Consider the following 111984-nt stretch of genomic DNA (forward strand, 5'->3'; position numbering starts at 1 on the left):
GAGGAGCCGAACGGCATCATTCTCGTCACCGGCCCGACCGGCAGCGGCAAGACGACCACGCTCTATGCCGGCCTGCGTCAGTTGAACGATGGCAGCCGCAATATCCTGACGGTGGAAGACCCGGTGGAATATGCCATCGAGGGTGTCGGCCAGACTCAGGTCAATGCCAAGGTCGGTCTCACCTTCGCCGCCGGTCTGCGCGCCATTCTGCGCCAGGACCCCGATGTGGTGATGGTCGGCGAAATTCGCGACCGGGAGACGGCGGAAATCGCCGTGCAGGCCTCGCTCACCGGTCACCTCGTGCTCTCGACCGTCCACACCAATGATGCCGTCGGCGCCATCACCCGGATGCGCGACATGAAGGTGGAGCCATTCCTGCTCGCCTCAACGCTGCGCGCGGTCATTGCCCAGCGGCTGGTGCGGCGGCTGTGCCCGCATTGTCGCGAGCAGGTGCCAGCGGACAAGTCCGTCAGCGCGCTGCTCGGCATCGATGAGGGCACGCTGATCTATCGCCCACGCGGCTGCGACCAGTGCGGCAATAGCGGCTATAAGGGCCGGATCGGCGTGTTCGAGGCCATTCGCGTGGATGAGACGATCCGCCGGATGATCAACGAGGGCGGCGATGAATCGCGCATTGCCCGCCACGCCTATCTCAATGCCCCCAATCTGATTTCCGCCGCGCGGGCGCTGGTGCTAAGCGGCGAGACGAGCGCGGAAGAGGCGATCCGCATCTCGCGGCACGAAGCGGTCGATGCCTGAAGTCGTGATGCCTGAGAACGGCCATGCCTGAGTTCGACTATGTCGTCATCGACGGCGCCGGGCGGGAAAAGCGCGGGCTGATCCGCGCGGAAACCGCCACCGATGCACGCAGCGCGCTGGCGGCGAAGAAGCTGTTCGTGGTGCGCATCGGCGAGGGGCGGGGTTCCTCGGGTACCAAGGCCGAAGGCAAGGCCCGGCCGGCGCGCAGCCTGCTCAGCTTCGAGCGCAATCGGCTCTCCAATAAGGATCTCACCTTGTTCACGCGCCAACTCTCCACGCTGGCGCAGGTCTCGCCGCTGGAAGAAGCGCTGCGTACGATCACCCGGCAGAGCGAGAAGCCGCATGTCCGGGAGATCGTCTCGCGAGTCCATCAGGGCGTGGTCGAGGGGCGCACGCTGGGAGAGGCGATGGGGATGGACCCGCGCAGCTTCCCCGGCCTCTATCGCGCGATGATCGCGGCGGGCGAGCGGTCCGGCAGCCTGCCCATGCTCACCGAGCGGCTGGCGGTCTTGCTGGAACGGCAAGCCGTGATGCGTTCCAAGCTGTTGACGGCGCTGGCTTATCCCACCGTTCTCGCGGCGTTCGCGGTGATCGTCATCATCTCGCTGATGATCTTCGTGGTGCCGCTGGTGGTCGAGCAGTTCGATACGCTGGGCCAGCAACTGCCGCTGCTCACCCGCGTCGTGATGGGCATCTCGAACATGCTGGCGAGCTGGTGGTGGGCGATCCTCATCCTGTTGGTCGCGCTCGGTCTGATCGGCTGGCGGGCGCTCAAGAATGAGGATGTGCGCCTGCGTGCCGACGCGATGCTGCTTGGCGTGCCGTTCGTCGGCCGGCTGCTGCGCGATCTGCACGCCGCGCGCATGGCCCGCACGCTGGCAACGATGGTGCAGAGCCGCCTGCCGGTGATGGAAGGCCTCTCGCTCACCGTGCCGACCATCCACAACCGCGTGTTGCGGGCTGCGACGAGCGAGATCGTGGAGTCGGTGCGCGGCGGCGGCAGTCTTTCCGCTGCGATGCGTCGCGCCGATGTGTTCCCGCCGCTGCTCGTCTATCTCGCGGCCAGCGGCGAAAGCGCCGGCCAGCTCGACCTGATGCTGGAGCGCGCCGCCGAATATCTGGAGCGCGAGTTCGACAGCTTCACCGCTGCGGCGCTCTCCATGCTGGAGCCGCTGATCATCATCCTGATGGGTGGTATCGTGGCCATCATCATCCTCTCGATTCTGCTGCCCATCATGCAATTGCAGAATCTCACCGGTGCCGGAGTCTGACTCATGAAGTTCGCGCGTTTTCTTGCCTCCTCCCTTCGCCGCAAGGCACGGCGGTCGCGATCCTTCGGGCCTGCCCTGCGGGGGCCGCAGCGGCCGAGCGAGCAGGGCTTCACGCTCATTGAGCTGCTGGTGGTGATCGTCATCATCGGCCTGCTCGGCACCATCGTGGCGATCAACGTATTCGGTGCGCTCGGCACCAGCAACGTCGCCAAGGCGAAAGCGGATATTTCCGTCATTGAATCCGCCCTGGAGCAATATCGGCTGGATAATCTCACTTATCCCAGCACCAGCGATGGCCTGAACGCGCTGACCGCGCCGCCGCCGGGCCTTGCCCAGCCGGAGCGCTATCGCGTCGGCGGATATGTCAAGAAGCTGCCGAACGACCCGTGGGGCAAGCCTTATCAATATGCCGCGCCCGGCCGCCATGGCGCCTTCGACGTCTATTCGCTGGGCGCTGATGGCCAGACAGGAGGCGAGGGCGAGAATGCCGACATCTATTCGAGCGATCTTTAAGGGCAGCGCACCGGCGCCGGTCCGTCAGGGATATTGAGGCATGAGGCGGGGCACGCCCGGTCATCGGCAGGGCTTGCCCATGTCGCGCCGCGCGTGCGCATCCGCCGGCTTCACCTTGCTGGAAATGCTGGTCGCCCTCGCTATCTTCAGCCTCGCCGCTCTGGCGCTGGTGCGTCTGCAGGGCGTCTCGGCGCGGACCTCGGTCGATCTCAACAGCCGGACCATGGCGCAGATCGTCGCGCGCAACCTCATGATCGAACGAATGACCGATCCGCAGCCGCCAGCGCTGGGCGCCAGCAACGGCGTGGCCGAGAATGGCGGCCGCAAATGGCCGTGGATCCAGCGGGTCGCCAAGGGCGAAGACGGGCGCTTGCTCATTGTGACGGTGCGCGTGGATGCCGGGCCGGGCCAGTCGCCCGCCGTGCTCACCTTCGGGCGACCGGCGCAATGATGCGGCGGGCACCAGCATCTCCTGTGAGGCGCGGCACGGCTGGCTTTACGCTGGTCGAGCTGATGGTCGTCATCGCGATCATCGGGCTGATCTCGGGCGCGGTCGTCCTGACCATGGCCGATCCGCGCGGGCGGGTTTCGGGCGATGTCGACCGCTTTGCCGGCCGTGTGCATGCCGCGCGGGACAGCGCCATCATTGCCGGAAGCCCGGTCGCCCTGTGGGTCTCCACCACCGCTTATGGTTTCGAGCGGCGGGCGCAGGGGCAGTGGGAGCCGATCACGGAAGGACCGCTGGCCGCGCATGACTGGTCCGGCGAGACCCGCGCCGCGCTCGGCCAGCAGACGCGCCTGCGGGTGATGTTCGACAGCGTCGGGCAGGCCGATCAGCCGCTTGATTTTGCGCTGGAGCGTGACGGGCAGAAACTGCCGGTGCGCATGACGCTGGATGGCAAGGTGACCAGCGGTGACTGACGCGCGCGCTATTGGCCATGCCCATGCGGGCGAGGATGGCTTTACCCTCATCGAGCTGCTGGTGGCGGTGATGATCTTCGCCATGCTCGCGACGGCCGGTGTCGTGCTGTTGCGCACCAGCGTGGACGGACAGGCTGCAATCAGCCGCAATCTCGATGCGCTGGCCGATGTGCAGCGTGGCGTGTCCCTGCTGGATGCCGATCTCTCGCAGGCTGTGACGCGGATCAGCCGGACGGAGGCCGGAACGTTCGCGCCGGCTTTTTTCGGCCGCGCCGCGCAGAGCGAGGAGCCGCTGATCCAGTTCGTGCGCGCGGGCTGGAGCAATCCTGCCACATTGCGCCGACCGACCTTGCAGAAGATCGAATATTGGTGGCGGGACGGGCGGCTGGAACGCATCGGCTACCCGGCGCTCGATGGCGCGCAGCCGCCGGCCCCATCCGTGCTGTTCGAGAATGTGACCGCGCTCAGCCTGCGTTACCGGGCCCGCAACGGCGCCTGGCAGGACCGCTGGGCGCCCGCCCGGCCGACCGAACTGCCGACCGTCGTCGAAATAACCGTGGAGCGCCGGGGCGCCGCGCCGGTGACGCTGCGTTTCCCGGTCGGCACGGCCATGTATCAGCCGCCGGCTGAAGGGGCGGAGGCTGCCAGTGCGCCCTGACCCCCTTCATGCCAGCGCGGCAATACCCGCGCGTGAGCGGGGCGCTGCGCTGCTCACGGTGCTGCTGCTCGTGGCCATTCTTTCGGTCGTGACGGCGGTCGCGCTGGATCGGCTCACATTGGCGAGCCGGATGACCCGCAACATCGTCTCGGCCGATCAGGGCCGCGCCTATCTGCTGACCGGCGAGCAGATGGTGGCCAATCTGGTGAGCGACCTTGTGGCGGTGAATGCGGATCGCACGACCCTGCAGGGCGGCTGGCTGGGCCGCGACCAGACCATCTCCGTGCCCGGCGGCGCGGTGACCGTGCAACTGGTCGATCGCGGCAACTGCTTCAATCTCAACAGCCTGGTCGTGGGGCCGGAACCGGCAGGTGGGGTAGAGGGGGATACCTCCACCATGCAACTCGCTGCCCGGCCGGTCGGCATCGCTCAGTTCGCGGCACTGATGCGTTTGCTCGGCGTGGATCAGAATGCCGCCACGCAAATCGCGATTTCCGCCGCCGACTGGATCGACAGCGATTCAGAGCCGGGCAATGGCGGCGCGGAGGACAATTATTATGCGGGGTTCGATCCGCCCTATCGCGCGGCCAACACATTGATGGCCGATCCGAGCGAGCTGCTGATGGTCAATGCCATGACGCCGCAGGTCTATCAGCGCATCCGCCCGTGGGTCTGCGCCTTGCCGACGACGCGGCTCTCGCCGATCAACATCAATACGCTGCTGCCGGGGCAGGCCGTGCTGCTGGCCATGCTCGCGCCGGACGGTCTCGGGCTCGAACAGGCGCGGCAGGTGCTGGCGCAGCGCCCTGCGGATGGGTATGGCAGCGTGAACGCCTTCTGGTCTCTCCCGCAGCTTGTCAGGCTTGCGTTGCCCGAGGATGTGAAGAACCAGACCGTGGCCAAGACGCGCTGGTTCGAAGCGACGTTGCGGGCGGATCTCGGGGGAGACCAGGTGAGTGAGATTGTGCTGATCGATGCGGAGACGCAGCCGGCCCGGCTGATGCGCCGCCAATGGGGTGACGAGAGTTGAAGCACGATTATGTCATTGTTCTGCCGCGCGAGAGCGACACGCCCCCGGTCTGGTATCGGGTGGCGGACGAGCAGATCGTGCGGCGCGGACGCGGCACCGAATGGTTTCCGCCCGAACAGGCGAACGAGACCGAGCCCGCCGTCGGCCACGCCATGCTGGTGCTCCCGCCGCATGTGACGACGCTCCACTTCATCGCCTGCCCCGGCATGACGCCAAAGCAAGGCGCCGCCGCCGCGCGGCTGATGGCGCTGGAGGCGAGCATTGGCGATGGCGACCAGCTTCACGCCGCCGCTGCCGCCAATGACGATCCCGATGCGCCGCATGTCGTGGCCGTCACCAGCCGCAGCGCCATGGCGCATTGGGTGGACTGGGCGGCAGAGCATGGCATCGCGCAAGCAAGCCTCGTCCCCTCCGCGCTGCTGCTGCCGGCGCCCGAGGACGGCTTTGTCCATGCGCCCATTGGCGGCGCGGACGTGGTGCGCGGGCGCGACAGCGCGTTCGATGGCAGCGAGCCGCACGCGCCGCTCATCATCGGCGAGGCGCCGCTGACCCGTCTGCCGCCGGATAATGTCGATGAGGCGCTGTTGCTGGCGCTGGCGACGCCGCCGCTGGATCTGCGGCAGGGTGCCTTCGCCCGCCGCGCGCCGGCTCTTTTCGGTAGAGATCGTTGGCGGCGCATGGCTATCATGCTCGGGCTCATTTTGCTGGCCAGCCTTATCGTCTCGCTCATCACCATCGTTCGGCTGAATGCGGAGGCCTCCCGGCTGGACGCGCAGACCGTGGCGATTGCGCAAAGCGTCGATCCCGCGGTGTCCGATGCGGCCGGTGCAGAGGCGCGCGTGACCGCCTTGCTCGGCGCGCGGGGCGGGCGCGGCGGGTTCACCGGCACGGTCGCCGGGCTGATGAGCGCCATGCAGGTCAACGCCAATGTCACGCTCACCAGCATCAATCAGGGCAGCGATGGCGCGCTGCGGGTGCAACTGTCCGCCAATCAGGCCGAGGAGATCAATGAGGTGCTGATCGCCATTCAGGAGGCCGGCTGGCGGATCAGCGCCAATGCCGTGCAGCAGCGCGGCGCGCGGATCGTCGCCGATATCACGGTGGTGCGCTGATGCAGGGGCTGCGGACCTGGTGGGCCAATCACAGCCTGGCCGAGCGTCGCTTCATGGCGGGGCTGGGCATCGTGGCGTCACTGATATTCCTGTGGCTGGGCGTCTGGCGCCCGGTCAATGATGGCCTGGCAGCCGGCTGGGAGCGGCAAGGCGCCGCGCTGGATCGCTATGCGTCGGTGCGGGCCATGGTCGCGGAATTGCGCCAGAAGCCGCCAAAGCGCGTGCAGGGCGAGCGCCTTGCGGTCGATCAACGCATCGGCCAGACAGCAGCGGAAGCGGGCTTCACGCTCGATCGCGCCGACCAGCAGGGGCAAGGCCGCATGTCGGTGAACATCGCCTCGGCGCGCGTCGGGCCGTTGCTGCAATGGATCGCGCGGCTGGAGGCCGACGGGGTTGCGGTCCAGACGATCAGCATCGTCCCCGGCGCGGCAGAAGGCACCGTCTCCGTGCAGGCCGTGTTCCAGGAGACACAGCCATGATGGCGATGGTCCAGACGACGCGGGCGCGCATCATGCTCGGCGTGATCTTCCTGATCGCCCTGCTGGTGACATGGCCGCTTTATGCCGCCTTCGCGCTGTTCGGCCTCAAGGACATGGGCGTCGCTGCCCGATCCCTGCGCGGGCCCATCTGGTGGGGAGGCGCCGAGGAGCTGCAGATCCGCGGGGTTCAGCTGGGCACCGTGGATGTATTCCTGAGCCCGATCCAGCTGTTCGTGGGCCGCGTGCGCATCGACATCGTGCGGCGGCTGGGCGACCGCGATGACATCAGCGGGGCCTTCACGCTGGGGCTCAACCGGCGTGGTGTGGATGATGTGACCGGATCGGTCGCGCTCGGCGCACCGCTGGCGCCGCTGCCGGTGAGCCGGGTCGAGTTCGAGGATATGACCGTCCACTTCTCCGGCGGCATGTGCGCCAAGGCGGAAGGGCGGGTGCGCGCGCGCGTGCCGGCGATCATGAGCGGGCTGGGCCTCGCCAATGGCCTTGCCGGCGCGGTGCGCTGCGCGGGCGATGCGGTGGAACTGCCGCTGGTCAGCCAGTCCGGTCAGGAGCAACTGTTCGTGCGGATCAAGCAGGACGGCAGTTATGAGGCGACGATGCGCATGCGCACAACCGATCCGCTGATCGGCGCGGCGCTGGGCGCCAACGGCTTTCAGGCAGTCAATGGCGAGCAGGTGCTGCGGACCGTCGGCCGGTTCTGATCGCCTGATGCTGGGGGCCGATCTGTTGCGCGTGGCGCTGGGCTGCGGCCTTGGTCTCATCGCCGGCAGTTTTCTCGGCGCCGTCGTCACCCGCTGGCCGCGGGGCGAATCGGTGATGCGCGGGCGCTCCGCCTGCGATGCCTGCGGGCGGACATTGGGCGCGATCGATCTCATTCCACTGCTCAGCGCCCTGATGACGCGCGGCCGCTGCCGGACCTGCGGCGCCCGAATCGATCCGGCGCATATGATGATGGAACTGGGTGCAGCGCTGATCGGTGGCGTCTGCGCCTGGCTGCTGCCGTTGCCCGCTGCTGCGCTGGTCGCGGTCGCGCTGTGGATCTTGTTGGCACTGGCGGTGCTGGATGCACGCCATTTCTGGTTGCCCGATGCCTTGACGTTGCCGCTCGCCGTGCTGGGCCTCACGCTGGGCGACTGGCTGGTGCCCGCGCCTTTTGCGGACCGCATGATCGGCGCCGCCATCGGCTATATCGGCCTGTTCCTGCTGGCCATGAGCTACCGGCGCCTGCGCGGACGCGATGGGCTGGGCTTGGGGGATGCCAAGCTGCTCGGCGCCATCGGAGCATGGCTCGGCTGGCAGCTGCTGCCTTTCGTGCTGTTGCTGGCCAGCATGGGCGGGCTGATCTGGGCCGTCATTCTGCGCCTCAAGGGGCGGGCGCTGACCAGCGATATGCGCTTGCCGTTCGGCACCTTCCTGTGCCTCGCTGCACCGCTGGCCGCTGCGCTAGCGTGGACCATCGCCCGGTGACGGTGATGCGTTAAGGGAACGTGGACAGAAGCCGACCTGACCCAGCATCAGCTTTCATGAATGACAGGAAAGGGAGGGCCGGTCAGGATTGGCGTGGGGAGCGGACGTTCGGCCCCGATCACCGCCGACACAAACTCGCGTTTTTCGGCGCAAGCGGGTAAGTATGTCGTATGAAGGAATTTGTCCCAATCGTCGTGTCTACTATCGGCATTGTCGGCGTGATTGTCGGAGCATTGCTTAACGAGTTCGTGCGCCGGCGCAATCGACGAGAACTTTTTGCTCCAAGCATCTTTGAGAAGCGTCTGGCAGCTTACGAGGGCCTCATGGAACAAATCTCCCAAGGCTCTAACGTTGCGGAGGAGGTTATACAAAACTACAATTTGACGAAGGAACAACGCACTGAATTGATTGGCGTTGTCGTTCACTCAATCGCAGAATTCACTGAAAAGCACCGTCTCTATCTTGACGAAGATCTTTCCGTTCACTGTATGGCGCTATTCATGGGCGTTGAGGACATTCACGACGCGTCAACAGGCAATCAGCAAGAGTTGTTAGCCAACTACCGTCAGATGCGAAAAGAGGCATTGAGGATGGCTGTCGAGGATTCCGGGGTGGCCGAAATTAATCGGCTCTTCAAGGTAATCAACAAGCCCAAGATCGACGGGGCGCTCATCCGTTATTTCCGCAAGGCCAAGTTGGAAAATACGTAGGACGTAGGACGAATGACCGCAATGTCGTCGTGTCCGGAAAGGCAGCTAATTGCCGCCTTTCGCCTAATCCCAAAATTCGTTCAAACTGCCGAGGACAGCACGGGGGAACCAACCGCCGCCCCGCGGGGTTCATTCCCGGAGGTATCTCATGGCAGCGCGTGCATATTGGCGTGGGCAGATCAAGCTGGCGCTCGTTTCGATCCCCGTGGAAGTCTTTTCCGCCACGCGTTCGGGCGCCAAGATCGCCTTTCATCAGGTCCATGAGCCTAGCGGAAAGCGCATCCGCTATGAGAAGGTCGCGCCCGGCGTGGGGCCGGTGGATCGCGACGAGATCATGAAGGGCTTCGAGATTTCCAAGGGGCAGTATGTGCTGCTCGATGATGAGGAAATCGAGGCCGTGAAGATCGAGAGTCGCAAGACGCTGGACCTTGTCCAGTTCGTCGATGCAAGCGAGATCGACGTGCTCTATTACGACAAGCCTTATTATGTCGTGCCGGCGGACGATCTGGCCGAGGAAGCCTATGTGGTGCTGCGCGATGCGCTGCGGCAGGCGAAGAAGGTCGGCCTGGGACAGCTTTCCGTGCGCGGGCGGGAGCAGCTGGTCTCCATCAAGCCGTGCGGGCGCGGGCTGGTGATGGAGGTGCTGCGCTATGCCGACGAGGTGGTGAAGGCCCAGGGCTTCTTCCGCGATATCGGCGACACCAAGCCGGAGGCCGATCTGCTCGATCTCGCCACCGCGCTGATCGACAAGAAAAGCGCGCCGTTCCACCCGGCCGAATTTCAGGATCGCTACATCGAGGCGCTCGAGGGGCTGATCGAAAAAAAGCGCAAGGCCAAGGGCGGCAAGCGCATCCTCGAGGATGCCGAGGAGGCGAGCCGGCCCGGCGGCAGCAATGTCATCGATCTGATGGCTGCGCTCAAAAAGTCGGTTGGCGATGGTGGGGCTGCGAAGAAGGGCGGCACAACCAAGAGCGCGCCCGCCAAGAGCCGGGCAACCGCCAGCAAGAGCGCCAAGGCTCCGGCCTCGAAGGCGGCGGGAAGCCGGGCAACCGCATCACGGTCGAGTCGCCGCAAGAGCGCCTGACATGGATCTCAACCCCGGAACGCCGCTGCATTGGGTCGATGGGGAGGTGATGCTGCGGCTGGGCATCGCGGCGCTGCTGGGATTGGCTCTGGGGCTGGACCGGGAATTGCGCGGACACGCTGCCGGACTTCGTACCCATGGCCTCATCTGCTTTAGCGCGGCGGTGATGACGGTGAGCTCGATCTCGCTCTATCGCCAGCTGGCGACCGGCCAGTCGGGCATGGACCCGCTGCGTATCTTTGAGGCGACGGGGACGTTCGTCGGCATCATTGCGGCAGGCCTCATCGTCTTCAGCAAGGGCGAGGTCCATAATCTCACCACTGCGGCGCACATCTGGCTGGCGACCGTGGTGGGCATTGCGTGCGGTGCGGCGCAGTGGCCGCTGGTTTTGGTGGCGAGCATCGTGTCGGTGGTGATGCTGACCTTTCTGCGGCTGGTGGAGCGGCGCTGGATCGAGCCTCGCCTCGCAGACAGGCCCTCCGACAAGGAAGAGGAGAAGAGCTGATGCCCCGCAAGAGCCCCCTTGCCGATTATGATGCCAAGCGCGATTTCACGCGGACGCCCGAGCCGGCAGGCAAGCAGGAGCGCAGCCCCGGCGGCAATTTGTTTATCGTGCAAAAGCATGACGCGACCCGTCTGCACTGGGACTTCCGGCTGGAAGTGGACGGCGTGCTCAAGAGCTGGGCGGTGACCAAGGGGCCAAGCGTGGACCCGGACGACAAGCGCCTCGCCGTGCGGACGGAGGATCATCCGCTCTCCTACGCGACGTTCGAGGGGATCATCCCCAAGGGTGAATATGGCGGCGGCACGGTGATGCTGTGGGACAAGGGTAGCTGGGCACCGGTGGAAGGCAAGAGCGCCAAGGACATCGAAAAGGGCCACCTCCATTTCCGGCTGGAAGGCGAGCGGATGAAGGGCGAATGGCTGCTGGTGCGGATGAAGCCGCGCCCTGGCGAAAAGCGCGAGAACTGGCTGCTGCGCAAGATCGACGACGCATTCGCCGGCACCGGCGACGTTCTGGTGGAGCAATCACTGACATCCGTGCTCACCGACCGCACCATGGCGGAGATCGCGGCGGATACGGCAGGCGCGCAGTCGCTGGCCGGCAAGAAGGGCAAGGCCTTCACCCAGGCGATGGAGGCCGCCGCCGCGCATAATGACAAGGCTGCCAAGAAGGCGGCGGCGCCAGCACGCCGTACGTCGAAAGCTCAGTCGAAAGCCAAGCGGCCGGATTTCCAGTCCGTGCAGCTGGCGACCCTGGTTGATGCGGTGCCAACGGGCAATGAGTGGATGCACGAGATCAAGTTCGACGGCTATCGTGCACTCGCAGCCGTCAACGGCGCGGATGTTCGGCTCTTTACGCGCAGCGGCCTCGACTGGACGGACAAGTTTCAGCCCATTGCCGACGCCTTGGCCGCGCTGGATCTGCCGCCCGCGCTGATTGACGGCGAGATCGTGGCGCTGGGTAAGGGCGGCAATCCCGATTTCTCGACCTTGCAGGCCGCGCTCAAGGGTGAGGGCAAGGCTGCGCTGAGCTTCTTCGCCTTCGATCTGCTGAGCCTCGATGGCGCGGACCTGCGCGGCAGTTCGAACATCGAGCGCAAGGAGCGGCTGGAATCGCTGCTCCACGCGGCACAGGCGCCGCTTCATGTCGCCGATCATGTCATAGGCGCGGGCGAGAAGCTGTTTACGGCCATGTGTAAAGCGGGTGGTGAGGGGATTATCTCCAAGCGCATCGATGCGCCCTATCGCGGCGCGCGGACCCGCAACTGGCTCAAGGTCAAATGTACGCTGCGGCAGGAGTTCGTGCTGATCGGCTGGAGCCGCAGCAGCGCCAAGGGGCGTCCGTTTGCCTCGCTTCTGCTGGGCCAGCGAGAGGGGCAGGTGCTGGTCTACAAGGGCAAGGTCGGCACTGGCTTCGATGCGGCGACGATGGACGATCTCGCGGCTCGCTTCGCCACCCGCGCGCGCAAGACCCCGGCGGCCGAGGTGCCTCGGACCGAGGCACGCGGCGCGCAGTGGATCAAGCCGGATCTGGTTGCCGAGGTGGCCTTTGCGGAATTTACCGGCGACGGCCGAGTTCGGCATGGCAGCTTCCTGGGGCTGCGCAGCGACAAGGATGCGACCGCCGTGACGCCCGAAAAGAAAGCCCCCGCACCCAAGGCGAATAGCGAAGTGCCGATCTCCAACCGGGAGCGTGTGATCTTCCCCGAGAGCGGGCAGACCAAGGGCGATCTCGCCGATTATTATGCGGCGATCGCGCCGATCATGCTGCCTTTCGTCTCGGATCGGCCGATCAGCCTTGTGCGCTGTCCGCAAGGCCGGGCGAAGCAGTGCTTTTTCCAGAAGCATGATAGCGGTTCGTTCGGCGCCCATGTGCATCATGTGCCCATTCGCGAGAAGGATGGCGGCACGGAGGATTATCTCTACGTGCAGGACAGCGAGGGCCTGCTCGCCTGCGTGCAGATGGGGACTATCGAGTTCCACGGCTGGGCCGCGCGGGCCAGCGATGTCGAGCATCCTGACAAGATGATCTTCGATCTCGATCCCGATGAGGCGCTGGATTTCTCCGAGATCATCCGCGCGGCCCGGGATATCCGCCGGCGACTGGAGGATATCGGGCTGGTCAGCTTCGCCATGCTGTCCGGCGGCAAGGGCGTGCATGTGGTCGTTCCGCTCACGCCGGGGCATGATTGGGACACGCACAAGGATTTTTCGCATCGCTTCGCAGAGGCGATGAGCATGGCCGAGCCGGAGCGCTTCGTCGCCACGATGAGCAAGGCCAAGCGCAAGGGGCGCATCTTCATCGATTATCTGCGCAACCAGCGGGGCGGCACGGCGGTGGTGCTCTATTCCGCGCGCGCCCGTGCTGGCGCGCCGGTTGCGGTGCCGATCAGCTGGGAGGAGCTGGAGGATGCGAAGGATGCGCATCCGTTCAGCATCGCGGATGCGGAGGCCTTGATCGAGCGGTCACGGGACAAGTCGCTGCGGGGCTGGGGATTGATGGCGCAGAGCTTGCCGGAGTTGTAAGCCTGTACCCTACCCGTTCGTGTCGAGCGAAGTCGAGACACGCCAGCGCTACCCTCACGTGTCTCGACTACGCTCGACACGAACGGAAGAAGGGGAGTGAGGGCGTGCAGTTAACCCCTATTCGTGCCGAAGCGCGTCGATAGGGTTCAGGGCCGCCGCCCTGCGAGCCGGGAAGAAGCCGAACACCACCCCGATCAGCGCGGAGATGCAGAAGGCAAAGACGTTGATCTGCGCGTCGAACGTCCACGGCACCTGCATCAAGGGCGTCGCCACGGCGATGGCGATCTGGGCCAACAGCAGGCCGATCGCGCCGCCGAGGCAGGAGAGCACGACTGCCTCGACCAGGAACTGCAGCAGCACCTCGCGCTGCACCGCGCCGATGGCGAGGCGGATGCCGATTTCGCGGGTCCGTTCCGTCACGGAGACGAGCATGATGTTCATGATGCCGATGCCGCCGACTACAAGGCTGATGCCCGCCACTGCTGCGACGATTCGCGTCAGCAGCGTGGTTGTGCCGGTCAGCGTGTCGGAAATCTGGCGGGTGTCGAAAATGTTGAAGTCATCTTCCTTGCCGCCGGTGATCTTCCGCCGGTCCCGCAGCAGGTCGGTGAGGGAGGCCTGCACCTGCTGGGTCGAATAGGCTTGATCGACGCCCACCATCAGCAGGCGGATATCCGTCGTCCCGGTAAAGCGCCGCTGCACGGCCTTGATCGGCATGATGACGACATCGTCCTGATCGCCGCCGAAGCCGGCCTGTCCGCGCGTGCTCAGCGTGCCGACGATGTCGCAGCTGACATCGCCAATGCGGAAGCGCTTGCCGATAGCATCGTCGCCCCGGAAGAGATTGCGCTGCACGGTCGAGCCGATGATGCACACGGCCTTGCCGGCGATTTCCTCCGCCGGGGTAAACATGCGCCCAGCGCTCAGCGGCCATGGCTGCACCTTGAAATAATCCATCGTCGTGCCGTTGATCGTCGTCGACCAGTTGGCACCCTCATAGATCGCCGTCGCGCTGGCCTGCGCCTGCGGTGCGACCGCGGTAACGCCCGCCACCTGCTGCTGAATGGCCGTTACGTCCGAGGGTTCGAACTCGGGCGGACGCGGCCCGCCGCCCCCCCGGCCGAAGCCTTGGCCGGGCCGCACCTGCAGGATGTTGGTGCCAAGCGCCGCGATCTGCTGTTGCACGGCGGCTGTCGTTGCCTTGCCCAGCGTCACCATGGTCACGACCGCCGCAACGCCGATGATGATGCCCAGCGTCGTCAGGAAGGAGCGCAGCTTGTGCCGCAGGATCGAGCGCAGCGCGAGGAGGAAGGTGGTGCCCAGCATCAGTGCATCGCCCTTTTGCCGGCGCCCTGTTCGATGCGGTCGACCAGCCCGTCCTTGAAATGCACGATGGTGCGGGCGAACTCGGCCATGTCCGGCTCGTGCGTCACCATGAGCACGGTGATGCCCGCATCCCGATTGAGGCCGCTCAGCAATTCCATGATCTCCACCGAGCGCTCGCTGTCGAGATTGCCGGTGGGTTCGTCGGCGAGCAGCACATCGGGATTGGTGACGATGGCGCGCGCGATGGCGACACGCTGTTGCTGGCCGCCGGAAAGTTCGGCGGGCGTATGGTCCCACCATTTATCCAGCCCGACCTTCTCAAGGGCGCTCATTGCCGCCTCCCGCCGCGCATCCTTGGCATCGCCGCGATAGAGCAGGGGGAGCTCGACATTTTCGAGCGCGGTCGTGCGCGCCAGCAGGTTGAAGCCCTGGAAGACGAAGCCGAGATATTTGCGGCGCAGCAGTGCCCGCTGATCCCGGTCCAGCGTCTCGACATGCACGCCCTTGAACATGAAGGCGCCCGAGGTCGGCACATCGAGGCAGCCGAGGATGTTCATCGCCGTCGACTTGCCGGAGCCGGACGGGCCCATGACTGCCACGAAATCGCCCTGCGCCACGTCGAGGTCGACGCCCTTAAGCGCCTGAAACGCGGTCGCGCCCTCGCCATAAACCTTGGTGATGCCGCGCAGGGAAATGAAGGCGTTATCGGCCACTGCTGGCGGCCCCGCTGAGCTGGCTGGTGATGACGTTCATGCCCGGCTTGAGGTCGCCGGAGAGCACTTCGGTATGGAAGCCGTCGGTGTCGCCGGTGGTGATCTGCACCGCTTTCGGCTTGCCGTCCTCACCCAGTACATAGACCTGCTGCTGCGCGCCGCGACCCACGGTGACGCTGCGGTCATTGCCGCCGCCTCTGCGGCGCGGCCCCATGGAGAGCGCGCCGGTGATGCCGGACTGGCCGCCGCCAGCCTGGCTGCCGCCCTGCGCCTGCGGGGAGAAGCGCAGCGCCGCGTTGGGCACCAGCAGCACATCCTTCTTGTCGGACGTGACGATGTCCGCCGTCGCCGTCATGCCGGGGCGCAGATCGAGCTTCTCGTTATCGACGCTGAGGTCGGCGGCATAGGAGACGACCTGACCCGTGGTGCCGCTCGCGGACGTGCTCGACGTCGAGGATGCGCTGGCCGCGCTGGCCGAGAGATTGGAGCCGATGTCGACCCGGGTGATGACGGCCGGGAAGGTCCGCTCAGGGAAGGCGTCCACGATGAACGTCGCCTTCTGGCCTTCCTTGACCGTGCCGACATCGGCTTCGTCAATGGCCACCTCCAGCTTCATCTTGGAGAGATCCTCGGCGATCACGAACAGGGTCGGCGTGTTGAACGAGGCCGCGACCGTCTGGCCGGGGTCGACCTGACGGGCGAGCACGACGCCAGCCACGGGCGAGCGGATGATCGCCCGGGCGCGCTGCGTCTGGTTCTGGGAAAGCGCGGCCTGGCTGGCGACGACATTGGCCTCGGCTACCCGCAGCGCAGCCTGCGCGCGCTGCACATTGGCGCGTCCGGTCTGCAACTCGGTCTTGGAGGGGACACGTCCGCCGGAAAGCCGGGCGACCTCTTCCAGCCGGGCAAGCTGCGCCTGCGATTCGGAGAGTGTGGCCTTGGCCTGCGCCACCTGCGCCTGATTGGCGGCAAGCTGGGCGCGGCCCTGGCGAATCTGGTCCTCGATCTGCTCGGGGTCGATCTCGGCCAGCGGCTGGCCCTGCGTCACGCGGTCGTTCACGTCCACCAGCACGCGCACCACCAGACCGGAGAGCTGCGAACCGACCGTCACCTGATTGGTCGGCGCCAGCTTGCCGGTCGCCGAGACAGTGGTGACGAGGTGGCTGCGCTGAACGGGCGCGGTCACATAGCCGGGCGCCTCTGCGCTGCCGAAGAAGCGCCAGGCGAGCAGAATGAGCAGCAGCGCGCCGGCGACGATGGCGACCCATTTGAAATGGCGACGCCAGGCCGGCTGCGGCTTCACGCCGAGAAAATCATCGAGTTGCTGATCTGCCATGCTTGTGCTTCCGGTCATTGAGGCGCGGTCGGCGTGACGGTGGCATCCCACCCGCCACCCAGTGCGGTGTAAAGAGCGATCAGGGCGGTTGCCTTGTCGGCGCGGGCTTGCACCAGGCCGTTGCGGGCCGAGATGAGCGAGGCTTCCTGCGTGTTGAGCGTGGTGAAGTCAGTGAGGCCGGTGCGATACTGGTCCCGCGCGAGCAAAGCGGAGGTGTTGGCCGCATCGAAGGCGATGGCGAACTGTCGTTCCCGCTCACCGGCGGTGCGCAGCGCAACCAGCGCGTTCTCGACATCTTCCAGCGCGGTCAGCACGGTCGACCGATAGCTGGCGAAGGCGCCTTCCGCACCCGCCTGCGCGGAGCGGATCTGGGCGCTGGTGCGGCCGCCATCGAAAATGAGCTGGCTGAGGCTCGCAAACAGGCTGCCGGTGATCGTATCGAGCACGCTGCCGATGCTGGTGGCGCCCGCGCTGAGGCTACCGCCGATGCTGAGTGCCGGGAAAAGCTGCGCGCGCGAGACGCCGATCTGCGCGGTAGTGGCGGCGAGGTTTCGCTCGGCGGCACGCACGTCGGGGCGCTGGCGCAGCACGTCGGCGGGGATGCCGGCAGCGATCTCCTCCGGTCCATGGGGGATCGGCTTGGGCGCTGCCAGCATCTCCTTGAGCGCGCCGGGCGCCTGTCCGGTCAACACGCCGATGCGGGAGACAGCGGCATTATACTGCTGCTCAATCTGTGGCACGCTGGCGGCAGTCTGTGCCCGGCTCGCGCGTGCTTGCTCGGCATCCAGCGAAGAAACCAGCCCGGCCTGCACGCGGAAGCCGGCGATCTCCAGATTATCGTCCTGAATCGCCAGGCTCGACCGCGCGTTCTCGATCTGCGCCTGATAGGCGCGCGCCAGCACATAATTGCGCGCGACCTCGCTTTGCACCGAGAGCAGCACGGTCGCATAATCGAAGCCCGCGCCTTCATATTGCGCCCGGCTGGCGGCCACGGAGCTGCGCACGCCGCCGAAGAGATCGAGCTGGTAGCTGGCGTCTAGCCCCAGCGAGAAGCTGTCGGTGCCGCCGTCGCCAACGGTTACGACCGAGCCGTCCGGCAGCGTCGTCGTCCTGTCGCCGCCCCGCAGCGGCTCGGTCCGGCGGTAACCGGCCGAGCCACTGGCCGAGGGCAGGAGGCTCGAGCGGCTGACCACCAGCGCCTCGCGCGCCTGCCGCAGCCGCGCCGTCGCCTGTGCGAGGTCGAGATTGGATTGCGCGGCCTGCTCCACCAACTGGCCCAGAACCGGATCATCGAAGCTCTGCCACCAGCGGGTCAGGTCCGCCCGGTCCGGCGTTGCCGGCACGGACCACTGATCGGGCACCCCCAGAGCGGATGCGCTTTTTGGCTCATAAGCGGGAGCCATGGTGCAGGATGGCAGCAGGACGATGCCCGATAGCAGCAGGAATGCGCGGTTCATGCCCGATGAATGGGTGAGCGCGCAATTTTCGTCCAGCCGCAAATTGTCACAAATTATACCGAACGGGTAGATTGCCGCTACGGAACGCTGCGCGAAGCGGCCTTATCCATTCCTTAAGATATTGATGGTTAAGGAAGTTGTTCGGTGAATGCGCGTCGATTATCATGGCTGCAACAGGGCCGGATTGTCGCAAGCGACGCACCAGGACGGAGCCCGATCTTCTTCGAGAGAACAGCATGATGAACGTGAGGCTTGGCGCTGCGGCGCTCGCATTGTCTTTGGTGTCGGTCCCCGCTTTGGCGACCTCGACCATTACCGACGGGATCAACAACCCAGCAGGCCAGTGGGCCGGCATCGATTATTGGGGCGTTCAGGTCTCCCAATTCTCGACCGTGGACCAGACATTCACGTTCAACCTGCCGACCTACAGCAAGGTGGATCTGTTTCTGAGCGGTTCGCCGAAATTCCAGTTCACGGACATTTTGCTCAACGGCACGAGCATCGCCAGCAATCTGACGCCGGGCTGGTCCAACGCGCTGATCGGTTCCGGCTTTGCCGATGCCGGGTCGGTAACCCTGCAGTTCAAGGCGAACTACACCTGCCCCGATTGCTGGGGCGACTGGTTCGGCGGCTATGTGCAGGTAAGCGAGGCGGCCTATAATCCGCCTGTGACGCCGCCGGCCTCCAATCCCATTCCTGAGCCTGCGACCTGGGCGCTGATGCTCGGCGGCCTGGCGTTGGTCGGCATCGTCATGCGCCGACGCAAGGTGTCGGTCAGCTTCGGCTGACCGGTTCCGTCCGTCGCAAAAGGAAGAGAGCGCCGGACTTCCGGCCCTTTTTTCATGGGTCATGCCGGAGCAGGCCTGCGGCCCTCTCCGGCAGCGATGGTCAGCACCAGCTTTTCCAGCACGACATTGTCGTCCATCCGCCAGATGCTGATCCGGTGCCGCCCGGCCTCAATCGGGCCGAGATCGGCGGTCAGGCGTAGGCTGTTGTCGATGACCGCCTCGGCCCAGCGCCGCTTGGCGGGCGTGTCCTGCGCGCCGCCCGTCGGCTCCAGCACGGCTCGCAAGACCATGACCGGGCCGTCGTCCAGAGACACACCGAGCGCGACTCCGGCCTGTCCCATCGTATCCAGCGTGGGGACCAGATGGGCCGTGATTTGGCCGGTCCCGGCATGGGGAACGTCCACCTCATAATCGAGCGCGACCCCGTCGGCCGGCGTGGTCGGCGGCCTGCCTTGCGGCAGAGCCACCACCGCACTGCCGCCCTGACCGAGATGGGCGATGGGCGTCCAGCGCAGGCCCTTGGCATGGCGCGCGCGGGCGAAGTCGCTCGCGGCGATCGTGATGACGCGGGGGTCTGCAGGGCGGGGCGTGACGAACACGGGCGCACCCTTCGTTGTGCCATCGCCGACCCGTGAGATGCTGGGCATGCTCTGCTGGGTCGGCTGCTGCCAGATGACATAGCCGATGTGCACCTGCGCCATCATGCCATCCCACTTGCCGCCATTGAGCGTATGATAGTGTGCGGTCAGATCGGCATCGCGCTGGTAGCTCGTTTCCACCATGTCCGCGAAATAGTTGGCGCGCGGGTCGTTGTCCTGCGCCAGCCGCTTGTTCCACGCCGCGCCATAATAGAGCCGGTACAGATTGGCCATCGCGCTGATCGGATAGGCGAGGAGCTGATCATAAGCATCGTGCTGCTCGGGGCGTAGCCGCGTCCGCGTGGCGAGCATCCGGCGTTCGAGCGCATCCCACTCAGCGACCATCGCCCCGAACACGCCCCCGTCCAGCGCTCGCGGTGTGATGTCGCCCAGCGGGAAGCTGTCCTGATCGATCAGTTCGGGTTTCCGCCGCGCGGCACATTGGCTGTAGGCCGTTATCATCGCACCGATCGCCTCGGCCTGTTCGGGTCCGAATGTCGCCGCCGCCCAGCGCGCCGGATAGACGGCCAGCGCCTGCGGCGTCATGGCCTCGGGATTCCAGGCCATCGTCAGAAAGAAGCTGAGCGGATATTCCATGGGCTTGATGTCGCCCACATTGACGATCCACATCGCCCGCGCATCACGCTGCCAGGCCAGGTCCATCTGCTGCCAGACCTTCTCGATCTGGTTGGTGTTCAGCCACTTGTAGTTGCGCGGCACGCCCACATAATCGAAGTGATAATAGACGCCGTAGCCACCGCTGCGCGGCCTTGCGGCGGGATCGGGCAGGCGGCGGATCTGCCCCCAATTGTCGTCGGCAAAGAGCAGGATGACATCGTCGGGCACCTGCATGCCGTGATCGTAATAATCCTGCACTTCCTTGTAGAGCGCCCAGACCTGCGGGGTCTTGTCCGCGCTCTGGCCGGTCGCCTGCCCGATAATGGCGCGCTGGTCCGTCACGATCTGTTCGAGCAGCGGGATCGCGGTGCCTTCCGCCATAGCCTCGTCGCCATCGCCGCGCATCCCGATGGTAACGACGGACTCATAGCGCCCGCCATTCCCTTTCGACATCATGCGGGCGATCCCGCCGCGCCAGAATTCGCGCAGATTGTCGGCGTTGGTCGTGTAATCCCAGCGTCCGCCGGTCACGCCGCCTTCAGGATTGCGGTGCCACTCGTCCTGCGCCCGGAGCATCGGCTCGTGGTGGGAATTGCCCATCACCACGCCCATTTCATCGGCAAGGATCATGTTCTGCGGGTCGTCGGCGGCGAAAGCGCGCGGCGCCCACATCGCCGGCCAGAGATAATTGCCCTTCAAGCGCAGCAGTAGCTCGAAGACATGGGCGTACATCGCGGCGTTGAAGCCGCCGAACGTCTTTTCCGCCCAACTGCTCAGGCAGGGTGCCTCGTCGTTGATGAAGAACCCTCGGTAGCGCACCTTGGGCTGATCCCGCACCGGCGTGGCGGCGATCGACACGTCCGGCCGTCGCCTGACCGGCACATCGGCAAACCAGTGCCATGGCGAGACGCCGATTTGCTCGGAGACATCATAGGTGCCGAACACGGCGCCGCGCCGATCCGATCCCACGATCACCAGCGCGCGCTCGATCCCCTCGGCCGGATGATCCACGACGATCCGCCGAAAGGCTTCCCAGGCCCCCGCAAGATCACCCACGTCGATCTTTCCGGCAGCGATCAGACGGTCGATCAGCCGGCTTTGGCCCAGCACGCCGATGATGACAGCCCCGCCGGAAGGCGCGCTTCCATGGCCCTTCGATACGCGCGCAGCCGTGCCGCACACCCGCCCAATATCTTCCGCGAATCGCGTGGCGACATGCCCCACCGCACTGTCGGCCTCGTTATCGATTATCACCCCAGCCGGCACGCCGCTGCGGATCAGCGGGAAGGGCGCTTGCGCCCCCAATCCCAGCGTCCCGGCGCGCGCGGAGAGTGGAGAGCCTAGCAAAGCGAGCGTCCCGGCAGCCGCGCCTCCCATCAGCCGTCGCCGCGTGACTCCGCTGGCCGCGTGCTCGCGCATGATCCGCTCCCTTCACTCTTCGCCTGTCTGCGGCGCCTCAGCGCATCATCACGCGTTTTACTCCGACAAATAAAGTGCAAATAGTTGAGCCCGCTGTCAAATGTACCGTACCGTTTTAATACGATTTTCGGTCGACCAGAGGCGCGCCGGCGGCAGTGCTTCTGCGGGCATCAATTGGGCATGACGCGCGGATGCTCGCGTGGTCGGAGCATGCCATATGCCAGGGTTTCAGCCATTCTGGCGGAGTTTGGGTTGCTGGGCTCAACTTGGGTCGCGCAGGGAACTCTCCATCGCGGCGCCAAACGATCCATATTTTGCATCAAATCGAGAGGCCGCGGCGCCGCTCGGCGCACGGTTTTCCCTACGCGGATGGCAATTGCTCCGCCCAAAAAAGGGTGTAAACGCTCAAGGTGGCAGAAGGTTGCACCGGCCTGTAAATGCTTCGGGGCGTCGACGGGGGACTTTACGTGATCAAAGATGTGATTGTCGGTTGGCGTCGCCGTTCCATGAGTCCCGTCTCTTATGCCAGTCCTGCGGGCGATGCGCTCCAGGCGTCCGGTTCGCTCAGGGACTCAATCGTTCGATTGATGGACGGAATTGCCGGTTATAAGTGGGCTTGCGAGACAACGCCCGAGCTCCCCAACACAGCTGCAGACGCGCATCTCAATCAAGTGCAGCAGCGGCGCTTTTTTGCCGGACTGTCGCGCAGTTTTCATCCCGATGAGCGCTCGGATGCAATGCACCTGAGCGCCGACTTGAACGCCCTCGACGATCGCCGGACATCCATCGGCGTCCTTTGAGGCGAAAGAGAGCGAGGTTGCATCCACCCTCACACCATGAGGAAATGGTGCCGGATGCAGGATTTGAACCCGCGACCTTCGGTTTACAAAACCGCTGCACTACCACTGTGCTAATCCGGCAAGGTCGCAACTCCCTATGATTTCGGCGCGCGGGGGTCAATCCGCAATGCGGCTCGGCAGCAAGGTCACGGCCCGGTCTGCATCTCCAGCGCCCAGGCGCGCGCCGCCTCCAGCCGGGCAGTATTCGTCGCGCAGATCAGCGCGTCGGCGCGGTCAAGAAGGATGGGATCGCGACCGGATCGGTCAACAGGCTGGGCATCGCCGGGCGCGGGCAGGCCGGGGCGATCGGGAGCACAGGCTGCGGGCGCGGCTGGCAGGCGCACAACGCGATCGCGATAGACAAGGGTGAGAGCCTCGCTCTTCTGTTCGGCAGCATCGTTGAGCCTCCTGTTGTGGACGCGCAGCGCGGCGACCTGCGCGTCGAAATCCGCCTGCGCCTTGGCCTGGGCGGCGCGATAATCCTGACGAGCCTGTGCGAGTGCGGCGGCATGGCGTGCGCGCAGATGGTCAACCCGCATCCCCCATGCCAGCGCGAGAATAAGAGTTAGAGCGAGCGCGCCGGCGGCGGTGGGCCATCCTTGCAGCGTCACAGGTTGGTCAGGCAGAGCCGGCGCTCTGCCTCCCGCCGGTTGACCAGCCCCTGCACGCGCCGCCCATCGACCATCACCCAGAGCCGGAACGCGTCGCAGCCGCCCGGCCAATCGCCCGCATTGAACCGCCGCGCGACCGTCGAGCGCGCAAAGGCCGCCTCGCCAATATTGTAGGTGAGCGAGATGGCAGCCGCGAACTGATAGGGACGATCCTTGAGCGCTGGCACGGCGCGCAGCACCGCGGGCGCCCAGTCGGCGGCCAGCGTTCGGTCCAGCATCGCCGCGCATTCGGCGGGCGTGTAACGCCGCATCGGTACGCGGGTCTCGCCGGTGCAGACCGTCCAAATGCCCGCGATGTCGCGATAAGGGTCGGTCCGTGTCCCTTCCCATCGCGCGATGAACGGCGCCGCGATCATGATGGCGAGGCCGATGAAAGCGCTGCCGACCGCGCCGCCCAGCAGCGTGTCCCGCGCGTTCATTTGCTCAAGCCCTTGAAGGCCGCGAACGCGGCGATCATCGAGGCGATGAAACCCGCCACCCATCGGCTCCAGCGCAGCCAAAGCTTCGCCGCGCGCCAGGCTTCGATCACTTCCATGGTCCGCTTGGTGTCCTGCTCGACCAGCGCAAGCCGTTCGGATGCGCGGCCGATTTCCTGCGCCTGCCGGTCGACCGTCTCGGCAAGGCTTTCCACCTTGCCGATCAGTTGATCCAGCTTCCGCGCGAGTTGCGGGCCGGTCATCGTGTCACCGCATCCTTTGCGTCGCCATCGCAGCGATAGAGCGCGACGATATCCGCTTCATCGCCGGTGAGCGGCGCGCTCGGGCAGGTGTAGCTCGTGCCGCTGTAGCGCTCGCTGTTTAACACCGCCCATTCATCCAGCGCGCCGCCGGTGAGCCCGTATTCGCCATTGTGGTTGCGGAGCGAATAGCCCGAGGTGGCCGGCACGATCGTCTCGCCGAACGCGGCATAATTCTCGCGCGTGCCGGGAAGGCCATCGGTGACGTTGGTCACATAGAGCGCCAGCCCTCCCGGCCCGGCCTGGCAGGCGACATGGTAGCGCTTGCCGGGCGCCAGCACGGTGGTGCCGGTCAGGCCGCTCCAGACCCGCAGCTTGCCGGCGCCATCGATGGCGACAAAGCGGGAGCCGTTGCTTCCGAACCCGCCGAACAGCACCTGGATCGCGCCCGGGAGCGGGTCCGGGCAGGTGAAGAAGCCCTCCACGGTAATCGGCGCGAAGACCGGGCTGTAACTGCCTCGCGCGGAGCCGCCGGTCATCTGCTGGCCGAACGCGGCACCGCCGGTGCTGGCGGCGTAGGTCGTGCTCGTCTCGGCCATGCTGAGCGGGCTGATCGGCGCGATGAAGCCGCTCGGCGGGGCATTGATCGCGCCACCCGGCGTCGGCGCCGCGATGGCGATGGGGAGGGTGCTGCCCTGCACGATGCGGCCGGTGGTGATGCCGTCTCCATCGGTCCGGTCATCGCGGATCGTGTCTGCCGCCGCATTGGCCGGGCCGCTCGGGAAGTAGACCCAGAGGTCGAGCTCATGCCCGGGGCCGGGATCGTTGGCGAGCGTGATTGCGAGCGTGGTGGCGTTCACTGCGGTGACCGAGGCGACCGGGAAGCGGTTGTCGGTCGCGTTGTTGGCCATCGGGTTCACCCGGCCGCGTGGGAACACCCACAAGCGGTTGCCCGGCGTGCCGCTCAGCACGAGAGCGCTCTGGCCCACATTGCTCAGCGTAAGCGTGATCGTGGCGCCGGATCGGGTGGCGGAGAGGGGCGCGGGGCCAAGGCCCGCGCTGGCGCCATAAGAACTGCGCAGCGCGCGATACAGGTGGCGCGCCATGGTCAGCGAGCCGGCTTGTGTCTGGTGGATGCCGTCGCCGCTCATCAGCGTATCGTCCATATGGACATAGGTGCCGCCATTGGCCGCGCACCAGTCCTGTGCGCCCTTGCGGATGCGGCTCACCTGCCACGGCGTGCCCCAGCTCCGCAGCAGCCCCATGGAGGGGATGGTCCAGACGAGCTTAGAAAAGGACGGCAGGCTGTTGAGCGCGGTCAGTTGGCTGAAGAGGGTGCTCAGGGCCTGGCCATAAGCCTTGGGCGGGATGCCATAGAGGGCCTCGGTATGGCCCTGGCCCCAGACAAAGGCCTCGAAGCCATTGCCGGCCCGGTTCATCACCTCGGTGAGCGCCGTCCAGTTGCTCTGCCCGCTATAGAAGCTGGCGATGGTGGTGCCGCCGACCGCATGGCCGACAACACCACAGTTGACGCCGGTCAGCGCAATCATGCGGTTGAGATATTCACCGACGCCGACGGAATTGGGGCCGGTGCTATTGCTCAAATCAGCCGGCGTCTGCCAGGGCATGGTGGCGGCGGCGGGATTGTAGGTGTTGCCATCCACATATCGCGCCAGCACCGCGCTGTTGGCATCCGGCGCGATCCCAAGCGAAGCGAAGGTCGCCGTCGAATCGGTGGCCTGTCGCCCCAGCATCCGCACGGTGAGCGACTGACCCGCAAAGCCGGTCAGCATGCCCATGCCGACCTTGACGGTGCCGAGCTGCCAGGCGCCATCCGCGCCCTTCAGATCGATGAAGAACCAGCCAAGCCGCGCGTCCACGCCGGTTACGTCGACATAGGTGGCGCCGTTTGTGATCGTGCCGGCGGTCCATGGCGCCTGGAGAATGGTCGTGCCATCGTCGGCCGAGCGGATACGCACGCCGACCGTGCCGGCGGTGACGGTGCCAGACAGCGGCACGCGGATCGTGCCGGTGCCCTTGCCTTGGCCACCACCGCTGTTGGTCGTGCGCTGGTAAATCCGCTTCTCTTCGTAGCTCGGAAACTGCGCCAGCGTGAAGCCTGCGCTGTAACTGGCTGCGACGAGCGCCGCAGCGACCGGCCCGACGGGGTCCGCATCGGCCGACCCACTGCCGCCGGCCCCGTTCGCCAGCTCGCGCGGGCCGATCATCGATCCCGTATCGGCTGCGGACAGCACATAGCTGTTGGCGGTGGCGCCTGCGATCGGTACGCCATCGCGCAGCCATTGCCAGCCCGTCGCCGCGCCGTTCACGATGATGCCGCCCAGAGCGGTGAGCATATCGCCGACGCGCGGAGGGCTGGCGGCGCCGGTCATAGCGGGTCTGCTCGTCCAACTGGGGGCGGGCGTCGGGGTTGGTGTAGGCGTCGGCGTCGGGGAGACGCCAAGGGGCCGATGGCGGCGCGCAGACCCTGCAGCGCCGAATCCAAATCCGGGACCGACCATCAGGCAAGGCCCACAATGTCGGCCGCGGTCGTGCCGCTGGCGCGGATGTAGCGAGCGCGGATGTCGAGGATCTGCCCTGACGCGACATTCTTGAGCACCACGTCCGTGCTGGAGCCCGCCGCGCGCAGCGTGATGGCGCCGCCTGTCCCGACATAGATGGCCTTGGGCAGAGGGTCGATTTCATTGGTGGCGTGGGGCGTGATGGCAAAGGCCTCGCGCGCCGGCTGGGTGAGGGAGTCGATCTGGGTTTCGAAGCGGTCGGCCATGTCCGTGCCCTTCCTGTGGCGAGTGCTGCGGCCGAATCGCCGCAACCCCCTTAAGCCACCGGAGACGTGCTGTAGGACAGATTAAATTTGCCTATATGGTAAAATCACGGTTCCGGCGTCTTGTCCTTGAACAGGCACACATCGTTGATGATGCAGCGCCAGCATTCGGGCTTGCGGGCTTTGCAGACATAGCGGCCATGCAGGATCAGCCAGTGGTGGGCATCGCGCCGGAAGGGCTGGGGGACGCGCTTTTCCAAGCCGTTCTCGACGGCGAGTACGGTCTTCCCCGGCGCCAGTCCTGTCCGGTTGCCGACCCGGAAGATATGGGTATCGACCGCAAAGGTTTCCTCGCCGAATGCCGTGTTCATCACCACATTGGCTGTCTTGCGCCCCACGCCCGGCAGGGTGGTCAGCACGTCCCGGTCGCGCGGCACTTCGCCGCCGTAGGTCTCCACCAAGGTCTGCGAGAGCGCGATGACATTCTTGGCCTTGGTGTTGAACAGGCCGATAGTCTTGATGTGTTCCTTGAGCGCCTCCTCGCCGAGCGCCACCATGTCCGCCGGCGTTTTCACCGTTTCGAACAGCCGCCGCGTCGCCTTGTTGACGCCTGCATCGGTCGCCTGCGCGGAGAGGACGACGGCCACCAGCAGTTGGAAATCATTGCCATAGTCCAGCTCGGTGCGAGGCTCGGGATTATGCTCCGCCAGCCGCGAGAACAGCGTAAAAATCTGGTCGCGGTTGAGAATGCGCTGGCGGCTCAAGACCTACAGCCCCAGCACGTCCGCCATGGCATATCGCCCCGGCGCCTTGCCGATCAGCCATTGCGCGGCCTTCACCGCACCACGGGCGAAGATGATGCGACTTTCGGCCCGGTGACCCAGCTCGATCCGTTCCTGATCGGCTGCCAGCACCACAAGATGATCGCCTGCGACCGATCCGCCCCGCAGCGCCGCAAAACCGATGTCGCCGGCCTTGCGCGCGCCAGTGACCCCGTCGCGCCCCCGCGCGCTATGCTCGGCAAGGCTGATCCCGCGCCCGGCCGCCGCCGCTTCGCCGAGCAGTAGCGCTGTGCCGGAAGGAGCGTCCACCTTGTGGCGGTGATGCATCTCCAGAATTTCGATGTCCCAATCGTCGCCCAGTCGCGCGGCCGCTTCCTGAACGAGCGCAGCCAGCAGATTGACGCCGAGCGAGGTATTGCCCGTCTGCAGCACCGCGATCTGCGCCGACGCGCGGTCGATGGCGGAGTGATGCGCCGCTTCCAGGCCGGTCGTGCCGATCAGCAGCGGCTTCCCCGCCGCGACGCAGGCATCGAGATGCGCCTGCAGCGCGCCGGGCACCGAGAAGTCGATCAGCACGTCCGCGCTGTCTGCAAGACCCACCGCGTCGCTGGTGATCGCCGCGCCCTCTGCGCCGATGCTCCCGCCCGGCTGACTGTCCGTTCCGCCGGCCACCGCAATCCCGGCATCCGCCGCAACCCCAGCAATCGCCTGACCCATGCGCCCCCGCGCGCCAAAGATGCCGATCGCCGTCATGATGCTTGCGTCCTTCGCCCCAAATCTGTCTCATCGCGCCGATGCCAGACTCGAACGCACTTGTCATCCTCACCGGCGCCGGCATTTCGGCAGAAAGCGGCTTGGAGACCTTCCGCTCGGAAGATGGCCTGTGGGCACAGCATCGGATCGAGGATGTCTGCACGCCTCAAGCGCTGGCGCGCGATCCTGCGTTGGTCCATCGCTTCTATGATATGCGGCGCGCCGCATTGGAACGCGTCGTGCCCAATCCCGCACATGAGGCGCTCGCTCGGTTGGAAGCGCATTGGCCCGGCGAGCTCTTGCTGGTGACGCAAAATGTCGATGATCTCCACGAGCGGGGCGGCTCGCGCAACCTCCTCCATATGCATGGCGCGTTGAACAGCGCGCTGTGCGCCGCGTGCGATCATCGCCTGCCGTGGACCGGCCCTCTCCCGCCTGCCGCGGCGTGCCCTACCTGCGGCGCGCCCGCGCTGCGGCCCGACATCGTGTTTTTCGGAGAGATGCCTTATCAGATGGCCCGGATCGAAGCGGCGCTGGCCCGTGCCGATGTGTTCGTGTCGATCGGCACGTCGGGCGCTGTCTATCCGGCCGCCGGGTTCGTCCGCATGGCGCAGGCCTACGGCGCGCGCACGCTGGAGCTGAATCTCGAACCGTCAGAAGGCAGTGCCTGGTTCGATGAATCCCGCCTCGGCCCGGCGAGCCAGCTCGTGCCGGCATGGGTCGAGGAGATGCTGGCGTCCTGAACGCCGCTGCCCCGCGCTACCCTTGCGCCGAGCGGGTTCGACTGCCAGATCAAGGCCCATGACTGCCGATCCACAAAATCCCCCGATGCGCGCCGCGATGATCCCGGTGACGCCGCTCCAGCAGAATTGCTCGCTCATCTGGTGCACCAAAACCATGCGCGGCGCGCTGGTCGATCCCGGCGGCGATCTGGCGCGGCTCAAAAAGGCGGTGGCGGATGCCGGCGTGACGCTGGAGAAGCTGCTCGTGACGCACGGTCATATCGATCATTGCGGACAGGCCGGCGTGCTCGCCAAGGAATTGGGCCTGCCTATCGAGGGGCCCCATGAGGATGATCGCTTCTGGATCGCGCGGCTGGATGATGATGGCAAGCGCTGGGGCGTACCCGGCGAGCCGTTCGAGCCGACGCGCTGGCTGGTCGATGGGGACACGGTCACCGTCGGCGAGCTGGTGCTGGATGTCATCCATTGCCCCGGCCACACGCCGGGTCACGTCGTGTTTCATCATGGCCCGTCAAAGCTCGCCATTGTAGGCGATGTCCTCTTTCAGGGCTCCATCGGCCGCACCGATTTTCCGCTTGGCAATCATGAGGATCTGATCGCCTCGATTACGCGCAAGCTCTGGCCGCTGGGTGGTGAGACGATCTTCGTGCCGGGCCATGGCCAGCCCAGCAGCTTTGCGCATGAGCGGGCAAGCAACCCCTTTGTCGGCGACAGCGTCACGGGCGTGCGCGACTGATGGCGCGATGCGGCCTTCCTATTACCCAATGTCCGGTTCGGTCCCGCAAGCGCCCAGTTTGTCCAATGAATCGGTTGCACCATCAGGAAAAAGCGCTATAGGCGCTCACTCTCGCGAACGCCCGGCTCTCGGTTGGCCGCGGTCCTCTGTGGCCGCCAAGACGCCTTTGCAGGCGGCCAGGCAAGCGAACCCGTTATTGATGTTTTGCGTTTTTTAGACAGGTGCCCTCATGGCTGTCCCAAAGAGAAAAACTTCGCCGTCCAAGCGCGGCATGCGTCGCAGCCATGACTCGCTGCGCGTGGAATCCTATCAGGAATGCCCCAATTGTGGTGAGCTGAAGCGCCCCCACAATCTGTGCACCGCTTGCGGGCACTATAACGGCCGCGAAATCGTCGCGATCGGCGCCTGAGGCCCGACCGGGGAATCATGCTGTGAAGACGCCGCGGATCGCGATTGATGCGATGGGCGGTGACGAGGGCGTCCGCGTGATGATCGCGGGCGTCGCCTTGGCGCGTCGTCGGCATGAAGGGCTGCAATTCCTGCTCTTTGGTGATGAGACGCGGATTCGTGCCGCGCTCGCCAACCACCCCAATCTCTCGCAGGCCGCTGAAATCGTTCACACCGACAAGGTGGTGAACGCGGGCGACAAGCCCAGTCAGGCGATCCGCCAGTCCCGCCAGAGCTCCATGGGCTTGGCGATTCAGGCTGTGAAGAACGGCGACGCGCAGGCTGCCGTCTCCGCCGGGAATACCGGCGCTCTGATGGCAATCGCCAAGCTCGCCCTGCGCACGCTGCCGGGGATCGACCGGCCAGCCTTGGCTGCATTCCTGCCGACGCTCGGCGACAATGATGTCGTCATGCTCGATCTTGGTGCCAACACCGAGTGCGATGCGCGCAATCTCGTTGAATTCGCGGTCATGGGCGCCGCTTATGCCCGTGTCGTGCTCGATCTCGAGATGCCGCGTGTGCGCCTGCTCAACATCGGCACCGAAGATTTGAAGGGCACTGACGAAATTCGCGATGCCGCTGCGGTCCTTCGCAAGGGCATCGGCCTGCCGCTCCGCTTCGATGGCTTTATCGAAGGCGACAAGATCGGCTCGGGCGATGCGGATGTCATCGTCGCCGAGGGCTTCGCGGGCAATATTGCGCTCAAGACGGCTGAAGGCACCGCCCGGTTCGTAACCGACGTGCTGCGCCGTGCCTTTACCAGCTCGTTGCGCTCCAAGGCCGGTTTCCTGCTCTCCAAGCCGGCGCTGCACCTGCTCAAGGTGCATCTTGATCCCAACAATCATAATGGCGCCGTCTTCCTTGGCCTTAACGGCATGGTGGTGAAGAGCCACGGCAGTGCCGACGAGAAGGGCATCGCCAATGCCGTCCACGTCGCCGCGCGGCTGGTGGAGGAAGATTTGAGTGCCCGCATCGCGCAGGACATCGCCCGCGTTGGGCCTATTGGAAAAGAGGAACTGGTCGCCAAATGACCTTGCGGTCCGTGATCGAAGGGACCGGGTCCGCCCTGCCCCGGCGCCGTGTCGACAATCATGAGTTGGCGCAGACAGTGGACACGAGCGACGAGTGGATCGTCGAGCGGACCGGCATTCATGCTCGCCATTTGGCCGGGGAGGGCGAAACGACCTCCACGCTTGCGGTCGAGGCGGCGCGCAAGGCGCTGCAGGCCGCTAATGTCCCGGCCACCGAGGTCGATCTCATCATTCTGGCGACCACGACGCCCGATCAGACCTTCCCGGCGACTGCCACGCGCGTTCAGACCGGTCTTGGCATCAATGATTGCGTCGCATTCGACGTGGCAGCGGTATGCTCGGGCTTTCTGTACGCGCTGACTGTCGCGGACAACATGATCCGTGGTGGCGCGGCAAAGACCGCGCTGGTGATCGGCTCGGAGACGATGAGCCGGCTGCTCGACTGGGAAGATCGCGGCACCTGCGTGTTGTTCGGCGATGGTGCAGGCGCGGTGCTGCTGCGCGGGCAGGATACCGATGAGGAGACTGGGCGGGGCATTCTCGCCAGTCGCCTCCACGCAGATGGCCGGCATAACTGCCTGCTCCATACCGACGGCGGCGTCTCGACCACCGGAACTGTCGGCAAGCTGCGGATGAAGGGGCAGGACGTCTTCCGCCACGCGGTCGTCAACCTTGCGCAGGTTCTCCGCGAAGTGCTCGAGGCGGCCGATATCGCAGTCGAGGATATCGACTGGGTGGTCCCACATCAGGCCAATGCCCGCATTCTCGATGCCACGGCGCGCAAGCTGGGCCTGGAAGCGGAGCGGGTGATCGTCACCGTCGATCAGCATGCCAATACCTCGGCCGCGTCGGTCCCGTTGGCGCTCGATACCGCCGTGCGGGATGGGCGCATCAAGCGGGGCGATCTCCTCGTGCTGGAAGCGATGGGCGGCGGCTTTACCTGGGGCGCCAGCGCCCTGCGGTTTTAGCCCGTGTTCTGATAATCTTATTTTTCAATAATATCGCGAAATAACTGCGGCTTGTTTCGATTCTTGCCGATTGCATTGTAAGAGTTTCTGCCGCAGAGACGGCGATGTGGCCTGTTGGGGGACAGGGCGCGCTTGGTTTCGTTATTTGGGGGCGAAATGAGTTCAGAAGACACGTTGACCCGCGCTGAGATCGCTGATCGGCTCAACCGCCAGATCGGCCTCTCGCGGTCTGAATCCGCGCAGATTGTCGAGCAGGTGCTCGACCTTGTGAGTGAGGCACTTGAGCAAGGCGAGAATGTCAAAATTTCCGGTTTTGGGACGTTCGTGCTGCGCGACAAGAACGAGCGCGTCGGGCGCAATCCGAAAACCGGCGTCGAGGTGCCGATCACGCCGCGGCGGGTTCTCACCTTCCGGCCGAGCCAGACGCTGCGCGAACGCGTCGCCGGCGCCTGAATATCTCACTGCCGACTGTCGCGTGATGGGCTCGTGCGGTCGGTCGCGGATTGACCCGCTCGCCTATCTCGTTGCAGAATAAGGCATGGCCAAAGATGACGGCGCGTTTCTGACGATTGGAGAGCTTGCTCGTGAACTGGGCGTGGCGCAGCATATCTTGCGCTACTGGGAGACCCGGTTCCCGCAGCTTCGTCCGCTCCAGCGATCTGGTAATCGCCGCTATTATCGGCCCGCTGACGTGGAACTTGCGCGTCGGATTCATCGACTGTTGAACGAGGAAGGCTTTACTGTGCCGGGTGCGCAGCGGGCCTTGGCCGGCGCGCGCAAGACGACCTCGGCGCCTTCCTCCGCTGAGGCAGGCGCAGCGCAACCCGCTGAGCGGGTCGTGCAAGCGCTTGCACAGGCAGCGAGCGACGAGCGCTCCAGTCCGACACGGACGGCAATGGACGACCTGTTTTCAGGGACGGCCGTCGATCAGCCGGTCCGCCCGCGCTCGCCGGCCTCGCCGGACATCTCCACGGTGATCGCAAGGCTGAGGGTCATCCGCAACAATCTCGAAGAGGCGCTCAACCCGGGTTGAGCGGCCTGTCTGCGCTTCCGACTCAGCGCTGATCCGGTCCCAGACTCGGATCCAGATCGCGTGGCCGCACAAAGGCTTCGAGCGTCGCCGCATGAGCGAATCCGCTGGCGAGGTCCGCCCAATCCGCCACATCGAAGGTCAGCACGGCCATGGCGGCGGTCGGAAATTTCGTTTCGACGGATGCGCGCAGTCCGGCCAGCCGCTCTTGGCCGCTGGCCGTCAGGATGAAATCCTCAAGGCCGGGGCTGTGGGCGGCCAACAGAACCGAGGCCCGGTCCGGCGCGGTTTCGCTCAACACCTCTGCTATGGTTCCGGCAGAAGCCAGATAGAGCCGCATGTCCCGCATGGGTTCGGGGCAGGGGCCATAAGCGTCACGAAAACGTGCCAATGTCTGCGTCACGCGGACGGCGGGCGATGCGATGATCGTCTCGAAGGTTACGCCGTGACCGGCGGCCCATTGGCCCATCACGGCTGCCGCGCGCTCGCCGCGGCCGTTCAGCCCGCGGTCGAAGTCGCGCAGCGCGGCATCGCTCCAGTCAGACTTGGCATGGCGCAGAACGATAACCGTCTTCATTCCTTGGTGGACACCCTAGTCTCATAAGATCCGTCCAGCGGTCTCTGCCCGATATCGGCCGAGGAACCAAGGCGGGAGCGCACGCGAGCGATGGCTTCATCGAGCGGAATGCGCAGGATGGGGACATCGGGTGGAAAAGCACTCAACAATCGGCTGGGCATGGCCGAGGAGAGCATCACGAACTGGCCGCTGTCGTCACCCCGGCGGATCAGCCGCCCGAATGCCTGGGCGAGGCGGGCGCGGACCAGCCGATCATCATAGGCGGTCGGCTCACCACTGGCTTGCCGCCGCGTCGCGTGGAGGACCGAGGGTTTGGCCCAGGGCACGCCTTCCATCACCACCAGCCGCAGCGAATCGCCCGGCACGTCGATGCCGTCACGCAGCGCGTCCGTACCGAGCAGGGAAGCGCGGGGATCGTCCCGGAACATGTCGATCAGGGTTGCGGGGTCGAACGGGTCGACATGCTGCGCATAGAGCGGCAGCCCGGCCCGGGCGAGCCGATCGGCAATGCGCTTTTGCACGGAGCGCAGCCGGCGGATCGCCGTAAACAGTCCCAGCGTCCCGCCGCCCGCCGCCTCGATCAGCCGCGCATAGGCACCGGCCAGCGCGGGTAGGTCGCCGCGCTTGATGTCGGTAACGATCAGCACTTCGCTCTGTCGCGCATAGTCGAAGGGGCTGGCCGCCTCGAACCACTGCGGCGCGCGGCCGAGGTGCACCGCACCCGATCGCTCGACGGCCGTCTGGGTATCGCCGCCGGCGCGCAGGGTCGCCGACGTGACGAGCACGCCATGGGCCGGGCGCATCACCGTCTCCGCCAGCGGCTTGGTCGGGTCCAGCCAGTGGCGGTGCAGGCCGATGTCATATTCCTTGCCCTCGACGCGATCTACCGCCAGCCAGTCCACAAAGGCGGGCTCGGGCGGCCCGCCGACGCGCAGCAGAAGCGCAATCCAGGCGCGCAGCAGATCACACCGCCAGCCAAGGGCGGAAATCGCGCCATCGATTCGGGCGCGCGCCGGGCCATCGAGCCAGTCTGGCGCAAGCTCAATGACGGCGACGAGGCGTTTGCCCAGCCGCTGGAGCGGCCCCAGCAGTGCCTCAAGGGCGCGCGCGGCATCGGTCGCTGCATCGATCAGTGCGCCGTCCGCTTCGCTCAGGTCCACTTCCAGCCCATAGCCAGGGTCGGTGTCGCGTCCGTCCCGCTCTGCGCGCGCGTAGACGGTGTCGCGTACGGCGGCGAGCACCGCCTCGATGGCACCCTCGGCGCCATGCTCGACGACGCGGCGCAGCCAGTCCTCGCCCGGCAGGGCGCGTGCGGCTTTGCGTGCGGCGTCGATGGCCTCGGCGCCTTCCTCGTCATAGCTCGCGACATCGGAGAGGCGGGCGGCGAGGCCGCGCCGGCGCCCCTTGCGCTCGCTTTCCGGCCCCATGATCCAGCGCCGCAGTTCGATCGCCTCGCGCCCGGTCAGTGCCGCGCCGAAGGTCGAATCCGCTGCATCGAACAGATGGTGCCCCTCGTCGAAGACGATCCGGGTCGGCGTGCCTTGGGCTTCCCGCCCGCGCGCAGCGTTGATCATCACCAGCGCGTGATTGGCGATTACAATGTCCGCATTCTGGCTGGCGCGGGTCGCCCGCTCGATGAAGCAGGTGCGGAAATGCGGGCAGCCTGCATAGATGCACTCGCCGCGCCGGTCGGTGAGCGCTGTCGCACCCGCGCGGCGGAACAGGGCCATCAGCCAGCCCGGCAGATCGCCGCCGACCATGTCGCCATCGCGCGTGTAGCCCGCCCAGCGCGCCACAAACTGCGCCAGCACCGCCGCGCGCCCGACGAAGCCGCCTTGCAGGGCATCTTCCAGGTTGAGCAGGCAGAGATAATTCTCCCGCCCCTTGCGAATGACGACATGACGGCGGAAGGCGGCATCGTCCGGATAGTGGCGCCGGGTCTCGCGGTCGAGCTGGCGCTGCAGGGCCTTGGTGTAGGTGGCGATCCACACCGTCCCGCCGGATTGCTCGGCCCACAGCGTTGCGGGCGCGAGATAGCCGAGCGTCTTGCCGATGCCGGTGCCCGCCTGCGCCAGCACCACATTGGGCGTGTCCTCACGCGGCCGGGGCGCGAAGCTGCCGGACGCGGCGGCGGCGAAATCGCGCTGGCCCTGCCGCGTTTCGGCGCCGCTGCCGGTCAGGCTGCGCAGGCGCGCCAGCACATCCGCCTCGTCGAGGGTCACGGGGCGCGGGGCAGGGCGGGGCGCCTGCTCCTCCCATTGCGGCAGGCGCGTAAACAGCCATCGCTCGGCCTCAGCCGGTTGGCGAATGCGCGGGCGCAGCAGCGGCGCCCAGCTCCAGCGCAGCCGCTCGAGCTGATTGAGGCTGGTCCAGGCGCCTTCACGTTCCGCCCAGTCGGCCCGCACAGTCCAGCCGAGCATGGAGCTGGCAATCTGCGGGATGAGCCGGGCCGCCTCGGCATCGCTGGCCGGCGGCGCGAGGCCCATGGCCCGGGCGAGCCCCGCAACTGTGGGAATCACGAACTGGGCGGGGAAGAGGAAGGCAAATAGCTCCAGCAAATCGAGGCCAGAGAGATCCGCATAGCCCAGTCGCGATCCCAGCAAGGGCGCATTGACCAGCAGGAGCGGCGTATCCGCGGCGCGCGCAAGGGCTTGTCCGCGACCAAGCCCGATGGTCTGCTCGCCGCTGCCATCGGTCAGCCAGATGCCGGCATGGCTGGCATGGAGCGCCGGTGGCAGGCCCGGCAGGATCGGATCGGATGGGGACACCCAGCAGCCATAGCGTGCTTGGTCCATAAGGGGAACGCGCCGTTCGGTTATTTTACCGCATAACCGCCGGCCGGGGGGTGGGGCTCAGCGCCTTAGTCGGTCCCGGAGGTGTCGCAGCGCACGTTCGATCGCCCCATGGTCGAGCGCGCCGCCGACGGACAGGCGCATATGCGTGGACGCGCCATCTTCAACGGCGAACGCACTGCCGGCCACGGCAGAAAGGCCCATGCCACCCAGCACACCGATCAGCGCGTCGATATCCGGCGCCCGTCCGCTGGCATCGCGCAGGTCCAGCCAGAGATGGTAACCCTCGGGCTGCATCCGGTAGGGCAGGCCGCCGAGATGGCGCGTCACGAGCCGGTGCCGCGTGACCGCTTCCGCCCGCACGCCATCGATCAGCGCACCGAACAGCCCCTCGCGCAGCCAGTGGCTGACCAGCGCGACGTTCAGCGGCGGCGCCATCACGGCACTGTCGCCCAGCGCCGCGCCAAATTGCAGATTCTGCTCTGCGGAGGGCGCGCGAACATGCGCGACGCGCAAGACCGGCGAGATGAGCTTGGACGTGCCGGCGATATACCAGCTTTGCGCCGGGATCAGCGCCGCGCAGGGCGGATGGGCGGCGCGGCAGAGCTGCCCATAGGCGTCGTCCTCGATCAGCGTCGCGCCATGCGCGGCAATGATGGCGGCAATCTCCTCCCGCCGCCGCAATCCCATGGTGATGCAGGTGGGATTGTCATTGGTCGGCGTGATATAGACGGTGCGCGCGCCCTCGCGCAGGGCAGCGTCCAGCGCATCCGGCACCAGCCCCTCGTCATCGACAGCGACGGGCGTCAACACCAGACCCCGTCGCCGCGCCAGCGCGATCATGCCGGGATAGATGAACGGCGCGCAGCACAGGCGGTCGCCCGGCTCGAAAATGCTATGGACCAGCCCGTGCAGGGCATGTTGGGCGCCTGCCGTGATGGCGATCTGGTCCGCCTCGCTCGGTAAGCCCGCCGCCGCCAGCCGCTCAGCCCCCTGCGCGCGCTCCGCGATGTTGCCGAGGCTCGGCTGATATTGGAGGATCGGGGAATGGCGACCGGCACGCAGCAGGCTGGCCATGCCATGGTGGATCGCCTGTGGCAGCAGGTTGAAGCCCGGCTGCGGTGGCACATTCATGCCCCGGTCGCTCGCGGTTTCGCCAAAGCGGGGCAGGGCGATGTCGTTGCGCACGAAGCTGCCGAGTTTCCCGGCGCCTTCGATCAGCCCGGCCTCGCGCACCAGCGTATAGGCGCGCGTCACCGTCGTCAGGTCCACGCCGAGCTGCGCCGCCAGATCGCGCTGCGCAGGGAGGCGTTCGCCGGGTCGCAACTCGCCGGAGTGGATCGCGCCGCGCAGGGCATCGGCAATGGCCGCATATTTTGGCCCATGGTCCGCGCGGAATTTCTCGGCGCGGATCAGGGCAACCCAGTTCTGCATGGCAAGCGCCCGCTTTATGTATGGTAGGATGATGCCTACATATCGCCTATCTGATTGCGAAAGGAAATGGAGCAATCGCCGTGTCGAACCTGACCACGCAAGAGCAAGAAAACGGGCCTCGGCATGACCCCGTGCGCACCGGGTTGCGCGGCCGCTGCCCACGCTGCGCGCAGGGCCGGCTATTTAAGGGATTCCTGACGATCCGCGACTCCTGTGAGGTCTGCGGGCTCTCATATGATTATGCCGAGCCGGCCGATGGCCCCGCTTTCTTCGTGATCTGCTTCGCCTGCGTGCCTGCGGTCGTTTTCGCTCTCGTGCTGCAGGTGAAGGCCGATCCGCCGCTGTGGCTGCATCTGGTCACCACCCTGCCGCTGGTGCTTGCGACCTGCATCCTGCCATTGCGGCCGCTCAAGGGCTGGCTGATCTGCAGCCAGTATTTCTTCAAGGCGCGGGAAGGGCGGGTGTCGCAACCCTGGCGCCCTTATGGCGCGGATGGTCCGCTGGTGGCGCCTTCGGGCGACCGGCCGTGACGGCCGCCCCCATCGATCTGGCTCGCAAGGCCGCAGCGCAGCATCTGCGCGAGAGCGGCTTTGCCGACGAGGCTCAGCGCGTGGCCACGGGCGAGGGTGATGATTTCATGGAAGTCCGGCTCGCGCTTGCCCTGCTCAAGATTCTTCAGCCCGAGTCGGGCCCCCCGGTCCGGCGCAACGGCCGGCGGCTGGTCGGCGAGGAATGTTGAGGTAGGCCGAATTCAGGCGAGGCGGCGCCCAAAACCGCGGATTGGGCTAGCGCTCACATCCGCGAAGGCCGCACTTTCCGGGAAAAGGGCTGATCGGGCCAGTTCGAGATGCTGATAGAGCGCGCCATCCCTTAGCGGGAAAATGAATCGGCAGCCGGTGCGGTCAACCTCATGCCAGATGGACTGGGCATAGATCGTCTCGCTCATATAATCGATCTGGAAGCGTGTGCCTTCGCTCAGGCTGCATCCTGAAATCAGGCCGCCATCTTCGGTCAGGTCCACCAAGGTGGCCTCCTGCACGTCGAGCACGGTCGTTATGATAACAGGAACTTGGACGCAGACGCGCTGCGGCCGGTCGATCTTATGGTCCACGGTGAGACTCCCACACAAGCCCACCCGATTCTCCCCTCCCCAGGGGTTTTGCGTCTCCGGCGGACGTTCACGATGTCTTACACCAATTGGTAAAATTTTCGTTTCGTCGCATTTCTGTTTTTTGCTCTCCGGCCTTTTTGGTTGTTGCGCGCGCGCTCTTGGCGCTAGAGGCTCGCCGCATGACTGATGCTGATTATGCCGCTCAACTGCGGGAGGCCGCGAAGGTCTCCAAGGCCTGGCCCTATGAAGAAGCGCGCAAGCTGCTCAAGCGCTATCCGCAGGGCAAGCCGAGGGGTGCGCTGATGCTCTTCGAGACCGGCTATGGCCCATCGGGCCTGCCGCATATCGGCACGTTCAATGAGGTGCAGCGCACCACCATGGTCCGCCATGCCTATGAGGAAATGACCGGCGCGGCCACGCGGCTCATTGCCTTCAGCGATGATATGGACGGGCTGCGGAAGGTGCCGGATAATGTCCCCAATCAGGCGATGCTGACCGAGCATCTCGGCCGCCCGCTGACGCAAGTGCCTGATCCGTTCGAGAAGTTCGAGAGCTTCGCACACCACAATAATGCGATGTTGCGGGCGTTCCTGGATCGCTACGGCTTCGATTACGAATTCGTCTCCTCGACGGACATGTATCGCGGGGGCCAGTTCGATGACGCCCTGCGCAATGTGCTGCGCAACTATCAGGCGATCATGGACATCATGCTGCCCACGCTGCGCAAGGAGCGGCAGGCAACCTATTCGCCGGTGCTGCCGATCAGCGCGAAGAGCGGCATCGTGCTGCAGGTGCCGGTCGAGGTGGTCGATGCCGATGCCGGGATCGTCCGCTTCGAGGACGAAGGCGAGACGATCGAACAGAGCATCCTCTCCGGCGGCGCCAAGCTGCAGTGGAAGGTCGACTGGGCGATGCGCTGGGTAGCGCTGGGCGTCGATTATGAAATGGCCGGCAAGGATCTGATAGACAGCGTCACGCAAAGCTCAAAGATCGCCCGTGCGCTCGGCGGACGTCCGCCCGAGGGCTTCAACTACGAGATGTTCCTGGACGAGAAGGGCGAGAAGATCTCCAAGTCCAAGGGCAATGGCCTCAGCATCGAGCAGTGGCTGACCTATGGCTCGGAAGAGAGCCTGGCCTTCTATATCTATCGCGAGCCCAAGGCAGCCAAGTCGCTGCACATCGGCGTCATCCCTCGCGCGGTCGATGATTATGAGCAGTTCCGCTCCGCCTATGCCACGCAGGCCGTGGACAAGCGCCTCGGCAATCCCGTCCACCATGTCCATGGCGGACAGGTGACGGACGATCCGCTGCCGGTGACCTATGGCCTGCTGCTCAATCTGGTCGGCGTCATGGGCGCCGATGCGACCGAGCATCAGGTGTGGGCCTATCTGCGCAACTACGCGCCCGATGCCTCGGTGGAGCGCTATCCGCGCGTCGCCGGCCTCGTGCGTAATGCGCTGGCCTATAATCGCGATTTTGTCGCCCCCACGCTCAAGCGCCGCGCGCCGGAGTCCAACGAAGCGCTGGCCCTGCGCGAACTGGATGCCCAGCTCGCCGCTTTGCCGGACGACGCCTCGGCCGAAGACATCCAGAATATCGTCTACGAAATCGGCAAGGACCCGCATTACGGCTTCGAGCAGCTGCGCGACTGGTTCAAGGCGCTCTATGAGACCTTGCTCGGCGCCCAGCAGGGGCCGCGCATGGGCAGCTTCATCGCGCTCTATGGCATTGCAAACAGCCGCAAGCTGATTGCCCAGGCGCTGGATCTGGCAGCCGCATAATCGGCAGAACAGGGGGGAGCTACCCTCCAACGTTCCCCGCGTTCAGCAGCCGCATCAATTCGCGGGACGATGCGGCTGCAACTGTGCGGACCGGATCGCCGCCACGGCTGCGACGGTCTGGTGAAAGAGGAAATGCGTGACATCGCAGGGCAGCGTCTCGCGCAGCAGGCGCGTGGCTTCCGCCTCGTCGCCCTGTATCGCCGTCACCGCCAGATCGCCAAGCAGCGCCTCGTCAGGGCTGAGCGTCATCGCGCAGGGGCGATGCACGAGGAAATGCTCGGGCCAGCCCTCCTGCAATCCCCGCACGAGCAGAATGACGCGCCGGGCGGCATCCATGGACCGCAAGCGGACGGCGAGGTCCGGCACAGGATCACGGCCTGACTGGCTGTAGATAATGCACAGCCGCGCGGCCATGATGAGGTGCATGGCCGTCAACGGAAAGGACCGCAGGTCCCGAAAGGCGAAAAGAGCGGATAAATCCCTGGTCATGGCGACCCCTTCCAGCAGAATGAAGGCTGGCAGGATATGCTATTGCGAACGAATTGCAATAGTGATTGGGGCCGACATCGCCGTCAATCCCGGTGGCTCTCGCTTGGGCGGGGCCACCGGGTGCACACAGGTCGCAGCCGATTACCGGGCCTTGGCGTGGGCAATCCAATTGTCGATCTTGCGCTCCAGCACGCTCATCGGCAGCGCGCCGGTCATCAGCACCTGATCGTGGAAGGCCTTGACGTCGAACCGGTCGCCAAGCGCCGCCTGCGCCTTCTTCTTCAGCCGCTGGATGGTCAGCGCGCCGATCTTATAGGAGAGGGCTTGGGCCGGCATGGCAATGTACCGCTCGACCTCGGCGGTGGCGTCCGTCTTCCCCATTGAGCTGTTGTCCAGCATGTATGCAATGGCCTGATCGCGGGTCCAGCCCTTGGCGTGGATGCCGGTATCCACCACCAGCCGCATCGCGCGGAGCATCTCGTCGTCAAGATGGCCCATGCGCTGATAAGGGTCTTTGAACAGGCCGAAATCATAGCCCAGCGTCTCGGCATACAGCGCCCAGCCTTCGACATAGGCCGTGTTGCCGCCGAAGCGGATGAAGTCGGGCAGGCTGGCATTTTCCTGCGCGAGGCTGATCTGGAAGTGATGGCCCGGCGCGCCTTCGTGCAGATAGAGCGTCGTCATGCCCGGAATGCTGCGGGAGGGCAGGTCATAGGCGTTGAAGTAGAAGACGCCGGGGCGCGTGCCATCGGGCGTGCCATTCTCGTAGGAGCCGCCAGCCTCGAACTTCTCGCGGAACTCCGGATACGGCCGGATTTCCAGCTTGGCCTTGGGCAGCGTCGAGAACTGGCTCGGCACCTTCTCATCGACGATCTTGCCGATGCGGTAGAATTCCTCCGTCATCCACTCGCGGGACTTGGGGTGAAATTCCGGGGCGTCGCGCAAATGGGTGAAGAAGGCGCCGAGCGTGCCTTTGAATCCCACCTCGTCCCGCACCTGTTCCATCTCGCTGCGGATGCGCGCCACTTCCGAGAGGCCGAGGTTATGGATATAATCCGGCGTGAGCGGCAGCGTCGTCATGCTCTTGACCAGCGCGGCATAAAGCTCCGCGCCACCCTTCATGGCGCTGAGGCCAACGCCTTCGCGTGCCACCGGCAGATAGTCCGCTTTCAGGAAGTCGCGCAGCCGCGTCTGGGCGGGGTTGATCTCGTTGATCAGCGCGTCCCGATAGGCCTTGGTCAGCCGCTGCCGGTCAGCCGGCGCGATGTCCTCGGGAAAATCCTTCACCGGCTGGTAGAAGGGCGACTCGTCCACAGGCTGGGCCAGCAGGGCGTCCAACTGAGAGATCGTATTGCCGATGGTCAGCTTCGTCTCGACAACGCCGCTCGCCATGCCCTCGCGGAACCGCCCGATGGCGCGGTCGAGATAGCGCACATAGTCCTTGTGACGCTTGAGGTTGTTCTCATAGTCGGCGAGCGTCTTGAACGGCGCCGCGCCCTTGCCGGACGACAGGGTCGGGTAGAAGGTGTGCAGCCCCGTGAAATGATTGATCGGGATGACCGCGCTGATGTTGACCAGCGGCGGGCTGAGTTTCGTCAGCTTGTCCTGCACTTCCCATTCGAACACGTCATAGGCGATCTTGTTCTGGGCGTTCAGCCGGTCGCGGTTGATTGCGTGGAGAGCGGCGAGATTGTCCTGCGCGATTTTGCGCTCGGTCGCGAAATAGGCGTCGCTGATATAATCGCCCATGCGGTCGGCATGGCGCATATCACCCCGAAACAGCGCGTCGAGCGGGTTGTTGGCGAGCGTGGCCTCGTTTGCGCTGGCGAACAGCGCGGTCAGGCGCTGATCCTCGCTCGAGGCAGTGTGTCCGGCAGGTTGCGCCGCAGACGTTTGGGCCAGCAATGGCGTGGCGGAAGCGGTGGCGGCAAGCAGCAACGAGAGGCTGCGGGTAAGGCGCTGGGCGCGGAACATGGGAGATCCTTTCCGGGAAGGTCTATCAGAAGATCGCATGCATGGATGCGTAGCGCCGTGCGCCGTTCACCACAACGCTCGACCGGCTCGTTTCATCGCGCGGAAGCATGCTCGGGCGCATAAAAAGGGCCGCGCCGAATGTCGGCGCGGCCCTCTTCATTCTTATCCCGAAAAGGGACGCGTGATCAGCGGTAACGGAAGGCGTTGTGGATCACCTTCACGACCCTGCCGGTGCGCGTATTCACGAGCAGCGCGTCGTCATAATGGCGCACCCAGACCTGGTTCGCACGGGGGGCATCCCAGTGGAAGCGGCGCCAGTCATTCACGACATAGCTGCGGCCGTAATAGACGGGCCGGATGGTAACGCCTGCCTTGAAGTTCTGATATTTGAACGGGGCCGCGCGCCACGGGCGCTCGCGATTATAGTCGCGCACCTCGCGCTGATAGTCCCAGCGGGCGTCGCGCAGGTCACGCTTGGCATCGCGAACATCGCGCCGGGCGTCGTTCACATCGCGACGAGCTTCCCGCACATCCTGCCGGTCCTGGGCATGATAGGGCTGGGCCATCGCGGTGGTGGGGATGAGGGTGAGGGCTGCAAGCCCGCCGAGCAGAAACTTTTTCATCATGTGACACTCCTTTCAGTGCCGGCCAGGCGCCTCGTTCTGCGGCCTTGGTCGCCTGATCCTTATCGGCTCGACGGGCTGAATGGCGCGCGAACGCCTGTGTCAGCTTTCGCTCATAAGTGTCGCAATTTGTCTGAGGTGCCCCGCGTGGCTGAACCCGGAGTCACGGTTTATTGCGCGGTTCCCACGGGCGCTCGCGATACCAGCGGGTCACGACATATTTGGCGCCTTTGGTAACGGGCAGGGCAGCATGCAGCGTATCGTAATTGGGGCTGCCGTCCGCGGTCATATTGTTCCAGATCAGCAGCGTGCCGGTGCGGGGCGGAATGGTCACGCCGAGGCGCGGAAATTGCGTCTCGCCGCCCGCTTCGACGTCGCACAGATAGGCCATCGCCGTCCAGCAGCGCTGTCCGCCGGTCGCCCGCATCGCCGGCCAATAGTGCACCTTCGCGGGGAAATAATCGCAATGGAGCTGGTATTGCTGGGACTCGTAATAACGCTGGCCCTGCAGCAGCTCGCCATAGTCGCCTTCGATGCCCATCAGCGCGTCGATGCGCTTCGTCACCGCGACCACGAGCGGATCGTACATATCGAGATTGCAGCTGCTGCTGGTGCGGTACCCCGACTCGGTGCCGGAAAACAGCTTGGAGGGTTTGCACCCGGCATCGATCTTGCCGATCAGCTCGGTGCATTCCTTGGGCGTCACCAGTCCGTGGCGCAGGAACATCTCGGCCCGCTCTGTCTGCACCCGGCTGATCATCGGGTTGCGGGAGAGGCGCTGGCGCACGCGGACCCCGATCTCCGCGCGGGCTTGCGAGGGAAGTTCCGCGTCATCTGGCCAATCTTGCTTCATGCCTGTCTCCTGCCATCCCGATCCCGGGCTTAGCAAGGGGAGGCGGTGCGCTCGCACCCAAAAAAGGACCGGCCCCTGCCGAAGCGGGAACCGGCCCAGTCTTTCCTGAAGGCCGCTCAGGAAGGGCTTGGTGCGGGCGCCGACCCGCTCACCAGAAGAAGTCGTGGATCACATCGACGACATAGCCGTCGCGGGTGTCGACCAGCAGCGCATCGTCATAATAGCGCACCCAGCGCAGCGAGCCGTAGACGGGCGGCAGGCGGTACTCATAGGGATCGCTGATCCAGTAATTCCGCCCGAACAGCATGTCGTTCAGGTAGATGCCGATCGAAAAGCGGCGGTAGCCGTAGTTCCAGCCATAGGGCGCGTAATAGGTCGGCATGCGGTAGACCGAGCGATACTGCGTACGGTAGCGTTGCCAGTCATAGCGCCGGTCGTTGCGCCAGCGATTGTCCCAGCGGCGCTGGTCGGCCCAGCGTTGGCGCTCGTTCAGGCGCTGCCGTTCCCAGTCGGCGCGGTCCCGGCTGGTGCTGTCATTGCGTCGCCAGTCATTGTCGCGGCGACCATCCCAGCGGCGCGCATCGTCGCGGTCCCGCCAGTCGGTGCGGTTGCCATCGCGATTGGCCTGCTCGCGGCGACGTTCCCATTCGGCGCGGTTCTCCGCCTGCTGGCGGTTATCGTCACGCCAGTTGGCATTGTTCCGGCTGGTGTCATTCCAGCTGCGCGGCTGATCGCGGGGACGCTCGCGCTGCTCGGGCCTGTCGGGCCGGCCGGCCTGGTCGGGTGCGCGACGGTCCTGCCAATTGGGGCGGGGCGCATCGGACGGCGCGACGCGGGTCGTGGTCACCGTAGAGGGCGCGCGCGGCTGCGGAGCCGGCTGCGGGCGCATGCCGTCCCCGCGCGACGGTCCACCGCGCTGTCCGGACCAGTCACGCCGGCGATCGCCGCCATCCTGCCGCGGGGCGGATTGCTGCTGCTGGTTCTGGTTACGGATCCAGTCGCCCCGGTTGGCGCTGCGCTCCTGCGCAGCAACCGGCGCTGTGGCCAGCATGGTGGAAGCCAGCAGGCCGAAGGTCAAAAGACGGCTCATCGTGGTTACATCCTCAAAGCAGGCGGTTCTTCGCCATTAAGGATGTGTTTACGACAAGGCCGCTGTCGTCATGCTGAACATTGCTGACAGCGATGCGAAAGCTTGTCTCGCAGCGGGACGCTCAATCGGCCGTCGAGCGCTCGTCACTGGGCGGGGTCATGGCAGGCACATGGCGCGCGGCGTCTGCTGGCGCGATGCCCGGTGCAGGCGCAGCCGCCACGCGCTCTTCACCACGCATGATGCGCCCCGCCTGCTTGATCGCCTCGCGAATGCGGGGATAGGTGCCGCAGCGGCAGATATTGGTCATCGCCCCGTCGATCTGCGCGTCGGTCGGGTTGCTGTTCCGGCGCAGCAGCACGGAGGCCGCCATGATCATGCCGGATTGGCAGTAACCGCATTGCGGCACCATCTGCGCTGCCCAGGCCTGCTGCACAGGATGGCTGCGATCGGGCGACAGCGCCTCGATGGTCGTGACGAACCGGCCTTCCATCGCGGCGATCGTGACCTGGCAGGAGCGGATCGCGAGACCGTCAATGTCGACTGTGCAGGCGCCACAGTCGCCCGTGCCACAGCCATATTTGGTGCCGGTGAGATTGGAGGCGTCCCGCAATGCCCACAGCAAGGGCGTCTGCGGGTCCATCTTATATTCGACCGGGCGGTCGTTGACGGTGAACTTGGTCATCGGCCCCGCGTCACTTGCCGTCGACGAGCTTGCGGGTGAAGTAGACCATTTCCATCGCCTTCAGCCGGGCGCTCTGCTCGATGTCCGCATCGCCCGAATGGCCGCCTGCTGTATCCTCGTAGAAGAGATAGGGGATGCCATAATCCTTGAGCCGCGCCGCGAACTTGCGGGCGTGCTGGGGGCCGACGCGGTCGTCCTTGGTCGTCGTCCAGATATAGGGCTCGGGATAGGCCTTGCCCTTCACCACATTATGGTAAGGCGAGATCGTCTCGAGGAACGCCTTTTCCTCCGGCACCGAAACGCTGCCATATTCATCGACCCAGCTCGGCCCGGCGGCGATCTGCTCGAAGCGCAGCATGTCCAGCAGCGGCACCTGAATGACCACGGCATTCCAAAGCTCGGGATGCTGATTGAACTCCACGCCCATCAGCAGCCCGCCATTGGAGCCGCCGAAGATGCCGAACTTCTTGGGGCTGGAGAGCTTGCGCGCGAAGATATCCCGGCCGACGGCAGCAAAGTCATCATAGATGATCTGGCGTTTGGTCTTGAGCCCCGCCTGATGCCAGGCTGGTCCGAACTCCCCGCCGCCCCGAATGTTTGCGATAACGAAGCTGCCGCCCCGTTCCAGCCAGAGCTTGCCGATCAGCGCGGAGTAGGACGGCGTGTAGGATACCTCGAAACCGCCATAAGCCGTCATGATCGTCGGCGTGCTGCCATCGCGCGCCATGCCTTCGCGGTGGACGATGAAATAGGGGATTTTCGTTCCGTCCGTGGAACTGGCCTCGAACTGCTCGACCACGAGCCCGGTCGCATCGAAGCGGGCGGGCAGGGCCTTCACCTGCACCGGTGCCGGCTTGGCGGCATCGATCTGCCAGAGCGTTGTCGGCTGAAGAAAACCGGTGACAGACAGATAGGCCGCATTGTCCCGGTCGCTGGCCGCCGCGATGCCGATGGAGGCATTGTCGGGCAGGGTCAGCGCGGTCGATGTCCAGCCCGTCGCGGTCGGCGTCAATACGGCAGCGCGGCCACGCACATTGTCCGTGGTGGCGAGGATGACATGGTCGCGGGTCGTGGCGACCTGCTCGACCGATTGCCGGGCGCCCGGTGCGAACAATATTTGGAGCACCAGCGTCCGCTCGGCGCGCAGATCATCGAGCGAGATCGCCACCGCGCTGCCGGTCGGCACGTCCACGCCGCCGCTGCGCCAAGGCTCGCTGGTCTTGAGGATCACCCGGCCGGCGATCATGCCCGAGAGTGTGGACTTCGCCGGCAGCGGCAGCTTGCGCACGCCCTGAGTGGTGACGAGGATGTAATCATTCTCGAAGAAGGTCCGCGAGCGCACGAGAATCACTGCTCGATTACCCGCGCCATCGTTCAGCACCGCCGGCCAAACGCCGACATCCTCCTTCGCACCGCGGAACACCTCTGTGGCATCGCTCAGCGGCGCGCCGCGATTCAGCGTCTTGACGACGAACGGATAGCCCGATGCCGTCAGCGTGCCTTCGCCCCAGTCGCGCGAGGCGATGAGCGTGTCGGCATCCACCCAGTCGACACCCTGCTTCGATGTGGAGAGCGCAAAACCGCCCTTGACGAAGGTGCCGGTGGTGAGATCGAACTCGCGAATGTCGGTGGCATCCTCGCCACCGTCAGAGAGCGAAATCAGGCAACGCCGCTCATCCGGCTCTAGGCAGGTCGCGCCTTTCCACACCCATTTCTTCGCCTCGGCCTTGCTCAGCGCGTCGAGATCGAGCGCGGTCGTCCAGCGCGGGCTGGCCTGCGCATACTCGCTGGCGCTGGTGTGCCGCCAGATGCCCTGCGGATGCGCGGCATCCCGCCAGAAATTATAGATGCGCCCGCCGATCAGGCTCGGCATCGGGATGCGGTCGGTCGCGGTGGCGATGGCGATCGCGTCCTTCACCATGCCGGGGTAGTTCGGGTCGTTCTGCAGCACGTTCACGGTGCGCGCATTCTCCGCCTCCACCCAGGCCATGGACTTCTCGCCATGCCAGTCCTCGAGCCAGAGGAAGGGGTCGTCCTGCGCCACAGTGTCTGCCGTAGCCGCCGTCGTTCCGCTTGCGAGGGTGATCGCAGCCGCCATTGCCAATACCTTCATGGAGAATCTTCCCGGAAACACGCCCCTGATTGCCACCAGCGGCGTGCCGGAGCAATGCTCAGTCGCGCCAGCTAGGGTCGATCCGGTCGATCACGCGGACCATCGCGGCAAAGTCGAGCATCCCGAACCGCTCGGCCGGGATGGCCGAAAACATGTCGCGCTTGTGCACCGCCAGCACCTCGTCCGGGATGATCAGCGGCGTGCCGGCCTGCCGCGTTGCCAGCTGGATCTCGCAGGCCCGCTCGAATACGAAATAGCGCAGGAATGCCTCCGGCAACGTCTGGCCCATCACCAGCAAGCCATGGTTGCGCAGGATCATGAAGCGCTTGTCACCCAGATTGGCGACGAGGCGCGCGCCTTCCTCCGGCCGCACCGTCACGCCCTCGAAATCATGATAGGCGATGTTGCCGATCAGGAAGCCGGCATAGAAGTTCGTCGCCAGTAGCCCTTCCTGCGTGGATGAGACGGCCATGCCCGCCGTGGTATGGGTGTGGATGATGCAATGCGCATCCGGCACATGGCGGTGGAAGACGCTGTGCTGCACGAAGCCCGCGCGGTTGACCGGGTGCGGGCTGCCATCCAGCGTGTTGCCGTCAATGTCGATCTTGACGAGATTGGATGCCTTGACCTCCGAATAATGGAGGCCGAAAGGGTTGATGAGAAACGCCTGCTCTTCGCCCGGCACGCGCAGCGAGATGTGATTATAGATCAGTTCGTCCCAGCCCATATGCGCAAAGATGCGGTAGCAGGCGGCCAGTTGCTGGCGGGCCTGCCATTCGGCATCGCTCATTGGGTGTGTTTGGGCGGCTGCGGCCATGATCCTCTCTCCTTGCGCCGGACCCTCCTGGGTCTCGTGGGGCGATGGCTTGGATGATGCGCGGGAGAGGGCGGGTTGTCGAGTGAAAGGCGGCGGCCTGTGCCGCTGTCACTGCGATGACCCGGAGCATCTGCTAACAGAGACCCGCTTTTCGCCAGCTATGGACGAGTGACGATGCAATTTTCCTCGATGATCCGCGCCAGCCTGCCGCTTGGCCTTCTTCTGCTCGGCGCCTGCGCACAGACGGCGCAGCGGCCCGCATCCCCGGCGGGCGACAGTATTGCGCGGCTGCAGATCATCGCCTTCAATGATTTTCACGGCCATATCGATACGGTGGGGCAGACTGTGCTTCCACCGGGCGCCGCAGCCGATGCGCCACGAACCGCTGCGGGCGGGGCGATCCACTTTGCGCAGGCCGTCTCCCGCCTGCGGGCCGAGAATCCCAACAGCGCCGTGGTCTCCGCCGGCGACATGATCAGCGCCTCGCCACTCATCTCCGGCCATTTTCTCGATGAGCCGACGATCCGCGTGATGAACACGGTCGGCGTCGATTTCAACTCGGTGGGCAATCATGAGTTCGATCGCGGGCCGGACGAGCTGCGCCGGATGCAGACCGGCGGCTGCACGCAGTTTACACGATTGCAGCCCTGCCAGGTGATGAGCGATTTCCCCGGCGCGCGCTTTGGCTTTCTTGCGGCGAACGTGCAGCAGGCCGATGGGCAGACCTTGTTCCCGGCTTATGGCCTCAAGCGCTTTGCTCTCGCTGGCGGCAAGACGGTGACCGTCGGCTTTGTCGGCGTCACGCTCAAGGGCACGCCGGAGATCGTGGCGCCGAGCGGTGTTGCCAATCTGCGCTTTCTTGATGAGGCGGAGGCGGCGAACAGCTATGTCGCTGCGCTCAAACAGGCCGGGGCAGAGATATTGGTGCTGCTGATCCACGAAGGCGGCTATCCGGGTGGGGAGGGCGATCCCGGCGATTGCGGCTCGCTCTCCGGACCGCTGCCGCAGATCATGGCGCGGCTCGATCCTGCTTTCGATCTCGTGATTTCCGGCCATACCCATCAGGCCTATGTCTGCCGCTATGGCACGGTTGATCCCAGCCGGCCCTCGCTCGCCACCAGCGCGGGTCAATATGGCACGCTGCTCACCCGCATCACGCTCGATTATGATGTCGCCGCGCATCGGCTGGTCGACAAGCGGGCTGAGAATGTCCTGGTGGAGCAGCGCGAGGAAGCAGCGGCCGCACAACCCGAACTGACCAAACTCGTGGCGCGCTATCGCACGGCAGCATCTAGCGTGAGCGACCGAGTCGTCGGCAAGCTGGCCGGCAGCCTGACCCAGATCGCCGATGCGAGCGGCCAGAGCACGCTCGGCAACTTCATCGCCGATGCGCAACTGGCCTCCGTGCAGGCACCGGAGCGGGGCGGGGCGCAGCTAGCCCTTATGAATCCCGGCGGGCTGCGCGCGCCCATCGCGCCCCTGGCCGATGGCAGCGTCCGCTTTGGCGATCTCTATTCCGCGCAGCCCTTCGGCAATGTGGTGCTCGTCAAGCAGCTTTCGGGCGCAGATATCCGTGCCGCGCTGGAGCAGCAGTTCACCCGTGGCGATCGCCCGTCGATCCTCAGCGTTTCCAGGGGATTCAGCTATGAGTTCGACGCCAGCCGTCCCGCAGGCGCACGCGTTTTCAACATCCGCCTGAATGGCGCGGCGCTGCGAGACGAGGGGACTTATCGGGTCGCCATGAACAATTTCATCGCGCAGGGCGGTGATGGCCTGCGGCTGTTCGCGCCGGCGCCGGTGCTGGCCGAAGGGCCGGTGGATGTGGACGCGCTGGAGGTGTATATCGCCAGCGACTCGCATCGCGGCCCACCTGCCCTGGACCGCATCCGCAATGTCACACCGCAATGATTGTGGCCTTTTCCAAGCCTTTCCGGTCTTGATCCGGTAAGGTCACCCTGATAAGGGCAGCCCGTTCCGCCGTGGCAGATTGTCGCGGCGTATGTTATTTTAGGCAGATTGATACCGCGTCCGGAGTATGCTCCGGTCCCTGCGGACAAGCGATAGAACTGGAGACTGACGAGCTTATGCAAATCATCGTGCGCGACAACAACGTCGACCAGGCGCTGCGGGCGCTCAAGAAGAAGCTGCAGCGTGAGGGCGTTTATCGCGAGATGAAGCTCCGTCGTCACTATGAGAAGCCCTCCGAGAAGCGTGCGCGCGAGAAGGCTGCGGCCATCCGTCGTGCCCGCAAGCTGGAGCGCAAGCGCGCCGAGCGCGACGGCGCCCGTTAAGGTGCATTCAGGGCCGCGCTTGCGGCCCTGTTGATTCTCCCGGTTTCAGTAAGAAGAGGCACGGCCCATGTCCGTCACGGCGGTTCCCTTGCAGCCCATCCGGCGCGGTTCGGTTCGTCGTTTCTGGCTTGCGGTCGTGCTGGTGCTGGCCGTTGCGGCGGTGCTGGCCTGGGCCGGCAGCCGCCAGTTCGGGCATACTGCCAGTGGCCTGCGCTACCAGATGATCACGCAAGGGTCGGGCGAAAGCCCCACCCGCGATGATTTTGCGCTCGTCGCCTATAAGGGCACGCTGCCCGATGGCACGGTGTTCGACGAGAATGAGAGCGCGCCGATGGACCTGCAGTCGCTGGTCCCCGGCTTTGCCGAGGCGGTGACCCTGCTCAAGCGTGGCGGCAGCATCCGTGCGTGGATCCCCGCCGAGCTGGCTTATGGCGACAGCCCCCCTCCGGGCGGCGTCATCCCGCCGAACACGCCGCTTCAGTTCGAGATCAAGCTGCTCGAATTCAAAACCCGTGCCGAGGTCATGCAGGCCCAGCAGATGATGCAGATGCAGCAGATGATGCAGCAGCAGGGCGGAGGTCCGGGTGCCCCAGGCGCCATGCCGCCCGGCGCGCCGGAGATGCCGCAGCCCTGATGGGGAAGGGGCGCCGATCCGGCGCCCCCTTCACACATCTCATTCCCGGCCCGGCATCTGGGCCGTCATCCTGGCAGACGCCTCATCCGCTAATGACCGGCCGGCCATAATTCTTGGCATAGGCATTTTCGACACCGGTCAGAATTTCGACGATATCGAAATAACGGTCCCAGAAGGCTGTTTCCCGCAGGTCTTCGACCAGCAGCTGATAGGCGTGGTGGTCGATCGCATCCCACATCCAGATATCGGTGACGCGCGTCGCGTAGAACTCCACGTCGAAGAAGCGCAGCGCAACCTTGCCGGCGTGCTTGCGCAGAATGGGCGCGAATTGCTCACCCAGCAGCGCGAAGCGCTGGTCGACGGGAAAGCCGAGCCACTCCGGCGACGTCTTCACGAGCATGAAAACGGTGAGGGCGGGTTCGAACGAAAGGCTTGCATTGGTCATGATAGATCCTTGTCAGTCTGTGTCTGCGCGGACTAAATGCGAGTAAATGCTCAAGATTGGCTACTCGCATTGATGGCATGACCAACATCTCCTCCCAGCAGCGCTCCATCCCCAGAAAATCGCCCCGGCAGAGCCGCTCTTTGGAGACGGTAAAGGCCATCGTCGAAGCGACGGCTCGCATTCTCGAGGAAAAGGGACTCGGCGGACTGACCACGAATGCCGTTGCCGAGCGTGCCGGCGTCAGCATCGGGTCGCTGTATCAGTACTTTCCAGGCAAGGACGCCCTGATCGGCGCGCTGATCTTGCGGGAAACCGCGCTGCTGATCGCCGATTGGGAGGCGGCGACAACGGCCGAGACGGGGGAGGCGGCGCTGGCCCTGCTCATCGCGGCAGCGGTCGCGCATCAACTCCGGCGCCCCGTTTTGGCGCGCCTTCTTGATATCGAGGAGGCGCGGCTGCCGCTCGATCCGGCAGTTCACGCGGTGAGCGTGCGGCTCCGCGAGATCGTCACCGGCGTGTTACAGCGCCCGGATCTTCCACCCCACGCCGATACGGCGCTTGCCGCGCAGGATATGCTCGCGATCATCAAGGGCATGGTCGACGCGGCTGGTGCGCATGGAGAGCTGGACCGGCCCGGTCTGGAAGAACGCGTCGGCCGTGCCGTGCGCGGCTATCTCGGCTGTCGGTGAAGAGCCGCTCTTACCGCAAAAGCGCTTAGCGCTGCGCGGAACCTGCTGTCTCTTCAGGGTGCAGCGACATCCCTGCCCGGCCACTTCGGAAGCTGCTGATCCAGGTGGCCGGATTGAGCCGCGTCGAGCCGTCGAGCGAGAAGGTGATAAACTCGGCGCGGCCACCCAGCGATTCCCAAGGCACCGGGCCGCCAAGGCCCTGCATTGCGGCGGAGACGCGGCTGTCCGCGCTATTGTCGCGGTTATCGCCCATCAGGAACACATGGCCGGCAGGGATGCGCACTGGGCCGTACCAATCGGTCTCGCGCGCGCCCATGTCGATGATTGTGTAGCTCCGCCCATTGGGCAGCGTCTCACGCAGCACCGGGAGCACGCACACCTGCGTGCCATCGGGCTGCGTTTCCAGCGCGCCGGGGAACTGGCGCGGATCGCAGCGGCTGTTGGCATCCACCGGCATCCGCATGGCGGGCAGGGCCTCCTGCTTCACCGCCTTGCCGTTGAGGATCACCACGCCGTCGCGCACTTCCAGCAGATCGCCGGGCAGGCCGATGACCCGCTTGATATAATCCTCGTTGCTGTTCTGCGGCGTCACGATCGCGATGTCGCCGCGCTCGGGCATCTTGCCCCAAACGCGCCCGTTCATGAACGGCAGCGTGACGCCCCAGGGCTCGGGCGGTCCGCCGAGCAACGTCGTGCGCAGGATCGCGGCCGGATTGGGAATGGTCGGGGAGACGTACGACCAACCATAGGCATATTTGGAAACAATGAGCCGGTCGCCCACCAACATGGTCGGCATCATCGATTCGGAGGGTATGTAGAAAGGCTTGGCCACGAAGCTGTGGAACGCCAGCACCGCCGCCAGCAGCAGCACGATGCTCTTGATCTCGCCGACCCAATCGGTCTTCTTGTCAGCGCGTTTCCGGCGCGTTTCCTGCGCCTTGATCGATGCCTCATCCGTCACGGAAAGCGCGCCTCCAGAATGACGAACGCCTGCGCCCAGGGATGATCGTCGGTCAATGTCAGGTGAACAAATAGGCTGGCGCCGGACGGGGTCAAGGCATCCAGTCGCGCTTTGGCGCCGCCCGTGAGGGCAAGCGTCGGTGCGCCGGAGGGCAGATTGACGACGCCAATGTCCTTCATGAACACGCCGGCCTTGAATCCGGTGCCGACAGCCTTGCTGAAGGCCTCCTTGGCCGCGAAGCGCTTGGCCAATGTGCCGGCCTTGGTGAACGGGCGCCGATTGGCCCGGGCGATTTCATGGTCGGTGAACACCCGCTGCTCGAATCGCGCTCCGAACCGGTCCAGAGAGGCCTGGATTCGCTCGATATTGCAAAGATCAGAGCCCAGGCCGACGATCATGCCTGCCCGCGCGCCTCGTCCATCAGCCTGCGCATCTGCGCCACGCTGTCGCGCAGGCCCAAGAAGATCGCCTCACCGATGAGAAAGTGGCCGATATTGAGTTCAGCGACCTGCGGAATCGCCGCGATGGGCGCGACATTCTCGTAAGTCAGGCCATGGCCGGCATGGGGCTCGATGCCGTTCTTGGCGGCCAGCGCCGCTATGTCGGTGATGCGGCGGAGTTCCGCAGCCTGCTCGGGGCCTTCGACCTCGCAATATTTGCCCGTGTGCAGTTCCACCACCGGCACCTTGAGGCGCAGCGCCGCATCGATCTGGCGCGGATCGGCCTCGATGAACAGCGAGACACGGCAGCCCGCTTCGCCGAGCCGGTCGACCATGGGCGCGAGGTGATTGTGCAACCCGGCCGCATCCAGTCCGCCCTCGGTGGTGCGCTCCTCGCGACGTTCTGGCACGAGGCAGACGGCGTGCGGCTTATGGCGCAGTGCGATCTCCAGCATCTCCTGCGTGGCGGCCATCTCGAAATTGAACGGGATCTCCAGCTCGGCGGACAGGCGCGCGATGTCCTTGTCCGTGATGTGCCGGCGATCTTCGCGCAAATGTGCGGTGATGCCGTCGGCGCCGGCTTCCTGCGCGAGCAGGGCGGCGCGGACCGGATCGGGATAGGAGGCGCCCCGCGCATTGCGGATGGTCGCCACATGATCGATGTTGACGCCCAGGCGCAGGTGGCGGCCGCACTGGTCCGCCATTGCTGTCATGCCCGGCTGCCCGGCTTGGTCGCCGGGATCGCTGCCAGTTCGGGCGGCAGATCGTCAGCGTCGTACACAGGGAAGTTGAGGCTCACGAGCGGGAAGAAGGGCACGCCGAGATTGGCCTCGCCGGCCGAGCGATCGACCACGGCGGCTTCGGCGATGACCTCGCCGCCTTCCGCGCGCACCGCTTCCATCGCCTGGCGGGAGGAGAGGCCGGTCGTCACGACGTCCTCGACCATCAACACCTTCTGGCCGGGTGTTAGCGAGAAACCGCGACGGAACAAGAAGGTGCCCTGCGGCCGCTCGAGAAACAGCGCATCGCAGCCCAGCGCCCGGCCCATTTCGTGGCCGATGATGATGCCGCCCATCGCCGGCGAGACAACGACGTCGATGGCGGCGCGAATATCACGCGGGATAGACTGGGCGATCGCAACGGCGATGCGGCCGGCGCGCTCGGGATTCATCAGCACGCGCGCGCATTGCAGATAGTTGGCGCTGTGCTTGCCCGAGGACAGCAGAAAATGCCCCTGGAGCAGCGCGTCACAGGCGCGAAATTCAGCGAGCACTTCCGATTCTGTCATGTTTCCCCGACCTCTTATATAGAGCGGCGCAGATAGCGGCGGACGGGCTGACAATCAACGGCTGGCATTCGGGCAATTTCTGCGCTTGAGGCTGGGAGGCTGGCTGCGTATAGGGGCCGCAAGATCAATGAGGGGGGCCGCAGTCGATGTCTTTCGCTAGCGGCCTGAAATTGAAGGCAGGTCGACCGCATGACTAGAAGAATCAATGGCTTCATGGTGGCGATCGCGCTCGGACTGAGCACGCTCGCGCCATCTTCCGCTTTCGGGCAGGCAGAACAGGCTGCTGCGCCCGCGGCGTCGACTGCGGAAGCCGCACCGGCCGCCGCCGCTGCGCCCGCAGCTCCCGCCGCGCCGGCGTTCGATCATGCTGCGCCGGTCGAAGGTGTCGGCCAGCCCGCCGTGGGCGAGACGACCTTCCAGAAGCAGGTGACCTCCACGGGCAATTATGCGCTGTGGATGCACAATGTGATTCTGCTGCCGGTCATCACGGTTATCTCGCTGTTCGTGCTCGGGCTGCTGCTCTGGGTCGTGGTGCGCTACCGTCGCGCCGCCAATCCGGTGCCCTCGCGCACCTCGCACAACACGGCGATCGAGATCGTCTGGACGCTGGCGCCGGTGCTGATCCTCATCGGTATCGCCATTCCGTCGATCGACCTGCTGGCCAAGCAGTTCAAGCCGGCCCCGGCCAACGCCATCACCCTCAAGGTGACCGGCTATCAGTGGTACTGGGGTTATGAATATCCCGATCTCGGCATCGGCGAATATGTCTCCAACATGCTGCCGCCCGAAGAAGCGCTCAAGCGTGGCGAGCCCCGCCTGCTCGGCGTCGACAATCGCGTCGTCCTCCCGGTCGGCGTGCCCATCAAGGCGATCATCACTGCGGCTGACGTGATCCACTCCTTCTCGATTCCCGCCTTCTGGGTGAAGGAAGATGCTGTGCCGGGTCGCCTCAACGAGAAGACCTTCACCATCGAGAAGGAAGGCGTCTATTATGGCGTCTGCTCGGAGCTGTGCGGTGCACGCCATGGCTTCATGCCGATCTCGATCGAAGCGGTGAGCCCCGAGCGGTTCGCACAGTGGGTCCGCTCACAGGGTGGCCAGATGCCGGGTGACGCAGCCGCGCCTGCCGCTGCCGCCGAAGCACCCGCCGCCGCTCCTGCTCCCGCCAACGCCGAGACGCCCGCTGCGGCGCCCGCGACTGCATCCTGAGGACTTCCAAGATGAGCACCACAACCGCAGACGATTTCCACGGGGCGCACGCCCATGGCGATCATGATGCCGATCACAAGCCGGGCTTCTTCGTCCGCTGGTTCATGTCGACGAACCACAAGGACATCGGCACGCTTTACCTGATCTTCGCGATCATGGCCGGCGTCATCGGCGGCGCCATCTCGGGCCTCATGCGTCTCGAGCTGGCTGAGCCGGGTATTCAGTATCTCCAGCATTGGGCCACCTTCGCGGACGGTCCCGATGCGACGATCGATCAGGCCTATCACCTCTGGAACGTGCTGATCACGGCCCACGGCCTCATCATGGTGTTCTTCATGGTGATGCCGGCGATCATCGGCGGCTTCGGCAACTGGTTCGTCCCGATCATGATCGGCGCGCCGGACATGGCCTTCCCGCGGATGAACAATATCAGCTTCTGGCTGCTCATCCCTGCATTCCTGCTCCTGCTTGGCTCGGCCTTCGTGCCCGGCGGCACCGGCAATGGCGCGGGCACCGGCTGGACCGTCTATGCCCCGCTGTCCACCAGCGGCAGCCCCGGTCCGGCGGTCGACATGGCGATTCTCTCGCTGCACATCGCAGGCGCCAGCTCGATCCTGGGCGCGATCAACTTCATCACCACCATCTTCAACATGCGCGCACCGGGGATGACCATCCACAAGATGCCGCTGTTCGTGTGGTCGGTGCTGGTTACCGCCTTCCTTCTGCTGCTCGCACTGCCCGTGCTGGCTGCGGCCATCACCATGCTCCTGACCGATCGTAACTTCGGCACCGTCTTCTATGACGCGGCCGGCGGCGGTGATCCGGTTCTCTATCAGCACCTGTTCTGGTTCTTCGGCCACCCCGAAGTGTACATCATGATTCTGCCGGGCTTCGGCATCGTCAGCCAGATCGTCTCCACCTTCAGCCGCAAGCCCGTCTTCGGTTATCTCGGCATGGCCTATGCCATGGTCGCCATCGGCGTCGTTGGCTTCATCGTGTGGGCGCACCACATGTTCACCACCGGCATGACCGTGAACATGAAGATGTACTTCACGGCCGCCACCATGGTCATCGCGGTGCCGACCGGCGTGAAGATCTTTTCGTGGATCGCCACGATGTGGGGCGGCTCGATGAGCTTCAAGACCCCCATGGTCTGGTCGCTCGGCTTCATCTTCATGTTCACCGTGGGTGGCGTGACCGGCGTGGTGCTCGCCAATGGCGGCATCGACGATAACCTGCACGACACCTATTATGTGGTCGCGCACTTCCACTATGTGCTCTCGCTCGGTGCCGTGTTCTCGCTGTTCGCAGGCTTCTACTACTGGTTCCCGAAGATGTTCGGGAAGATGTACAACGAGTTCCTGGGTCAGCTCCACTTCTGGGTGTTTTTCATCGGCGTGAACATCATGTTCTTCCCGATGCACTTCCTGGGCATGAGCGGTATGCAGCGCCGCGTGCCGGATTACACCGATGCGCTGGCCTACTGGAACGGCATCGCCTCGTTTGGTTATGCGATCATGGGCGTGGGCGTTCTGATCTTCTTCGTAAACGTCTTCATCTCCCTGCTGGCCGGCAAGAAGGCCGCTGCCAATCCGTGGGGTGAGGGTGCCACGACGCTGGAATGGACGCTGTCCAGCCCGCCGCCGTACCACCAGTTCGAGACCTTGCCGGTCATCGATTGATCGGCAACGGGTTTCACCCGCGAGCCGCCGTCCTCAGGGTGGCGGCTTGAACAGACAAGATAGTGATCGGGGGCGCGCAAGCGCTCCCGCTTGCGATATGAACTGACGAGTTGAACTGAACGCAAGGTCAGAGGTTTTGGCGAGCAAGGCATCGATCATGGGCACCGCGCCACAACAGTCTCCGCTTGGCGGGTCGACGGTTCCGCTCCCGGCGGACTGGCGCGATCTGCTCGCGCTGACTAAGCCGCGCGTGCTGACGCTCGTCGTCTTCACCGGCCTGTGCGGATTGCTGGTCGCACCCGGCAGCCTGTCTCCGGTGCTCGCCTTTACCGCCATTCTCTGCATCGCGCTCGGCGCTGGTGCGGCGGGCGCGCTCAACCAATGGTATGAAGTCGACCGCGACGCGAAGATGAAGCGTACCGCGGGTCGTCCGCTGCCGGCCGGCCGGATGAGCCGGGAAACGGCGCTGCATTTCGGCGTCGGCCTCGCTGCCTTTTCCGTGCTTCTGATGGGCTTTGCGACCAACTGGCTCGCCGCCGGCATCCTGGCGACGTCGATCCTCTTCTATGTGTTCATCTACACCATCTGGCTCAAGCCACGCACGGCGCAGAATATCGTGATCGGTGGTGCGGCCGGTGCCTTTCCGCCGTTGATCGGCTGGGCGGCGGTGACGGGCGATGTGGCGCTGCTGCCCATCGCTCTGTTCATGCTGATCTTCTTCTGGACCCCGCCGCACTTCTGGTCGCTCGCGCTGTTCGTGCGGATGGATTACGCCAATGCCGGCATCCCGATGCTGCCGGTGGTGGCCGGGGAGGTGACCACCCGCCGCCAGATCCTGGGCTATACCAGCATCATGGGCGTCGCCGCGCTGGCGCCGGTGGTGTTGCGGCTGACCGGCCCGATCTATGGACTGACTGCGTTGTTGGCGACAGCGGTGTTCGCGGCCATGGCCCTGCAGGTCTCGCTGCGCCGGGAGAGCGATCCCGCCCAAATGAAGCCGGAGCGGCGGCTGTTCAAATATTCGGTTCTCTATCTTTTCCTGCTCTTCGGCGCGGTTGTCGTCGACCATTGGGTGTATGCGGCATGACCCCTGAAGACCAGAAACTCATTCAGGAGCGCCAGCGGGCGCGGGCGCGCATCATGGCGTGGATCCTCGCCGCGCTGGTCGTACTGTTCTTTGCGATCACCATCGCGAAAATGGCCTGAGGAGCGGTGCGATGACGACGATTGCCGGAAAGCGCGTGAGTAACCGCAAGACAGCCCTGCTGGCAGCGCTGGTCGCGGTGGCGATGCTCGGCCTCGGCTTCGCGGCGGTCCCGCTCTACCGCCTATTCTGTCAGGTTACCGGCTTCGGCGGCACCACCCAGCGCGTCGACGCCGCACAGGCCGCCAAGGCGGTCTCGCTGCAGACGCAGGGCCGGCAGCTGTCGATTCGGTTCGACTCGAATATCGGCGGCGGCATCCCGTGGGAATTCTATCCCGAGAAGCGCCGCCTGACCGTGGGCGTCGGCGGCAAGTCGATGGCGATCTTCATCGCGAAGAACACCTCGAATAAGCCGGTGACCGGGCGCGCCGTGTTCAACGTCACGCCCGAATATGTCGGCAAATATTTCAGCAAGGTGCAGTGCTTCTGCTTTACGGAGCAGACCTTGCAGCCGGGGCAGCAGGTGCGGATGCCCGTGCTGTTCTATGTCGACAAGGCGTTCCTTGATGATTCTGACGGCAAGGACGTCCAGGAAATCACGCTGAGTTACACATTCTATCCGGTTGAGAAGCCGGACGACCAGAGCTAAAGAAGCGCGCAAACGAGCGCTCGGATAAAGCGCTTAGATACAGGGAATACGATATGGCCGGCGCCAAGAATCACGATTATCACATTCTCCCCGCCAGTTTCTGGCCGTTGATGGGCTCGATGTCGGCCCTGGTGATGGCGCTGGGCGCCGTTGCCTGGATGCACCCCTCTGAAATGGGCAGCTGGGGCGGCGCGGGCTTCTTCCTCGGTCTGGCCGGCGTGCTCGCCACCATGTTCTTCTGGTGGGCGGACGTTATTCGCGAGGCGCATGCCGGCGATCACACGCCAGTCGTGCAGCTTCACCTGCGCTACGGCATGATCCTGTTCATCGCCTCGGAAGTCATGTTCTTCGTGGGCTGGTTCTGGGCGTTCTTCGATTTCAGCCTCTTCCCGACGGCCCTGCCGCCGATTGACGGCCTGTTCCCGTCCGAGGGCATCGAAGTTCTCAATCCCTTCGAGCTGCCGCTCCTCAACACGCTGATTCTGCTTTGCTCCGGCACCACCATCACCTGGGCGCACCATGCGATCATCCATGGCGACCGGGACGGCTTGAAGAAGGGCCTGTGGCTTACGATCATCCTCGGCATCGTCTTCACCTGCGTGCAGGCCTACGAATATGCTCACGCGCCCTTCGCCTTCGGCACGACGCCTTATGGCTCGGCCTTCTACATGGCGACCGGCTTCCACGGCTTCCACGTTCTGGTCGGCACGATCTTCCTGATCGTCTGCCAGGTGCGGGCCTATAAGGGCCACTTCACCCCGCGCCAGCACTTCGGGTTCGAGGCGGCGGCCTGGTACTGGCACTTCGTTGACGTGGTGTGGCTGTTCCTGTTCGTCTCCATCTATGTGTGGGGCGGCTGGGGAGCTCCGATGCACGCGGGCTGATCGGCCGGGGAGCACGGCATGTGCGGCGCCAAGGCCCATGCTTGCTCCTCATCTATCGATAGCAAAGGCGACGCGCGGAAAGCCCTTCCGCGCGTCGCTTCGTTTTCGGCATGCGGCATTTGCGAAGGACAGGATGGATGAGCGAGACTAAGCCCGCAGAGGCGCTAAAGGCTGCCGCTGTCACACCGGCTTATCTAGTCAAGGCGAGCGTCAAGGCCCGCTGCCCGCGCTGTGGCGCCGGGCCGCTGTTCGATGGCTGGGTACGATTCGCGCCGAGCTGCCGGGCCTGCGGGCTGGATCTGGCCGCGTTCAATGTCGGCGATGGCCCGGCGGCCTTCCTCATCCTGATCGTCGGCGGGCTGGTCACGGCGCTGGCGCTGATGGTCCAGCTGGCCGCCGATCCGCCATTCTGGGTGCATATCCTGCTCTGGGTGCCGCTCACCACCGCGCTGGTCATCGGCTGTTTGCGGCTGTCCAAGGCAGCACTGCTGATCATCGAATATCGCAACAAGGCGCGCGAGGGGCGCATTGCCGATCCGCGTCAGCCGGGCGAGGGCGCGCCATGAGCCGCCGGGTGCCGCTGGTGCCGACCGTTCTGGTCGGCCTCGCCGTTGCCGTGATGATCGCGCTGGGCATCTGGCAGATCGGTCGCGCCCAGCAGAAGGAGGCCGCGCTGGATGCCTGGCGCGCGAATCTGCATCTGCCGCTCACGGCCTATCCCCGGCAAAACCCCACCGATCAAAGCTACATGTTCCGCCGTCTCGCGGCCCAGTGCCTGCGCGTGGTCGATTGGCAGGTGATCGGCGGTCGGGCGCGCAGCGGCGAGACCGGATGGCGGCACATCGCTTATTGCGCGACCGGTGCCGAAGGGCCGGGACTTGTGGTGGACATGGGCGTGAGCGTGCGACCGGATGGCAAGACTGACTGGCAGGGCGGCCCGGTGACTGGCACAGCCACCCATGAGCCGGACAATTCCTCACTGCTGGCCCGTGTGCAGGGCAAGGCACCGCCCTTGCGGCTGATGATCGTCGCGGACGGGCCCGCGCCCGGCCTGCTCGCCTCCGCGCGGCCCGATCCATCGTCGGTGCCCAATAATCACCGCTCCTACGCGGTGCAGTGGTTCCTGTTCGCCACGATCGCGCTGGTGATTTATGCGCTCGCCCTGCGCAAGCGCTGGCGGGGCGAACCGCGCGAGGGTTAATCCACTCCGTTGCGCTACGGCAGCCACAAGGCTAAGGGCCGGTCATGCAATATGTGAGCACCAGGGGGCGCGCGGCTGCGCTGGATTTCGAAGGCGCAACGCTGGCAGGGCTGGCGAGCGACGGCGGGCTGTATCTGCCTGAGCATTGGCCGAGCTTTTCCGCCGACGAGCTGGAGGCGATGCGCGGCCTCTCTTACGTCGAGACCGCCGTTCGTGTCATTCGCCCCTTCGTGGGCAATTGTCTGAGCGAAGACGAGCTGCGCGAGCTGTGTACGCAGGCTTATGGCCGCTTCTCCCACGCCGCGGTGACGCCGCTGGTGCAGCTCGATCATCAGCACTGGCTGCTTGAGCTGTTCCACGGGCCGACGCTGGCGTTCAAGGACGTTGCGCTGCAGATGCTCGGCCTGCTGTTCGAGAAGTTCCTCAGCCGCCGCGATACCCATCTGACCATCGTCGGCGCGACGTCGGGAGACACCGGCTCGGCGGCCATCGATGCCGTTGCGGGCCGAGCGAAGATCGATATCTTCATGCTCCATCCCGCAGATCGCGTGTCGGATGTGCAGCGCCGGCAGATGACGACGGTGCTGGCGCCGAACGTCCACAACATCGCCATCGAGGGCAGCTTCGACGATGCGCAGGCGCTGGTGAAGCGCATGTTCAACGATGCCGATTTCGCCGGCCGCTTCGATCTGTCGGCGGTGAACAGCATCAACTGGGCGCGACTCGTGGCGCAGGTGATCTATTATATCTATGTCGGCGTGCGCCTCGGCGCGCCGCATCGGCAGGTCGCCTTCTCGGTGCCGACCGGCAATTTCGGCGACGTGTTCGCCGGCTATGTCGCAGCGCGCATGGGTCTCCCCATCGAGCGGCTGATCGTCGCCACCAATGTGAACGACATTCTGCACCGGGCGCTCTCGCAGGGCGACTACAGCCAGGAAGGCGTCGTGCCGACGGCCACGCCCAGCATGGACATTCAGGTCTCCTCCAATTTCGAGCGGCTGCTGTTCGATCTTGGCGGGCGCGATGGTCTGGCGCTGGCCGAGCAGATGAAGGGATTCGAGGCGACAAAGGCCATGCGCCTGACGAATGCGCAGCGCGACGGGGCGTCCAAGCTCTTCTCGTCCGCGCGCGTCGATGGCGACGACATGTCGCGGGCGATGCGTTGGGCTTATGATGCGGCCTCTCAGGTCATCGATCCGCACAGCGCGGTCGGCCTCGCGGCGGCCCATGCCGTGCCGCTCGATCCGTCCGTGCCGGTGGTGACGCTGGCGACGGCGCATCCCGCCAAGTTCCGCGATGCCGTGGAACGCGCCACCGGCGTGCGTCCCTCGCTGCCGTCACGTGTGGGCGATCTGTTCGGGCGCGAGGAGCGCTATGTGACGCTGCCCGGTACGTTCGAGGCGGTGACCGAATATATCGCGGAACGCGCCACACCGCGCCGTGGGTAGGACGTCCTTTCTGAAGCCCCTCCTCTTTAGAGGAGGGGTTGGGGTGGTGTCGGCTACGTCGGCTCCAGAGCGCTACGTAAGCACCTACCTCCGAACCCCTCCCCTGAAGGGGAGGGGATAGATGTCTATAACCCTGCCACCCGCCCTCCCACTCACCACAATGGTCGGCGAGCCCTGGGGCGATTACGGCCTCATCGATAGCGGCGCCGGCCGCAAGCTGGAGCGCTACGGCCCCTATCGTTTCATCCGCCCGGAGCCGCAGGCGATGTGGCAGCCGGCGCAGGCCGACTGGGATGCGCATGGCAGCTTCATTCCGGCATCGGACGAGGATGGCGGCGGGCGCTGGCATTTCGACAAGCCCGTGCCGCGTGATGGCTGGCCGCTACGCTGGGAGGAGGCGCGCTTTCAGGCAAGCTGCACGCCCTTTCGCCATCTCGGCTTCTTCCCGGACATGGCGCCGGTCTGGCAATGGGCACGCGAGCGGCTGCACGGCGTTGAAGCGCCTCATTTCCTCAACCTGTTCGGCTATACCGGCGTCGGCACGCTGGCCCTCTCCGCGACCGGGGCGCAGTGCGTGCATGTCGATGCCTCGAAAAAATCGGTCGCGCAGGCACGCGCCAATGCGGCACTCTCCGGCATGGAGAGCAATCCCGTCCGCTGGATCATCGACGATGCCGCCAAATTCGCGGCACGCGAGGTGCGGCGCGAGCGGCGCTATCATGGCATCCTGCTCGATCCGCCCAAATATGGCCGGGGACCGGATGGCGAAATCTGGCGCCTCGAGGAAGACCTGCCCGGCCTGATCGCCGGGTGCCGCCGCTTGCTGGATGGCGAGAGCCGCTTCCTGTTCCTCACGGTCTATGCCGTGCGCATGTCCGCGCTGGCGATCGGCGAACTGCTCCGGGCGCATCTCGGTGATCTGCCGGGGCGGATCGAATGCGGCGAGCTTGCCGTGCGGGAGGAGGCGCGGGGGCTGTTGCTTCCAACGGCGATCTGGGCGCGGTGGACGCCGGGCTGAGGGGCTTTCGGGAGGAGGGCGTCCGCCGCGTGAGCGCACCGCAAGCGCCTAGGTATACTACATGTATACCCGCCTACCTTTCCGTTCGTGTCGAGCGAAGTCGAGACACGTCTAGCGCTGTGCTTGGTGTCTCGACTTCGCTCGACACGAACGGGGAAGAGGGAAGGCCTGGTATGCGGCGCCCCTCAATCCAGCCCTACCTAATCCCGTCCCGCCCTTAGCGCCGCGCCGCCGGCCACCGGCGCCACCACACACAGTAACAGCGAGCAGGCCGCGACCAGCTTCAGCGCGCTGTCGCCGCCAAATTGCAGGGCGCCGGCACCGAAGATCAGGATCGGCACCGCCAGCGGCAGCACCAGCAGGCCGGTGAGCGCGCCGCTGCCCCGCAGGCCAGCGGTGAGTGCCGCCACCAGCAGGGCGAGCGCGGCAAGGCCGGGAGTGCCGAGCGCCAGACCGACCATCACCAGCCGCAGCATCTCCGGCTCCAGCTTGAGCAGCGCCCCGGCCGGCAGCGCGGCGATCAGCAGCGGCGGGCCGAAGCTCAGCCAATGCGCGACGCCCTTGGCGAACAGGATCGTGCCTTCCCCCACGCCGCGCAGCACGAGCTGGTCGATCACGCCGCTGTCGCGGTCCGGCTCGATCAGCCGGTCAATGGGCAGCAGGCTGGCCAGCAGCGCGGCGACCCAGAGCAAGCCGCCGCCGGTCTGGCTGAGCAGCGTGGCATTGGGGCCGACCGCGAAAGGAAACAGCGCCGCAATCAGCAGCAGAAAGGCCAGCGGCAGCCAGATGCCACCGCTCCGCCACGCCCGGCCAAGGTCGCGCAGGATGATCGGGCCGATCATGCGTCGCGCTCCTCGCCCGCATCCGGGGCCGGCGCATGAAGGTTGATCACCGCATCCTGCGTCCACGCGAGCGGCATGTGCGAGGCCGCGAGCACGAGGCCGCCGCGCGCACGGTGCTCGTCGACCAGGGTGCCGAGTTGCGCGGCCGAGGCGACGTCGAGGCCATTGGCGGGCTCATCCAGCAGCCAGATCGGTGCCGCAGTAATCAGCGTGCGCGCCAGCGCGGCGCGCTTGCGCTGGCCGGTGGAGAGCATCCGCACCGGAATATCGCGCAGATGCGCAATGGCGAGGTCATCGAGCGCGGCGTTGATGCGTGCGGACGGCGCCTCGTCCACCTTCGCCCAGAAGGCGAGGGCCTCGTGCACCGTGCGGTCCCGGTCCAGCGCGTCCAACTCGTCGGTCAGCGCCACCGCGCCCTTGCAGGTCACCGTCCCCGCAAAGGGCCGCAGGAGCCCGGCAATGATGCGCAGCAGGCTCGATTTACCGATGCCGTTCGGCCCGGCGATCTGGGCGCTGCCGCCGGCCGTCAGGCTGAGATTGACACCGGCGAACAGCAGCCGTCCCCCGCGCAGGCAGGCGACATCCTCCAGCCGGAGCGCCGCGCCGCTCATGGCTTGACGGTCCATGGGCGCGTGGCCGAGAAGGGGGCGCGCGAAAAGGAGACCGCCATGCCAAGGATCGCCCGTCTCTCCGACGAGGAGCGCGCGCAAGCGCTCAGCACTGTCCCGGCCTGGCGCCTGTCGGATGATGCCAGCGGTATTTCGCGCAGCCTGCGGTTCGATGATTTCGTCGCCGCCTTCGGGTTCATGAGCAAGGTCGCCCTGCTGGCCGAACGCGCCGATCATCACCCGGAATGGTCGAACGTCTACAATCGCGTGGATATTCGCCTGAGCACCCATGATGCCGGGGGCCTGAGCGCGCGCGATATTGCCCTCGCCAAGGCGATCGACGCACTGCTCTGACGGGAAGGGGGCGGGGGAGACAGCGCATTAGAAGACCGGGGTGTTATAATGGTGCCAGGCCATCAGCGCCATGGCGCTGCGGTGTGGGCGCCAGGCTTCGGCCAGCGCGCGGGTTTCGCGTTCGGCCGGGCGCGCATCGAGGCCCATGATCTGCCCCACCGCGATCTGCACGGCGAGGTCGCCCGCCGGCCAGATGTCCCTGCGGCCTTCCGCGAACAGCAGATAGATCTCCGCCGACCAGCGCCCGATGCCCTTGATCCGCACGAGCGCGGCAATGGCCTCCTCATCATCTTGCGGCAGCGCGTGGAGATCGAGCCCGCCGCTCACCACCAGTTCCGCGAGGCTGCGGGCATAGCCTTGCTTCTGGCGGGAGAGGCCGCAGGCGCGGAGCGTATCGAAATCCTGCGCCAGCAGGGCATCGGGCGCGCAGCCGGCGCCAAGGGCCGCTTCCAGCCTGGCCCAGACCGAAGCCGCCGCGGCGACGCTCACCTGCTGGCCGACAATGGTGCGCAGCAGCGTTTCATAACCCGGTTCGCGCTGGCGGGATGGGGGGTAACCGAGCCGCTCGATCAACGCGGCGATCGCGGGCTGATCTGCCGCCAGCGCATCCAGCGAAGTCCGCAATGCGGCATCATCGAGCATGGTTCGTCCCAGGATAAAGAGCGGCGCGCGTCGCCGGGTTGATTTCTGTCCAGCAGCCCCTCATAGCGAGCCAAACCATGGTTTGGAGATAAAAATGCCGCAATTGACGGTTGTGACACGGGACGGCGCGCGCCACGAGATCGAGGCCCAGAATGGCCACACGGTCATGGAAGTGATCCGCGACAACGGAATCGACGAACTGCTGGCCATTTGTGGCGGCTGCTGTTCCTGCGCAACCTGCCATGTCTATGTGGACGAGGCTTATGCGGACAAGCTCCCGCCGCTCAAGGGCGACGAGGACGATCTGCTCGATAGCTCCGAGCATCGCAATGCCTCCAGCCGTCTCTCCTGCCAGATCCCGGTCAGCCCGGAGCTCGAGGGCATGGTCGTCACGATCGCACCGGAAGACTGAGCACTTTGGCCCGGTGCGCGCCAGCGGGCGCCCGCCGGGTCTAGTTATCCACCCGGGTCCAGACCTGTGATCGGCAGCCGATGCGGCCGATCAGGCAGCCTTGCGCGCTCAGCGTCCGCTCGTTGACCAGGGTGATGGTGCCGGAAAAGGTCTTGCCGATATCCGGTACGAACACCTTGCCCCGCCAGGCATTCTCCTTCTCGGGCACGAAGCCGCTGAACAGGCGCGCCCCGATCAGATTGTCGATCCCGCCCTTGCGCGCATCCGCGCGGGCTTTTTCGCTGGCCTGAATCACCGTCCCGCACATCGCCGTGCCGCAGCGATGCGCGCGCACCTGCACGCTGCGCTGCGGATTGGTCCAGATGCCAAGCGATTCGCTTTCCGCCGCGCGGACTGCGCTAGCGCTTAGAGCGGCGCTAGCGATCAGCAGCCCAAGGCCTGCGTGCAACCTCATGGCAACGGCGCCACGCGCAGCACGACCATCGGTGCATCCTTGGTGGCTGGGGTGACCTTCCAGACGATCCGTCTTTGTCCATCCGTCATAGTTTCGGCGCCTTCTTCCTGATTCTGGCTCACGATCTCCGCCGATGTGGTCAGCGTGAACGTGCCGTCCAGCAGCCCGCCAGGGCTCTCACCACCGCTCGCCGTGCCCATCGGTAGGGCGGCGGCATCGCTATCATTGGCAAAGCCGGGAGCCTTCATGCGCACGCGATCCTTGCCGCGCAGTTCGATGGCGAGGAAGGGAAGGACGACTTCCCCGTCCGGGTTAAACGGGAAGACGAAGCCATGGTCGAGCCGGCCGCTGATCCGGTAATCGATGGCCAGCTTGCGGTCGCCGATGTAGCGGGCAGAGCGGTAGCCATATTCCTTGCTCAGCGCCTCGGCGAGACGCCGGAGTTGCGCCTCATCGTCGGCATCGGCGTCGGCGTCGTCCGCAGTCCCGCTCTTGCTTTGCGGCTGGCTGGCGATCTTGAACATCTGCGCATCGTCCGTCGCCCCGTCCGTGGCGTCGTCTTCCGCTGCATTGTCTTCATCCAGCAGTCCGTCGGTCATGTCGGACGGACTGCTCTTGAGAAGCTGCACCTCCCCCACATAAGCGAAGGTGAAGCTGCGGTCGGCCTTGATATCGAGCGTCGCCGCGAATCGTGTCGGTACGAGCAGGCAGCTCGAAAGCAGCAGGGGCGCGATCAGCACCAGCAGCCAGCGCGTCATCATCGCCCGGTTCGTCAATCGCTCATCCCCCGCGAGGCACGGCGCCAGGCTTGCGCCTAGCGCGTCATGCAGGCGTATAGCGCGATTGCAGCGGCGTTGGAAACGTTGAGGCTCTCCATGCGCGGGCTGATCGGCAGGCGAGCGACCATGTCGCAATGGTTGACGCTGTTCAGGCGCAGGCCTTCACCCTCCGCACCCAGCACAAGCGCGACGCGAGTGGTATTGTCCAGCGCGCCGGCGATCGTATCGCGTGCGTCGCCATCGAGCGCGATGCGCCAATAGCCGGCCTCAGCGATTTCATCGAGCGCGCGGGCGAGGTTCACCACCCGTACCCAGGGCACAATTTCCAGCGCGCCGGCTGCCGCGCGCGCGATCACGCCCGATTCGGGCGGCGCATGGCGGTCCTGCGTCACAATGCCCAGTGCATTGAAGGCCGCGGCCGAGCGCAAAATCGCGCCGACATTGTGCGGGTCGGTCACTTGATCGAGCACCAGGATCGGCCTGCGCGCCTGTTCATCCGGCACGCCCTGTTCCAGCAGATCGCCGAGCCAGATGTCCTCCAGCGCTTCCACCTCGGCCACAAGGCCTTGATGTGGCGCGTCGCCCGGCACCATGCGGCCCAAATCCGCCACGTCCGAATAGACGATCGGCAGCACCGGCGGCAGATCGAGCGCGGCCAATGCCTCGCGCGTGCCCCAGATCTTGCGAATCACCCGGTCCGGATTGGCGAGCGCGGCCGTGATGGCGTGGCGCCCATAGAGCCTCGGATACCCGCCTTTCGGCTTTCCTGTTCTGTGTCCCCGTTTCATGCGTGCGCTTTTCCACAGCATGGCATTGACAGGCAAGGCCCCATTCGCCATTGAGCCGCCTCCAATCCGTTTGACGGCCTCGCCGTCCGGGTCAGGCGCCTCTGGAAGGGTGGCCGAGTGGTTAAAGGCAGCAGACTGTAAATCTGCCCGCGTGAGCGTACGCTGGTTCGAATCCAGCCCCTTCCACCATCTCCATGATGATAAGTTGAAACCGCGTCCTTCGGGACGGGAGCCGGCCTTAGCGCAATCGATCGATTGCCTTGTCCGCCGGCCGGCTTGGTTCGCTGCCGGGAGCAGACCATCCGAGCGCAATAAATCCTCAGCGGGTGGCGGGCGGCAGTCCGTCATTTGCGAATCCCGGCAGCTTCCCGATCTGGTCGGCGGGCAGATCGAGCCCGGATTCGATGCGTTGGAGCAGCATCGAGAAGAAGTCATAGCCTTCCCGCACCTTCTCCTCGGAGACGTCCTCAAGCAAATGCGCGCGCAGGCTGGCGGCGATTTCGAGCATATGGGCCAGCGTCTGATAGCCCTCTGCGGTCAGGCGCATCAGCTTGTTGCGCCGGTCGCTCGGGTCGGGCAGGCGCTCCACCAGCCCTTCGGCTTCCAGCAGATCGAGCGTGCGGGTGAGGGTGGGGCCTTCGATCCCGACGCGCTTGGCGATCTGGATCTGGGTCGTGCCGGGCGGCGCATAGGCGATGGAGGACATCGCCTCCATGCGCGATGCGCTTTGGCCGATATCCCGCAGCTTCTCATCGACCAGCGCGCGCCAGCGACGGGCCAGCATCACAATGGTGATGGTCAGCGCCATGTCCGGGGAAGGATAGCCCGATTTCGGTGGCAGAACCTTGCCGAAGATTTCAGCTTCGCTGCCTGCCGTCTTGGGAGCGCTTTTCATGCGATGCCGTTCCTTCGTTACCTTGCCGGAAGGGCGCGATCGCCCAAAAAAGTCGCAAAAATCTCTGCGATCCGCAAAATTAGTTTGCGCGTGAGCAATGTGCAACCGCCCGCGCGAACTGCCTTGTCTGCAACCGTTCAGGGGTGCGCCGGGAGGCAAGTAGGCGTGGCGGACGCCCAGTGCGCCCGCCACGCCCTCGTCAAAAGCGCAACCGCGCGCCGAGGAAGAAGCGCCGGCCAAGCACATCGTAGGTACTCGGGTCCGTGACACCGGATTGCGAAGAGCCTCCCTGCGCGAGCGTGCCCGCTCGCACGCCGAGGCGCGGGGGCTGCTTGTCGAACAGATTGTCCACGCCGAACCGCAACTCGACGGTGGATGTCGCCGCGATCCGCCCTGAGAGATCGAAGATGTCATAGGCGGGGATTGGGAGTTCGGTCGCCGTCGTGCTGGTCGCGTAGGTGAAGTAGCGAACCTTGGGCAGATGACGCCATGTCAGGCTGATCGCACCTGGGCCAAAATTATAGGCGACATTGGTCGACAGCTTCCATTTGAACTGCGCACTATACTGGTTGCTGCCGATGGTATCGCGATAGTCGGCCGTCGGCCCGCCCGGCAAGCTCTGAACGTCGAACTTGTCGAGATAGTTGAACGCGATATTGGTGGTGAACGATCCCTCATCCCCGAACAGCCCAGGCGCCGGGACGGTCCAGTTGAGATTGGCATCGATGCCTGCGGTGTGGATTTTACCCAGATTCTCGAAGAAGGCGCGTGTCGCCGACCAGAAGCCACTTTGCGGCTCACGGATGATCCGGGTGCAGAACTCGTTGCCGGGATCGTAAGTGGGATTGCTTGTGCCATCGAAGTTGAAGCACTGGCGGTAGACATAATCGGTCGACAGGGTCGAGACGGCACCTGCGATCTTGATATTATAATAGTCGACCGAGAGGGTCAGGCGGCTGAGCCACGGGGAATCCCGCCATGGTGAGCGGATGACCATGCCGGCCGTGAAGGTGCGGGCTTCCTCGGACTTGAGATTTGGGTTGCCCAATGTGACATCCCGCCCCAGAGGGAACAGCTGCGGCTGATTGCCCACGAAATCCGGACCGATCGGAAAGCCGCCTGAGATCGCGGAGCAGAGTGCCAGAACCTGCGCGCGATCCGGATTGTCGGCGCGATTGCCATAGCCGGGATAGGCGGAATTGTTGGCATGGGTCGCGCACGGATCGCCGCCGGGCCAATTGACCACGGTGTAGATGCCCGGCTGGAAGATTTCGGCGATGTTCGGTGCGCGGTTGGCGACCTGGTAGCCGCCGCGGAACTTCAGCCAGTCATTCACATCCCAGTCGCCAATGACTTTCCATGTGCCGACCGAGCCTGCCGTGTTGTAGCTCGAGTGACGATAGCCCGCATTGAGGTTCAGTGCCTGAACGAAGGGCAGATCGGACAGAAGCGGGATCAGGACCTCGCCGTAGAAATCCTTGACGAAGATCTTGCCTTCCGTTCGCGAGACGCCGGGCAGGCTGATGACGCCGCTGTTGATCGTCTGCGCGTTGAGTGGGCCGCTGGGCTCATAGAAGAAGTTGTTTTCGCGATAGGACGCGCCGGCCGCAAAGCGCACTTCACCGGCTGGCAGGTCGAACAGTCCACCCTGGAAATTCACTTCCGCCTGGGTCTGCCCGACGACCGTCTCAGCCTTGATGTTTGCTTGGATCAGATCTTGGCAGTCCTGCGAGACCGGGGCGGTGGTGAACGGATTGAGACCGCTCGTGCAGCTTGCGGACATGCCGAGACTGGGGTGCAGGAAGGTTGTTCCGGCGCCGTAGTTCGGAAGGCCGATCAAGGTTTGATAAGCGTCCAGATCGATGAAGTTCTCATAGCGCGTAACTTGCGAACTCTTGCCGTGACCGCCGAAGACATCGAACGTCCAGTCGCGAATGCCCACATTGCCGCGGAAGCCGCCGATCACCTCATAGTTATAGGTGTTCGTTTCGGTGCGCGAGGGGCCTATGAACGTCATCGATTGATTGAGCGACCATGGCGCATTCGGGCGAGCGCGGCTGCGTAGGATGTCGCAGAGGTCCTGCGGCACAGGATGCCCCACCGCCGCGCCACATGTCGCGGCGTCGAACGTGATACCGGCGTTCAGTTGACTAAACGCCGTGGCATAGGTGGATTGGGTCTGGACGTTGTTCTGGTCGAACTTGGCCTGAACATAGGCCGTAATGTCATCCGTGATGTCGTAATGCGCGCTGCCGAAGAAGGAGATTCGCCGCAGCGGCAACTGGAGATAGCCTTCCTTGCTGACGAAGGAGGCATTGCCGTTCTCCAGGATTTTCACATTGGGGTCGGTGCCGTTGTAATTGGGTGCGGGCGCACCAGTCACGCGGCCGACGACGCCCGAGAAGATCGTGGCATCGAGCGGATTGGCGGCCTTGTTGAAGAAGAAGCTGGTCGACAGGCCCGGCCCGGCAATCGCGACTTCCCCCGGCGCGAAGCCGTAGCGCGCAAACACCTGATTGACGGCCGCCTGGGACGGGTTGCCGGCTGGTGCACCGAAGTCGAAGCCGGCCACCACGCCCGGTACGCCGGTCGTATTCGTGCGCGGCGTAACGCCGAAGCTGCTGCCGAAGAAGACCGCTCCGCCGCTGCTGGCGGGATCGGTATAACCAGCCTGATAGAAGGGGCGATCCGCCTGATAGATGATGTCGCGGTCCTGATAGGTCACGCCCAGCATGGCGTTGCCGCGTCCATCGGCGAAATTGCCACCAACAAGGGCGGATATCTCGAACTGCCGTCCATCGCCACGTTCGCTGATTCCCATGCTGGTATCGATCGTGACGCCGGAATAGTCGCGCTTGAGCTTGAAATTGACGACGCCGGCAACGGCATCCGCGCCATAGGTTGCGCCCGCGCCGCCGGTGATGACCTCCACGCTGTCGAGCGCTGCCTTGGGAATGGTGTTGATATCGACCACCAGTGTCGCATTGGCCGGCTGGGTGCGCCGTCCATCCAGGAGGACCAGCGTTCGATTAGCGCCGATGCCGCGCAGGTCGAGCGTCGCGATACCGGGGCTGTTGGTCGGTGTGGCCTGCACGTCAGATCCGGCCAGGCCGGTCAGGCCGGCGCCGCCGCGACCGGTCGCGCCGACGCCGCCTGTGAACTGCGGCATTTCCTTCAGCCCCTGATCGATGCTGAGATCCGAGGAAGACTGCAGGGTGTCGCTGGTCACGGTGGTCAGCGGCGTCGCTGAGGTATAATCGCGGCGCACGATCCGCGATCCGGTGATGACGATCGCCTGCGTCTCCTGCGCGTCCGCCTCGGTGGACTGGGCCTTTGCCGGGCTTGGCGCGTTGAAGGCAAAGGCGAGCGCCGTACAACTCACCAGGGCACGCGCCGTCCATCTGTCAGTTCGTGGGTTCATCAGTCTTCCTCCCCTGCGTCGCGCGAGCCATTCGCGCAGCGTGGTCGTCTCTCGAGGAAGAGTGAGCGGCGTGGACACGCGTCATCGTGCGCAGGAACATCGAATGAGCGAACGCCATCTGCCTGCGCGAACCTGTGCCGCGCAGCCATATCCTCCCCGTCTGCGTCGCCGACTCGAAAGGTCAGCTTCAAATGAATGCTATTCAAATAAATGCAGACAGCAACTACTAAGATTCAATCGAAATTTGGGCTCTGCACTGACCCGGGGGTTCGAGGAAAAGCATTGAAAGCAAGGCTGGCGCATGCGTGCGTCTGTGTTATCGATGGGTGATTCCGCGACGCGGCATGAATCGAAAAGGGGCAGGGGTAATGGCGAGCAGAGACAGCAGGTCGGACAAGGCGCTTCAGATGCGGATTGTCGACGCGCTGGTCCACCGGATTGGCAAGGATAGTCAAGCTGCGCTGCCGCACGACTGGCTTGCCGCGACGATCTATACCCTCCGTGACGAGATCATCGAGCGGTGGATGGAATCATCCAAGGCGGCTCATGCTGCAGGTGCGAAGAGAGTCTATTATCTCAGCCTCGAGTTCCTGATCGGGCGACTGTTGCGCGACGCGCTGAGCAATCTCGGCGTGGTCGAGGAGGTGCGTGCGGCGCTGGCGGAACATGGTGTCGATCTCGATGAGATCGTGGAGATCGAGCCGGACGCCGCGCTGGGCAACGGCGGCCTCGGGCGTCTCGCTGCCTGCTTCATGGAGAGCCTCGCCACGCTGGACATCCCCGCTTATGGCTATGGCATCCGCTATGTGAACGGTATGTTCCGCCAGCGCATCGATGATGGCTGGCAGGTCGAGCTGCCGGAAAACTGGCTGGCCCACGGCAATCCTTGGGAGTTCGAGCGGCGGGAGAGCGCCTATCGCGTGGGCTTCGGCGGCGAGGTCGTCGGTGATGTCGACGGTCGCGTCGAATGGCATCCGGCCGAGAAGGTCATCGCCATGGCGGTCGACACGCCCGTGGTCGGCTGGCGCGGACGTCGCGTCAACACGCTGCGGCTTTGGAACGCCTTCCCCGTCGATCCTCTGCGGCTCGATGCCTTCAATGCCGGCGATCATGCCGGCGCGCTAGCCGAACAGGTGCGCGCCGAGAGCCTTGTGCGCGTGCTCTATCCCGCGGATTCGACGCAGGCGGGGCAGGAGTTGCGGCTGCGGCAGGAGTATTTCTTCTCGTCGGCCTCCATTCAGGACATCGTGCGGCGGCACATGCAATATCATGGCGATATCCGCACCTTGCCGGAAAAGGTCGCCATCCAGCTCAACGATACCCATCCTGCGGTGTCCGTCGCGGAACTGATGCGCCTGCTGATGGACGATCACGGGCTGGAACTGGCTGAGGCATGGACCATCACGCGCGCCACCTTCGGCTATACCAACCACACCCTGCTGCCCGAGGCGCTGGAGAGCTGGCCGCTGCCGCTGTTCGAGCGGATGCTGCCCCGGCATATGCAGATCGTCTATGCCATCAATGCGCTGGTGCTGCGTGAGGCGCGGGCCAGTAAGCAGCTCGATAATGCTGCCATCTCCGCCATTTCCGTGATCGACGAAAATGGCGAACGCCGCGTGCGCATGGCCAATCTCGCCTTTGCTGGCGCGCATAGCGTCAATGGCGTCGCGGCACTGCATACCGAGCTGATGAAGCAGACCGTCTTTGCCGATCTGCACCGGCTCTACCCGGACCGGATCAATAACAAGACCAATGGCGTGACCCCGCGGCGCTGGCTGCTGGAGTGCAATCCCGGCCTCACTGCGCTCATTCGCGAGACGATCGGCGACGGGTTCATGGACGATGCCGAGAAGCTCCACGAGCTGAACCGGTTCGCTGATGACGCGGCGCTCGGCGAGCGGCTGGGCGCCATCAAGCGCGCTAACAAGGAGGCGCTGACGCAGCATCTGCGCGAGCATATGGGTATCCGCCTCGATCCCTCCGCGCTGTTCGACGTGCAGATCAAGCGCATCCACGAATATAAGCGCCAGCTCCTCAATCTCATCGAGACGGTGGCGCTCTACGACCAGATCCGCAGCCATCCGGAGATCGACTGGGTGCCGCGCGTCAAGATTTTCGGCGGCAAGGCAGCGCCGAGCTACCATAATGCAAAGCTCATCATCAAACTGGCCAATGACATTGCCCGGCGGATCAACAGCGACCCCTCGGTGGGCGGGCTGCTCAAGGTCGTTTTCGTGCCGAATTACAATGTGAGCCTCGCCGAGAAGATCATCCCGGCGGCCGACCTCTCCGAGCAGATTTCCACCGCCGGCATGGAGGCATCGGGCACCGGCAACATGAAGTTTGCGCTCAATGGCGCGCTGACCATCGGCACGCTCGATGGCGCCAATATCGAGATCAAGGATCGGGTAGGCGATGACAATATCGTCATTTTCGGTCTGACGGCGGATGAAGTCGCGCACCAGCGGGCCAATGGGTATAATCCGCGCCAGATCATCGAGGAGTCGCGCGAGTTGCAGCAGGCGGTGTCAGCGATTGCCTCGGGCGTCTTCTCACCGGACGACCCCAACCGCTATGTCGAGCTGATCGGCGGGCTTTATGACCATGACTGGTTCATGGTCGCCGCCGATTTCGAGAGCTACAGCCAGGCCCAGCGCGCTGTCGATGCCCGCTGGTCGAACCCGGCCGGTTGGCAAAGTGCAGCGCTGCGGAACATTGCGAACGTTGGATGGTTCTCCTCAGACCGCACCATCGCGGAATATGCCAAAGACATCTGGGGAGTTATGTGAAGCCGCCCAAAGCGGCCCTTGAAGCCTTGCTGGCTGGCACGCATGCCGACCCCTTTTCGCTGCTCGGGCCGCACGAAGGGCCGACGGGCATATTCGTGCGCGCGGTCATTCCGGGTGCCGAGCAGGTGGACGCCTATGATCTGGCGGGCACGCGGCTGGGCACGCTGGAGCGCGTTGATGCGCGCGGTCTGTTCGAAGGCGCCGTGTCGGGACCGCGTCAGCCCTTGCGCTATCGTGCGAAGGGGCAGGGGGCCGAGTGGACAATCACGGACCCGTATAGCTTCGGGCCGGTCCTGGGGCCGCTCGACGATCTGCTGATCGGGGAAGGCACGCACTTCCGATTGTTCGACAAGCTCGGCGCGCATCTCATTGAACATGAAGGCGCCAGTGGCGTTCACTTTGCCGTCTGGGCGCCAAACGCACAGCGCGTGGCGCTGGTCGGCGACTTCAACGATTGGAACGGCCAACGCCATGTGATGCGCCGTCGCAGCGACAATGGCGTGTGGGAAATCTTCATGCCCGGCCTCGGGGCGTGGGAGGCGTATAAATATTTGATCGTCGGGCCGGACGGCACGGTCCAGCCGCTCAAGGCCGATCCGTTCGCCTTCGCCTCCGAACTTCGGCCGAAAACTGCGTCGATGACCTTCTCTCCAGCCAAGCCTGACTGGGGCGATGCCGCCCACCGCGCGCATTGGGCCTCGGTCGATCCGCGCCGCGTACCGGTGAGCATTTACGAGGTTCATCCCGGGTCTTGGCGACGGGACGAGGATGGGTGGTTCCTGTCATGGGACCGGATGGCCGAGGAACTGATCCCCTACGTCGCGGACATGGGCTTCACGCACATCGAGTTCCTACCGGTCTCCGAACATCCCTATGACCCGAGCTGGGGCTACCAGACCACCGGCCTTTATGCGCCGTCGGCCCGCTTCGGTGATCCGGCCGGCTTTGCCCGCTTTGTCGATGGCGCCCACCGCGCCGGCCTTGGCGTGCTGCTCGACTGGGTGCCCGCGCATTTCCCGACCGATGCCCACGGGCTGGCCCGCTTCGATGGCACGGCACTTTATGAGCATGAAGACCCGCGCCAGGGCTTCCATCCGGACTGGAACACCGCGATCTACAATTTCGGCCGGCGCGAGGTGGCGAGCTTCCTCGTCAACAATGCGCTGTTCTGGGCCGAGCGCTATCATGTCGACGGGTTGCGGGTCGATGCCGTCGCCTCCATGCTCCACCGCGACTATAGCCGCGAGCCGGGCGCGTGGGTGCCCAACGCGGAGGGCGGGCGCGAGAACTGGGAGGCCGCAGCCTTCCTCCAGACCATGAACAAGGCGATCTACGGTGCCCATCCCGGCGTCATGACGATTGCCGAGGAATCCACCACATGGCCGGGCGTCACGCATCCCGTGCATGACAATGGGCTGGGTTTCGGGTTCAAGTGGAACATGGGCTTCATGAACGATACGCTCAGTTACATGGCGCGTGATCCGATCCACCGGCGGTACCATCACGATGAGATCACCTTCGGGCTGACCTACGCCTATACCGAGAATTTCGTGCTGCCGCTCAGCCATGACGAGGTGGTCCACGGCAAGGGCTCGCTGCTCAACAAGATGGCCGGCGATGATTGGCAGAAATTCGCCAATCTGCGCGCTTATTATGCCTTCATGTGGGGCTATCCCGGCAAGAAGCTGCTGTTCATGGGGCAGGAGTTCGCCCAGCGTCGCGAGTGGAGCGAAGCGCGCGCGCTCGACTGGGAGCTGCTGGACGCGCCTGCCCATGCCGGCATCCGGACACTCATTCGTGATCTCAACGGTTTGTACCGCTCTCTTCCCGCGCTGTATCAGCGCGATTGCGAGGGTGAGGGCTTTGAATGGCTGATCGTCGACGATCGCGAGAATTCGGTGTTCGCCTGGGTCCGCAAGGCGCCCGGTGAGGCGCCTGTCGCGGTGATCGCGAACATGACGCCCGTGGTGCATTATGATTATCGCGTGCCGCTGCCCCATGACGGCATCTGGCAGGAGGCGATGAACACCGATGCCGCGATCTATGGGGGCAGCGGTGTCGGTAATTTGGGTGCGGTGCAGGCCGAGAAAGGCGTGGCGAGGATGACCTTGCCGCCGCTCGCCACGATCATGCTGCACGGAGAAGATTGAGGCGTCCGCCGTCATAATGGCGCGCCAGAGGAAGGAGTGGGAACAGGTGACACAAAGAGAAGGCCGCAAACAACCTCTGGCACGCGATGCGATGGCTTATGTCTTGGCCGGCGGGCGCGGCAGCCGCCTGATGGAACTGACCGACAATCGCGCAAAGCCTGCGGTCTATTTCGGCGGCATGTCCCGCATCATCGATTTCGCGCTCTCCAATGCGATCAACAGCGGCATCAGGCGCATCGGGGTGGCGACGCAGTACAAGGCCCACTCGCTCATCCGCCACATGCAGCGCGCCTGGAACTTCCTGCGCCCCGAGCGCAACGAGAGCTTCGACATTCTGCCCGCCTCGCAGCGCATCGACGAGTTTCACTGGTATGAGGGTACAGCGGACGCGGTGTTCCAGAACATCGACATCATCGCCAGCCACGCGCCCAAATATATCGTCATTCTGGCCGGCGATCACATCTACAAGATGGATTATGAGCTCATGCTCCAGCAGCATGTGCAGGAAAATGCCGATGTGACCGTGGGCTGCCTGGAAGTCCCGCGCATGCAGGCGACGGCCTTTGGCGTCATGCATGTCGATGATAAGGGCCAGATCACCAGCTTCCTCGAGAAGCCCGCCGACCCGCCAGCCATGCCCGGCAAGCCGGATGTCGCGCTCGCCTCGATGGGCATCTATGTCTTCACGACCGAATTTCTCTTCGAGCAACTGCGCCGCGATGCCGACGATCCGGAGAGCAAGCGCGATTTCGGCGGAGACATCATCCCCTATATCGTCAAGCACGGCAAAGCCGTCGCCCATCTGTTTTCATCCAGCGCGATCCGCGCTGCCGAGCAGATCGAGGAATATTGGCGGGATGTCGGTACGCTCGATGCGTATTGGGAAGCCAATATCGACCTGACCGACGTGGTGCCCAAGCTCAACATGTACGATCGCGACTGGCCGATCTGGACCGACCAGATCATCGCCGCGCCCGCCAAGTTCGTGCATGATGAGGAAGGCCGCCGGGGCATGGCGGTGAGTTCGCTCATCTCGCAGGATTGTATCGTCTCGGGCGCCGAGGCGCATCGCAGCCTGCTGTTCACCGGCGTGAAGATGGGCAGCTTCGCCAGCGTCAAGGAGGCGGTGATCCTGCCTTATTGCAACATCGGTCGCGGTGCGCGGCTCAAGCGGTGCATCATCGATAGCGGCGTCCGCATTCCGGAAGGTCTGGTCGTCGGCGAAGATCCGGGCCTGGACGGGCAGCGGTTTCGCCGCACGGAAAGCGGCATCTGTCTGATCACCAAGGCGATGATCGACCGGCTGGACTAGCGTCTAGGGCCGCGCGCAGCACTTGCGCGTGTCGAACCGGATTTTTCATCCTTTGCCTTAAGGCACGTCGCCGTCCATCGGGTTGTTACGAACATGACAGAGCTTTCCGTCCTCTCCGCCGCGTCCGAATGCTGGCCGCTCATCAAGACCGGCGGCCTTGCCGATGTGGCCGGGGCCCTGCCGGCGGCGGTGGCGCCCCATGGCGTGGCGATGACGCGCTTTCTGCCCGGCTACCCCTCGGTCCTGAAGGCCCTGCCGCGCAAGCGCACCGTCTTCCGCTATGACTCGCTGCTCGGCACGCCGGCGCGCATTCTCGCTGCCAAGCATGAGGGGCGCCCGCTGCTGGTGCTCGATGCGCCCGGCTTTTTCGAGCGCGACGGCGGACCTTATGCCGATGCCATGGGGCGGGACTGGCTGGACAACGGCCTGCGTTTCGCCGCCTTCGCCAAGGCCGCAGCCGATCTCGCCGCCGGGCGCGCAGGGCTCAAGCCGTTCGATGTGCTCCACGCGCATGATTGGCAGGCCGGGCTCGCGCCGGCCTATCTGGTCTATTCCGGAGATCAGGCAACAAGACCCGCCAGCGTGATGACCATCCACAACATGGCATTCCAGGGCTGGTTCGACGCAGCTTTCTTTGCCCGGCTGGACCTGCCGCCTGTCGCATGGTCGATCGAGGGCGTGGAATATCATGGAGGCGTGGGGATGCTGAAGGCGGGGCTGGTCCTCGCCGATGCGATCACCACCGTGAGTCCCGGCTATGCCGAGGAAATCCGGCGGCCCGAATTCGGCATGGGGCTGGAGGGACTGGTCGTCGGCCGGCAGGACCGCATGCATGGCATCGTCAACGGCATCGATGCCGCCGAGTGGAATCCGGCCAAGGATGCAGCGCTGGCCGCGCCATTCACGGCGGACGACCTCTCCGCTCGCGTGGCCAACAAGCGGGCGGTCGAGGCCGCCTTCGGCTTGGAGAGCGGCGATGGGCCGCTGCTCGTCGTCATCACGCGGCTCACCTGGCAGAAGGGCATGGACGTGCTGCTCGAGGTGATTGATCATCTTGTCGGCCTGGGCGGCAGGCTCGCGGTGCTGGGCAGCGGCGACGCGGCGATCGAGGCCGGACTCCATGCCGCCGCCGGCCGCCACCCCGGTCGCGTCGGCATTCGCATTGGCTATGACGAGCCGCTCGCTCATCTGATGCAGGGCGGGGGCGATGCCATTCTCATTCCCTCCCGGTTCGAGCCCTGCGGTCTCACGCAGCTTTACGGCTTGGCTTATGGCTGCGTGCCGGTCGTCGCGCGGACGGGCGGGCTTGGCGATACGGTGATCGACGCCAATGAGGCCGCGATGAACGCGGGCGCGGCCACCGGCGTGCTGTTCTCGCCGGTCGATTATCAGGGCCTCGCAACCGCGATCAGCCGCACGATCCGCCTTTATGGGGCGGGAGCGCGCTGGCAACAGATCCAGCAGGCGGGGATGAAAACGGACAATAGCTGGGGACGGAGCGGCGCTGCTTATGCTGCGCTCTACCGGCAACTCAAGGAGCAGAGATGACGATCATGCGCGTCCCCACTACGCCGTTCGAAGGCCAGAAGCCCGGCACATCCGGCCTGCGCAAGAAGGTGCGGGTGTTCCAGCAGGCCAATTATGCCGAGAATTTCGTCCAGTCGGTCTTCGATGCGATTGATGGCAAGGATGGCGCGCTGCTCGTCGTTGGTGGGGACGGGCGCTATCATAACCGCACGGTCATCCAGCAGACGATCCGCATGGCCGCCGCCAATGGCTTTGCGAAGGTGATGGTGGGGCAGGGCGGCATCCTCTCGACGCCCGCCGCCAGCCACCTCATCCGCAAATACGGCGCGCTGGGCGGGCTCATCCTCTCCGCCAGTCATAATCCCGGCGGGCCGGACGAGGATTTCGGGATCAAGTATAACGTCTCCAACGGCGGGCCGGCGCCGGAGAAAGTGACCGAGGCAATCTACGCGCGTACGCAGACCATCACCCAGTGGCAGATGGTGGAAGCCGGCGACATCGATCTCGATGCGCTGGGCACCGTCACGGTCGGCGGCATGGCGGTCGAGGTGGTCGATCCTGTGGCCGATTATGCTGATCTCATGGAGGAGCTGTTCGACTTCGCCGCCATCCGCGCCATGGCCGCTGGCGGCTTCACGCTCGCCTTCGATGCGATGAGCGCGGTCACTGGCCCTTATGCGACCGAGATTTTCGAGCGACGCCTGGGCTTTGCGCCCGGCACCGTCCGCAATGGGACGCCGCTCGAGGACTTTGGCCATCATCACCCGGACCCCAATCTCGTCCACGCCAAGGTGCTGTACGATCTGATGATGAGCGCGGACGCCCCCGATTTCGGCGCGGCGTCTGACGGCGATGGCGACCGTAACCTGATCATCGGCAAGGGGCGCTTCGTCACGCCGTCGGATTCGCTGGCGATGCTGGCGGCTAACGCCCATCTCGCCAAGGGCTATCGCGGCGGCCTCAAGGGCATTGCCCGCTCCATGCCGACCAGCGCGGCGGCGGATCGCGTGGCGGAAGCGCTCGGCATCCCGAGCTTCGAGACGCCGACCGGCTGGAAATTCTTCGGCAATCTGCTGGATGCCGGCATGGCGACGATCTGCGGCGAGGAAAGCGCCGGCACGGGCAGCGACCATGTTCGCGAGAAGGACGGGGTGTGGGCCGTGCTGCTCTGGCTCAACATCCTTGCCGAGCGCAAGATCAGCGTCGATGCTCTGGCCCACGATCATTGGGCGCGCTTTGGCCGCAATTATTATGCGCGGCACGATTATGAGGGCATCGAGACGGAGAAGGCCAATGCGCTCATCGAAGCGCTTACGGCGGCGCTCCCCGCGCTGCCCGGTGCGCGCTTCGGCGCGCTCACCGTCGCAGCGGCGGACAGCTTCTCTTACGCCGACCCGGTCGATGGCTCTGTCAGTGCCAATCAGGGCCTGCGCGTGCTGTTCGAGGGCGGTTCGCGCGTGGTGTTCCGTCTCTCCGGCACAGGCACGGAAGGCGCGACGCTGCGCGTCTATCTGGAGCGTTACGAACCCGTGGGCGGCGCGCTGGATGAAGAGACGCCTGCGATGCTGGCGGAGCTGATCGCAGCGGCGGAAGCGATCGCCGGTATCGCGCGCCACACGGGCCGCACAGCCCCGGATGTCGTGACATGAGGCGGCGCGCCTTTGCTTTGCAGGCGTCCAGGGCCTGAATGTACGGCGTTCACCTCACCCGCGAGGGCGCGACATTCTCCGTCTGGGCGCCCGACGCCACCGCTGTAACCCTGTGCCTGTTCGGCGATGACGAGTGCGAGCATCGCCATGCCATGGCCCAACAGGGCGATGTCTGGCAGGCGCAGATTGCCGGGGTTGCTGCCGGCCAGCGTTATGGCTTTCGCGCCGACGGCCCATGGGCGCCGGAGCAGGGGCTGTGCTTCGATCCCGCCAAGCTGTTGGTCGATCCCTGGGCGAGCGCGATCGATCGGCCTTTTGTCTTTGATCCCCAGCTTGCCGAGCGCGGCGTAGAGACGGCGCCACTCGTACCGCGCAGCATCGTCACTGCGCCGCTGGCCGATCTCCCGCCGGCGCCGCCGCACATCCGCCAGGGCGCCCTGATCTACGAGTTGAACGTACGCGGTTTCACCATGCTGCATCCGGACGTACCGCCGGCGCTGCGGGGCACGGTGGCGGCGCTCGCACACCCGGCGGTCATCGCACATCTCCAGAAGCTGCATGTCGGGGCGGTCGAACTGATGCCGATCGTCGCCTGGATCGATGAGAGGCATCTGGTCGCACGTGGGTTGGCCAATGCCTGGGGTTACAACCCGATCGCGCCCATGGCCCTCGATCCCCGACTGTGCCCCGGTGGCATGGCGGAACTGCGCGAAACGGTGGCGTGCCTGCACGAGGCCGGCATCGGCGTCATTCTCGACCTTGTGTTCAACCACACCGGCGAGAGCGACCGGATCGGGCCGACCCTGTCGATGCGCGGGCTGGGCGAGCGGAGCTATTATGCGCTGGAGGCCGATGGCGACCTCGTCAATGTCGCCGGCACCGGTAACACGCTTGATTTTACCCAGCCTGCCGTGCGGGCGCTCACGCTGGAGACGCTCCGACGCTTCGTGCGTGAGGCGGGCGTGGATGGCTTCCGCTTCGATCTCGCGCCGATTCTGGCGCGCGGCCCGGCGTTCGATCCGCAGGCGCCAATCTTCGATGAGATCGCGCGCGATCCCTGGCTGGCGGATCGGGTCCTGATCGCAGAGCCATGGGATATTGGCGCGGACGGTTATCAACTCGGCCGCTTTCCTGAGAGTTGGCTGGAATGGAACGACCGCTATCGCGACGATGTGCGCCGCTTCTGGCGCGGCGATGGCGGGATCGGCGCCTTCGTCACGCGTCTCGCCGGATCGGCGGACATCTTCGGCAAGCCGAGCCGGAGCGTCAATTTTTTGGCGTCTCATGACGGCTTCACGCTCGCCGATACCGTGGCCTATGTCCATCGTCACAATCTCGCCAATGGTGAGCATAATCGCGACGGACATGGCGAGAATTTCAGCTGGAACCACGGTGTCGAGGGACCGAGCGACGACCCGGACGTGATCGCGGCGCGCGGGGACGATCTGCGGGCCTTGCTCGCGACGCTCTTTGCCTCGTCCGGGACGATCATGCTGACGGCCGGCGATGAATTTGGCCGCACCCAGCAGGGCAACAACAACGCTTATGCGCAGGATAATCCGCTCTCCTGGGTTGCCTGGCATGATCGCGATACCTCACTGGAGGCCTTTGCCTGTGCGCTCTCCGCCGCGCGCGCGGCGGATCTCGATGCGTTCGCGACATTTCCTGAGCCCGGCCGCTGGTTCCGGGCGGATGGGGCGGATATGAGCGTTTCCGGCTGGGAATCGGCCGAGACCGGCTTTGTCCGCTACGAGGCGGACTTGCCGAACGGTCGCCGCTTCACGCTCCTCGTCGACCGCGCGCAGCGCCGACTCATTGTTGACATTGTCCGGCATTGAGTGAAAACCGGGCGGGGAATGGGGAATCATTCCGCGCAAAGCGAAGGGCCAGCGGCCTGGCGCAGCAGCACGGAACACCCTGAGGGGCATAACAGGTCAGTCTCCCGTCGGATGACCGGAGCGAGGAGTGGATTGCATGAAGGATTTAAAGGGCCAACTGGCTTTCATCACCGGTGGCGCTTCGGGTGCCGGCTTCGGTCAGGCAACCGTGTTCGGACGGGCGGGCGCTGAGATTGTCATTGCGGATGTGCGCGCGGAAGCCATCGACGCCGCCCTTGAGAAGCTGCGGGCAGAGGGCGTCCGCGCCCACGGCATCAAGCTCGATATCATGGACCGCGACGCCTATGCGAAGGCTGCGGACGAGGTCGAATCCGTTTTCGGCCGCGCGCCGACGATCCTGTCGAACACCGCTGGCGTCAACAGCTTCGGGCCGATCGAGAAGACGACCTATGATGACTTTGACTGGATTGTCGGCGTCAACCTGGGCGGCGTCATCAATGGCATGGTCACCTTCGTCCCGCGCATGATCGCGGCGGGTGTGCCGGGGCATATCGTGACAGTGTCCTCGCTCGGCGGGTTCATGGGCAGCGCGCTGGCCGGCCCATATTCGGCGGCGAAGGCGGCCAGCATCAACCTGATGGAAGGCTACCGGCAGGGTCTGGCGCAGTATGATATTGGCGTCTCGGTCTGCACGCCGGCCAATATCCGCTCCAACATCGCCGAGGCGAGCCGCCTCCGTCCTGAGAAGTTCGGGGCGAGCGGCTATGTCGAGAATGACGATTCCATCGCCTCCCTGCACTCGATCCACCAGCACGGGCTTGATCCCGAGAAGCTGGGTGAGGCGATCATGAAGGGCATTCAGGAAAACGCGCTCTACATCATCCCCTATCCGGAAGTGCGCGAAGGGCTGGAGAAGCATTTCCAGGCGATCATCGAGTCCGTCGCGCCGATCGAGAGCGACCCGGAGGGCGCGCGTCTGCGCACCGAGGCGTTGATCAACTGGGGTCGCGACCGCACGCGCGTCTTCGCCGACGGCAAGAAGGGCGAATAATCGCATTGCGCGATCGAATTGCGCTGGGGCGCCATGCGGAGCCATGGTCGCGCTAAGAACTATCGGAGAGAGACATGACCCTCAAATTGTACAGCTTTGGCCCCGGCGCCAATTCGCTCAAGCCGCTCGCGACGCTCTATGAGAAGGGCCTCGAATTCGAGCCGGTCTTCGTGGACCCGGCCAAGTTCGAGCAGCATTCGGACTGGTTCAAGAAGATCAATCCGCGCGGCCAGGTGCCGGCGCTCTGGCATGATGGCCAGGTCGTCACCGAATCCACCGTGATCTGCGAATATCTCGAAGACGTGTTTCCGGATGCCGGCACGTCATTGCGCCCCGCCGATCCGTTCAAGCGCGCGGAAATGCGCGTGTGGACCAAGTGGGTGGACGAGTATTTCTGCTGGTGCGTTTCCACCATCGGCTGGGCATTCGGCATCAAGGCGATCGCTCAGAAGATGACTGACGAAGAGTTCGAGGACCACGTCACCAACAAGGTGACCATTCCCGAGCAGCAGGTGAAGTGGCGCCGCGCCCGGAACGGCTTCCCGCAGGAGATGCTGGACGAGGAGTTCCGCAAGGTCGGCGTGTCGGTCCAGCGGCTGGAGGAGACGCTCTCCAAGCAGGACTATCTGGTCGACAGCGGCTTTAGCCTCGCAGACATCTGCAACTTCGCCATTGCCAATGGCCTCCAGCGTCCCGGTGGCTTCTTCGGCGACTATGTGAACGAGCAGAAGACGCCCGGCCTGTGCGCCTGGCTAGCGCGCATCAACGAGCGTCCGGCGATCAAGGCGATGTTCGAGAAGGCCAAGAGCGAGGATCTGCTCAAGGCCAAGCCGCAGCCCGCCGCCTGAACCGGGCGGCGGTCATACATCAAGGATAAGAAGGCGGACTGGGCAATGACGCAGGATCTCACCATCTACCACATTCCCGGTTGCCCCTTCTCGGAGCGCATCGAGATCATGATGGCGCTCAAGGGCGTGGCGCTGAAGGATGTCGAGATCGACATCTCCAAGCCGCGCCCGGACTGGCTGCTGGCCAAGAGCGGCGGCACCACGGCGCTGCCGCTGCTCGATGTAGAGAATGGCGAGAGCCTCAAGGAGAGCATGGTCATCTTGCGCTATCTTGAGCAGCGATACCCGCAGCCTGCCGTCGCGCATCCCGATCCGTTCCACCACGCCGTCGAGGGAATGCTGGCGGAGCTGTCCGGCCCGTTCTCGGGCGCGGGTTACCGCATGATCCTCAACCGCGATGCCGACAAGCGTGAGGAAATGCGCGCGGCTGTGGACGCGGAGTTTGGCAAGGTGGATGCGTTCCTGCGCCGCTACGCCACGGGCGTCGACTTTCTGTTCGAGGATCGCTTCGGCTGGGCGGAGGTCGCCTTCACGCCGATGTTCAAACGGCTGTGGTTCCTCGAATATTACGAAGATTATGAGGTGCCCGCCCAGTTCGACCGGGTGTTGCGCTGGCGCGCGGCCTGCGTCGCGCATCCGGCCGCCCAGCACCGCAGTCATGAAGAGCTGATCAAGCTCTATTATGATTATAGCCAGGGCGGCGGCAACGGTCGCATACCCGAAGGGCGCGCCATTTCCAGCTTCTCCCCGGATTTCGACTGGCGCAACCGCCCCATGCCTCCCCGAGACAAATGGGGCCGCCCCGCGACCGATAAAGAACTGGGCCTTGCCGCTTAACCCGCAAATTGCTTAGCATGCTATGATCTGATTGCCACATCCTTCATGCTTTCTTGGCAAGATGCATCTTCGGGCCATGACATGAGGAATTGTTAACCATAATGAGGGACTTGGCCTGTGGGAGCGAGCAGGCCGGTCGGCTTCCCGAGAGCCGGTGTGGGTATCGCCTTGGGGGATCTGGTTTGTCACGCCGCAAGTGGCTGATCTTTGGATATGCGTGTCTGGCCGGTGCAGCCTTGCCAGCGCCGGCACAGGGGCAGCCTGCAGACCAATCGCGCGGCTCCGTTTACGAGGCCGCTTTTTTTAGCCCCTCCGCACCCAGCAATGCGCTGGAGATGATCTCCCTGGTGCCCGGCTTCACGCTGGACGAGGGCGATGCCGAGATTCGCGGTTTTCGGCAGGCGGCAGGCAATGTCGTGATCAATGGCCGACGGCCCAATGCCAAGAGCGAGACGCTCGGCACGCTGCTCTCGCGCATTCCCGCTGCCCGCGTCGTCCGCATCGAACTTGCCTCGGGCGATCGGTTCGGGACGGACTATGCCGGCCGCGCGCTGGTAGCCAATGTTGTGCTGTCGCAGGAGGGCGGGCTTGCGGCGACTGTCGAGACGACCTTGCGCCGGGAATATCGCGGCGCGATCCTTCCGGAAGGAAGCATCTCCGCGCTGTGGAATCGGGGCGCATCGACCTTCAACGTCGCACTCGCCGTAAAAAATGCTGCGACATCGGAGGAGGGGTTCGACCAGCTGGTCACGCTGCCCGGCGGCACCGAGCAGGAATATCGCGAGAAGTTCAGCCGCTTCCGCAATCCCCAGCCCTCCGGCTCTGTGCGGTGGACGCTGAACGAGGGGGAGCATCGCACGGTCAATCTCAGCGCCAGTCTCAACCTCAATTATGATGACCTGACGCAAAGCAGCTTTGTGCAATCTGCTGACGGATCCGAGCGCAACGACGCCCTTGTGCAGCGTTGGTTTACCCGCACCATGGAAGTGAGCGGCGACATCACCCGGCCTCTCGGTTCTGGTGGCATCAAGCTGCTCGGTCTGGCCTCCCGGCGATATCGCAGCCTGCGCGATCAGGCGACCGAGGCCAGTCTGGCAGGAGACGATCTGGGCGGCCTCTTTCAGAACCAGCATGACTGGCGGGACGAGACGCTGGCGCGCGTGAGCTGGAGCGGCACGGCATTCTCCGGCTGGACGGTCGAGACAGGCGTGGAGGGCGTCCGCACCCGGCTGGATGGCCAAGTGGATCTGTTTTCCGTCGATCCCGATGGAGCGGTCACGGTTTATGATCTGCCTGTCAGCAACGCGGTGGTGACCGAGGATCGCGGCGAGGCCTTCGCCAATGCGGGCCGGCCGCTGTCATCCCGGCTGCGGATCGATTTGGGCCTTGCCTATGAACGCTCGCGCCTCAGCGTAAGGGGCGATGTCAGCGCCCGTCGGACCCTCGACTTCGTCAAGCCCAAGGTCGCGCTGGATTGGCGTGACGGCGCCTGGCACAGCCAGATCAGCGCCGAACGGACCGTGGCGCAGCTCGATTTCGAGGATTTCGTCAGCGCCGCGGAGCTTTCGGCGGACCGGGTGAACGGTGGCAATCCCGATCTCCTCCCGCAACGGGCCTGGGAGTTCAAGCTGAGCGTTGATCGCGCCTTGCCGGGTGACGGGCGCATCACGCTCGATCTGGGCTATGATTTCATCGCAAAGGTTCAGGACCGCGTGCCGACGCCGGAGGGGTTCGATGCGCCGGGCAATCTGGGGGACGGCACCCAGTTCAGCGCGGCGGCCAATATCGATCTGCCGCTCTCCCGGCTGGGCGTCAAAGGCGGGCGGCTCACCCTTTATGGCTCCTACATCGATACGTCCGTGCGGGATCCGTACACGCTGCGCTATCGCCCCTTTTCCGGCTATGCGCCCTTCTACTACGAGGCGCGCTTCCGGCAGGATCTGGGCCGCTTCGCCTGGGGCACGAGCATGACCGGCAATAGCGGGTCGGACAGCTATCGGATCGACGAGGTGGACTTCAACCGAGGAATCGCGCCCAATGTCGCCGCCTTTGTCGAATATCGCCCGAATTCCCGTTGGACGGTGACGCTCGGCAGCGAAAACCTGCTGGATGGCGGCAAGCGGCGCGTGCGCGACTTCTACGATCCGGACCGGCGCTCGCTGATGCCCTATGAGCGCGAACTGCGTCATCGCGAGAGCCACCTGGTCGCATATCTGACCATCAAGCGCAGCATCCGGTAGCCGCTCCCCTCAAGGGGCACGCAACGGCCGATCCATCCTGTGTTCAGGCGCATCATGCCATGGATCTTTCAGGTCAGCGCGGCATTGTAACGGTTCACGGACGCGCTGACGCTGTAACTGTCCGTGCCAGTCAGGCATTGCCGAGCCGGATGATGTCATGCAGATAGGCTTTCAGCTTGTCGCAACGGGCCTTCGCGCCCTTGTCGGTGCCGGCTTTGAGCCGGGCTTATGGTAGTTTGACCAGTGCGGATCGCGCGCCATGCGGTGCGGGGTCTGCCCGGTGCAGGAGAATGAGTGCTGATGACACTGAGTGTGTTGCTTGCCGCGGCGGCGGCCGCAGGATCGCCGCAATATATCCCGTCCAGCCCCACGCTGGGGATGGCCGAAGGGCGCTGCCGCGCGAATGAAAGCGGCCCGGCCTATATGATCAACATCAACGGGTTGAAGGACCGTCAGGGTCTGGTTCGCGTCGAGCTCTATCCCAATAGCGACGAGGATTTCCTCGCCGACGATAATGTCCTGCTCATGGCGGGCAAACCCTTTCGTCGCGCCGAGATGAAGGTGCCGGCCAGCGGCCCGGTCGTGCTCTGCATCCGCGCGCCGAGCGCGGGCACCTACACGCTGAGCCTGCTGCATGACCGCGATTCCAACCGCAAGCTCGGCCTGTCGGTGGATGGCGTCGCTTTTCCGGGTGATCCCAAACTGTGCTGGGGCCAGCCCAAGGGCCGCGATGCACGGGCGACCGTGGGCAATGGCCCGACCACGATCAACGTCACTATGCAGTATCGCCGCAGTCTGGTCTGCTTTGGCCCGCTCAAGAAGTAGCGGAAAGGGGAGGGCTGGCCTAGCCGCCCTCGCGTGTCAGGCTGCCAGCGTGCCTGTGCGTCGCACGACGGGATTGTCGACGAGCTGCTGATAATAAGCGAATAGATCGGCGAAATGCTCGTCGATGGTGCGCACATGTTGCGCATAATGGAGGGCTTTGGCGCGCACCTCTTCCTTGGGCGTGGCAATGAAGTCCAGGATCGCCTTGGCTGCGGCTGTGGGATCGGCTGATTTGTACAGCCACCCTTCGCACAAGCGGGCGTGATCCGCAGCGCCGCCACGATCCGGCATGATGAGTGGCAGGCCGGCCGCACGCGCCTCACCGCCGACGGTGCAGAACACCTCCGCCTCGCAGCCATGGATCAGAGCATCGCAGCTGGCGAAAAGACGCGCGACTGCCTGCCTGTCCGAGATTGGTGAGAGCAGATGGACGTGCGGGATTTGCGCGGCGGCGCGGGCCACACGCGCGCGATCGCGCCCATCGCCGGCAATCACGAGGCCGACCGGCGCCTTGTTCCCCGCCATGGTCACGGCCTGGATCATCATAGGCCAGCGCTTCTCCGGGCCGTGCCGCCCAGCCCCCAGCAGCAGCGTTGCTTCGGGCGGCAGGTCGCAGCGCGCAAGGAGGCGCGCGCGCAACTCTTCATCTCGAAAGTCCGGAGAGAAAATGCCTGGCTGGACGCCCATGGGATTGGTCACGACCCGTTTCATCCCACCCGCCAGCAGGCGATTGGTCTGGTCTTCGCCAGTCGTGATCGAGCCGTCGAACAGCTGGTCCATCCGCTTGAGGTGACGCCAGAACATGCCGAAAGCGCGGTCAATGGCCGGACGAGGCAGGAAAGGATCGAACCAGCGATAGGCATAAGCCGACATGGGATCGGCATGCATCACCAGCGCCCGCGGTGCTTTGCCTGGCCACTCGCCAACAAAGCGGGCGCTGCGCCAGGGCGAGGAGCATTCGACGACGTCGGGCTCGAGTTGGCTTAACGTATCGTGCAACGTGTCGACGTCGCGGAAATAATGGTAACGCCGGTCCAGTGGAAATTGAGGGTTCTCCAGGTAGATGATCCGCGCATTGGGGCCATAATCCTCAACGCGGAAACCCGGCCCTGGGGCGATCACCACCACTTCATGCCCCGCCGCAGGTCCGGCGAGAAGCTTGCGATCGATGTAGGTTTTTACGCCGCCGCCATAGGGCGTGTAAAAGGCGGCGACATCCACAATGCGCATGCTGTCACCCGGCGCGGGCGCACATGGCGTCCACCTTGTCGCGCGATCCTGCCATCAGGCCGGCTTTTCTTTTCTGCCAACCCTGATCGTGGCGAGATCGCCGATGGCCAGCACCGCACCGATGACGAGATGGGTCAGCAGGATAAGGGTGGTGATGAGCGCGATGAGAATGTGGATTTCGCTATCCTGACCCACCGCGAACACGGCGACCGCCGCGAAGATGATATCCTTGTTGCTGATGAGCGGCAGGCGCGAGAGCAGCATTCGCACCGTCGCCAGCACCAGCCACCAGCCCAGCGCCACGTCCGGCAGGGCCAAGCTCCACACCACCGCGAGCAGGACGTTGCCGACCAGCAGTCGCGCGAAATGCAGGCCGGAAATGGCCCAGAGTTGCGTGCGGGTGAGGCTGAAAATGCGCTTGCTGAACACGAAAACCAGCAGGGAGACGACCATGATGACGCCGACCGATGCGGCCAGGGCGGAACTGGTGATGCCGAGGTTCAGGCTCTTCGCATAAGGATAGACCAAGGCCATCATCGCGAGCGTGAAGATGTTGGACACCACGGCGGAGAGGATCGCGACGTCCTTGACGGCGCCGAAGGGCGAACCCTCCATTTTGATCTTCTTGCGTGCCCAACTGTAGAAATAGGCCTCGCCGAGATAATCGACGATCAGCTCGTTGGTGACGTTCTTGCGCGCAAGGGCGATGAGGCCTTCGCCCGGAATATGCCAAAGCCAGCGGAAGATGATGAAATCAAAGGCCAGGCCCGTGAAATAATAGCCGAAAAAGGCGACCCAGAACAAAGGATTGGCCGGGATGGTCTGCAACAGATCGTCAAGGCGGAACGAGCGGAACTGCCAGATGACAACCGCAAGAATGGCAATGGACAGCGCCGGGGTGATCCACACCCACCACGAGGTCTGGCGGACAGGAAGCGGGATCGGGTCTTTGGAAGGATCGTCGCTCGACGGAGCAGGGGCTGGTGTCTGCATGTGTGTTTGCTTACTTGATAAGGCCCGATCGCGTCCGCGCTGCGGATAGCAACAATCTGGCCGGGGTCAAAGTCTATTTCCCCGCGACACGGCGGAAGAGGGCGATCCACTTCTCTAGCGTCGCCTCCATCGTGAACAGCGATGCACGCGCGCGCATGGCGGATATCTGCGGCTTCTGGTCGCACACGCGATCCATGGCGGCGGCGAGAGCCGAGACATCCTTGATCGGAACCAGCGTGCCCACATCCTCCATCATCATCGGCATGGCGATGGTGCAATCCGTCGCGACGATGGGGATCGCGGCGGCCAGCGCTTCCGCGACCACTGCGGGCACGCCTTCGAAGTCCGAGGAGAGGATGAAGGCATCGGCTTGCGCAAACCAGGGGGCGACAGGGTTGTGATGGCCGGGAAGGCTAAGCTGCGTGGCGACGCCGAGCGCTTGCGCCTTGGCTTCCAGCGCGGCGCGGAGCGGGCCTTCGCCCACAATCGTCAGCCGGTCGTCCGGTCGCGCGATCCGCGCGAACGCATCCAGCAGCAGCTCGAAGTTCTTTTGCGGAAACAGCCGCCCCACGCCCAGGAAATGCCGGCCCGGGTTATTGCGCGGCGTGCTGTCGCGCAGACTGGCCAGACGCTGCGCCACCGCCGCCGTCATCGAGGCATTGTGAATGATGGCGATCCGCTCGGGCGGGACGCCCATCTCGGTTTCGATTTCGTCGCGGACCGGCGGCGCCATTGCGACGACAGCCGCATAGATATGGCTGTGGCTGTGCATGATGAACCTGCTCAGCCGCCGCCGCAGTGGGCTGCTGTGGCGCTCATCGAGGCTGTTGCTCGGGCGCAGCACAATTGGCGGGCAGCTCTTGCCGAGGACAAGCCGGGTGACCGCAGCCACTGCCATCAGCCCGTTGCTGGGGAAGAACAGCACATCGGGCTTCAACCGCCGCACAATGCCCGGCAGCTTGATCATCATCCACAGGCTCTCGGTCTCGATCCGCGCGAGCCGGCCCGGGGGCGGGATGATATAGGGGACGTCCGGCGCCTCTTCCTGCAGCCGGCCTTCCCAGCGGCCAAGCGCGATGCGGGCATCGAGCCCAGCCTCTCGCCAGGCCTTGGTAAAGCGCAGCAGATCGCGCTCGACCCCGCCCGGTTCGAGGCTGTGGAGCACGCTCAGGACGAACAACGGCCTCTCGTCAGTCATCAGGCGGCAAGATCCGCATAGCGCGCGGGCGTGTGGGTGCGCATGAACTTGCTGTACGTCGCGTCGATGCTGTCGAGCAAAGCGGGTACGGTCGTGTCCGGCGGATGCACCGCGATGCGAGCATTGGGCAGTGCCCAGGGCGTGGCGCGGGCGGCGGCGGCGACCATCAGCGAACTGGCGATCCGTCCCTTCGTGCGGCTGGCCCAGGTGATGACCGGCCCCTTGGCCACAACTCGGCCCGTTTCCGGCTGCCAGACCTTGAGATGATCCTCGGCGAGCGGAAAGCCGCAATCGGCGAGCGCCTGCAGGCTATCCTGCGAGTAGAGCCAGGCCGGGGCGATGAACCCGGTGACGGGCCGGCCGATGGCGTCCTCGACGATCGGGCGACCACGCTCCAGCCGGCGACGCGCTTCCTCCCGCGAGAGCTGCGCGAACTCACCGGCGCCGGCCGTCATGTGCTTCTGCATGAAGCCCTTTTCGCGGGCATCGTCGCGGTGGCACCAGCCGTGGAGGAACATTTCCACCCCGGCATCGGCCCAGCGACGCAGTTTGCCGGCAAAGGCGGCATTACCGGAGAGGGGCGCCTTGTCTTCGAAATCGGGCACCACCAGCATGGCGAGGCGCGGACCACCGAGCAGGCCGCTCAGACGGTCGAACAGCGCGTCGACTTCGCTTTCAAAATGCGGCGTCACATCATGGATCGAGGCGAGCAAACGAGGCATGGGCGAGCCGTTACACCCTTTCCCGCGCGCCGTCACGCCCCACCGCAAGGGGCAGGGTCAGAAGGCGCGGGTGATGCCCAGATCCACGGTCGTGCGCCGGTAATCGTAGATGCCGACCGTCGAGATATTGCGCTCATAGGCCAGCCGCACGACCGGCGAGAAGCCTGCCACCTCGATCTGGCGGAAGGTCGCGCCGACCGATCCGCGCAGGAACCACTCCTTGCGGCGCTCCGGGAACAGGGCCAGCCGGGCATCGGCTTCGAGCCGCCGCACCGTGGCATTGGCGAACAGGGTCGTGCGGCCCATGTCCCGCCAGCCGAGCAGGGTCGCCCCGCCCGAGGCGGTCGCATAGCCGGGATCGCGCGCGGTCTGGCGCGTGCCGCTCAGCTGAATGCCGACGCCGCTGCGGGCAGACAGCGCGCGCTCGATGCCGGCGCTCAGATTGTAGAGCGCGCCATCTTGCAGAGCGTTGCGGTAGTAATGCGACTGGCCGTAGGAAAAGCCGACATCGCTTTGCGCCCGCCGCCCTATCCGCTGCGTCCAGCGCAGATCGGCCGTCTCAGTGCGGGCATAGGCCTTGCCGCCATAAGTGCGCCAGGTGACGCCGGCAGAGGGCATGAGGCGGCTGCGGCCGTGCTGCCACTCCAGCCCCAGCAGCGCGCTGCCGGAGAGGTCGTTGAACTGGCTGGCGCGATAGAAGGTGCCATCGCCCGAGAGGCGCGGCACCAGCGTCAATCCTTTGCCCAACCCGACACGGGCATAGACCTGACCGGAGAGGCGCAGGCCAATGCCTGATTGCTCGCGCGCATCCTCGTCCAGCGTGAGCGGGGCGATCACCGTATCCAGTTCCTTGGCGTCGGTGGCGCGGTTGATATTGCTGTCCGGCGCCATGGCCAGCTCGAAATTGCCGCCGAAGCGCCGGTTGGAGCGCAACGCGGCGGCGAAGCGATCCACCACTTGCTGCACGTCCGGCGGCAAGCCATTGGCCTGTGCCTGTCGCAATTGCTGGCGGGCGCGGCTTTCATCGCCCATGGCCGCCAGCACGCGCGCGAGTTCCAGCCGCACGCGGGTTGCGCCCGGCTCCTCATCCAAGATGGCTCGGAAGGCGATGGCGGCATCGGTCTGCCGGCCCTGCTCATCGAGCATCATGCCGAGGCGAAAGCGCGCTTCGGAGCGGACCTTGAGATCGGGATCGCGGGCAAGCGCACGATAGATGGTCTCGGCATCCTCCAGCCGCCCCGCGACGCGCGCCTGATCGGCGAGGTCGAACAGCTGCGCGGCATTGAGGCCGGAGATGGACCGGGCGTCTTCGGAAACGGTCGGCGTGCTGCCAGCGGGCGGTTGGGCCTGAGCCTGCGCTTCCAGTGGGGCATGCAGGCACAGGCCTGGAATTAGCCCCAGCCAGCTCAGTCGTCGCAATGTCATGGCAGGCCCTTGCCGTTGCGCTATGGACAAATCAATTGGTGCGTTTGCCCACCGTCGCGCCGCTCAGATAATAGGTGCTGCTATTGTCGCCCGGCGCGGTCTGGAAGCCGAAGGTGCCGCCGATCTCCGTCGCCGTCGGGCCGTAGAGAGCCCCCTCGAAGAAGCCGAGATAGGCATTGCTGCCGTTCACGACGTCCGCCGTCAGGCCGGCGTCGATGTCCATGACCCCGCGGTCGAAGGTAAACGTGCCGAAATTGCGGGTGCTGCCGTCGAAATTGCTCTTGCCGATCGGGTTGAGCGAGCCGGTAAATGTGCCGGCGCTGAAATTGACGGCGAAGTTGCTCGTTCCGCTCAGCGCATAGGTCGCGCCGCCGCCGAACTGCGCCGCCGTGCCGCGAATGATGCCGGTGAAGCTGCCCGATCCGGTCGGGATCTGGAAGCCGTTGGTGCGGATTCCCCAGGCGAACCAGCGGTCGAGCCGGTCGCTGCCCGGCGCCTGCGCGCGCTCCCAGCGCCCGAAACTCGCATAGCTGAGCGCAATGGCGGTGTTGCCCGCGCCGGCCTTGTTGAGCGAGAGCGTATAGGACAGGCCATCCCCGCCGGTGATCTTGTAGACCGCGAGCGCATTCGAGGAGGCCGCCGAGTCCAGGCTGGCAGAGCCGAATGTCGTGTCGATGCCCCGGTCGCTATCCTGATAGCGGTAGCTGCCCTGCGCGGCGTCGTAGGTGAACAGCCCGTTGGAGCGGAGCAGTGCTGCATTGTTCGCGCTGTTTCCGCTGCCCGTATCGGTCAGGCTGAGCTGGCTGAACCGGTGCTCGAAGCTGTCGTCGAACTGCAGGGCGGTGAGCGACATGTTCAGCCCGGCCACTGTGCTGTCCTGCCGGCCCAGCATATAGCCGGCGGTCACCTCGCCGTCGGCGCTATAGAGATACCAGGTCGCGCCGACTTCCTCGCCATTGGGCCCGTAGAAGCGACCGTCCCAACCGCCGTTGAAGCGCTTGCCGTCATCCATGAAGAAGTTGCCGGAAAAGGCGGTGGTGCCACTGGTCAGCGCTGCCTCACCGAAATAGGCGCCGATGCCCTTGATGAGGCCGGTGTCCACGTCGATCGTGGTCAGCACGCCGCTGCTGGTCAGGGCGCCGCTCTGGAAGTCGATCTGCAGGGCGCCGCTCCCCGCGACCGCAAAGGGAGAATCGATCGCCCGCGCACCGACGAGGCTCACGGCATAACGCCCGGTGCCGGATGGCTGGAGCTGGCCGGCAGGCGTCTGGATGCCATAAGTGAACGGATCATAGGTGAAGTCGAGGGTGTTACCGGAGACCGTGGCGCGCTCCCATGCGCCGCCGCCGACATAGCGATAGGTCAGTTCTCCCGATGTGCCGGGCCGTGTCAGCGTCAGCGCCTCGCTGGTCGTGCCGAGCTTCTGGAAGCTGATAAACGCCGGGGATCCGGACGCGACCAGATCGGCTGGGGCGAAGGTGGCGCTGCGGTTGGCCGTGGCGATGGAATAGCTCTGCGTGCTGGCGTTATAGGAGATCGAGAGCGTGCCCCGGGCCGACTGACCGTTCTCGACCGGTCGCTCATCGGCATAGAAGCGCCCGGAGAGATTGCCGCCATTGCTGGTGAAGGTCTGGCTCTGCAGCGGCCCCATCAGGCTCGTATTCGGCCCGGCAATCGGGTTCGGGCTGGGGGCGGGCGCCGGCGTCGGGGTGGGGGTCGGCGTGGGCGTCGGCGTCGGCGTAGGTGTGGGGGGCGGCGTCGGGGCCGGCGTTGGTGTCGGGGTGGCCGTGGGAGTCGGCGTCGGTGTCGGGGTCGGCGTCGGCGTGGAATTGACGCCACCCGCTCCACCGCCTCCGCAGGCGGTGGTCAGAAGAGTGAGGAGGAGGGGCGTGGCCCACTTGCTCTGCTTGACCATGACGGGGCGAAACTCCGGATTAATGAGCGCGAGACGGTTCGAGGGTTCGTGTCCGGACGTTGGCCAAATATAATTGACGAAAAGTTTATCATCTTGGAACTGGGTCCGTTTTTGAGACGGTTGGAGGTGAAGTCGGTAAAATTTCGCCGCAAAACTGCACTTGCGGGTGCCGCATGGCGCGTTAACCATCTTCCGGGCTTCCCTGTCGGGTCAGAATGGTTAACAGTTCTTAACTATGAGACGCGCCCCCGTTCTGACTCACGAAGAGGCGAGACATCCGTTTCGCCAGTCGCTTCCCCGCCATGTGTTCCGGCCTGCGCCGGACGCGACGTCGCAAGCCCGCCCCGCGCCGGACGAAGACAAGGACTGGAAGTTGTTTGTGCTGAGCTTCGCGGCGTTCTTTACGGTCGCCTACACGTTCATCGTGTGAGGACTTAGCGGCTGCCGGCTTCCCGCGCGGCTGCCAGGTCCGCTTCACACGCCCGGTGAAGCTTCAGCGCCAGCAGGGCGCAGATGCCGCACATGCCGCACATAATAAGCAGTGCTTCCCGGTTGCTCAGGCCCGCGCTGGTCGCGGCCATGATGACGAGCGCACCGAAGACCATCGCGCCTGAGTTGACGACATTGTTGGCGGCGACTGTCCGCGCGGTCTGGTCCTTGCTCACCGTGGTGGTGAGGAAGGCGTAGAGCGGCACAACGAACATGCCGCCGAACGTCGCGATGCCGAACAGTGCGATCACGATGCGCCAGCTCTGCGGTGCGGCGAGAAAATCGCGGACCGTATAGAGCGTATCGGCAGGCGCGCGCACCCAGTCGCCGGACGCATAGGAGAAGAACCAGATGAATCCGGCCATCATCAGCACCGAGATGGGCGAGTAACGGGCGGAGACGACGCCGCCCAGCAGCCGGTTGACCGCCACCGAGCCCACCGCCACGCCGATCGAGAAGATCGCGAGGAACATGCTCGCCACTTCCTTGGTCGCGGTGAACTCGTTCTTCACCAGCGGCGGGAAGATGATGACCAGCACCGTGGCGATCATCCAGAAGAAGCTGATCGACATGATCGCCAGGAACAGGCGGCGGATGTGCATGGTCGCCGAGATCAGGCGCCAGGAGGCCCGCAAGATATTGTAATCCATGTCGATGGGCGGGCCGACGCGCGGGGCGGGCGGAACCATGCGACCGGATAGATAGCCGATCATCGCGATGATGAGGACGCCGCACGCCGCGGCGGTCGGGCTGATCCAGCCCGCGACGATCGTGCCGGTCAGAATGGCGATATAGGTGCCGGCTTCGACGAGCCCCGTCCCGCCGAGCACCTGATCCTGCTCCAGATGCTGAGGGAGAATCGCATATTTGATCGGCCCGAAGAAGGTCGAGTGAACGCCCATCGCCAGCAATGCGGTCAGCATCAGGCCGACGCCCGTCATCGGGTGCCGCGCGCTGACCAGCAGGCCGGCCGCGCCGACCGTCATGATGAGGATTTCCGCGAGCTTGACCGTGCGGATGATCCGGGACTTGTCGATATTGTCCGCAAGCTGGCCGGATAGAGCCGAGAGCAGGAAGAAGGGCAGCACGAACAGCCCGGTCGCGACCGCATTGAACGCCGATTCCTGCTGCGGGTCCTGAAACACGCCATAGGTCGCGAACAGGATCATCGCAGTCTTGAAGAGATTATCGTTGAAGGCCCCGAGGAACTGAGTGACGAACAGGGGCAGAAACTTCCGGTGGCCGAGCAGCCGCAGGGATGCCTGCATAAGTGCGTGAACTCTTGTGATCCGGCCGGACTCGCGCCGTCGCCGGGCTTCTAGCGGCGAAAAGGGCAGGTGAAAAGACATTGGATGCCGCATCGTGCAGCCCCTTGTCTGCGCTGGACGGCTGTGGCACCCGCATTGTCGTGAAGTTCTTGCCAAACATTCTCACCCTCTCGCGGATTCTCGCGGTGCCCCTGCTCGTCGCCCTTTTGTGGCCGGCCGAGTCTGTCCACGCCTGGCGCCTCGGCTATCTCGCGGCTTTCGGGCTCTACTGCCTGATGGGCATCACCGATTATTTCGATGGCTATCTCGCCCGCGCGCAGGGCACGGTCTCCAAGCTGGGCGTGTTTCTCGATCCGATCGCGGATAAGATCATGATCGGCGCGGTGATTCTCATCCTGTGTGCCAACCAGAACATCAACGGCGTCCATATCATCGCGGCGCTGGTGATTCTGCTGCGGGAGATTGCGGTCTCCGGCCTGCGGGAGTTTCTCGCGGGCCTGCGGATTTCCGTGCCGGTCTCGCGGCTCGCCAAGTGGAAGACGGCGTTTCAGCTTGTCTCGCTGGGCGCGCTCATTCTGGCGGGCGGATTGCCGCATATCGCGTTCATCCAGCTTGCCGGCCTCGTCACCTTGTGGGCGGCCGCTCTGCTCACCCTGCTTACCGGCTGGGATTATCTGCGCGCCGGCCTCAAGCACATGACGGTCTGATCATGGCCGACATCACGATTCTCTATTTCGCCTGGGTGCGCGAGCGGATCGGTCTGGACGAAGAGCAGCAGCCCGTGCCCTCGCCGGAGGCGACCGTTGCGCAGCTTCTCGATGCCCTGTCGGCCGGCAGCGCCGGTCATGCGGCGGCCTTTGCCGACCGGGGGCGTCTGCGCGCGGCGCTGGACCAGAAGTTCGTGCCCTTGGACACTGCCATCGGCCAGGCGCGCGAGCTGGCGATCTTTCCGCCCGTGACCGGTGGCTGACGCCACGCCCTCGATCTCGCTGCGCGTCACGGCGGAGGATTTCGATCCCGGCCGCGAGCTGGCCCGGCTGGAAGGGCTGGATGGCGGCGGGATCGCGAGCTTCACGGGGCTGGTGCGCGATGATGGCGGGCTGCGCGCGCTCCGGCTGGAGCATTATCCCGCGATGACGCAAGCACAGATCGGAGCGGTGGTCGAAGAGGCCTGCGCCCGCTGGCCGCTGCTCGGCGTGACGGTGATCCACCGGTTCGGTGAACTGCCGGTCGGCGCGCGGATCGTCTTCGTCGGCACCGCCTCCGCCCACCGGGTCGCTGCGCTCGAATCCTGTGCGTTTCTCATCGACTGGCTGAAAGTCTCAGCGCCTTTCTGGAAGCAGGAAATCCGGCATGACGGCTCGGCGGGCTGGGTCGAAGCGAAAGGCGCCGACGACGCGCGCGCCGCGATCTGGCGGCAGGGGCGGCTGGACCCGATCTGACGGCCAGCCGGCGCTCAGGCGGCCTCGGCTGCCTCCTGCTGGCTGGTCGCGGCGTTGCGCAAAATGTCCGCCATCAATCGGAAGTCGGCTTCCCGTGGTGAGTTGCGCCGCCAGACCAGGGCAATCTCGCGATGGGCGCTCGGCGACTGGATCGGCCGCGCCGTGATCTTGGTGTTGGCAAGAATGCCGCCCCTTATCGCCATGTCCGGCAGCAAGGTCAGGCCCAGGCCATTATCCACCATCTGCACCAGCGTATGCAGCGACGTGCCGGTGATGGTCGCCTCGGTACGCAATTCCGCGCGGTTACAGGCGGCCAGCGCATGTTCCTTCAGGCAGTGGCCATCCTCCAGCAGCAGCAGGCGGTTGCCGTCGATCATCTCGGGCGTGATCAGGGCCGGCGGATCGCGTGGATCGTCCTTGGGGAAGGCGACGAACAGTGCATCATCGAACAGCACCTCGATTTCCGCATCGCCGCAGGGAAAGGGCAGGGCGAGCAGCACGCAATCGGCATGGCCGTGGCGCAACGAGTCGAGCGCCGCGTGGCTGGTTTCCTCGCGGAGATAGAGCTGCAGCGCCGGGCGCTCCTCACGCAGCCTGGGCAGCAACCGGGGGAGGAGGAAGGGCGCGATGGTGGGGATGACGCTCATCCGCAATTCGCCGACCAGCGGCGTGCCGGAGGCCTGCGCAATGGCGGCAAGTTCTTCGGCCTCGCGCAGCACGCGGTGGGCCTTGGTGACGATGCGGTCGCCCAGCGCCGTGAAGCGCACGATACGGCGGGTCCGCTCCACCAATGTCACGCCGATCAGCGATTCAAGTTCGCGAATGCCGGCGGAGAGCGTCGACTGGGTGACGAAGCACGCATCCGCCGCACGCCCGAAATGACCATGTTCCTTCAGCGCAACCAGATATTGGAGCTGCTTGAGGGTCGGCATGTAGATCGACATTGATCGCCCTTTCCGCTGGAAAGTGGCAATTTAATCGATCTAGCCGATCAGTTCAAGCGAGCGCAGGATGCCGTAACCGGTCGTCAGGGTCAGCACGCAACCGACCATGATGAGCAAAGGCCGGGCCGGAACATGCTTGGCGATCCAGGCGCCGAGCGGCGCGGCCAGCACGCCGCCAATCAACAGCCCGGTCGTGGCGGTGGTGAACGTCTCCCAGCCGAGATGGACAAGGAAGGTGATGCTGATCGACAGTGTCAGGAAGAACTCAACCGTGTTGACGGTACCGATGGTGTGGCGCGGGCTCGTGCCCTGGATCAGCAGGTTCGAGGTCACGACCGGACCCCATCCGCCGCCGCCGGATGCATCGAGGAAGCCGCCAAGGAGACCGAGCGGCGACACGAACCGGGGATCGCGCACATGCGCCTCGGTATGGCGCAGGCCGCGCCAAAGCAGCCAGAGGCCGATAAAGGCAAGGTAGGAGAGGATATAGGGCCGGATCAGCTCGCCATCGATATTCGAAAGGAAATAGGCGCCCGCAACGCCGCCGATCATGCCGGGAACCACCAGCTTCCAGAACAGCTTCCAGTCGACATTGCCATGCAGCACATGGCTGATCGCGGAGACGGCGGTGGTGCAGGTCTCTGCGGCATGAACGCTGGCGGAGGCTGCCTTGGGCGGAACACCGAGCGCGAGCAGGAGGCTGCTGGAAATGACGCCATAGGCCATGCCGAGCGCGCCATCGATTATCTGCGCACCGAAGCCGACGGCCACGAAGGGCAACAGCATCAGCGCAAAATCCATCCAGGCGTCGGGCAAGGGCAAGCCTTTCTCAATTAACTCACTGGACAATAGGCCCGCCGTTTCTGGCTTGGCAAGGAAATTGTCCTTGGGCCTAATGCTGGCAACGCTCTAGAAATTTCAACGCATCGCGACTAGATAGCTGCTCTTGTCGGCCAGCAAGGGACGCTTTGCCATGGGGCTTTTGTCCTACCTCGATTCCGTGAAAGAGCGCGATCCCGCGCCGCGTTCGCGGCTGGAAATCCTTATTTATCCAGGAGTCTGGGCCCTCGGCCTGCATCGGGTCGCGCATCAGCTGTTTCGCTGGCGGCTCTTCTTCCTTGCGCGTCTGGTCAATCATTTTTCCCGTTTCCTGACCGCCATCGACATTCACCCGGGTGCGACGATCGGAAAGAATTTCTTTATCGATCACGGCTTCACGGTCATCGGCGAGACTGCGCTGATTGGCGACAATGTGACCATCTACCAGTGCGTGACGCTGGGCGGCACCGATCCGGCGAATGGAATCGCCGGCAAGCGCCACCCGACGATCTGCGACGGCGCGATCATCGGATCGGGCTCGCAGGTGCTCGGCCCGATCACCGTGGGTGAGCGCGCGCGGGTGGGGGCCAATGCTGTGGTGACCAAGGACGTGCCGGCGGGCGCGGTGATGATCGGCATTCCAGCCCGCGCGACGCTGGTCGATGCCAAGGAATATCAAAAGCCGTTCACGCCTTATGGTACGCCCTGCAGCGAGACCTACGATCCGGCGACGCAGAAGCTGGAAATCCTCCAGTGCGAAGTCGAAGTGCTGCGCAAGCGGTTGGCGGATTTGGTCGCCGAGCAGGAAGCCCGGCGCGCGGACGGCGCTGACGGCCAGTCCCGCACCTCGGCTTGATGAGCAACGTCACACCATTTCCTCCCCGGCCCGCACCGGCCAACAGCCCGCCCACGCAGACGAGTTTCGACCGACTGGAACTCTCGCGCATCATGGATCTGTACGGACGCATGGTCGCGGCCGGGCAGTGGCGCGATTACGCCATTGATCTCAATCGGGACGTCGCGATCTTTTCCGCCTTCCGCCGCACGGCGGAACGCCCGGAGGTGCGCATCGAGAAGCGCCCGTCTCTGCGCAACCGTCAGGGCATGTGGGCGCTGATCGGCGAGAATGGCGTGATCCTGCGCCGGGGGCAGGAACTGGCCGGAATTCTGGCGCCTGTCGAACGCCGGCTGATGAAGCTGATCGAGGATTAGGGGCAGGCGCGTCGCCGCGAGGTCTCTCACCCGACTGTCGCAAAACTGTCATCAAACTGTCATACCGGCGTCCGACATTTGAACGGAGCATGGATTTTGCGATTTCCCCTGATGGCGGCGCTTCTCGCTGCGAGCGCGCTGACGATACCCGCGCCCGTGCTGGCCCAGGCGTCCTCGCAAGCCTCCGCCCCGGATGACGTCGCCGCGCTGCGGGCAGAAATTACGCGGCTAAGAGCGCAGCTTGAGAGCATGGAGGCCCGCCTCGACAAGGTCGAGGGCACGCAGGGCGCGTCCTCAACGCCCTCCGCGGCCCCCGATTCGGCGGTCGCCTCTGCCCAGACGGCCACCCCTGCGCCCGCAGCGAGCGCCAAGCCGGACACCCAAGTGAGCTGGCGTGGCGCGCCGCAATTTAGCGGCGAGGGCGGGCTTTCTTTTAAGCCGCGCGGTCGGCTGCAACTCGATACCAACGTCGTCTCCCGCCCGGATGGCATCAATTCGCCCACTTTGGGCTGGTCGGCGGACGTGCGCCGCGCCTATCTCGGCGCGGACGGCACCTTGGGTGGCGGCTTTGGCTATCGGCTGGAGCTGGATTTCGCGTCCGGCAGCGCGCAGTTCACCGACGCCTGGCTCACTTATGAGCGAGGGCCGCTTACGCTGACGATCGGGCATCACCGCATCACCACGCTGGAAGACCTGACCAGCGATCTGGAAACCAGCTTCCTCGAGCGCGCGGCCTATACGCAGGCCTTCGGTCTGGAGCGGCGGCTGGGGCTGTCGGCCACCTACCGCATCGGCGACATGATGCTCTCCGCCGGCGCCTTTGCGGACGATCTCGCGGCGCTGGGCACGTCCGGCGTCACCAGCAACAGTTATGCGCTGGATGGCCGGCTGGTGTTCATGCCCAAGCTCGGCGACACGCAACTTCATATTGGCGGCTCGCTGCATCACCGGGAGCTGAACGATCTGACCGACGTCCTCCAATATCGCGCCCGGCCCGGCGCGCGGACGACCGATGTCCGCTTTGTCGACACCGGTCTGTTCAGCGCCAGCGCGGAGACAGGCTATGGCCTCGAATTCGCGGCCTTGCGGGGGCGGTGGCATGTGGCAGCGGAAGGCTTCTGGCAGCAGGTGGCGCGGCCGGGCCTTGCCGATCCGACCTTCTTTGGTGGTTATGGGGAAGTCGGCTACATCCTCGCTGGCGCCTCCGGCCGGGGCTATCGCAACGGCGCCTTCGGCTCGATCAAGCCCACACGCGGGCTGGACAAGGGCGGCTCGGGCGCCTGGCAGCTCAACCTGCGCTATGACTGGCTCGATCTCGACGATGGCCTGATCAATGGCGGCCGCGAGCAGACCTACGGCGTGTCACTCATCTGGGTGCCGATTGAGCGGGTGAAGTTCCTGGCCAATTATCTGCGCGTCGAGGTGCGCGACACGCCCGTCGTCGCCGGCACGCGGGACGATTATGGCAGCGACGTGTTCGGGCTGCGCGCGCAGTATGAGTTCTGACGAGCGGCGCGGCCGCGCGTTGCTGACAGCGCGCGGTCAGGCTGCGTCGGCATCCAGCGAGTAGCCGGCCGAGCGGACGGTGCGGATGATGTCCGGCAGGCCGCCGGCATTCACCGCCTTGCGCAGCCGGCGGATATGCACATCGACCGTACGCAGCTCGATCTCGCTGTCCTGCCCCCACACGCTGTCGAGCAGGCGCTCGCGGGAGAACACCCAGCCGGGATGTTCGAGCAGATGGCGCAGCAGGCGGAACTCGGTGGGGCCGAGGGCCACGAGTTGCCCCGCGCGCCGCACCTTGTGGGCCACCGTATCCATTTCCAGATCGGCAAAGGTCAGAACCTCGCCGGCAAGGGCAGGGCGGACGCGGCGCAGCACGGCGTTGACGCGGGCGATCAACTCGCGCGGGCTGAACGGCTTGGTGACATAATCGTCAGCGCCGGTTTCCAGGCCACGCACGCGGTCTTCCTCCTCCCCGCGCGCAGTGAGCATGATGATCGGGACGTTGGCCGTCTCTGGCATTCGCCGCAGTCGCCGGCAGACCTCGATGCCGGAGAGATTCTCCACCATCCAGTCGAGCAGCACGATATCCGGCGTGCTCTCCTGCGCCAGAATAAGCGCTTCCTCGCCGTCGGGCGTCTGCGTGACGTCGAAGTCTTCGCGCTGGAAGTGCCAGATGAGCAGTTCCGCCAGCGCCGCATCGTCCTCGACGAGCAACATCTTCGCGCGGACCACCACTCAGTCCTCCGCCAGCAGATCGACTGACGTTCCCTTCTCCCGCTCCGGCGGCTTGGCGCCGGTCGCGACGTAATGGACCATCTCGGCGATGTTGGTGGCGTGGTCGCCGATGCGCTCCAGATTCTTGGCGATGAAGAGCACATGCGCGCTCTCGGAGATCATCTTCTGGTTCTCCATCATGAACGTCACCATGGTGCGGAAGATGGAATTGTAGAAATCGTCCACCGCCCGGTCCCGCTCGATCACGGCCAGCGCCTGCTGCGCATCGCGCGCGGCGAAGGCATCGAGCGCGGACTTGACCATCTCGCGGGCGATCTGCGCCATGGAGGGGAGCAGCGAGAGCGGCTCCATGCGGCTGGAGGCCGTCACCGTCTCCACGCGCTTGGCGATGTTCTTGGCATAATCGGCCATGCGCTCGACGATGCCGGCGATCTTGAGCACCGCGATGATCTCGCGCAGGTCGTCCGCCATCGGCGCGCGCAGGGCGATGGTCTGCACCACCAGCCGCTCGATATGCGCGTCCAGCTCGTCGATCCGCGCATCGCCGGCGACAACGCTCTTGGCGAGTGCCACATCGCGCGTCGTCAGCGCCTTGATGGCATTGTCGATGGCATCCTCGGTGAGGCCGCCCATCTCGGCGATCAGCGCCCGCAGGGCGTTGATGTCGTCGTCGAAGGCCTTGAGCGTGTGTTCCGTCATAGCTCGTTCCTGTCCATCCAATCGGCCGATGTCAGCCGTAGCGTCCGGTGATGTAATCCTTGGTGCGCTCTTCTCGCGGGTTGGTGAAGATTTCGGTCGTCGGCCCCTGTTCCACAAGCTTGCCCAAGTGGAAGAAGGCCGTCCGCTGGGAGACGCGCGCCGCCTGCTGCATGTTATGCGTTACGATCACGATGGCGTAGTTGCCGCGCAGCTCCAGGATCAGCTCCTCGATCTTGGCGGTGGCGATCGGGTCGAGCGCCGAGCAGGGCTCGTCCATCAGGATCACTTCCGGGTCCACGGCAATCGCGCGCGCAATGCACAGGCGCTGCTGCTGGCCGCCCGAGAGCGCGGTGCCGCTCTCGTTGAGGCGGTCCTTCACTTCCTCCCACAGGCCGGCGCGGCGCAGCGACTTCTCGACAACCTGATCGAGGTCGCTCTTGCTGGCGGCAAGGCCGTGGATGCGCGGCCCATAGGCGATGTTCTCATAGATCGACTTGGGGAAGGGATTGGGCTTCTGGAACACCATGCCCACCCGTGCGCGCAACTGCACCACGTCCATGCCGGAGGCGTAGATGTCCTGCCCGTCGAGCGTGATCTCGCCCTCCACCCGCGCGCTTGCAACCGTATCGTTCATGCGGTTGAGCGTGCGCAGGAAGGTGGATTTGCCGCAGCCCGAGGGGCCGATGAAGGCCGTCACATTGTCGAGGTTCACATCGATCGAGACATTGTCGATCGCCTGCTTGTCACCATAAAAGACCTTGACGCCGCGAGCGGACATCTTGGGTGCGCTGGTCTGCATATCGGCCATTACCATTTCTTCTCGAATTTGTTGCGCAGGAAGATCGCGATGCTGTTCATCGTGAGCAGGAACGCCAGCAGCACGATGATTGCGGCGGAGGTCTTTTCAATGAAGCCCCGGCCCACTTCGTCCGACCACAGGAAGATCTGCACCGGCAGCACGGTGGCGGGATCGGTGAAGCCGCCCGGCGGCTGCGAGACGAAGGCGCGCATGCCGATCATCAGCAGTGGCGCGGTCTCGCCAAGCGCGCGGGCCATGCCGATGATCGTGCCGGTGAGAATGCCGGGCAGGGCCAGCGGCAGCACATGGTGGAAGACCACCTGCACCGGGGAGGCGCCGATGCCGAGCGCCGCATCGCGGATGGAGGGCGGCACGGCCTTGATGGCATTGCGCCCGGCGATGACGATGACCGGCATGGTCATCAGCGCCAGCGTCATGCCGCCGACCAGCGGTGCGGAGCGGGGCAGGTGCATCACATTGAGGAAGATGGCGAGGCCAAGCAGGCCGAAGATGATCGAGGGCACCGCCGCCAGATTGTTGATCGACACTTCAATGAGGTCGGTCCAGCGATTGCGCGGGGCATATTCTTCCAGATAGAGCGCGGCGAACACGCCGATGGGGAAGCTCAGCGCGAGCGTGATCACCATCGTGATCAGCGAGCCCTTGAGTGCGCCCCAGATGCCGACCATGGTCGGGTCCGTGCCATCGCTGCCGGTGAGGAAGCCGATGTTGAAGGCGGTCGAGAGCGCGCCGGCATCGCCGAGCTTGGCGACCAATGCCTCATCGGCGGGCGTGCCGTCGCTCTTCATCGCCACGTCCAGGCCGGTCGAGGCGGGGAGGTTCACCGTGGCCTTGCGCTGGAGAATGGTCGGATCGCTGATGATCGCCTTGCGCAGGGTGAGCACGGCGTTGGGCGAGAGGATCTGGGTCTCGGGGAGGCCGAACGCCTCCCTCGTGGCCTGCTCCAGCACCGCCGGCAGATTGGCACTGGCCAGCGCCTGCTCGGGGTTGGTCGCAAGCACCGCCGGATCGATCAACGCGGGCGAGCGCGGGAAATCGATGGGCACGGCGACTTCCGTCTGCGTGAAGCCGCGCAGGCCATTGCCCATCATCGAGATGAGCAGGAAGGCAAGGAAGCCTGCCGAAACCAGCACGGCGGCCATGCCCCACAGGCGGAACCGGCGCTCGGCGGCGTAACGGCGCGCAATGCGGCGCTTCATCGCATCGCCGCGCCAGTCGGTCGGCACCCGTTCGGCGCGGTCGCTGGCCGCAGCCCGGTCGAGAACAGTCTCGCCGCTCATTCGTAAGCCTCCCGATATTTCTTCACGACCCGCAGGGCGACGATGTTGAGCAGCAATGTGACGACGAACAGCACCAGCCCGAGCGCGAAGGCGGCGAGCGTCTTGGCACTGTCGAATTCCTGGTCACCGGTCAGGAGCTGGACCATCTGGGTGGTCACGGTCGTCACGCTGGAGAAAGGATTGAGGGTGAGGTTGGCGGCAAGGCCGGCCGCCATCACCACGATCATGGTCTCGCCAATCGCGCGGCTCACGGCGAGCAGCACGCCGCCAACGACGCCGGGTAGCGCGGCGGGGATCAGCACCTTGCGGATCGTCTCGCTGGTCGTCGCGCCCATGGCGAGGCTGCCGTCGCGCATCGATTGCGGCACGGCGGCGATGCTGTCGTCCGCCATGGAGGAGACGAAGGGGATGATCATGATGCCCATCACGAGGCCCGCGGCCAACGCGCTCTCGGAGGATGCATTGGAAATGCCGAGCGAGACCGCGAGGCTGCGCAGCGCCGGCGCGACGGTCAGCGCCGCGAAATAACCATAGACCACCGTCGGAACGCCGGCGAGCACCTCAAGAATGGGCTTCATCCACTTGCGGGTCGTCGGGCGGGCATATTGGGTGAGGTAGATGGCGCTCATCAGCCCGAGCGGAATGGCGACGATCATGGCGATGATGGCGCCAATGAATATCGTGCCCCAGAACAGCGGCACTGCGCCAAAGGCGTCCTCATTGCCATAGCCCATCGCGGCCGATTGCGGGCTCCAGTTGAGGCCGAACAGGAAGTTGAATGGGTTGACCATCGAGAAGAAGCGCATCGATTCAAACACCAGCGAGGCGACGATGCCGGCGGTGGTGACGATGGCGATCAGCGAGGCGCCGAGCAGCGACCACATCACCACCTTCTCGACGCGGTGGCGGGCGGTGAAGGCGGGGCGCACGCGCGAGAGGGCATAGGCGCCGCAGGCGAAGGCCAGGATCGCGGCGAGGATCGCGCCCATGGTCGAATAGCGCGTCGTCGCGACGCGATAGGGTTCGACCAGCTCCGTGGCTTGCGGATTGAAGGCGGCGGCCTGCGACCCGGTGGCAATGGACTGTGCTTCGGCGAGGATCGCGTTGCGGGAGAAATCGTCGGTGGGCAGGCTCTGGGCTGCGGGCGTAGCCAGCACCGAGTCCGCGATCAGCGCGGGCATCACATTCGCCCAGACCGCGAGGAAGGCGAAGGCCGGCAGCATGGTCCATAGCGCGACATACCAGCCATGCTGGGTGGGGCGGCTGTTGGTCGCGAGACGACCGACTTCCGCCTGCAGCCGGGTGGCGCGTGCTCGGGCGATGATCCAGCCGATCACCCCAAGCGCGCCTATGATCAGGACGATCATTACGCCGGTCATTCGCTCATACCCCTTTGGCCATTAAACCTGGCAGGAACCGGTGGCGGCAGCGCGCCGTCACCGGTTGGATTGTCCGATCAGTGCAGTTCGTCGCCGTTCAGCACGGTGAGGTTTGCGATGCGCTCGGCATTGGCCGTGCGCACATCCTCGGGCGCGGCGACCATGCCACGGCGGGCCAGCGCGCCATCGGGTGCCCAGTTCTTGGCGAAGGCTTCCATATAGGCCTTGAGGCCCGGAATGGCCGCGAGATGGGCCTTCTTCACATAGATGTAGAGCGGACGGGCACCGGGATAGGAGCCGCCGGCGACGGTTTCATAAGTGGCTTCCTGGCCGTTGATGGCAATGTCGCGCACCGTGTCGCGATTGGCCTCGAGGAAGGAGAAGCCGAAGATGCCGACCGCATCGGGATTGGCATTCAGCTTCTGCACGATCAGATTGTCATTCTCGCCGGCATCGACATAGGCGCCGTCCTCGCGGATCTGCGTGCAGAGCTGCTTGTGCTTGTCTTCATCCTTGGCCT

At 65.0% G+C, this 111984-nt stretch carries 111 protein-coding genes, 2 tRNA genes and 2 pseudogenes (2 of these 115 running past the window's edge); 62 read left to right on the plus strand and 53 right to left on the minus strand.

Annotated features, from left to right (window positions below):
- From gspE to ligD, 15 genes are all read left to right on the plus strand, one after another.
- Positions 1–759 carry the 3' end of a type II secretion system ATPase GspE gene (gene gspE, locus M2334_RS05600; RefSeq protein ID WP_264606041.1) on the plus strand. It extends 786 nt beyond the left edge of the window, so the window shows 759 of its 1545 coding nt (coding positions 787–1545); its start codon lies off the left edge, out of view; its stop codon occupies positions 757–759.
- 23 nt (positions 760–782) lie between these two features.
- The gene (gene gspF / locus M2334_RS05605; protein WP_264594120.1) at positions 783–2030 is read left to right on the plus strand and encodes a type II secretion system inner membrane protein GspF; all 1248 of its coding nucleotides are present in this window, start codon (positions 783–785) and stop codon (positions 2028–2030) included.
- Between the two features lie 3 nt (positions 2031–2033).
- Entirely contained in the window at positions 2034–2543 is a 510-nt protein-coding gene (gene gspG, locus M2334_RS05610; protein WP_264570909.1) for a type II secretion system major pseudopilin GspG, read from the plus strand.
- 79 nt (positions 2544–2622) lie between these two features.
- Positions 2623–2994, plus strand: a complete 372-nt coding sequence (gene gspI, locus M2334_RS05615) for a type II secretion system minor pseudopilin GspI (protein WP_264594121.1) — start codon at positions 2623–2625, stop codon at positions 2992–2994.
- A gap of 23 nt (positions 2995–3017) precedes the next feature.
- Positions 3018–3464 carry a GspH/FimT family pseudopilin gene (locus M2334_RS05620; protein WP_264594122.1) on the plus strand — a complete coding sequence of 149 codons (447 nt, stop codon included), beginning with the start codon at positions 3018–3020 and terminating at the stop codon, positions 3462–3464.
- Positions 3457–4122 carry a type II secretion system minor pseudopilin GspJ gene (gene gspJ, locus M2334_RS05625; RefSeq protein ID WP_264570907.1) on the plus strand — a complete coding sequence of 222 codons (666 nt, stop codon included), beginning with the start codon at positions 3457–3459 and terminating at the stop codon, positions 4120–4122. Before M2334_RS05620 ends, gspJ begins: the two co-directional genes overlap by 8 nt.
- On the plus strand, positions 4112–5152 hold the full coding sequence (gene gspK, locus M2334_RS05630; RefSeq protein WP_264570906.1) for a type II secretion system minor pseudopilin GspK: 1041 nt from the start codon (positions 4112–4114) through the stop codon (positions 5150–5152). Before gspJ ends, gspK begins: the two co-directional genes overlap by 11 nt.
- Positions 5149–6264, plus strand: a complete 1116-nt coding sequence (gene gspL, locus M2334_RS05635; protein WP_264604966.1) for a type II secretion system protein GspL — start codon at positions 5149–5151, stop codon at positions 6262–6264. The genes gspK and gspL overlap by 4 nt, the downstream gene beginning before the upstream one ends.
- On the plus strand, positions 6264–6743 hold the full coding sequence (locus M2334_RS05640) for a type II secretion system protein M (RefSeq protein ID WP_264604967.1): 480 nt from the start codon (positions 6264–6266) through the stop codon (positions 6741–6743). Before gspL ends, M2334_RS05640 begins: the two co-directional genes overlap by 1 nt.
- The gene (gspN, locus tag M2334_RS05645; RefSeq protein WP_264604968.1) at positions 6740–7462 is read left to right on the plus strand and encodes a type II secretion system protein N; all 723 of its coding nucleotides are present in this window, start codon (positions 6740–6742) and stop codon (positions 7460–7462) included. The genes M2334_RS05640 and gspN overlap by 4 nt, the downstream gene beginning before the upstream one ends.
- A gap of 7 nt (positions 7463–7469) precedes the next feature.
- Positions 7470–8228 carry a prepilin peptidase gene (locus M2334_RS05650; RefSeq protein ID WP_264604969.1) on the plus strand — a complete coding sequence of 253 codons (759 nt, stop codon included), beginning with the start codon at positions 7470–7472 and terminating at the stop codon, positions 8226–8228.
- 170 nt (positions 8229–8398) lie between these two features.
- Positions 8399–8938: a hypothetical protein gene (locus M2334_RS05655; RefSeq protein ID WP_264604970.1), complete on the plus strand. Its 540-nt coding sequence runs from the start codon at positions 8399–8401 to the stop codon at positions 8936–8938.
- A gap of 148 nt (positions 8939–9086) precedes the next feature.
- Positions 9087–10022 carry a Ku protein gene (locus tag M2334_RS05660; protein WP_264585473.1) on the plus strand — a complete coding sequence of 312 codons (936 nt, stop codon included), beginning with the start codon at positions 9087–9089 and terminating at the stop codon, positions 10020–10022.
- A 1-nt stretch (position 10023) separates the two neighbouring features.
- Positions 10024–10527 carry an MgtC/SapB family protein gene (locus tag M2334_RS05665; protein ID WP_264570900.1) on the plus strand — a complete coding sequence of 168 codons (504 nt, stop codon included), beginning with the start codon at positions 10024–10026 and terminating at the stop codon, positions 10525–10527.
- On the plus strand, positions 10527–13052 hold the full coding sequence (gene ligD / locus M2334_RS05670) for a DNA ligase D (protein WP_264604971.1): 2526 nt from the start codon (positions 10527–10529) through the stop codon (positions 13050–13052). The genes M2334_RS05665 and ligD overlap by 1 nt, the downstream gene beginning before the upstream one ends.
- Positions 13053–13169: 117 nt before the next feature.
- On the opposite strand, the gene M2334_RS05675 is transcribed toward ligD, so the two are convergent.
- The 4 genes from M2334_RS05675 to M2334_RS05690 are packed head-to-tail and all read right to left on the minus strand — an operon-like array spanning position 13170 to position 17884.
- The gene (locus M2334_RS05675) at positions 13170–14378 is read right to left on the minus strand and encodes an ABC transporter permease (protein ID WP_264604972.1); all 1209 of its coding nucleotides are present in this window, start codon (positions 14376–14378) and stop codon (positions 13170–13172) included.
- Positions 14378–15091 (minus strand): ABC transporter ATP-binding protein, encoded by a 714-nt coding sequence (locus M2334_RS05680; protein ID WP_264570898.1) that lies wholly within the window; start codon positions 15089–15091, stop codon positions 14378–14380. Before M2334_RS05680 ends, M2334_RS05675 begins: the two co-directional genes overlap by 1 nt.
- Entirely contained in the window at positions 15081–16427 is a 1347-nt protein-coding gene (locus M2334_RS05685; RefSeq protein WP_264604973.1) for an efflux RND transporter periplasmic adaptor subunit, read from the minus strand. The genes M2334_RS05680 and M2334_RS05685 overlap by 11 nt, the downstream gene beginning before the upstream one ends.
- 14 nt (positions 16428–16441) lie before the next feature.
- On the minus strand, positions 16442–17884 hold the full coding sequence (locus tag M2334_RS05690; RefSeq protein WP_264594131.1) for an efflux transporter outer membrane subunit: 1443 nt from the start codon (positions 17882–17884) through the stop codon (positions 16442–16444).
- Positions 17885–18576: 692 nt separating this feature from the next.
- Here M2334_RS05690 and M2334_RS16725 point away from each other — a divergent pair.
- Positions 18577–18672: pseudogene (locus M2334_RS16725) on the plus strand (PEPxxWA-CTERM sorting domain-containing protein); the annotation flags it as partial.
- 59 nt (positions 18673–18731) lie between these two features.
- On the opposite strand, the gene M2334_RS05700 reads toward M2334_RS16725, so the two are convergent.
- Positions 18732–21347, minus strand: coding sequence for a glycosyl hydrolase 115 family protein (locus M2334_RS05700; RefSeq protein ID WP_264604975.1), 2616 nt, complete (start codon positions 21345–21347; stop codon positions 18732–18734).
- Positions 21348–21814: 467 nt separating this feature from the next.
- On the opposite strand from M2334_RS05700, the gene M2334_RS05705 reads away from it, so the two are divergent.
- The gene (locus tag M2334_RS05705) at positions 21815–22147 is read left to right on the plus strand and encodes a hypothetical protein (protein ID WP_264604976.1); all 333 of its coding nucleotides are present in this window, start codon (positions 21815–21817) and stop codon (positions 22145–22147) included.
- 45 nt (positions 22148–22192) lie between these two features.
- On the opposite strand, the gene M2334_RS05710 is transcribed toward M2334_RS05705, so the two are convergent.
- The 8 genes from M2334_RS05710 to dapB all read right to left on the minus strand — a co-directional run bounded on the left by M2334_RS05710 (position 22193) and on the right by dapB (position 27853).
- Positions 22193–22267 (minus strand) — tRNA-Thr (locus M2334_RS05710).
- A gap of 65 nt (positions 22268–22332) precedes the next feature.
- A complete protein-coding gene (locus M2334_RS05715) occupies positions 22333–22725 on the minus strand; it encodes a hypothetical protein (RefSeq protein WP_264604977.1) in 393 nt (130 codons plus the stop codon).
- Between the two features lie 68 nt (positions 22726–22793).
- Positions 22794–23276 carry a lysozyme gene (locus M2334_RS05720; RefSeq protein ID WP_264570891.1) on the minus strand — a complete coding sequence of 161 codons (483 nt, stop codon included), beginning with the start codon at positions 23274–23276 and terminating at the stop codon, positions 22794–22796.
- Positions 23273–23536 (minus strand): hypothetical protein, encoded by a 264-nt coding sequence (locus M2334_RS05725; protein ID WP_264573287.1) that lies wholly within the window; start codon positions 23534–23536, stop codon positions 23273–23275. Before M2334_RS05725 ends, M2334_RS05720 begins: the two co-directional genes overlap by 4 nt.
- Entirely contained in the window at positions 23533–25926 is a 2394-nt protein-coding gene (locus M2334_RS05730; RefSeq protein WP_264604978.1) for a sialate O-acetylesterase, read from the minus strand. The genes M2334_RS05725 and M2334_RS05730 overlap by 4 nt, the downstream gene beginning before the upstream one ends.
- 128 nt (positions 25927–26054) lie before the next feature.
- Positions 26055–26321, minus strand: a complete 267-nt coding sequence (locus M2334_RS05735) for a spike base protein, RCAP_Rcc01079 family (protein WP_264594149.1) — start codon at positions 26319–26321, stop codon at positions 26055–26057.
- Positions 26322–26425: 104 nt separating this feature from the next.
- Positions 26426–27082: an endonuclease III gene (nth, locus tag M2334_RS05740; protein WP_264594150.1), complete on the minus strand. Its 657-nt coding sequence runs from the start codon at positions 27080–27082 to the stop codon at positions 26426–26428.
- Between the two features lie 3 nt (positions 27083–27085).
- Positions 27086–27853 (minus strand): 4-hydroxy-tetrahydrodipicolinate reductase, encoded by a 768-nt coding sequence (dapB, locus tag M2334_RS05745; RefSeq protein WP_264604979.1) that lies wholly within the window; start codon positions 27851–27853, stop codon positions 27086–27088.
- Positions 27854–27894: 41 nt separating this feature from the next.
- On the opposite strand from dapB, the gene M2334_RS05750 reads away from it, so the two are divergent.
- The 7 genes and pseudogenes from M2334_RS05750 to M2334_RS05780 all read left to right on the plus strand — a co-directional run.
- On the plus strand, positions 27895–28596 hold the full coding sequence (locus M2334_RS05750) for an NAD-dependent deacylase (protein WP_264604980.1): 702 nt from the start codon (positions 27895–27897) through the stop codon (positions 28594–28596).
- Between the two features lie 58 nt (positions 28597–28654).
- Positions 28655–29332, plus strand: a complete 678-nt coding sequence (locus M2334_RS05755) for an MBL fold metallo-hydrolase (protein ID WP_319799446.1) — start codon at positions 28655–28657, stop codon at positions 29330–29332.
- A gap of 229 nt (positions 29333–29561) precedes the next feature.
- Complete coding sequence (gene rpmF, locus M2334_RS05760) at positions 29562–29741, plus strand: 50S ribosomal protein L32 (RefSeq protein ID WP_181560213.1); 180 nt, start codon at positions 29562–29564, stop codon at positions 29739–29741.
- 22 nt (positions 29742–29763) lie between these two features.
- The gene (plsX, locus tag M2334_RS05765; protein ID WP_264570884.1) at positions 29764–30810 is read left to right on the plus strand and encodes a phosphate acyltransferase PlsX; all 1047 of its coding nucleotides are present in this window, start codon (positions 29764–29766) and stop codon (positions 30808–30810) included.
- Complete coding sequence (locus M2334_RS05770) at positions 30807–31778, plus strand: beta-ketoacyl-ACP synthase III (protein WP_319801055.1); 972 nt, start codon at positions 30807–30809, stop codon at positions 31776–31778. Before plsX ends, M2334_RS05770 begins: the two co-directional genes overlap by 4 nt.
- Before the next feature lie 156 nt (positions 31779–31934).
- Positions 31935–32231: an integration host factor subunit alpha gene (locus tag M2334_RS05775; protein WP_264570883.1), complete on the plus strand. Its 297-nt coding sequence runs from the start codon at positions 31935–31937 to the stop codon at positions 32229–32231.
- An 85-nt stretch (positions 32232–32316) separates the two neighbouring features.
- Positions 32317–32547 (plus strand): annotated as a pseudogene (locus tag M2334_RS05780) (MerR family transcriptional regulator); the annotation flags it as partial.
- Positions 32548–32833: 286 nt separating this feature from the next.
- Here M2334_RS05780 and M2334_RS05785 read toward each other — a convergent pair.
- The 3 genes from M2334_RS05785 to M2334_RS05795 are packed head-to-tail and all read right to left on the minus strand — an operon-like array spanning position 32834 to position 37611.
- Complete coding sequence (locus M2334_RS05785; RefSeq protein WP_264604981.1) at positions 32834–33385, minus strand: SixA phosphatase family protein; 552 nt, start codon at positions 33383–33385, stop codon at positions 32834–32836.
- Entirely contained in the window at positions 33382–36180 is a 2799-nt protein-coding gene (locus tag M2334_RS05790; protein ID WP_264604982.1) for an ATP-dependent DNA helicase, read from the minus strand. Before M2334_RS05790 ends, M2334_RS05785 begins: the two co-directional genes overlap by 4 nt.
- A 57-nt stretch (positions 36181–36237) precedes the next feature.
- Positions 36238–37611 (minus strand): PLP-dependent aminotransferase family protein, encoded by a 1374-nt coding sequence (locus tag M2334_RS05795; RefSeq protein ID WP_264604983.1) that lies wholly within the window; start codon positions 37609–37611, stop codon positions 36238–36240.
- Between the two features lie 89 nt (positions 37612–37700).
- On the opposite strand from M2334_RS05795, the gene M2334_RS05800 reads away from it, so the two are divergent.
- A complete protein-coding gene (locus tag M2334_RS05800) occupies positions 37701–38141 on the plus strand; it encodes a DUF983 domain-containing protein (protein ID WP_413716458.1) in 441 nt (146 codons plus the stop codon).
- A complete protein-coding gene (locus tag M2334_RS05805) occupies positions 38138–38350 on the plus strand; it encodes a hypothetical protein (RefSeq protein ID WP_264604984.1) in 213 nt (70 codons plus the stop codon). Before M2334_RS05800 ends, M2334_RS05805 begins: the two co-directional genes overlap by 4 nt.
- A 12-nt stretch (positions 38351–38362) precedes the next feature.
- On the opposite strand, the gene M2334_RS05810 is transcribed toward M2334_RS05805, so the two are convergent.
- Positions 38363–38722 carry a PilZ domain-containing protein gene (locus M2334_RS05810; RefSeq protein WP_264604985.1) on the minus strand — a complete coding sequence of 120 codons (360 nt, stop codon included), beginning with the start codon at positions 38720–38722 and terminating at the stop codon, positions 38363–38365.
- 179 nt (positions 38723–38901) lie between these two features.
- Between M2334_RS05810 and M2334_RS05815 the strand changes: the two genes are divergently transcribed.
- Entirely contained in the window at positions 38902–40503 is a 1602-nt protein-coding gene (locus tag M2334_RS05815; protein WP_264604986.1) for a lysine--tRNA ligase, read from the plus strand.
- 54 nt (positions 40504–40557) lie between these two features.
- Here M2334_RS05815 and M2334_RS05820 read toward each other — a convergent pair whose 3' ends face one another.
- From M2334_RS05820 to M2334_RS05855, 8 genes are all read right to left on the minus strand, one after another.
- Positions 40558–40992 (minus strand): hypothetical protein, encoded by a 435-nt coding sequence (locus M2334_RS05820; protein ID WP_264594159.1) that lies wholly within the window; start codon positions 40990–40992, stop codon positions 40558–40560.
- A 141-nt stretch (positions 40993–41133) separates the two neighbouring features.
- Positions 41134–42966, minus strand: a complete 1833-nt coding sequence (locus tag M2334_RS05825) for a DUF885 domain-containing protein (protein ID WP_264604987.1) — start codon at positions 42964–42966, stop codon at positions 41134–41136.
- A gap of 185 nt (positions 42967–43151) precedes the next feature.
- The gene (locus tag M2334_RS05830) at positions 43152–43592 is read right to left on the minus strand and encodes an RcnB family protein (protein WP_181560201.1); all 441 of its coding nucleotides are present in this window, start codon (positions 43590–43592) and stop codon (positions 43152–43154) included.
- A 160-nt stretch (positions 43593–43752) separates the two neighbouring features.
- Entirely contained in the window at positions 43753–44442 is a 690-nt protein-coding gene (locus M2334_RS05835) for a prolyl hydroxylase family protein (protein WP_264594162.1), read from the minus strand.
- A gap of 148 nt (positions 44443–44590) precedes the next feature.
- On the minus strand, positions 44591–45532 hold the full coding sequence (locus M2334_RS05840; RefSeq protein ID WP_264594163.1) for an RcnB family protein: 942 nt from the start codon (positions 45530–45532) through the stop codon (positions 44591–44593).
- 121 nt (positions 45533–45653) lie between these two features.
- The gene (locus M2334_RS05845; RefSeq protein WP_264594164.1) at positions 45654–46214 is read right to left on the minus strand and encodes a (2Fe-2S)-binding protein; all 561 of its coding nucleotides are present in this window, start codon (positions 46212–46214) and stop codon (positions 45654–45656) included.
- Positions 46215–46224: 10 nt separating this feature from the next.
- On the minus strand, positions 46225–48327 hold the full coding sequence (locus M2334_RS05850; protein ID WP_264604988.1) for a prolyl oligopeptidase family serine peptidase: 2103 nt from the start codon (positions 48325–48327) through the stop codon (positions 46225–46227).
- A gap of 58 nt (positions 48328–48385) precedes the next feature.
- Entirely contained in the window at positions 48386–49144 is a 759-nt protein-coding gene (locus M2334_RS05855; protein ID WP_264594166.1) for a class II aldolase/adducin family protein, read from the minus strand.
- Positions 49145–49318: 174 nt separating this feature from the next.
- Between M2334_RS05855 and M2334_RS05860 the strand changes: the two genes are divergently transcribed.
- From M2334_RS05860 to M2334_RS05870, 3 genes are all read left to right on the plus strand, one after another.
- On the plus strand, positions 49319–51052 hold the full coding sequence (locus M2334_RS05860) for a bifunctional metallophosphatase/5'-nucleotidase (protein ID WP_264604989.1): 1734 nt from the start codon (positions 49319–49321) through the stop codon (positions 51050–51052).
- Positions 51053–51228: 176 nt separating this feature from the next.
- Positions 51229–51435 carry a 30S ribosomal protein S21 gene (gene rpsU, locus M2334_RS05865; protein ID WP_181560196.1) on the plus strand — a complete coding sequence of 69 codons (207 nt, stop codon included), beginning with the start codon at positions 51229–51231 and terminating at the stop codon, positions 51433–51435.
- A gap of 67 nt (positions 51436–51502) precedes the next feature.
- A complete protein-coding gene (locus tag M2334_RS05870; protein WP_264575371.1) occupies positions 51503–52069 on the plus strand; it encodes an FKBP-type peptidyl-prolyl cis-trans isomerase in 567 nt (188 codons plus the stop codon).
- Positions 52070–52151: 82 nt separating this feature from the next.
- On the opposite strand, the gene M2334_RS05875 is transcribed toward M2334_RS05870, so the two are convergent.
- Complete coding sequence (locus M2334_RS05875; RefSeq protein ID WP_264604990.1) at positions 52152–52514, minus strand: darcynin family protein; 363 nt, start codon at positions 52512–52514, stop codon at positions 52152–52154.
- Between the two features lie 77 nt (positions 52515–52591).
- On the opposite strand from M2334_RS05875, the gene M2334_RS05880 reads away from it, so the two are divergent.
- Positions 52592–53203 (plus strand): TetR/AcrR family transcriptional regulator, encoded by a 612-nt coding sequence (locus M2334_RS05880; RefSeq protein WP_264570865.1) that lies wholly within the window; start codon positions 52592–52594, stop codon positions 53201–53203.
- Positions 53204–53228: 25 nt separating this feature from the next.
- On the opposite strand, the gene lepB is transcribed toward M2334_RS05880, so the two are convergent.
- The 4 genes from lepB to pyrE are packed head-to-tail and all read right to left on the minus strand — an operon-like array spanning position 53229 to position 55892.
- Positions 53229–54146: a signal peptidase I gene (lepB, locus tag M2334_RS05885; RefSeq protein WP_264606042.1), complete on the minus strand. Its 918-nt coding sequence runs from the start codon at positions 54144–54146 to the stop codon at positions 53229–53231.
- 14 nt (positions 54147–54160) lie between these two features.
- Positions 54161–54562 carry a holo-ACP synthase gene (acpS, locus tag M2334_RS05890; RefSeq protein WP_264604991.1) on the minus strand — a complete coding sequence of 134 codons (402 nt, stop codon included), beginning with the start codon at positions 54560–54562 and terminating at the stop codon, positions 54161–54163.
- Positions 54559–55317 (minus strand): pyridoxine 5'-phosphate synthase, encoded by a 759-nt coding sequence (locus tag M2334_RS05895; RefSeq protein ID WP_264604992.1) that lies wholly within the window; start codon positions 55315–55317, stop codon positions 54559–54561. The genes acpS and M2334_RS05895 overlap by 4 nt, the downstream gene beginning before the upstream one ends.
- Complete coding sequence (gene pyrE, locus M2334_RS05900; RefSeq protein WP_264573260.1) at positions 55314–55892, minus strand: orotate phosphoribosyltransferase; 579 nt, start codon at positions 55890–55892, stop codon at positions 55314–55316. The genes M2334_RS05895 and pyrE overlap by 4 nt, the downstream gene beginning before the upstream one ends.
- A 189-nt stretch (positions 55893–56081) precedes the next feature.
- On the opposite strand from pyrE, the gene coxB reads away from it, so the two are divergent.
- The 10 genes from coxB to M2334_RS05950 all read left to right on the plus strand — a co-directional run bounded on the left by coxB (position 56082) and on the right by M2334_RS05950 (position 65127).
- The gene (gene coxB / locus M2334_RS05905) at positions 56082–57101 is read left to right on the plus strand and encodes a cytochrome c oxidase subunit II (protein ID WP_264594170.1); all 1020 of its coding nucleotides are present in this window, start codon (positions 56082–56084) and stop codon (positions 57099–57101) included.
- A gap of 11 nt (positions 57102–57112) precedes the next feature.
- A complete protein-coding gene (gene ctaD, locus M2334_RS05910; protein ID WP_181560188.1) occupies positions 57113–58783 on the plus strand; it encodes a cytochrome c oxidase subunit I in 1671 nt (556 codons plus the stop codon).
- 157 nt (positions 58784–58940) lie between these two features.
- Positions 58941–59870, plus strand: a complete 930-nt coding sequence (locus tag M2334_RS05915; protein ID WP_264577470.1) for a heme o synthase — start codon at positions 58941–58943, stop codon at positions 59868–59870.
- On the plus strand, positions 59867–59989 hold the full coding sequence (locus M2334_RS05920) for a hypothetical protein (protein ID WP_264570860.1): 123 nt from the start codon (positions 59867–59869) through the stop codon (positions 59987–59989). Before M2334_RS05915 ends, M2334_RS05920 begins: the two co-directional genes overlap by 4 nt.
- A gap of 11 nt (positions 59990–60000) precedes the next feature.
- Positions 60001–60576 (plus strand): cytochrome c oxidase assembly protein, encoded by a 576-nt coding sequence (locus M2334_RS05925; protein ID WP_264594171.1) that lies wholly within the window; start codon positions 60001–60003, stop codon positions 60574–60576.
- A 53-nt stretch (positions 60577–60629) separates the two neighbouring features.
- Positions 60630–61460 (plus strand): cytochrome c oxidase subunit 3, encoded by an 831-nt coding sequence (locus M2334_RS05930; RefSeq protein WP_181560186.1) that lies wholly within the window; start codon positions 60630–60632, stop codon positions 61458–61460.
- Between the two features lie 137 nt (positions 61461–61597).
- Positions 61598–62026, plus strand: a complete 429-nt coding sequence (locus M2334_RS05935; protein ID WP_264604993.1) for a DUF983 domain-containing protein — start codon at positions 61598–61600, stop codon at positions 62024–62026.
- Positions 62023–62661 carry an SURF1 family protein gene (locus M2334_RS05940; protein WP_264570857.1) on the plus strand — a complete coding sequence of 213 codons (639 nt, stop codon included), beginning with the start codon at positions 62023–62025 and terminating at the stop codon, positions 62659–62661. Before M2334_RS05935 ends, M2334_RS05940 begins: the two co-directional genes overlap by 4 nt.
- A 44-nt stretch (positions 62662–62705) precedes the next feature.
- Complete coding sequence (gene thrC / locus M2334_RS05945) at positions 62706–64109, plus strand: threonine synthase (RefSeq protein ID WP_264594172.1); 1404 nt, start codon at positions 62706–62708, stop codon at positions 64107–64109.
- 121 nt (positions 64110–64230) lie between these two features.
- Entirely contained in the window at positions 64231–65127 is an 897-nt protein-coding gene (locus tag M2334_RS05950; RefSeq protein WP_264604994.1) for a class I SAM-dependent methyltransferase, read from the plus strand.
- A 200-nt stretch (positions 65128–65327) separates the two neighbouring features.
- Here M2334_RS05950 and M2334_RS05955 read toward each other — a convergent pair whose 3' ends face one another.
- Together M2334_RS05955 and ccmA are read right to left on the minus strand one after the other, a co-directional pair.
- The gene (locus tag M2334_RS05955; protein WP_264575383.1) at positions 65328–65969 is read right to left on the minus strand and encodes a heme exporter protein CcmB; all 642 of its coding nucleotides are present in this window, start codon (positions 65967–65969) and stop codon (positions 65328–65330) included.
- On the minus strand, positions 65966–66580 hold the full coding sequence (gene ccmA / locus M2334_RS05960) for a heme ABC exporter ATP-binding protein CcmA (RefSeq protein ID WP_264606043.1): 615 nt from the start codon (positions 66578–66580) through the stop codon (positions 65966–65968). Before ccmA ends, M2334_RS05955 begins: the two co-directional genes overlap by 4 nt.
- 57 nt (positions 66581–66637) lie before the next feature.
- Between ccmA and M2334_RS05965 the strand changes: the two genes are divergently transcribed.
- Positions 66638–66931, plus strand: coding sequence for a 4a-hydroxytetrahydrobiopterin dehydratase (locus M2334_RS05965; protein WP_264585437.1), 294 nt, complete (start codon positions 66638–66640; stop codon positions 66929–66931).
- 27 nt (positions 66932–66958) lie between these two features.
- Here the strand turns inward: M2334_RS05965 and M2334_RS05970 are convergent, their stop codons facing one another.
- On the minus strand, positions 66959–67573 hold the full coding sequence (locus tag M2334_RS05970; protein WP_264604995.1) for a DNA-3-methyladenine glycosylase family protein: 615 nt from the start codon (positions 67571–67573) through the stop codon (positions 66959–66961).
- 94 nt (positions 67574–67667) lie between these two features.
- On the opposite strand from M2334_RS05970, the gene M2334_RS05975 reads away from it, so the two are divergent.
- Complete coding sequence (locus M2334_RS05975; protein ID WP_264570850.1) at positions 67668–67985, plus strand: 2Fe-2S iron-sulfur cluster-binding protein; 318 nt, start codon at positions 67668–67670, stop codon at positions 67983–67985.
- 40 nt (positions 67986–68025) lie between these two features.
- Here the strand turns inward: M2334_RS05975 and M2334_RS05980 are convergent, their stop codons facing one another.
- From M2334_RS05980 to M2334_RS05990, 3 genes are read right to left on the minus strand one after another with little or no spacing between them, the layout of a single operon-like run.
- Positions 68026–68439, minus strand: a complete 414-nt coding sequence (locus M2334_RS05980; protein ID WP_264604996.1) for a DUF2147 domain-containing protein — start codon at positions 68437–68439, stop codon at positions 68026–68028.
- Positions 68436–69200, minus strand: coding sequence for a hypothetical protein (locus M2334_RS05985; protein WP_264604997.1), 765 nt, complete (start codon positions 69198–69200; stop codon positions 68436–68438). Before M2334_RS05985 ends, M2334_RS05980 begins: the two co-directional genes overlap by 4 nt.
- A 53-nt stretch (positions 69201–69253) precedes the next feature.
- Positions 69254–70006 (minus strand): TrmH family RNA methyltransferase, encoded by a 753-nt coding sequence (locus M2334_RS05990; protein ID WP_264573247.1) that lies wholly within the window; start codon positions 70004–70006, stop codon positions 69254–69256.
- A gap of 103 nt (positions 70007–70109) precedes the next feature.
- Between M2334_RS05990 and M2334_RS05995 the strand changes: the two genes are divergently transcribed.
- Positions 70110–70195 (plus strand) — tRNA-Tyr (locus tag M2334_RS05995).
- Positions 70196–70325: 130 nt separating this feature from the next.
- On the opposite strand, the gene M2334_RS06000 is transcribed toward M2334_RS05995, so the two are convergent.
- Both M2334_RS06000 and M2334_RS06005 read right to left on the minus strand, forming a co-directional pair.
- On the minus strand, positions 70326–70901 hold the full coding sequence (locus tag M2334_RS06000) for a MarR family winged helix-turn-helix transcriptional regulator (RefSeq protein WP_181560174.1): 576 nt from the start codon (positions 70899–70901) through the stop codon (positions 70326–70328).
- A gap of 199 nt (positions 70902–71100) precedes the next feature.
- Positions 71101–74322, minus strand: coding sequence for a TonB-dependent receptor domain-containing protein (locus M2334_RS06005; RefSeq protein ID WP_264604998.1), 3222 nt, complete (start codon positions 74320–74322; stop codon positions 71101–71103).
- A 368-nt stretch (positions 74323–74690) separates the two neighbouring features.
- Between M2334_RS06005 and M2334_RS06010 the strand changes: the two genes are divergently transcribed.
- The 11 genes from M2334_RS06010 to M2334_RS06060 all read left to right on the plus strand — a co-directional run bounded on the left by M2334_RS06010 (position 74691) and on the right by M2334_RS06060 (position 91388).
- A complete protein-coding gene (locus tag M2334_RS06010) occupies positions 74691–77111 on the plus strand; it encodes a glycogen/starch/alpha-glucan phosphorylase (RefSeq protein WP_264604999.1) in 2421 nt (806 codons plus the stop codon).
- Entirely contained in the window at positions 77108–79261 is a 2154-nt protein-coding gene (gene glgB, locus M2334_RS06015) for a 1,4-alpha-glucan branching protein GlgB (RefSeq protein ID WP_264605000.1), read from the plus strand. Before M2334_RS06010 ends, glgB begins: the two co-directional genes overlap by 4 nt.
- 46 nt (positions 79262–79307) lie before the next feature.
- A complete protein-coding gene (gene glgC, locus M2334_RS06020) occupies positions 79308–80573 on the plus strand; it encodes a glucose-1-phosphate adenylyltransferase (protein ID WP_264570843.1) in 1266 nt (421 codons plus the stop codon).
- A gap of 93 nt (positions 80574–80666) precedes the next feature.
- Positions 80667–82121: a glycogen synthase GlgA gene (gene glgA, locus M2334_RS06025; RefSeq protein WP_264605002.1), complete on the plus strand. Its 1455-nt coding sequence runs from the start codon at positions 80667–80669 to the stop codon at positions 82119–82121.
- Positions 82118–83749: an alpha-D-glucose phosphate-specific phosphoglucomutase gene (locus M2334_RS06030; protein ID WP_264594181.1), complete on the plus strand. Its 1632-nt coding sequence runs from the start codon at positions 82118–82120 to the stop codon at positions 83747–83749. The genes glgA and M2334_RS06030 overlap by 4 nt, the downstream gene beginning before the upstream one ends.
- 38 nt (positions 83750–83787) lie before the next feature.
- A complete protein-coding gene (gene glgX, locus M2334_RS06035) occupies positions 83788–85587 on the plus strand; it encodes a glycogen debranching protein GlgX (RefSeq protein ID WP_264594182.1) in 1800 nt (599 codons plus the stop codon).
- A 136-nt stretch (positions 85588–85723) separates the two neighbouring features.
- On the plus strand, positions 85724–86638 hold the full coding sequence (locus M2334_RS06040; protein WP_264605003.1) for an SDR family NAD(P)-dependent oxidoreductase: 915 nt from the start codon (positions 85724–85726) through the stop codon (positions 86636–86638).
- A 74-nt stretch (positions 86639–86712) separates the two neighbouring features.
- Entirely contained in the window at positions 86713–87486 is a 774-nt protein-coding gene (locus tag M2334_RS06045) for a glutathione S-transferase family protein (protein WP_264573239.1), read from the plus strand.
- Positions 87487–87531: 45 nt separating this feature from the next.
- Entirely contained in the window at positions 87532–88323 is a 792-nt protein-coding gene (locus tag M2334_RS06050) for a glutathione S-transferase family protein (protein ID WP_264593194.1), read from the plus strand.
- Between the two features lie 335 nt (positions 88324–88658).
- Positions 88659–90563 carry a TonB-dependent receptor gene (locus M2334_RS06055; protein WP_264594183.1) on the plus strand — a complete coding sequence of 635 codons (1905 nt, stop codon included), beginning with the start codon at positions 88659–88661 and terminating at the stop codon, positions 90561–90563.
- Positions 90564–90863: 300 nt separating this feature from the next.
- Positions 90864–91388 (plus strand): DUF2141 domain-containing protein, encoded by a 525-nt coding sequence (locus M2334_RS06060; RefSeq protein ID WP_181560162.1) that lies wholly within the window; start codon positions 90864–90866, stop codon positions 91386–91388.
- A gap of 36 nt (positions 91389–91424) precedes the next feature.
- On the opposite strand, the gene M2334_RS06065 is transcribed toward M2334_RS06060, so the two are convergent.
- The 6 genes from M2334_RS06065 to M2334_RS06090 all read right to left on the minus strand — a co-directional run bounded on the left by M2334_RS06065 (position 91425) and on the right by M2334_RS06090 (position 98871).
- Positions 91425–92618: a glycosyltransferase gene (locus M2334_RS06065; protein ID WP_264605004.1), complete on the minus strand. Its 1194-nt coding sequence runs from the start codon at positions 92616–92618 to the stop codon at positions 91425–91427.
- Positions 92619–92672: 54 nt separating this feature from the next.
- Complete coding sequence (locus M2334_RS06070; RefSeq protein WP_264594184.1) at positions 92673–93611, minus strand: hypothetical protein; 939 nt, start codon at positions 93609–93611, stop codon at positions 92673–92675.
- A gap of 73 nt (positions 93612–93684) precedes the next feature.
- Positions 93685–94809: a glycosyltransferase gene (locus M2334_RS06075; RefSeq protein ID WP_264594185.1), complete on the minus strand. Its 1125-nt coding sequence runs from the start codon at positions 94807–94809 to the stop codon at positions 93685–93687.
- Complete coding sequence (locus tag M2334_RS06080) at positions 94809–95531, minus strand: DUF2334 domain-containing protein (RefSeq protein WP_264594186.1); 723 nt, start codon at positions 95529–95531, stop codon at positions 94809–94811. Before M2334_RS06080 ends, M2334_RS06075 begins: the two co-directional genes overlap by 1 nt.
- Positions 95532–95588: 57 nt before the next feature.
- A complete protein-coding gene (locus tag M2334_RS06085) occupies positions 95589–96956 on the minus strand; it encodes a surface lipoprotein assembly modifier (protein ID WP_264594187.1) in 1368 nt (455 codons plus the stop codon).
- 31 nt (positions 96957–96987) lie between these two features.
- Positions 96988–98871, minus strand: a complete 1884-nt coding sequence (locus M2334_RS06090) for a transferrin-binding protein-like solute binding protein (RefSeq protein WP_264594188.1) — start codon at positions 98869–98871, stop codon at positions 96988–96990.
- A 235-nt stretch (positions 98872–99106) separates the two neighbouring features.
- Here M2334_RS06090 and M2334_RS06095 point away from each other — a divergent pair, with 235 nt between their 5' ends.
- Positions 99107–99301, plus strand: a complete 195-nt coding sequence (locus tag M2334_RS06095; RefSeq protein ID WP_181560155.1) for a hypothetical protein — start codon at positions 99107–99109, stop codon at positions 99299–99301.
- Between the two features lie 4 nt (positions 99302–99305).
- Here the strand turns inward: M2334_RS06095 and M2334_RS06100 are convergent, their stop codons facing one another.
- Positions 99306–100628, minus strand: a complete 1323-nt coding sequence (locus M2334_RS06100; RefSeq protein WP_264605005.1) for an MFS transporter — start codon at positions 100626–100628, stop codon at positions 99306–99308.
- Positions 100629–100768: 140 nt separating this feature from the next.
- Here M2334_RS06100 and pgsA point away from each other — a divergent pair, with 140 nt between their 5' ends.
- Genes pgsA through M2334_RS06115 form a run of 3 tightly spaced genes read left to right on the plus strand, consistent with a single transcriptional unit; the run spans position 100769 to position 102070 of the window.
- The gene (gene pgsA / locus M2334_RS06105; RefSeq protein ID WP_181560153.1) at positions 100769–101335 is read left to right on the plus strand and encodes a CDP-diacylglycerol--glycerol-3-phosphate 3-phosphatidyltransferase; all 567 of its coding nucleotides are present in this window, start codon (positions 100769–100771) and stop codon (positions 101333–101335) included.
- Positions 101336–101337: 2 nt separating this feature from the next.
- Positions 101338–101598 carry a molybdopterin converting factor subunit 1 gene (gene moaD, locus M2334_RS06110; RefSeq protein ID WP_181560152.1) on the plus strand — a complete coding sequence of 87 codons (261 nt, stop codon included), beginning with the start codon at positions 101338–101340 and terminating at the stop codon, positions 101596–101598.
- Positions 101591–102070, plus strand: a complete 480-nt coding sequence (locus M2334_RS06115; RefSeq protein ID WP_264605006.1) for a molybdenum cofactor biosynthesis protein MoaE — start codon at positions 101591–101593, stop codon at positions 102068–102070. Before moaD ends, M2334_RS06115 begins: the two co-directional genes overlap by 8 nt.
- A 14-nt stretch (positions 102071–102084) precedes the next feature.
- Here M2334_RS06115 and M2334_RS06120 read toward each other — a convergent pair whose 3' ends face one another.
- Both M2334_RS06120 and M2334_RS06125 read right to left on the minus strand, forming a co-directional pair.
- Positions 102085–103014 carry a hydrogen peroxide-inducible genes activator gene (locus tag M2334_RS06120; protein WP_264594190.1) on the minus strand — a complete coding sequence of 310 codons (930 nt, stop codon included), beginning with the start codon at positions 103012–103014 and terminating at the stop codon, positions 102085–102087.
- Positions 103015–103053: 39 nt separating this feature from the next.
- Positions 103054–103815: a sulfite exporter TauE/SafE family protein gene (locus tag M2334_RS06125; protein ID WP_181561460.1), complete on the minus strand. Its 762-nt coding sequence runs from the start codon at positions 103813–103815 to the stop codon at positions 103054–103056.
- Positions 103816–103987: 172 nt separating this feature from the next.
- Here M2334_RS06125 and epsC point away from each other — a divergent pair, with 172 nt between their 5' ends.
- The 3 genes from epsC to M2334_RS06140 all read left to right on the plus strand — a co-directional run bounded on the left by epsC (position 103988) and on the right by M2334_RS06140 (position 106551).
- The gene (epsC, locus tag M2334_RS06130; RefSeq protein ID WP_181560150.1) at positions 103988–104689 is read left to right on the plus strand and encodes a serine O-acetyltransferase EpsC; all 702 of its coding nucleotides are present in this window, start codon (positions 103988–103990) and stop codon (positions 104687–104689) included.
- On the plus strand, positions 104689–105045 hold the full coding sequence (locus M2334_RS06135) for a DUF2794 domain-containing protein (RefSeq protein WP_264594191.1): 357 nt from the start codon (positions 104689–104691) through the stop codon (positions 105043–105045). The genes epsC and M2334_RS06135 overlap by 1 nt, the downstream gene beginning before the upstream one ends.
- A gap of 111 nt (positions 105046–105156) precedes the next feature.
- Positions 105157–106551, plus strand: a complete 1395-nt coding sequence (locus M2334_RS06140; RefSeq protein WP_264605007.1) for an OprO/OprP family phosphate-selective porin — start codon at positions 105157–105159, stop codon at positions 106549–106551.
- Positions 106552–106587: 36 nt separating this feature from the next.
- On the opposite strand, the gene phoB is transcribed toward M2334_RS06140, so the two are convergent.
- The 6 genes from phoB to M2334_RS06170 all read right to left on the minus strand — a co-directional run.
- Complete coding sequence (gene phoB / locus M2334_RS06145; protein ID WP_181560147.1) at positions 106588–107283, minus strand: phosphate regulon transcriptional regulator PhoB; 696 nt, start codon at positions 107281–107283, stop codon at positions 106588–106590.
- Between the two features lie 3 nt (positions 107284–107286).
- A complete protein-coding gene (gene phoU / locus M2334_RS06150) occupies positions 107287–107985 on the minus strand; it encodes a phosphate signaling complex protein PhoU (RefSeq protein WP_181560146.1) in 699 nt (232 codons plus the stop codon).
- A 31-nt stretch (positions 107986–108016) separates the two neighbouring features.
- Complete coding sequence (pstB, locus tag M2334_RS06155) at positions 108017–108799, minus strand: phosphate ABC transporter ATP-binding protein PstB (RefSeq protein ID WP_181560145.1); 783 nt, start codon at positions 108797–108799, stop codon at positions 108017–108019.
- On the minus strand, positions 108793–110085 hold the full coding sequence (gene pstA, locus M2334_RS06160) for a phosphate ABC transporter permease PstA (protein ID WP_264578500.1): 1293 nt from the start codon (positions 110083–110085) through the stop codon (positions 108793–108795). The genes pstB and pstA overlap by 7 nt, the downstream gene beginning before the upstream one ends.
- A complete protein-coding gene (pstC, locus tag M2334_RS06165; RefSeq protein WP_264578501.1) occupies positions 110082–111464 on the minus strand; it encodes a phosphate ABC transporter permease subunit PstC in 1383 nt (460 codons plus the stop codon). The genes pstA and pstC overlap by 4 nt, the downstream gene beginning before the upstream one ends.
- A gap of 77 nt (positions 111465–111541) precedes the next feature.
- On the minus strand, positions 111542–111984 hold the 3' portion of the coding sequence (locus tag M2334_RS06170) for a substrate-binding domain-containing protein (RefSeq protein ID WP_264570821.1). 592 nt of this gene lie beyond the right edge of the window; only the last 443 of its 1035 coding nucleotides appear in the window; the start codon falls outside the window, past its right edge; its stop codon occupies positions 111542–111544.

It is taken from the genome of Sphingobium sp. B11D3D, assembly GCF_025961755.1.
GTDB lineage: Bacteria > Pseudomonadota > Alphaproteobacteria > Sphingomonadales > Sphingomonadaceae > Sphingobium.

What these genes read in the sequence shown, in the direction of transcription:
- gspF (WP_264594120.1), top strand. Translation starts at nt 783, where the DNA reads ATGCCTGAGTTCGACTATGTCGTCATCGACGGCGCCGGGCGGGAAAAG.
- gspG (WP_264570909.1), top strand. Translation starts at nt 2,034, where the DNA reads ATGAAGTTCGCGCGTTTTCTTGCCTCCTCCCTTCGCCGCAAGGCACGG.
- gspI (WP_264594121.1), top strand. Translation starts at nt 2,623, where the DNA reads ATGTCGCGCCGCGCGTGCGCATCCGCCGGCTTCACCTTGCTGGAAATG.
- M2334_RS05640 (WP_264604967.1), top strand. Translation starts at nt 6,264, where the DNA reads ATGCAGGGGCTGCGGACCTGGTGGGCCAATCACAGCCTGGCCGAGCGT.
- gspN (WP_264604968.1), top strand. Translation starts at nt 6,740, where the DNA reads ATGATGGCGATGGTCCAGACGACGCGGGCGCGCATCATGCTCGGCGTG.
- M2334_RS05650 (WP_264604969.1), top strand. Translation starts at nt 7,470, where the DNA reads ATGCTGGGGGCCGATCTGTTGCGCGTGGCGCTGGGCTGCGGCCTTGGT.
- M2334_RS05655 (WP_264604970.1), top strand. Translation starts at nt 8,399, where the DNA reads ATGAAGGAATTTGTCCCAATCGTCGTGTCTACTATCGGCATTGTCGGC.
- M2334_RS05660 (WP_264585473.1), top strand. Translation starts at nt 9,087, where the DNA reads ATGGCAGCGCGTGCATATTGGCGTGGGCAGATCAAGCTGGCGCTCGTT.
- M2334_RS05665 (WP_264570900.1), top strand. Translation starts at nt 10,024, where the DNA reads ATGGATCTCAACCCCGGAACGCCGCTGCATTGGGTCGATGGGGAGGTG.
- ligD (WP_264604971.1), top strand. Translation starts at nt 10,527, where the DNA reads ATGCCCCGCAAGAGCCCCCTTGCCGATTATGATGCCAAGCGCGATTTC.
- M2334_RS05675 (WP_264604972.1), bottom strand. Translation starts at nt 14,378, where the DNA reads ATGCTGGGCACCACCTTCCTCCTCGCGCTGCGCTCGATCCTGCGGCAC.
- M2334_RS05685 (WP_264604973.1), bottom strand. Translation starts at nt 16,427, where the DNA reads ATGGCAGATCAGCAACTCGATGATTTTCTCGGCGTGAAGCCGCAGCCG.
- M2334_RS05690 (WP_264594131.1), bottom strand. Translation starts at nt 17,884, where the DNA reads ATGAACCGCGCATTCCTGCTGCTATCGGGCATCGTCCTGCTGCCATCC.
- M2334_RS05700 (WP_264604975.1), bottom strand. Translation starts at nt 21,347, where the DNA reads ATGCGCGAGCACGCGGCCAGCGGAGTCACGCGGCGACGGCTGATGGGA.
- M2334_RS05715 (WP_264604977.1), bottom strand. Translation starts at nt 22,725, where the DNA reads ATGCGGGTTGACCATCTGCGCGCACGCCATGCCGCCGCACTCGCACAG.
- M2334_RS05720 (WP_264570891.1), bottom strand. Translation starts at nt 23,276, where the DNA reads ATGAACGCGCGGGACACGCTGCTGGGCGGCGCGGTCGGCAGCGCTTTC.
- M2334_RS05725 (WP_264573287.1), bottom strand. Translation starts at nt 23,536, where the DNA reads ATGACCGGCCCGCAACTCGCGCGGAAGCTGGATCAACTGATCGGCAAG.
- M2334_RS05730 (WP_264604978.1), bottom strand. Translation starts at nt 25,926, where the DNA reads ATGACCGGCGCCGCCAGCCCTCCGCGCGTCGGCGATATGCTCACCGCT.
- M2334_RS05735 (WP_264594149.1), bottom strand. Translation starts at nt 26,321, where the DNA reads ATGGCCGACCGCTTCGAAACCCAGATCGACTCCCTCACCCAGCCGGCG.
- dapB (WP_264604979.1), bottom strand. Translation starts at nt 27,853, where the DNA reads ATGACGGCGATCGGCATCTTTGGCGCGCGGGGGCGCATGGGTCAGGCG.
- M2334_RS05750 (WP_264604980.1), top strand. Translation starts at nt 27,895, where the DNA reads ATGCCAGACTCGAACGCACTTGTCATCCTCACCGGCGCCGGCATTTCG.
- M2334_RS05755 (WP_319799446.1), top strand. Translation starts at nt 28,655, where the DNA reads ATGACTGCCGATCCACAAAATCCCCCGATGCGCGCCGCGATGATCCCG.
- rpmF (WP_181560213.1), top strand. Translation starts at nt 29,562, where the DNA reads ATGGCTGTCCCAAAGAGAAAAACTTCGCCGTCCAAGCGCGGCATGCGT.
- M2334_RS05770 (WP_319801055.1), top strand. Translation starts at nt 30,807, where the DNA reads ATGACCTTGCGGTCCGTGATCGAAGGGACCGGGTCCGCCCTGCCCCGG.
- M2334_RS05775 (WP_264570883.1), top strand. Translation starts at nt 31,935, where the DNA reads ATGAGTTCAGAAGACACGTTGACCCGCGCTGAGATCGCTGATCGGCTC.
- M2334_RS05785 (WP_264604981.1), bottom strand. Translation starts at nt 33,385, where the DNA reads ATGAAGACGGTTATCGTTCTGCGCCATGCCAAGTCTGACTGGAGCGAT.
- M2334_RS05790 (WP_264604982.1), bottom strand. Translation starts at nt 36,180, where the DNA reads ATGGACCAAGCACGCTATGGCTGCTGGGTGTCCCCATCCGATCCGATC.
- M2334_RS05795 (WP_264604983.1), bottom strand. Translation starts at nt 37,611, where the DNA reads ATGCAGAACTGGGTTGCCCTGATCCGCGCCGAGAAATTCCGCGCGGAC.
- M2334_RS05815 (WP_264604986.1), top strand. Translation starts at nt 38,902, where the DNA reads ATGACTGATGCTGATTATGCCGCTCAACTGCGGGAGGCCGCGAAGGTC.
- M2334_RS05820 (WP_264594159.1), bottom strand. Translation starts at nt 40,992, where the DNA reads ATGACCAGGGATTTATCCGCTCTTTTCGCCTTTCGGGACCTGCGGTCC.
- M2334_RS05825 (WP_264604987.1), bottom strand. Translation starts at nt 42,966, where the DNA reads ATGTTCCGCGCCCAGCGCCTTACCCGCAGCCTCTCGTTGCTGCTTGCC.
- M2334_RS05830 (WP_181560201.1), bottom strand. Translation starts at nt 43,592, where the DNA reads ATGATGAAAAAGTTTCTGCTCGGCGGGCTTGCAGCCCTCACCCTCATC.
- M2334_RS05835 (WP_264594162.1), bottom strand. Translation starts at nt 44,442, where the DNA reads ATGAAGCAAGATTGGCCAGATGACGCGGAACTTCCCTCGCAAGCCCGC.
- M2334_RS05840 (WP_264594163.1), bottom strand. Translation starts at nt 45,532, where the DNA reads ATGAGCCGTCTTTTGACCTTCGGCCTGCTGGCTTCCACCATGCTGGCC.
- M2334_RS05845 (WP_264594164.1), bottom strand. Translation starts at nt 46,214, where the DNA reads ATGACCAAGTTCACCGTCAACGACCGCCCGGTCGAATATAAGATGGAC.
- M2334_RS05850 (WP_264604988.1), bottom strand. Translation starts at nt 48,327, where the DNA reads ATGAAGGTATTGGCAATGGCGGCTGCGATCACCCTCGCAAGCGGAACG.
- M2334_RS05855 (WP_264594166.1), bottom strand. Translation starts at nt 49,144, where the DNA reads ATGGCCGCAGCCGCCCAAACACACCCAATGAGCGATGCCGAATGGCAG.
- M2334_RS05860 (WP_264604989.1), top strand. Translation starts at nt 49,319, where the DNA reads ATGCAATTTTCCTCGATGATCCGCGCCAGCCTGCCGCTTGGCCTTCTT.
- rpsU (WP_181560196.1), top strand. Translation starts at nt 51,229, where the DNA reads ATGCAAATCATCGTGCGCGACAACAACGTCGACCAGGCGCTGCGGGCG.
- M2334_RS05870 (WP_264575371.1), top strand. Translation starts at nt 51,503, where the DNA reads ATGTCCGTCACGGCGGTTCCCTTGCAGCCCATCCGGCGCGGTTCGGTT.
- M2334_RS05875 (WP_264604990.1), bottom strand. Translation starts at nt 52,514, where the DNA reads ATGACCAATGCAAGCCTTTCGTTCGAACCCGCCCTCACCGTTTTCATG.
- M2334_RS05880 (WP_264570865.1), top strand. Translation starts at nt 52,592, where the DNA reads ATGACCAACATCTCCTCCCAGCAGCGCTCCATCCCCAGAAAATCGCCC.
- acpS (WP_264604991.1), bottom strand. Translation starts at nt 54,562, where the DNA reads ATGATCGTCGGCCTGGGCTCTGATCTTTGCAATATCGAGCGAATCCAG.
- M2334_RS05895 (WP_264604992.1), bottom strand. Translation starts at nt 55,317, where the DNA reads ATGACAGCAATGGCGGACCAGTGCGGCCGCCACCTGCGCCTGGGCGTC.
- pyrE (WP_264573260.1), bottom strand. Translation starts at nt 55,892, where the DNA reads ATGACAGAATCGGAAGTGCTCGCTGAATTTCGCGCCTGTGACGCGCTG.
- coxB (WP_264594170.1), top strand. Translation starts at nt 56,082, where the DNA reads ATGACTAGAAGAATCAATGGCTTCATGGTGGCGATCGCGCTCGGACTG.
- ctaD (WP_181560188.1), top strand. Translation starts at nt 57,113, where the DNA reads ATGAGCACCACAACCGCAGACGATTTCCACGGGGCGCACGCCCATGGC.
- M2334_RS05915 (WP_264577470.1), top strand. Translation starts at nt 58,941, where the DNA reads ATGGGCACCGCGCCACAACAGTCTCCGCTTGGCGGGTCGACGGTTCCG.
- M2334_RS05920 (WP_264570860.1), top strand. Translation starts at nt 59,867, where the DNA reads ATGACCCCTGAAGACCAGAAACTCATTCAGGAGCGCCAGCGGGCGCGG.
- M2334_RS05925 (WP_264594171.1), top strand. Translation starts at nt 60,001, where the DNA reads ATGACGACGATTGCCGGAAAGCGCGTGAGTAACCGCAAGACAGCCCTG.
- M2334_RS05930 (WP_181560186.1), top strand. Translation starts at nt 60,630, where the DNA reads ATGGCCGGCGCCAAGAATCACGATTATCACATTCTCCCCGCCAGTTTC.
- M2334_RS05935 (WP_264604993.1), top strand. Translation starts at nt 61,598, where the DNA reads ATGAGCGAGACTAAGCCCGCAGAGGCGCTAAAGGCTGCCGCTGTCACA.
- M2334_RS05940 (WP_264570857.1), top strand. Translation starts at nt 62,023, where the DNA reads ATGAGCCGCCGGGTGCCGCTGGTGCCGACCGTTCTGGTCGGCCTCGCC.
- thrC (WP_264594172.1), top strand. Translation starts at nt 62,706, where the DNA reads ATGCAATATGTGAGCACCAGGGGGCGCGCGGCTGCGCTGGATTTCGAA.
- M2334_RS05950 (WP_264604994.1), top strand. Translation starts at nt 64,231, where the DNA reads ATGTCTATAACCCTGCCACCCGCCCTCCCACTCACCACAATGGTCGGC.
- M2334_RS05955 (WP_264575383.1), bottom strand. Translation starts at nt 65,969, where the DNA reads ATGATCGGCCCGATCATCCTGCGCGACCTTGGCCGGGCGTGGCGGAGC.
- ccmA (WP_264606043.1), bottom strand. Translation starts at nt 66,580, where the DNA reads ATGAGCGGCGCGGCGCTCCGGCTGGAGGATGTCGCCTGCCTGCGCGGG.
- M2334_RS05965 (WP_264585437.1), top strand. Translation starts at nt 66,638, where the DNA reads ATGCCAAGGATCGCCCGTCTCTCCGACGAGGAGCGCGCGCAAGCGCTC.
- M2334_RS05970 (WP_264604995.1), bottom strand. Translation starts at nt 67,573, where the DNA reads ATGCTCGATGATGCCGCATTGCGGACTTCGCTGGATGCGCTGGCGGCA.
- M2334_RS05975 (WP_264570850.1), top strand. Translation starts at nt 67,668, where the DNA reads ATGCCGCAATTGACGGTTGTGACACGGGACGGCGCGCGCCACGAGATC.
- M2334_RS05980 (WP_264604996.1), bottom strand. Translation starts at nt 68,439, where the DNA reads ATGAGGTTGCACGCAGGCCTTGGGCTGCTGATCGCTAGCGCCGCTCTA.
- M2334_RS05985 (WP_264604997.1), bottom strand. Translation starts at nt 69,200, where the DNA reads ATGATGACGCGCTGGCTGCTGGTGCTGATCGCGCCCCTGCTGCTTTCG.
- M2334_RS05990 (WP_264573247.1), bottom strand. Translation starts at nt 70,006, where the DNA reads ATGAAACGGGGACACAGAACAGGAAAGCCGAAAGGCGGGTATCCGAGG.
- M2334_RS06000 (WP_181560174.1), bottom strand. Translation starts at nt 70,901, where the DNA reads ATGAAAAGCGCTCCCAAGACGGCAGGCAGCGAAGCTGAAATCTTCGGC.
- M2334_RS06005 (WP_264604998.1), bottom strand. Translation starts at nt 74,322, where the DNA reads ATGAACCCACGAACTGACAGATGGACGGCGCGTGCCCTGGTGAGTTGT.
- M2334_RS06010 (WP_264604999.1), top strand. Translation starts at nt 74,691, where the DNA reads ATGGCGAGCAGAGACAGCAGGTCGGACAAGGCGCTTCAGATGCGGATT.
- glgA (WP_264605002.1), top strand. Translation starts at nt 80,667, where the DNA reads ATGACAGAGCTTTCCGTCCTCTCCGCCGCGTCCGAATGCTGGCCGCTC.
- M2334_RS06030 (WP_264594181.1), top strand. Translation starts at nt 82,118, where the DNA reads ATGACGATCATGCGCGTCCCCACTACGCCGTTCGAAGGCCAGAAGCCC.
- glgX (WP_264594182.1), top strand. Translation starts at nt 83,788, where the DNA reads ATGTACGGCGTTCACCTCACCCGCGAGGGCGCGACATTCTCCGTCTGG.
- M2334_RS06040 (WP_264605003.1), top strand. Translation starts at nt 85,724, where the DNA reads ATGAAGGATTTAAAGGGCCAACTGGCTTTCATCACCGGTGGCGCTTCG.
- M2334_RS06045 (WP_264573239.1), top strand. Translation starts at nt 86,713, where the DNA reads ATGACCCTCAAATTGTACAGCTTTGGCCCCGGCGCCAATTCGCTCAAG.
- M2334_RS06050 (WP_264593194.1), top strand. Translation starts at nt 87,532, where the DNA reads ATGACGCAGGATCTCACCATCTACCACATTCCCGGTTGCCCCTTCTCG.
- M2334_RS06055 (WP_264594183.1), top strand. Translation starts at nt 88,659, where the DNA reads ATGATCTCCCTGGTGCCCGGCTTCACGCTGGACGAGGGCGATGCCGAG.
- M2334_RS06060 (WP_181560162.1), top strand. Translation starts at nt 90,864, where the DNA reads ATGACACTGAGTGTGTTGCTTGCCGCGGCGGCGGCCGCAGGATCGCCG.
- M2334_RS06065 (WP_264605004.1), bottom strand. Translation starts at nt 92,618, where the DNA reads ATGCGCATTGTGGATGTCGCCGCCTTTTACACGCCCTATGGCGGCGGC.
- M2334_RS06070 (WP_264594184.1), bottom strand. Translation starts at nt 93,611, where the DNA reads ATGCAGACACCAGCCCCTGCTCCGTCGAGCGACGATCCTTCCAAAGAC.
- M2334_RS06075 (WP_264594185.1), bottom strand. Translation starts at nt 94,809, where the DNA reads ATGACTGACGAGAGGCCGTTGTTCGTCCTGAGCGTGCTCCACAGCCTC.
- M2334_RS06080 (WP_264594186.1), bottom strand. Translation starts at nt 95,531, where the DNA reads ATGCCTCGTTTGCTCGCCTCGATCCATGATGTGACGCCGCATTTTGAA.
- M2334_RS06085 (WP_264594187.1), bottom strand. Translation starts at nt 96,956, where the DNA reads ATGACATTGCGACGACTGAGCTGGCTGGGGCTAATTCCAGGCCTGTGC.
- M2334_RS06090 (WP_264594188.1), bottom strand. Translation starts at nt 98,871, where the DNA reads ATGGTCAAGCAGAGCAAGTGGGCCACGCCCCTCCTCCTCACTCTTCTG.
- M2334_RS06095 (WP_181560155.1), top strand. Translation starts at nt 99,107, where the DNA reads ATGAGACGCGCCCCCGTTCTGACTCACGAAGAGGCGAGACATCCGTTT.
- M2334_RS06100 (WP_264605005.1), bottom strand. Translation starts at nt 100,628, where the DNA reads ATGCAGGCATCCCTGCGGCTGCTCGGCCACCGGAAGTTTCTGCCCCTG.
- moaD (WP_181560152.1), top strand. Translation starts at nt 101,338, where the DNA reads ATGGCCGACATCACGATTCTCTATTTCGCCTGGGTGCGCGAGCGGATC.
- M2334_RS06120 (WP_264594190.1), bottom strand. Translation starts at nt 103,014, where the DNA reads ATGTCGATCTACATGCCGACCCTCAAGCAGCTCCAATATCTGGTTGCG.
- M2334_RS06125 (WP_181561460.1), bottom strand. Translation starts at nt 103,815, where the DNA reads ATGGATTTTGCGCTGATGCTGTTGCCCTTCGTGGCCGTCGGCTTCGGT.
- epsC (WP_181560150.1), top strand. Translation starts at nt 103,988, where the DNA reads ATGGGGCTTTTGTCCTACCTCGATTCCGTGAAAGAGCGCGATCCCGCG.
- M2334_RS06135 (WP_264594191.1), top strand. Translation starts at nt 104,689, where the DNA reads ATGAGCAACGTCACACCATTTCCTCCCCGGCCCGCACCGGCCAACAGC.
- M2334_RS06140 (WP_264605007.1), top strand. Translation starts at nt 105,157, where the DNA reads ATGGCGGCGCTTCTCGCTGCGAGCGCGCTGACGATACCCGCGCCCGTG.
- phoU (WP_181560146.1), bottom strand. Translation starts at nt 107,985, where the DNA reads ATGACGGAACACACGCTCAAGGCCTTCGACGACGACATCAACGCCCTG.
- pstB (WP_181560145.1), bottom strand. Translation starts at nt 108,799, where the DNA reads ATGGTAATGGCCGATATGCAGACCAGCGCACCCAAGATGTCCGCTCGC.
- pstA (WP_264578500.1), bottom strand. Translation starts at nt 110,085, where the DNA reads ATGAGCGGCGAGACTGTTCTCGACCGGGCTGCGGCCAGCGACCGCGCC.
- pstC (WP_264578501.1), bottom strand. Translation starts at nt 111,464, where the DNA reads ATGACCGGCGTAATGATCGTCCTGATCATAGGCGCGCTTGGGGTGATC.